Raw genomic sequence first — 115,343 nt, 5'->3', positions numbered from 1 at the left:
GCCCTGCTTTTTGAAAGTTTCAAGAACTTCGGACAAAGATAATGAATCCGGAACAATCGCGATAGTTTTAATCAGTCCTTTTTCTTTCAGTGAGAATTTTTCATTTTCAAGCGCCCTGCACAGTAAATCTTTAGAATCCACGTAACCTATAATCCGGTCCACAGTTGAATCGCAGACCAGATATTTACTGTGCGGATTTTTTTCGATAAGCGGTCTGATCTTTTCGAACGTGTCATTCAGTCCGAAGTAGATCACAGAATCCCGCGTAGTCATAGCGCTCGTGACCAAACGGTCTTCCAGCGACATCACATTTTCAATCGCTTCCTGTTCATTTCTGTCGAGCAGTCCCGCCTCGGTACCGGCGCCGACCGTTGCGATAATGTCCTCACTGGTAATTGTCGTTTCGTTTTTTATCGGCAGCCCCATTATTTTAAGGATCGCATTGCTCATACCTGTTAGCATGAGAACAAAAGGTTTGAAGATCCAGATCAGGAAAAGCATAGAGCGGATCAGCGACAAAGAAATCGCAACCGGTTTATTCAGACCTATTCGTTTAGGAATCAGGTCGGCGAACAAAACAAAGATCATCGTGATCGTAAAGAACGAGCAGAAGAATCCGAGAGACGAAGAAAGTTCCGGCGAGAGAAACAGGCGGAAAAACATTTCGAAGTACGGCGAGAACACGGTCTCACCAATGATACCGCCGAGAATTGCGATCGCGTTCAGGCCGATCTGGATTACAGAAAAGAACGGCCCCGGTTTTACCTGAAGATCGAGCACCTGCTGTGCCCTTTTATCTCCGTTTTCCAGTGCCTGATGCAGTTTCACTTTTGGAGAGGCGGCCAAAGAAATTTCCGCCATTGAAAAGTATCCGCTGGCTAGAATGAGCAGAACGATTGAAATAATTCTTCCGGTCAGATCGAGTTCCATTCTCTTCACCCGTATTGCCTAAGGGCAGTAAGTTTAATAATGTTTTGTTAACTTACTAATTTTAGTGGCGATACCGGGGTTTACCAATTCAGAGTCTACAGAATGGGCAAATAACGGTCGCTTTTAACAAGAAAAAAGAGCCAGCGTATCCGTTTTACCTATTCCATAAGGTGATCGGGGAAGGTCTTGAAATGTTGTCCGGAAATGAAAATTGGAAATCTTTCCGCACGACAACGAATAACTCCATGAATATGGATGACAGCTCTCGTCTGAATGACTCTGACTTGAGCTGTAATCTGAAGGATATCTGCTGAACAGTTGAAGAAAACTAGGTGTGTCCCACTGAATTTGATTCGGTGGTTGTCAGCCCCTCTGCACTTGTCCAAGTATCTGGAGCAGGCATCTTCGAAGACACTCCCGCTGCTCACGAGGGTCGAAGAAACTCTGGAGAAAAAAATAAGGCAAAAAGTTGATCCGGCAGATGGGGACAGAGCCAAAAACTACATTGTCGAGAGAGGTAAAAACCTCTGGACAAAGAATATTGAAATGCTCTCCGAATACATGAATAAGGCCGCACTGTGCGAACAGCAGCCCAAACAAATGATAAGCATCTGGTCGGAAGACTCGGTTCAACCCCGCTCGCACGGGGAACTCAATCGTTGAATACGTTGACCTGCTGGAGCAAAGCGGTTCAACCCTGCTCGCGCGGGGAACTCCTTAAGTATGGTATAAGATGTTTAGACTAATTTTTAAAGAACTTTTTTGGAGTTTAAAACCTACCAGTCGAATTCCAGTCTTCTCTGTAGCTTGTCTGGAATTCTTTCCAAGAATCATAAATTCAAATCTTGATCCATGATTTGCTTGCAACACAATTACAACATTTTCATACCCACACAACTGTTGCGATTGCCTCCTGATCATATCCTAAAAGTCTTCCAATGGGTACGACCTGACTTTCCGGAGCAATGAGTTCTTGACATTCTATGCTCTTCTATATTTATGTTAGAATCGCTTTTCTCTGGAGAGATGGCAGAGTGGTCGAATGCGCCGGACTCGAAATCCGGTATACGGTTATACTGTATCGTGGGTTCAAATCCCACTCTCTCCGCCACCCCCCCCTCTTAATTCTCTGCTTATCGTAAATCGCTGAATATCTGTGACTCCAATAACGCCGAGCGACTCTCCTTATTAAGTTATGTCATTGGCTAACATTGGGTTTCATTGGTTTGCATTGAGTTTCAAACAAAATGGTCCCTATTTAGGAACCAACTTTGGCTCCTAAATAATGACAGAGCAGCCAAGGGACAGTTTCAAATTTAAAGACAAAAAATTGATTAGTTTGATTGCAATCCAGAAATCCAGGTGTAAGCCGTGAAATTTTGTCATGTTCTTCGCCATCCCGAAGTGCAATTCAATACGACACTGCAAACACAATTACAACAGCCGACGGCAAACCTATTCTCAAAATTTCGAAGACAAAAATTGACGACACCGGCGCCACTGCAGAAACAGCACTTGTGAAATATCTGATCCAAATTTGAACATATTTTGTGCAGCTTCAGGAAGATTCAGCGGAAATCAGAGAATGCCCGACAAGAATTTAGGAATAAACAACGAAATGTCAAAAATTCTCCTCCATCTAAACCTTAAAATCCTCTCCAAAACCGCTTCTGTCGATAACTAAAACAACACCTCCGAGAAAATACTCCTTTTAACCCAATATTCGCCCTCTCCTTCCTCTCAGACTGCGTACACTAAAGAGCTAAAAACGGGCTAAGAAGCCAAAGGCTTTCTCTAATGTCAATTGTTTCTGCCCGCGGCTAAACCAAGGCGACTGAATCCTAAAATTTTGCTTCCTGTAAAAAATTTATCTGCATAAAAGCAAATCCGTTGCAAAAAAGCAACATTTTCAAGAAATTTTTCCTCATTCAGAGTTTTCTTAAACTTGATTAAATTCTTAAGTATTTCTTACGTAGAACACTTCACCCTCAGGGAATATACGCATATTGATTAGTTAAATCTTGATTAAATATTTAATAAGGAAACCAATTTTTACAACCTAAATTGGGGTCGGGTTAGTACTTACAAAAGATGTCGCTTCCTACACTGTCCCCATGGAATAAAAGTTCCAACGATTTTTAACCCAGTAGTTTTAAGTGCAGGTGTTGATATGACAAAAAAGACATTATTAGCGCTGACGATTTCAGCTGCTTTAGTCCCGGCTTTTTACGTATCTGCTGCTGAAACAGATACAACTTCCGGCGCCACCGAAGCTGCGGCGGCCCAAGACAGTTCCACAGCAACTAAAGGCGTTCGCTTCCGCTCGGGTCCTCAGAGACACGCAAGAGGCGTTGCTTTCGGACGCGGCCACTCCGGCCACTCCATTAACGTGAGCCACGCAAGCTCCGCGATCGCAAATATCCCGATGGATGCGACAACTTCTTCCATCACACTCTTCGGTGAATTGGACGCCGGTATCAAACTGCACAAGACAAAAGGTAAGTCCGCAACAGTTGAACTGACAAGCGGCAACTGGTATTGGACCAGCTGGGGTATCAAAGGTGTCGAAGATATCGGCAACGGCAATGCGGTCATCTTTACATTGCAGCAGGCCTTCAGACTGAACAACGGCGAGTCCATCGCGACTAACCACTCCACTTCCTCATCAGGCGGCTTTAATAATCAGGCTTTCCTCGGTCTGCAGGGACATTGGGGCCGTTTAACATTCGGTCGTCAGGGCGGCCTCTCCTCCGGTGACGGTGACTACAGTATGCTCGGCGGAAGCGCTATCGGTACAGGCATGTCTGTGATCGGTGACCTTCAGGGCGTCTTCTATCTGACCGGATGGCAGAATAACTCCATCGCATACCGCACCCAGGAATGGAACGGTCTGCAGTTCACAGCCATGTACTCCAACGGCGTCAGCTCCGATACCGATAAGTGGTCTAAGAACTCCCACTACTACGGCCTCGGTATGACATACGATGTCGGTAACTTCAATTCGAACCTGATGTACGAAATGGAAGACCATAAGGGCAACACCACTAAGATCGATAAAACAAATATCATCACGGCGGGCGCTTCTTATGACTTCGGCAGCTTCACACTGTACGGCGCATATCAGTACACACAGCACGCAACAAGAATGCCGAACTACAACCAGTTCCCGGTTAACGCATCTTCGGGCGCTTCCACTTCTGCAAGCGCAACCTCCGGAGCTTCTGCCGCTTCTTCCTACACCAAGGGAGCAAACCAGAACGCGGCTTCTATCTCTGTGGCAACACCGCTTTGGGGCGGCAACCTGATGCTGCAGCTCAACGGTGTTAAGGGCAAGATCAAGGACGACGGTACGAAATACAGCGCATGGTCTGTCGGCTCTGCATACACGTATCCGCTCTCCAAGAGAACTCTGCTTTACGGCGGAGTTGCTTACGGCAACGCCTATAAGGCTCTCGACGGATCCGACCTCGACGGCTACACAGCTGTTGTAGGTATGGCAACGTCCTTCTAAGCCTTACGGCTGATGCGGTGCCTCTCGGCACCGCAGAACATTTCCGGGCGCCTCAGGCTTTATGAGACGCCTCGGAGTTGGGGAACATTATGATCACTCTCAAAACAAAGTGGACACTATTCTGGATCCTCTGCGCGGCATTTATCTGCGGCATCCTCTCCGTCTGCGGACTGGTTTCTGCGGTTAACTGGCTCGGATCCGAGAAATTCTGCAGCACCGGATGCCACACAATGAACGGTGTCGCATACGCATGGAAACAGGGCTCACATGCGCGTACCGCGAGCGGCAAAACCGCCGACTGCTCCGACTGCCACTTGTATAACGCCTCCGAAAATACTCTCGGACCAATCGGCTATATCAGCCTGCTCGGTCATAAAGTGGTCGCCGCTTCTCACAGCGCTTTCGGACAAATCATTGGAAACTTCAGTACCCCGACACTCTGGATGCAGCAGCGCCCCGGTATCGAAGCCGGCGAAATACAATGGTTCCGCGAAACGAACTATCACACCTGCAGAGGCTGTCATGACCTCTCCAGAATGTGGGATAAAAACAATCCTTCAATCGGCGCTTGGCATGCTCTTTACCAAAACCAAACACTTGACTGCCTCGCCTGCCATAAGGACGTAGGTCACAATTACACAAAGATTGACGCTTACATCAAAGATAACGGCACATACCCGAATCTCGATGAAGCTTGGCTCTTCCCGGTAGACGCTTCCTCAAGCGCAAGCCCGATGCCGCCCGCCAATCTGACCCCCGAACAGCTTCAGAAAGACGCTCAGCCTTACAACCCGTCTTCTGTCAGCGGCGCTTCAACCGGCAATACTCAGACGGTTAACCAGTCCAAGGACGCAGCTAAGATCGCTCAGGAACTCTATCAGAAGACGAAAGAGCCGATCGGTGCCGCTTCCAACACTGTGAAGCCCGCTCCTGCGGCAGCGCCTGCTCAGTCAGTATCCGGCGCCAGCGCTCCTGCTGCAAAACCCGCTGCCGCTCCGGCTCCGGCAACTAAAGCAGCACCGGCTCAAGCCGTATCGGGAGCTTCAGCTCAGAAAAAGTAAACCTTTAATCTGATATCTGCGTAAAGCGGTCACTGTCAAAGCGGCCGCTTTATTTTTTTCTCCAAAGGCTCTTCTGAGTGCGCCTTTTCGTCAAACAAAAAAAAGATCAGACCGGAAAACATCTCCGGCCCGATCCTTTCTTTAATCAGAAAATCTTGACTCGCTACTTCTGATCGCCTGCTTTCGGTTCACTCGCCTTTTGGCCCTTATCCGCTTCTAACGGCTCAATCACACCAATCCTAAAGTTCTCATTAGTGAACTTGATCTCGTCGTCCAAATTCGGTGTGTACACAACGGTTTTCAGCGGCTCATCCACCAATACGGCTTTAAGTTCCGGATGCGCTCTCAGAAAATCAATCGCGCCCTGCCAGCCCATCACAAAAAGAGAAGTGCATAAGCCGTCGGCATAAGCCGAGTTCTTATGAATAATCGACACGGAAGACAAGGTCGCGGGAACCGGACGTCCCGTCCGCGGATCCAAAATGTGATGATATTTCTTTCCGTCTTTAATAAAAAACTTCTCGTAGTCGCCGCTCGTCACAACCGATTCGTCGCGAGAAGGGACCGCCGCAAAATATCCGCCTCTCTTGAGATCGGGCTCCTGCAGACCAATCAGCCAAGGATTGCCGCTGTAGTTCGTCCCGCTTGTGATCACATTGCCGCCAAGACTGATGAGCGCGTCTTTACAGCCGGCCGCTCTGAGTTTCTCAATCACTTTATCCGCGATAAAACCTTTGCCGGTCGCGCCAAGCGTTATTTCCTGACCTGCCCCGATCTTTCCGTAATACTGATCGCCCTCTTTCTTTACTTCTATCTTGGTCCAGTCAACTTTCGGAAGCGCCTCCGCAATTTCTTTATCACTCGGTACGCGGTGATTGTCATGGTCGACGCTCCAAAGTTTGACCAGAGTGCCGACGGTCGGATCGAGCGCGCCATGAGTCATCGCGCAGACTTCTTTGGTCCTCTCCAAAATATCCGCCGTGTCTTTGGAAATTTTGATCCACTCGCCTTTGGCCGCGCCTAAACGAGATAAGTCACTGTCGGGCTTATAAGCGGATAGCAGAAGTTCAAGTCGATTGACTTCGTCTTCTGTCACCTTCTCACAGTAATCGGCTTTCTCCTGGCTCTCCGTCTTAAACTGCGTTGTGACCACCGTACCCAACGCGTCAAACGCATGATGATAGACATCAGTTTCCGCATATGCCGAGGCAGAAAAACCGGCGCCTAAAACCAAAGCGGCGCAAAGTGGTTTGACATTAAACATAAAAGGTATCCTTTCGAAATTTATTCTTAGTGCATTGAGCCTGCATGCGGTTTCAGATGCGAGCATCCGAGCTCCTCACCGAGATCGCACGCGCGCTGATAATAGGCGCGGGACTTCTCTTCTGAAACCTCTGCACCGAGGCCGAGGCGATAATTATTTCCAAGCGACAGGCAGCCTGCGGCATACCCGGCCGAGCAGGCCTTTTCATAAAACGGATTGGACTGCGCATGCTCCCCTTTCTGCTGACGAGCAAAACCAAGATAGAAGCATCCGCCGCCGTGGCCTTCCATGCAGGATTTTTCCGCACACAAAAGCGCTTTGTCATAGGCTTGAGCGCGATGATATTCAATCGCCGCCTCAAAACACGCCTGACCGCCTTCAGCATCGCACTTCGGCGCCTGATCAGAAGCGAATACGCACAAGGGAACTGCTGCTAAAGCTAAAAGAAGGGATTTCATCATTTTTAAATTCCGTACCAATGAGGCCGCTCATTGTCAAAAATGAATATTTGCTTGAAATTATAGGTAAAAGCACCCGTTTATTTCAGGTGTTTTTCAAGAATATCGCCGAGAATATCGATCACTCATATGTCCGGTCGAGTCCGTTCCCGGCGAAACATCAAAAATCTGTTAAAGCTGTTTTTTCTGCTCTTTTATCTCTTCGGCAATCAGCTTTCTTTCATGCGGAGAAAAGGGTTTCAGCGCGTCTCTTTTAAAGTTGCTCGGATTCTCTCTACCAAGACCGTCTTCAACAGCTTCTTCAATGGTTTCAATATAACGTTTAAATTCTTTCACAATGCCGGTTTCTGTCATTTACTCATCTCTTTTGTATCGCTGTAAAGTTTATATTGAGTATTGCTTTATAGCGTTCTTGTTCATCCGTTTTGGTGCCTAAGTACCAAGACAGACGCTCTCTTTAGACTTTATCCAAATCACCGACCACGTCCTCTGAATCCCAGAGTTTTCCAAACACGCGCCAAAAGTCCTGAATATCCTCTTCTGAGATTTCGGCATCGCCATGAACAAGCGTCACAAACTTTTCTCCGCGCCACTCGTGCAGACCGCCAACCTCTCTAAAACCGTTTTTACGGTAAAAACATAAACGCTTCACACGCTTGGCCCGATCCGTGCATCCCGGATAAATACCTTCGCAGTCAAGAAAGATGACTTTGCCTGCTGCCATCTCGATTGCGGCTTTGATTACGTCGCTTCCAATGCCTCTGCCCCGTTTTTTCTCATCAACCGCGATATAAAAAAGATAAAAGAAACGTCCTCTTTTTAATGTACAGAAGAAAGCTTCCGCTTCATTTTCCCGAAGCAGCACGAACATCTCTGCTCCGTTCACAGAGCAGGTAAAGAAGGGCTCAAGAGAAACTCGTTCAAAGAGCGGAAAGGACTGCATGTAAATACGACGGACAGCCGCTCGATAAGGGTTGTCGCCGCAGACTTTTTTAATTGTGAAATCCGACATTTTTCTTCGTGACAATTGAGATAGGTTTTATCCTACAGAATCGGATTCTTCCAAAACCAATCCCTGCTAATTATGGGAATGCTGTTCTGCGCCGAAGAAATGACTATGACGATGCTCATGGATCTGAGGCGCTTTAATCTCAGAAAGCTTTTTATCGGTAATCGTAAAGAAGCGGCTGCAGGTCTCGGCCAGCATGTCCGGATCATGACTGATGATGATTTTCTCACCCTCAAAGCGATTAATAATCTCAATAAGGCGCTTTCTTGCTGCCGCGTCCAGCCCGTTCGTGGGTTCATCCAGCAGAAGAACGTCCGGTTTCATCGAAAGAACCGCCGCCAGCGTCACAAGTTTTTTCTGTCCGCCCGAGAGCTCAAAACTCAGAGAATGCTCCAAATGTTCAATACCTAGAGAGACCAGCGTTTCATGCGCCCGTACCCAAGCTTCCTCCTCTGATAAACCTTCGTTCAGCGGGCCAAACGCCACATCATCAATCACCTCCGGAAAGAAAAGCTGATCATCGGGATGCTGGAGCACAAATCCCACTTTCAGCCTAAGCGCCCGGAAGTCTTCTTCCGTCTGTACGGATTTTCCATAGAGCAGAATTTCTCCGCTCTTGGCTTTTAATAAACCGGTGATGATTTTAAAAAGTGAAGTTTTACCGGTCCCGTTCGGGCTCCATATTCCTGCACTGCAGCCCTTCTCGAAACGGAAATTTAAGCCGCTCAGAAGTTCCTCTCCGTCAGGATAGGAAAAGCTCAGATTTTTAATTTCTAAAACCACCCGGTTTTCTAAATCGTCCATCCGTACACACTCAGAAGAATAGCCGCGGCACAAAAAAGCGCCGTCATAAAAACATCCGTCCGTGTGGACGGGTATACATTCAGTGTTCGGATTTTACCGTTGAAACCGCGAAGTTTCATCGCTTCGTCCAGCACTCGACTGCGGCGAACAGCCTTTGCGAAAAGAAGAGAAATCATCGCCGCGACTGTTCGGTATGTTCTTCGATCCGCTTTCAGCACAAAACCGCGGAGTTTTGCGGCTTCAACCATCTGGCGATACTCTTTTTCAAAAATATCGATACCGCGGGCACAGAACAAAATAATCGCCACCAGTTTGTCAGAGAATCCTATCTTATGGAATCCATAGGCAAGCTGAGAAAAACTCAGACTGCTGACAAGCGTAATGAAAATCATAAAGAGCGCATTCGCTTTAATTGTCACCAATACGGATAATTCAACGCCCTGCTTTGTAACCCAGCCCCAAAGCGGTTCACCCGGCGTTGTCCAAGGCGTCAGAAGCCAAATGAAAAGAATAAAAATATTGATTTGGACGGCGCGTTTCACAAAGTGAGACGCGTTCGGTTTGAAAAATAAAACCGCGGAGAGCGCAAAGACCAGGGCGGCAAAAGCACTTTCGCAATTAGGAAGGACAGACACCGGAGCCGCAAAAATAAATGCGCTCAATATTCTTGCGGCGGGCGTAAATGTCCTCGCGTCCATTATTTTTTCCGTCTTGCGCTCAGCCATGCAAAGATTCCGCCAAGTCCGATGAGCCAGCCGAGACCGCCGACAATATCTCTCAAAGAAATCTCAGGATTTTGAGCTTGAGCAAGCTCACGGCGAAGCGGAACAATCACTTTTGTCTCCTGATCTTCTTTGGCAAGCCGAACCGCGTTGTCTAAATCCTTCTGTGTGTAAAGTTTCGGATCCGAAGAAGTGACGCTATCCGTTTTCTTCGGCTCATACGTCAGAAGAAGAGGTTCTTTAGAGGCTTCCGCTCCGGAAAACTCTTCTCTGCTGATTTTCCATCGATTCTGATGTCCCTCTCCCGCGTTCACGACAACCGTCAGCGGAGCGGCCTTAAATCTGGCGGGAAGCGCAATACAGACTTTGCCTTCATCGGAGGTTACCGCTTTAAGAACGGATTCTCCCGCGTCGTTGATAAAGTTAACTTCAGCTCCGCGCGCAGGCGCGCCATTTGCGAATTTCGCTTCCGCGCATACCTGATCAGCCTGAGGATAAGCAAACACATTCAGCCTATGCGCCTGAGCCGAGCCCGCTGCCGCGACGGCGATCAAAGCCGCGGCTCCGTAAATCAGTTTAACGATGTTCATCAAAGACTCCGGGATCACTTTTTCTGATGTATACCACAGCGATAGCCGTAATAATTCCCTCCACAATCATGATAGGAAGATTGGAGAAGAAAATCGCCCAAGCCGCAGCCACAAATCCCTCGCTGGTGAAGGCGAGCGCAAGCGCCGTTAAAAGTCCCGAAATCAGCACGCCGCAAAAGCCGGCAGCAAAACCGGCCGCTTTTAAATGCCTATCGGCGCTTTTACCGCTGATCCAATGAAAGATTAGGCCGGCGGCTGCCGCCCCAAGGCCCATTGTCGCAGTGTTCACGCCCAGAACCGTAAAACCGCCGAATTGGAAAAGAACTGCCTGCAGAAGCAGCGCAACGAAAATAACAGGAAAAGCCGCCGCGCCGAGGACTGCCCCGATCAATCCGTTCATAATCAGATGCGCACTGGAAAAACCGACCGGCACGTGAATCAGACTTGCGACGAAAAACACGGCTCCGAGAAATCCTGCCAGCATCAGATGATCCGTTTGAATCTTTCTCAGACCGTAAGCGACGCCTACTGCGGCCGCTGCCGCACCGGCAATCAAAACCGGCGCGGATAACACTCCCTCAGCGATATGCATTATTTAAACGAAGGCGTCACAAATTCAGTCCAGAGTACCGCACCGATTTCTACCGGTTTATCGACACCCTCATGCTTAATCTTGTAGTCGGCCTCGCTAAGCGCGGCAAAACCCCACCAGCCTTCCCAGGGAACAGAGTATGAGAAAGTTCCCTGATCGTCGGTCATCACAACCTGTGTGATAAAGATGTCATTGGGCGCTTTAACGCGCTTATCTACGTTGTAGTACTCGACTTCAACCGGAACGTTTGCCGCAGGTTTGCCGTCAACAACGACCTTACCGCGGAAAATATTGCCGACATAGTTGCCGAAAGGACGGGTCAGCGGAATGATTTCAGTCTTGAGCCCGGCGGGGATTTCCCAACCGTCTTCTACACCGTAAGCCGGGACCATAACCTTGGTGTAGTGCATAATGAATTTGTCTTCGGCAGGCTCCCAATAAGGCTGCGGCTCAAGAACAAATTCATACAGGCCCGGACGAATCACTTTGTACTGTGTAATCCAAGCGTCCTTATCCAATACTTTTGCAGGCTTCAGTGTATCGGTCAGATCGGTCTTCCTGCCGTCAACAATCACAGAAAGATTCTTCGGCTTGGCCATGTTCATACCGCTTTGTTCCATCGGATGATTAAAAGCGGCTGTGAGGGTGACCGTGCTGTCTTTCTGATCTTCAACGATCTGTTTATCCGGGATCACACTGCCGAAGTGCGCCTGAGAAACAGCGGCAAAACTAAAAAGAAGCGATGCAGCGATAAGATTTTTCATAAATAGCGGCTCCTTATGAAGGTGTTAAATAATTGTAGGACGTCAAAGAACCGTATTTAAAAAATCTTCTTAATATTTTTTAAATCTTCTTAATTTCAATCTCTGGTAGCAGCCCAACAGACGAAGGAGCCGGCAACAACAACTGCCACTCCGGCCCAGAAGGCGTGGTTCAGCGATGCCCCGATGAGAAAAGACGCAAACACGCAGGACAGGACCGGCGTGAAGTAAGAAGCGATCGCCATAATTGCGATTTTTCCCTTCTGCACGCCAAAGGTCCACAGGCCGTACGCGCCTCCCATCACCATCGCTGTCAGTATGACAATCCCAAGCCCCTTCATGCTGAATTCTCTGCTCGGAGCGAGATCAAGCAGCCAAATCGAATTAAAAATCAGCATATTCAGACCGAAAATGACGGTCGTAGGATTTTCCCCGTTAGCCCATGCTCTTGTGAAATTCGAATACGCCGCCCAGAATATTGCGGCCCAGAGTGCCAGGAAGTAAGCCAGCGGATTAGTTTTTACATGATCCCACATGCTTGCGAAGTCGACAAGAATACTGCCGGAGAGCACCATACAGATCCCGTAAATCGCGAGTGCCACTCCGATGGAGACCCACCACTTTGCCTTCTGACCGTTAAAAAGCACAGCAAAGAAAATCGTGAGAGAGGGCCAAAGGTAATTAACCATTCCGACTTCCATTGCCTGAGTCCCGCTGCTGGAGACGGATAGTGAGATCGCAAAAGTCAGAGAGGTACCGATCGCGGAACCCAGACCGAAAATATAGTATTTCAGAGGGAGGCGGCTAAATCTTGGAAAACCGAAAGCGAACCACACAAAAACGAAGGCAATGAGGTAATTGATTGCCAGGCCCAATCCGATTCCGATCGTATCGGAAATTAACCGAACCAGTGAGACAGACAACCCCCAGAATATCGGCGCGGTGCAGCCGATCAAGGTTGCCTGATTCTGTGTTAATTGCATATTCTCCCCTTTTTGGAGGGATTGTAGGCAAAAAAACGATAAGCGGGACATCTTCTGCTCAAACCTGAATTCCCAAAAACTAGATCATAAATATTACTAGTAGTTACACACAGTGCCCAAATTGCCCGTAAACCGGGCATTGGGCATTATTTTAACTGATTTAATAGATTATAATTATATAATCTACCTGGAGGGATTCATATGCTTGCGAAGACCATTGAGCATGTCATCAAGGTAAATATCAAGGGCAAGGACTATCTGTACCAATTTCAAAATGCTTGGGATCCGGTCAAACAGCGTTCTTATAGCAAACACCGAATCACCCTTGGGCGCCTGATTGACGGCAAGGTGGAATTGGGAAGGAAATTTCTTCGAAACAATCCTCAATACAAGGATGTTGAACTAACTTTTACCGATAACAAACTCTGTCCGGTTGGTATTGCAGAGGTCAGTCTTCCGGTGGCACAAATTGTTTTGAACCGGTCGGAAGCACTCAATGCCGGAGCCAGCTATGTATTAGAGCAAATTGCCAAGCAATCGGGAATAACTAAAGCCTTAAAGGTCGTCTTTCCTGAGCATTGGAAAGAGTTACTATCCTTAGCGATATTCTTAGTTATCCATCCTGACGCCACTGTCTCCAACTACGATGTAATAGCGCAAAACTCTCTCTATCCGACTGCCGCTATACCCTCTCAAAGAATCTCCGAAATATTTGAATCCATCGATTATCAACCCTCTGTCGAGCAATATCTGAAGCTGCGTCTTGCCTCTAATAAAGCATTGGACAAGAACAGTTACTGGGCATTTGATACCACTTCAGTGTCTTCTTTCTCACAAACAATTCATAAGGTTACCTATGGGCATAACAAAGAAGACCCTGACATGGCCATGCTAAAGCTGGCGCTGCTGATCGATGAGAAGACAGCCGAGCCGCTTTACTACAAGGTGCTGGACGGTTCTATTGCTGATGTTGTTTTATTGAAGAACCTGTTTATCCAGCTGGCTAAACTTGATGCGGAAGATGTCAACCTGGTGTTGGATAGAGGGTTCTGCTCTGAACATAATCTGCAAATTATGTTCCGCAATCACGTAGGCTTTGTCTGTGGACTTCGTTCAGAGCTAAAAATTGTTGAGCAAACTTTTAAGGAGGTGGCCGGATCACTCAGACTATGCTTGCCGGCAGCATTTAAAAATAGTGTTAACTGCTTTTGTGCAACGCGCGAAATTCAATGGTATTCCAACACAAGAAAATATGGCGCCGAACAGGACAAGTTGTTTATCCATGTCTATTACAGCAAAGAAAGAGAAGCTGACTATGTCATGAATATGACTCAATTAGTCGAAAGTTTTAAGTTGCGTCTGAAAAATGGGAAAGTGCCTAACTCTCCGTATTTCAGGCAATTCTTCAAACGCGGAAAAGATGACGACGGCAAGGTCAAATATGATTTTAATGTTCCGGCTTGGGCTCAGTTCTGCCAGAGTTGTGGTTTCTTCTTTCTTGGTTCTGACAGAATTTCCTTACCGGATGAAGCTCTAAACATTTACCGTCAAAAGGACACCGTCGAAAAAGCGTTTAATAACTACAAAGATAGATGCGGCGGCAGAAGATTGAGGTGTTTGGAGAGAGCTTTAGATGGAAAGGTCTTTGTCACGTATTTAGCTCTGAGTTTAAGACTGATGCTGCATAAGCGGATGCAGGACGCCAACATTGACCCTGAGAAAGCTCCACGCCTGATAAGTGAGCTTAATGCATTAACTGTCTATAAGTTCGCTCCTGAGGGCCAAGTCACATATCTCTGGCACGAGATCCCAAAGCGTTACAAGGAACTTATGCAGAAGTTGAAAATAAAAATCCCCGCCCCGATTTTTGTAATCTAGGAGCGGGAATTCAGGCTCAAAAAATGTCCCGCTGAATTTAAACTCAAAACTTCCGAAGTTCTTACATTGAGAGTCAAAAAAGGGAAATTTTGGGCCTATTTTTACTCTGATGCAACAGCATCATTAATAAACAGTGTCGTGATTTCTTTCTGAAAGGGTTGCTTTTCCTTTCACTTGAAGCGCTTTCCCAAGAGCAAACGCCTGCACGTACGGGTTGTTTTGGTTAGAGAGTAAGGGATCGCTGATTTGTCCGTTGATTCGCTCTTCCGGCCCTTCGTTTTCGAGTGAAACTTTACATGAACCCGTAAGCAAGTCCAGTTCTGTAAATCTAACGAAGAATTTTTTTTCATCTGTGATCTTGCTGTCTTTGGTCTTTGCCAAAAGATCTTTTGTGAAAGCATCAGCTTTCACAAATTCTCGTTGGTTATCATCGCAAACAGAAATACCGGTACAGGATTTACCAATAGAAGAGCGAGCCTGCCTGTTCTCTGCGATCAATCCGTCCGCCATTTTGTCAATCGTTCCGAGCAAACATTCCTGCATTTCTTTATTCTGAGAAACGGACTGCCGGAGTGCTTGTGATAAGTGTTCCATCTTCTCCTTTCCTCTTTTACTAATAACATAGCTAGCAACGGCGGTAACTAATGAACAAGCTAAGCCTGAAACAGCTTAGGCATTATTTTAAAGAGCTGTCAACATGTTTAAATTTCGGGCTCTGTATTAAGAAGAGCCCGAATGTTCTATAGTTTCTCCGATAATGCGAAGCTGTTCAATGTCACTGACGTGAATTATTTCATCGGCTGCGATAGGGTTAAATCAAAGAAATCAGCCGATTCGCTTTACGCCCGGTCCCTGAAGTGTTGAAACTCCGGGAACCGATGAGGTTTCCACGCGGATCACAATCGGCAGGCGCTCCTGTACTTCGCCGACGTGTGAAATAATTCCGACGAGTTTATCCTGATTGATTTGGCCCAAAACGCTGAGCGCTTTTTCCAAAGATTCAGAGTCTAGTGTGCCAAACCCTTCGTCAAGAAAGAGCGAATCAATCTGGATATTGTTGCTTGCCATCTTTGAAAGACCGAGCGCAAGCGAAAGACTCACAATAAAGGTTTCGCCGCCGGAAAGATTGGCCGACGGCCTGATAACGCCGCCGAGCGCCGTATCCACGACACTGATTTCCAGATTTTTACCCTTGGTCGAACTCAAATAGAAGCGGCTGTTCAGCTTCTTCAGTTCGGCATTGGCGCACTCTAAAAGCTGAACCAGCACCAGGTCCTGAACAAACCTATTGTATTTTCCGCCGTCTGCTTGTCCGATTAAATCGCAGAGCTTTGCCCACAAAGCGTATTCACTTTCCAGATTTTTTGCCGCTTTTTGCGCTGCAGCCGCTTTCTGACGATTCTCTGCGTCGCGATCCTTCAGCGATTTAAGGCGACCAATCTCTTCGTTGTTCTGATCGATCTCTTTTCTAAGGTCAACTCTTTGGCGTACAATCTCCGCTCGCTCTGTCTCTTTCGGGCAATCCGCCTTGTGACTTTCCAAATTCTCTGCAGACGTTTTAAGTGACGCAGTCGCTGAAAGCTGAAGATCCTCAAAATCTTTAATCTTCTTTTTCAGCAGTTCTAAATCCGCTTCGGATTTCCAGGAAGATTTCCATGCCTGCTGACTCTCGAAGGCTTTATCAATAAGTGCCTGAGCCCACTCACCTGCAGATTTCTGCGTCTGAAGCGTCAATTCATTAAGCGCCTTTTCTACCGCTTCAAGCCGTCCTGTCTTAGTTGCCCAATCCGTATCAGCAGCGGCTTTCTGCTCCTGAAGCATGGCCACATTGTCTTTTGCCTGCTTCAGCGCCTGTTCGGCCTTTTGCCGCTCCTGTGAGACACTCTTTTCTCCGAACCGGGATTTGCGCTCACCGCAGCTTTGGTCATAAACCTTTTGAAGCGTCTGAACTTTATCGCTTTTATCGTTCACTTCCTTAAGAAGTTTCGCTGCCTGCGTTTTCAACACTTCCAGAACGCCGGACATTTTGTCTTCTTTTGACTTCTGTTCGTTTAATTGGACGACGCTCCTGTTGTAAGCGTTGCCCCGCTCCAAAAGCCTTTCGATGAACGACGCGGTAATTTCCTCTGCCTTTTCCAGCGAGTAAGCACTAAAGTCCCTGATAAAAAGAACCCTGCTGTCCTGCAGTTTATCTCGATTATCCGACAGAGCCTTACCCAGCTGCTGAAGCTGAGTACTGATCGTATTCTTCTCTGCTTTCTTTGCGGCAAGCTCGCTATCGGCTCTGGTCTTTTTTTCCTTCAGCAGGTTTAATTCCGCTTCCTGCTTTTGAACTTCAGAGACCGTCTTATCGTAATCACGCTTAATCTGTTTCAGCTTGACGATCTCGTTCTCGACCCTCTGCTTTTCCTCTGTGATACGGGCAGCTCCGCATTCCCGAGAAGGTACGGATAAAACGCGCTTACAGGCTTCTTTATAGTCTTCGGATGCGGCTTGACATTCAGCCTCAAGGGATTTCAGCTGACCTTCTTCCGCTTTCTTTTGTCCGATAAGAGCCGCATTTTCTTTTGTCTTATTGCTGAGGTCTTCGCTGGCCTGCTTAAGTTCAGTCTTAGCTTCTTCCAATTTGACTTTGGCTTCAGCCACACCGGCAGGAAGCTGATCGGCATAAGGATGATGTTCGGATCCGCACAAAGGACAGGCTTCTCCGCTGACAAGGGCCGCTCGCTCCTTCATGAATTTATTAATCGCAACGAGCTTTTCGTTAGCGTCAACGTTTTTTTCCAATACGCTGTATCTGGCCGAAAGTTCGTTAATCTCGGCCTCCTTTGCTTTGGCTAATACATCAAGCTGCTTTACCGCATCACGATGTTTACGGACTTCCGTATCAAGTTTTTCCGCAGTTGAGCGCTTTTGGTCCAAGGTCAGAAGATCCGCACGATGAGCCTCAAGCTGCTCCTGCTGCGCCTGAAGCTCTTCCGTTGTTTCACCCTCCAAAAGCGCAGTTCGGTGGTCTTTCAGCAAATCAATTTCCTTTGTTTTTACCGCAACAGCGGAAATAGCTGTCCGAGTGATTTTCTCAAGTTCTCCCGCTTCTTTTTCAGCCTTTTCAAGCAGTTTGCTAAACCTAGTCCGTTCGTCTTCATCATGCGCGATCACTGTTTCCAGTCCGGAAAGCGTATTGCGAATCACGGAAAGCCTGTCGCTTTCGTCGAACAGACGAGCATCATTCTTTTTCTCGGCAAATGAACTTTCGGCTCGAGCGGTTTTAGCTTTCTGATCAGAAAGTTCTTTCTCAGATGCGGCCTGCTTTGTCTGCGCAGTCATGTACTCTTTGCGGCTTACCTCGAGTTCGTCCTTCGCAGCCTGAAGTTGCTTAGCTTCTTCACGGATCTTCCCGTCCTGAATATCAACCCAAGTAAACAGCTCCTGATCTTTCTTGGCTTTGCTTTCTGTGTCCTGAAGCTTTTTCAATGCATCTGAGAGATCAGACGCAAGTACCGTAAGTTTGGGTTTCAGCTCTGAGAGTTCCGTACCGAGCTGATTTTTCTGCTTTTCTGACGAGTTTAAATTGCGTCGGCTTTCGTCATAAGCGTCATAGATCGGTTTAATGACGGCCGCTGCGCTTGCCCGATCCCTTTCTACTCTCAGCCGATCAAACCCTTCCTTTTGAGCTTCAATTTTTTCTAATGCGTTTTTTGCCTCTTCGCAACGCTTCTCTAATGCAGCAAGTGTTTTCAGTTTTTCCAGCTTTGCATCACAGGCAGAAGCTTGTTTTTTTTCTTCTTCGATTTTTTTGTCCAGTTCTACAAGCCCTGATTCGATCTGCTTGAGCTCCTCATCGCTCAGAATCTCAAACTTTTCATATTTTTCTTTCTCTTCGTCAAGCTGCTTTTTAAGCTGACTGGTCTTGATATAGACTTCCTGCGAAATCTTCTTATAAATCTCTGTACCGGTAATTTCTTCCAGAATATCGGCTTTGTCGTTTGTTCCGCTGTTCAGAAAAGCCGAGAATTTTCCCTGAGCAAGCAGGACAGATCGTGTGAACTGATTAAAGTCCAGTCCGAGTACTTCCTTGACCGCCTGAGCTTTCTCTTTAACTTTGGATGCCAGAGTCATCCAAGTGCCCCCTTTAAGCTCTTCAAGCGAAAGCTTTACAATTCCGAAAGATTTCTTCCCATCAGACGAATTTTCTTCGTTCTTACCGCTTCTTGAGCGAGCGTGGCTCCATTTGGATCTGAAAATGCGCCCGCCTGATTCAAAAATGAGCTCCGCAGAGCACTGATCGCTCTGACGATTCATTACTTCATCAGAAGTGTTGCTGATAGAAGAGATGCGCGGAGTTTGGCCGTAAAGCGCAAGACAAATCGCGTCGAACACGGTTGTCTTACCGCTGCCGGTTTTGCCGGTGATGGCAAAAATTCCGCCCTTATAGGATTCATCAAGGAAATTAATCTCCCATTGCCCTTGAATAGAATTCAGATTCTCTAATTTAAGCGTATGGATTCTCATGCCGATATTCCGAGTAAAAGTGAACGATCTCTGCTGCGGTTAAGGAGTGGCAAAACTTTGCCCCATTTGCGCCATATCAACAACAGAGCGGTATATCGCAACGAGTTTTTCCCGCATCTCTTCCTCGACTTCTTCCTGCTCAAGCCGCTTGTCAAAGACGCTCATCGGATCAAGCTGCTCTATTGTCAAAACGTTCTCTCCCTCGGCAAGCGAAGCAAAGCGGCGCGCAGTATCTTCAACACGGACCACCTGAATGCTTGTGCCTGCAATAAGTCTTTGAACGGTTTCTACTAAGTTGGTCGCCGAAGAAGTGTCTTCATGAATAATCTGAGCTAAAACAGGCTGCGACGGATTCTGTTCACTAAGGACCTTAATTTGATCCAGTTGAATTTCAATGTCGCTGAGTTTGCCGCGTACTGTCACAATACGATCAAAAGAGGGAACTGGAAGATCCGAGACAGCTTTTACCTTTTCTTTATCAAATTCCACCACGCGGACGATCTTTGCGTGAGAAGCTTCATCAAAATTAAACGGTATCGGAGCGCCGCTGTAGTTACGCGTTCTGTCTCCGCCGATCAGCTGGGCTTTGTGGATATGACCTAATGCCAGATATGAAATGACGGACGGAAACACGGATGAAGGCACAATACCGAGTGAACCGATATAAAGCGCGTTTTCATCATGACCGACTTTAGAATTTGCGGTCATCAAATGACCGGTTGCGATCAGAGGAACTCGGCTGGAACCGATCGTCTCCACCGCTTTTTTAACAACCGTCTCATAGTGATCCTTAGTCGCCGCGACAATCTCTTCATCTCTGCTCAGCTGACTGTCAGCTTTGATCCGAAGAATGTCACGCTCTCTCAGATAAGGAATAGCGCAGACAACGCCTTCGAGTTTTCCCTCCTCGTCCCTTAGCTCTACAATTTCCCTGGCAGGATCGCTTTCAGCTCCGCCGACGACATAAATACCTAAATGACTAAGAATATTTTGAGGGGCATTCAGCTGCGTCGGTGAGTCATGATTGCCGCCGACAATAACAGCATGGCGGCAGCATGTCTTGCCCAAACGGGCCAAGAAGTCGTAGTACATCGCCTGGCTTCTGTGCGTCGGGACGCAAGTATCAAAGATATCGCCGGCAACAACTAAAGCGTCAATTTTCTCTGTTTCAATCGTTGACAGAAGCCAGCTCAGAAACTGTTCAAACGCGTCGTAGCGGTCGAAATCATACAGTCGTCTGCCTAAATGCCAATCGGATGTGTGAAGGATTTTCATAATTATCGTCCTTGTGGAATGATCGATAGTTTATGAAAAAATAGTAAACCCTATGGCGACAGTTGATGTCTTAAAGGTTTTCTGCTTTCAGGAACGCTTTGCCGCGCTCTGTTGTCGGTGAAGTGAAGAACTGAGCGGCGTCCGTATACTCAACCACTTTTCCGTCCTCGAGCATCAGAATCTTATCGCCCAGGAATTTCGCTTCTTCCAGACGGTGCGTCACCATCAGGAAGGTCTTTTTGATATTGTCCTTGATACCGATAAGTCCCTTCATACGCTTGAGCGTCTGGCAGAAATGATTGCTGGTTTCCACATCCAATGAGGCCGTCGGTTCGTCTAACAGAAGGACCGGAGGCGCCATCATCATGACCCGAGCAATGCCGACACGCTGCTGCTGTCCCCCGGAAAGACTGGAGGCAGGCGTTTTAAGAATATTCGGCGTAATTCCAGCGATCTCCAACGCATGCTGATAAAGCTCCTCAGTTTCCTGATCGGACATCTTCGGACCGTACTGAAGCGCCATCCTGATATTTTCCTCAGTCGTCCCTTCAAACATAACGGCCTTTTGGAAGATGTAGGCAATTTGTCTGCGAAGCTGATGTACATCGTAGGTGTCAATATTCTGTCCGCGCCAGAGAATTTCCCCGCCCACTTTGCCGGGATCAAGTCGATTGAGCTGCTTGAGCAGGGTGCTCTTTCCGGCACCGCTGGGTCCGACAATGCAGACAAAAGCTCCGTTCTCTATATCTAAAGAGACATCGTTAAGAATTGGTGTGTTCTGTAATGTGACATTTAAATGTCTAACGGATAATTCAATCACTGCTATACCGGTTCAATGTTTACTGACCTATACATAGTAGTCGTTTAGCGAGACAATTTAAAGGCAGGGCAAAAAAATCCACCCCGGCACTGCAGAGGTGGAAAACCCATTTCTTGTCCGAGTTGAATGAACTCGACATGATGAGATTGTGAATCATCTGCTATATTACGTAAAGTGCAAATGTTATCCATCGAGTTGCAAAATTGGAAATCAAATCTAAAGCATTAAAAATTTTCTGCGCCGTGGTTGAGACGGGTTCTCTGCTTGCCGCGTCAAATAAACTGGGCATTTCTCCTTCGGCGGCAAGCCGCGTTTTATCCCAGCTTGAAGAGCGTATAGGGATCGTCCTCTTTGATCGAGGAAATAAAACGCTCACTTTGACTTCCGAGGGCACAGAGTTTTACCGAGTAGCAATGGAAGCGATGCGCGCATGGAAAGTCGTGGAAGATTATCCGACTCACCGAAAACGCAAACGCAAACTTCTGAGAGCAGCGGTGCTCGCTCGCCACTGCAGTGATGTCATTCTGCCTGCCATCGTCAAAATCTTTAAAAGACACGAAAAGGATATGCGGGTCACGCTCGATATCCATAACGGCCGAGATATTTACTTTTCAAAGTATTCTCATCCGTTTGATATCGGTTTCGGTACGCTTTTAAGTGAGCATGACGATATGGAAAAGCGCGTGCTCGCAGAGCTGCCTCTGCGTCTTGTCTGTTCAAAAAACAATCCTCTCTCACAAAAAGACGTTGTCTCAAGAGAGGATTACGCTAAAGAGAACTTTATTCTTCTTTCTCACGACATGCGTGAGAGGAAACTGTGCGATCTGCTTCTTCCTCCCTTGGAAGAAGATCAGATTGTGGGGGAGATATCGTCTACACAAGTCGCTCTGCGCATGGTAAAAAGGAATGCGGGCGTTCACATAACGGACTCCCTTGCGGCGATTAGCGTAAGCGACGACTGCAAAGCCATCCCGATCAGCGATCCTCTGACGATTCCTTTCTGCGTGTTTTGGCCGAAAACGGCAGGAGAACTCTCCGAGGAAGTCAAGGAGTGCATCGCGGAAGTTTCCGCAAGTATTGAAAAGGCGGGAATAAAGCTGACTGAATATGGAAAAAGTTTTATACGCCCAAATCGGCAAAAAAATTTCTAATATTCAATTACTCTATTTCTTTCCTTATGTGTAAAAATAAGGAATCTGTTAACAAAAAAACTTGGATTGGAAATGAAAAAAATCGCCATTTTAGGCTGCGGATCAGTCAGTCAGGTGTTCTGCATCAATGCGCTGCGCCATCTGGGTAATGATTATTTCATCACGACTGTTTGCGCAAAGCACCATGAACACGCTGTGGAACTTGCCAGCCGAGTCGGCGGAAGAGCGGCAAGAAACGTCAGCGAAATGCTCGAATTAGGCCCCGACATTGTTGTTGAGTTCGCGGGAATCTCTGCAGTTGAAGAGCATGCTCAGGAAATCCTTGAAGCCGGAGCCGACCTGGTGATCTCTTCAGTCGGCGCGCTCGACGAAAAGAATTTCAGAGACCATATTGTCAAAATCGCGAAACAGAATAAAAGACATATCTATGTGACAAGCGGCGCAATCGGCGGCCTGGATGTTATGGAAACCTACAGCGTCATTGGCAATCCAGCAGTCAGAATTGAAAGCGTAAAACCGCCTGAAAGCTATATCGGCACGCCTTATATGGAAGGCAAAACTGTCAGCACAACTGAAGAGCAGCTGATTTTTGACGGCGACGTACATGATGCGATTCACGGTTTCCCGAGAAACGTCAATGTCTCCGTAGCGACATCTCTTGCTTCCGGGGCCACTGATGCCAAAGTCCGCCTGATCAGCCGTCCCGGCATCAAAGAAGTCACGCACCGCATCACACTGGAAAATGACATTATGCATTCGGAACTTTTCTTCAAGTCCAAGCCGGACCCGGAAAACCCGAAAAACAGTCTCTCTTCTGCTTACAGCGTGATCGCTCTTTTGAAGAATATGGCTTCGCCGCTTAGTTTCTTCTAAGCAATTAACCGTAAAAGCGAGTTTAAGAACTCCGGCACTCAGATCGAGCGTCGGAGTTTCATCTTTCTTTACCCCTCCGCACAGACAAAATAAAACCTCTCACCGCGTTCGCAGCAAGAGGTTTTAAGAATGGAGAGCCCGGAGACTACCTACTTTCGCAAGAAATACAACTCACTATCATCGGCGTGGAGGCGTTTCACTGTCCTGTTCGGGATGGGAAGGAGTGGTTCCGCCCTGCTATGGCCTCCGGGCTTAAAACTGTCCGCTCCGGTTAAGGAGCCAATTCGGATCGATTTACTTCATCTTGGCAGCGCCTTGGATTTCTCTCAAGCTCAGCCTTCACTTTGTTCTTTCTCGCACGGACCTCACAGCCGGTCACAAGCAACACGGTTATAGGATCAAGCCTCACGAGCAATTAGTATCAGTTAGCTCAACGCCTCACAGCGCTTACACACCTGACCTATCGACGTCCTGGTCTCGGACGACTCTTCAGGGAGGTTTTACCTCCGGGAAGACTTATCTTCAGGAAAGTTTCCCGCTTAGATGCTTTCAGCGGTTATCTCGTCCGCACTTAGCTACCCGGCAATGCCACTGGCGTGACAACCGGTACACCAGAGGTGCGTCCACTCCGGTCCTCTCGTACTAGGAGCAGCCCCCGTCAATCTTCCAACGCCCACGGCAGATAGGGACCAAACTGTCTCACGACGTTTTAAACCCAGCTCACGTACCTCTTTAAATGGCGAACAGCCATACCCTTGGGACCGACTACAGCCCCAGGATGAGATGAGCCGACATCGAGGTGCCAAACACCGCCGTCGATATGAACTCTTGGGCGGTATCAGCCTGTTATCCCCAGAGTACCTTTTATCCGTTGAGCGATGGCCCTTCCATTCAGAGCCACCGGATCACTATGACCTGCTTTCGCATCTGCTCGAGTTGTTGCTCTCGCAGTCAAGCACGCTTTTGCCATTGCACTATCAGCACGATTTCCGACCGTACCTAGCGTACCTTCGTACTCCTCCGTTACCCTTTAGGAGGAGACCGCCCCAGTCAAACTGCCTACCATGCACGGTCCCCGAACAGGATCACTGTCCCGGGTTAGAACCGCAAACAAATCAGGGTGGTATTTCAAGGTTGGCTCCGCGCGTACTGGCGTACACGTTTCTCTGCCTCCCACCTATCCTACACAAATCGGTTCACAGTTCAATGCAAAGCTGCAGTAAAGGTTCATGGGGTCTTTCCGTCTAGCCGCGGGTAGATTGCATCATCACAAACATTTCAACTTCACTGAGTCTCGGGAGGAGACAGTGTGGCCATCGTTATGCCATTCGTGCAGGTCGGAACTTACCCGACAAGGAATTTCGCTACCTTAGGACCGTTATAGTTACGGCCGCCGTTTACTGGGACTTCGATCAAGGCCTCTCAGCCCATCAATTAATCTTCCAGCACCGGGCAGGCATCACACCCTATACGTCGTCTTTCGACTTGGCAGAGTGCTGTGTTTTTAATAAACAGTCGCAGCCACCTATTCTCTGAGACCTTTTCACGCGAGCGCAGTCCCTGCGCCTACGTTACTCAGGCACACCTTCTTCCGAAGTTACGGTGTCAATTTGCCGAGTTCCTTCTCCCGAGTTCTCTCAAGCGCCTGAGCATATTCAGCTCGCCCACCAGTGTCGGTTTGCGGTACGGTCCCGCCGAACTGACGCTTAGAGGGTTTTCTTGGAAGTTCGTCCAATCACTTCTCTGCCTTAGCAGATCGCGGCTTTGCCTCGGAGATGCGTCTGCGGATTTGCCTGCAGACCTCCTACACTCACCCACCGGGACATCCAACACCCGGCTGACCTTCTAAACTCCGTCACCCCATCGCATTCGGCGGCGGTTCGGGAATATTAACCCGATTCCCATCGACTACGCCTTTTGGCCTCGCCTTAGGGGCCGACTCACCCTGCTCCGATGAACGTAGAGCAGGAAACCTTGGGCTTACGGCGAGCGGGCTTTTCACCCGCTTTAACGTTACTCATGTCAGCATTCGCACTTCTGATATCTCCAGAATCCTTCTCAAGACTCCTTCGCAGACTTACAGAACGCTCCCCTACCACGCAGAGAGTAATCTCCGCATCCGCGGCTTCGGTTAATGGCTTAGCCCCGTTACATCTTCCGCGCAGAAAGACTCGACCAGTGAGCTATTACGCTTTCTTTGAAGGATGGCTGCTTCTAAGCCAACTTCCTGGTTGTCACGGCCTTTCCACTTCGTTTTCCACTTAGCCATTATTGGGGACCTTAGCCGGCGGTCTGGGTTGTTTCCCTTTTGAGTCCGGACGTTAGCACCCGGTGCTCTGTCTCCCGTGCTCACGCTTCCAGGTATTCGGAGTTTGCCTTGGTTTGGTAAGACTCCATGTCCCCCTAGCCAAAACAGTGCTCTACCCCCTGGAGCGATACACGAGGCACTACCTCAATAGTTTTCGGGGAGAACCAGCTATCTCCAGATTTGTTTGGCCTTTCACCCCTATCCACAGCTCATCCGCTAATTTTGCAACACTAGTCGGTTCGGTCCTCCAGTGTGTGTTACCACACCTTCAACCTGGCCATGGATAGCTCATCTGGTTTCGGGTCTACACCCTGCGACTGTTCGCTCTATTCGAACTCGCTTTCGCTGCGCCTCCCCTAGTCGGTTAAGCTCGCCACAGAATGTAAGTCGCTGACCCATTATGCAAAAGGTACGCAGTCACTCCTTACGAAGCTCCTACTGTTTGTATGCATGCGGTTTCAGGTTCTATTTCACTCCCCTCCCGGGGTTCTTTTCGCCTTTCCCTCACGGTACTGGTTCACTATCGGTCGATCACGAGTATTTAGCCTTGGAGGATGGTCCCCCCGTCTTCGAACAGGATTCCACGTGTCCCGCTCTACTTCTCACTGCCTTAGTACCATTCAAAGCGTTTCGCCTACGGGGCTATCACCCGCTATGGCCGGACTTTCCATTCCGTTCGACTACGCTTCAAACTATCAGCTGTTAGGCTCTTCCGGGGTCGCTCGCCGCTACTGCCGGAATCTCGGTTGATTTCTTTTCCTGAGGATACTTAGATGTTTCAGTTCTCCTCGTTCGCCTCTGCACCCTATGTATTCAGATGCAGATACACCTTGCGGTGTGGGTTCCCCCATTCAGATATCTGCGGATCAATGCTCGTTTGCCAGCTCCCCGCAGCTTTTCGCAGGCTGCCGCGTCTTTCTTCGCCTGTGATCGCCAAGGCATCCGCCACATGCACTTAGTCACTTGATCCTATAACCCTGCCGCCTATTGCCCGGCCGGGTCACAAGTAACTTGGTTCTTTGTGCCCATATGCTGTCAATGTCTCATGCTTGAGAAATCTCAAAGTTTTAACTTTGCTTGATTTCCAATCACTACCCGTCTTGACTGACTCTCATCAAATCAGTCTTAACGTTAGATTTTTCAATCTTTCCGAATTGTTAAAGAACATATTTCTTTTTGATTTATCGACTGCCGATAAGAGTGAGCGCTGAATGAATTCAAGCGTCTTCTAAAAGCTTTCATTCGCTTTCTCTTGAAAGGAGGTGATCCAGCCGCACCTTCCGGTACGGCTACCTTGTTACGACTTAACATTAGTCACGGTGCTCACCGTGGTCGCCGCCCTCCTTGCGGTTAGGCTAACGACTTCTGGTAAACACCACTCCCATTGTTTGACGGGCGGTGTGTACAAGACCCGGGAACGTATTCACCGCGGCATGCTGATCCGCGATTACTAGCGATTCCGACTTCATGCAGTCGAGTTGCAGACTGCAATCCGGACTACGATCGGTTTTCTGGGATTTGCTCCCCCTCACGGGTTGGCTGCCCTCTGTTCCGACCATTGTATGACGTGTGAAGCCCTACCCATAAGGGCCATGAGGACTTGACGTCATCCCCACCTTCCTCCGGTTTGTCACCGGCAGTCTCACTAGAGTGCCCTTTCGTAGCAACTAGTGACAAGGGTTGCGCTCGTTGCGGGACTTAACCCAACATCTCACGACACGAGCTGACGACAGCCATGCAGCACCTGTGTTCAGACGCCCTTGCGGGCACACTCTCATTACAAAAGCTTCTCTGACATGTCAAGGGTAGGTAAGGTTTTTCGCGTTGCATCGAATTAATCCACATCATCCACCGCTTGTGCGGGTCCCCGTCAATTCCTTTGAGTTTTAGTCTTGCGACCGTACTTCCCAGGCGGTCAACTTCACGCGTTGGCTGCGTTACTGAGGAATTTAATCCCCAACAACTAGTTGACATCGTTTAGGGCGTGGACTACCAGGGTATCTAATCCTGTTTGCTCCCCACGCTTTCGTGTATGAGCGTCAGTTGCGTCCCAGGAGGCTGCCTTCGCCATCGGTGTTCTTCCACATATCTACGCATTTCACTGCTACACGTGGAATTCCACCTCCCTCTGACGCACTCTAGCCAAGCAGTCACATATGCGGTTCCCAGGTTAAGCCCGGGGATTTCACATCTGTCTTACTCAGCCGCCTGCACACCCTTTACGCCCAGTAATTCCGATTAACGCTCGCACCCTACGTATTACCGCGGCTGCTGGCACGTAGTTAGCCGGTGCTTATTCTTAGAGTACCGTCAGCAGAGCTATTTATTCGATAGCTCCTTTTCGTTCTCTACTAAAGTGGTTTACAACCCGAGGGCCGTCATCCCACACGCGGAATAGCTGGATCAGGCTTGCGCCCATTGTCCAAAATTCCCCACTGCTGCCTCCCGTAGGAGTCTGGGCCGTGTCTCAGTCCCAGTGTGGCTGGTCGTCCTCTCAGACCAGCTACTGATCGTTGCTTTGGTGAGCCGTTACCTCACCAACCGGCTAATCAGTCATCGGCCGCTCCGCTCGCGAGAGGCCTGCAAGCAGGTCCCCCTCTTTCTTCCGTAGAACTCATGCGGTATTAGCCATCCTTTCGGATGGTTGTCCCCCACGAGCGGACACGTTCCGATGTATTACTCACCCGTTCGCCACTCGTCAGCCGAAAAAAGCAAGCTTTTCTCGCTGTTACCGTTCGACTTGCATGTGTAAAGCGTTCCGCCAGCGTTCAATCTGAGCCAGGATCAAACTCTTTTGTTTAATCTCTGTTGTCGCTCGAATCACTCTCTTGGTGTTTGACGGAGTATTTCTACTCCTTCATCCAATAAGTGCGAGCTAAAAATTTCTTCGCGAATTCAATCTTCTAAACCCGCTTAAACCTTCAGCGCCCGCTCTTATCGGTCGTCGATAAATTTTTAAAGAACTTTGTTTTCGCTGTCGTGTTGATCAGCGAGGATGCGAATTATGAAGATGATTTTTTGGGTTGTCAAATCTTCAAGCGAAAAAAATTTTCTTTTCAGATCGGGTATATTTAATTTATTACAGATAATCAAATAGTTATATCAGTTGTATACTTTTATTTCAGTCTTATTTTCTTTACGAACTCTCCATTAAATCCGCTTTTTTATTTTTTCGGACATTCAACCGGCGTTTGAGTAACCGCAGCTATTCAAGATTGCTCTTAGAACTTAATAGCATCACCCTAATAAAAACTGCATATATTCATAAGGTTATTTATTTTTATTACTGTTATCCAAACCTTAATATTTCTTCCGAGTTGCTTGGTGACCGCAAAGTCTTTCCCTTCCTGTCTATTTTCAAAAAGCGATATAAATCGCTTGTAAAAAGAAAAACCTCCGAATCATTTCAGCGACCGGAGGTTCTTTTGTCTAGGCTGCAGACAGCGGCTTAATTTTTCGGCTCATTGCCAAAAAACGGAGCTGCGGCCTTCAGATAAACGAACATCGAATAAAGCGTGAGAACCGTTGCGATGTAAATCAGCACTGTGCCGATAAAGTAAATATCAACTCCTGCGATGTCATCGAAATATAAAAGCATCGGAATTGAGACCATTTGGGCAATCGCTTTGATCTTGCCAAACCAGTTGACCTTGACTTTGCCCGATTCTCCGACGCGCGCCATCCACTCGCGGAGCGCTGAAACAGTAATTTCGCGGCCAATAATCACCAGGGCGACCAGCATGTCTACTCGCCCGAAGTTCAGCAAAACAATCAGCGCCGCGCTCACCATCAGTTTGTCTGCGACCGGATCCAAGAATGCGCCCAGCTGCGTTCCCATCCCGTATTTACGGGCAATATAGCCGTCAAGTGCGTCAGTAATGGCTGCGACGATAAAAAATATGCAGCCGATGAGATTTTGATGCTGAATAGATAAAATCGTTGTCGGAACCATAAACACGCCGACAATCAGCGGAATAAGCGCGATTCTGGTCCAGGTAAGGACCATCGGAATGTTGATTCTGACTTTTTTAGGAGATGTGTTCATGAAGCTGAGCGTAAATTTGAGTTGCAATAGTTCGGGAGATGCCTTCCACAGATGCAATGTCTTCTATCGAAGCATTTGAAAGCACTTTCAAACTTCCAAACCGCTCCAACAGCTTCTGCCTTCTCTTTGGCCCGACGCCTTCCAAATCCTCGATTCTAGAATAATTTCTCACCTTTGCACGTTTTGCACGCATACCTGTGATCGCGAAACGGTGTGCCTCATCGCGAATCTGTGCAATAAGCATTAGGGCTGCGGACTCCGGTCCGAGCTTTAACGGCTCTCGATCCGGATCGGGAAAAACCAGTTCCTCCAGACCGACTTTGCGGCCTTCGCCTTTGGCAACGCCGACAATCACACTCTTGTCTAAGCCCAACTCGTCAAACACTTCACAGGCCATTTTGACTTGCCCTCGACCGCCGTCAACCAGCACAATCGTCGGAAGCTGAGCCTCTCCGTTGGCCACCCTCTGATAGCGGCGTGTCAGGACCTGCCTCATAGCTGCATAGTCGTCCCCGGCTTTTACATCATGAATATTGAAGCGGCGATACTGCGAACTGTCCATCTTATTGTTGGCAAACACTACGCAGGAGGCCTGTGTCGCCTCTCCGGACGTATGACTGATGTCAAAACACTCCACACGGAAGTCTCCATAATCGGATTCCGGAATATTCAGATCAAGCTCCCGCACCAGAGCGTCAATCCGTCTCTTCTGACTGCCCTCTTGGACTAATCTCCGTACCACAGCCATTCTCGCATTCTTAACCGCAAGTTCGAGCCATTTTCTGCGGACATTCTGCGGCTTGCGAACCACTGTAACTTTTCTTCCGGCTAAAGCCGCAAGTTCTGCTTCGATGGCTTCGTTCTTCTCCTCGAGATTGACAATAATGACCGGAGGAACTTCCATGTGTGAATAGTGCTGCACGATGAAAGCCTCCAGAATTTCTTCTCTGGAAGGAAGTTCCGTCTTTCCGTTAAGCGACGGGAAAGACGCTTTGTCTCCGAGATGCCGGCCTCCGCGAACCATCGCAAGATTGACGCAGACCTCCCCTTCCGAAATCACGACCGCAATGATGTCCGCGTTCGAATCCGGAGAAGCCTCCATGGACTGCTGATGGACAACCGACGAAATGGCCGCGAGATGATCCCGCATGACAGCGGCTTTCTCAAACTCAAGCTTTTCGGAGTACTCGTTCATACGGCGCCTGAGATCGTTCTGCACCTTTTCAGAATCTCCGCTGAGAAATTCTTTAGCAATCTGCACAGAGTGCGCGTAGTCCTGAGGCGAAATCTCTCTTGTGCAGCCGCCGCTGCAGCGGCCGATCTGATACAAAAGGCACGGACGAGAGCGGTTCTTAAAGACAGAATCCTCACAGGTTCTCAGCTGGAAAATCTTCTGCAGAAGAACCATCGTGTCCTTCGCTGCATTCGCATTCGGGTACGGACCGAAATAGGAATTCTTTTTATCCAGCATCCCCCGATAATACGAAAGCCTCGGATATTCCTGAGCACTGAGCTTCAAATACGGATAACTCTTGTCATCCCTAAATAAAATGTTGAAGCGCGGATCCTGTGTCTTGATCAGATTCGATTCGAGAATTAACGCTTCCGCCTCGCTATTGACCACGGTAATCTGCGCGTCGGCAATCAGGCTGACCATAACAGCCGTGCGGGGAGCCAAAGTCTTCTGAAAGTAACTCGACACGCGCTTCTTTAAATCTCGTGCTTTACCGACATACAAAAGATTGCCGGCTGCGTCAAAATACCGATAAACACCGGGAAGATGCGGAAGGGTTTTTAAAAAGGAAGCCGAGTCAAACTTTTTCGGCGTCTCATTTGTAGAAATGCCCTCTGCCGCCTGTTCTGACTTCTCGTTCTGCTGCTCCATAGTTCGGTCTCGTTTGATATGTCTGAGAATTATAGACAGCCTGTGTCAGCAGCCGTCTTTAATTACAAAGAGTTACCCGATATATGCACTCTGAAGCGCCGACCTCATTCTTCGCTCCGCGTCAAAAAATCCGATGAACGTCCTTACAATGCCTGTATTCAATTTTTTTTTTAAACCCATGCTGAATATTGATCTTTTCTGCGACGTCATTGATAACTTCGGCGATGCGGGCGTCTGCTGGCGCTTAGCTCGTCTTCTGACAAAAGAAAAAGGGGGCCGCGTCCGACTCTTTATCAATCGCCCTGAAACACTGCAGGCTCTTGCCCCAAACCTAAACAGCTCAAATCTTCCTCAGACACTCGGCAATATTGCCGTCATGCACTGGGATGAATGTCTGAAGTGCACCCCGGGAGACGTCGTGATCGAAACGTTCGGCTGCCGGCTGCCCGATGAATTCGAAAAGAAAATCGCGGCAAAAAGCCCTCAGCCGCTATGGATCAACCTGGAATACCTCTCGGCCGAAGATTGGGTGGAAGGATGCCACTGTCTGCCTTCGCCTCATCCGTCTCTTTCTGTGCAGAAGTACTTCTTCTTCCCGGGCGTCACGAAAAAAACCGGCGGCATTATGATTGAAAATGATCTTCTCACCGCTCAGAATGCCTTTGAGCAGCATCGCAGTGAATTCCTTCAAAATCTCGGGCTGCAGCAATCCGTATTCACGGTATTCGTTTTCTGTTATCCGGAGGCGCCGCTTGAGCATTTTTATGAAGCGCTCAGCAAAGACGCGCGTGAAGTCAATGTCCTGATACCTAAAAGCGCGGCAGCGGATAAGTGGCTGAAACTTTGCGAAGACAATCTCTCTGAAACCATACATACCAGAGTCCTTCCGATGGTCCTGCAGGAAAATTTCGATCAGCTGCTCTGGTGCGCCGACAGTCTGATTATCCGAGGAGAAGACTCCTTTGTGAGAGCCCAGCTCGCGGCTAAGCCGTTTATATGGAATATCTATCCTCAGACGGAATCCACACATATCAAGAAATTGAAAGCATTTGCTTCAAGACTGACATCGAGCTACGGTGAGCTTCAGCCCCTGTGGCTTGAGATGAATATTGCGTGGAACGAAAGACCTGAGGAGATTCCAAGACTGTGGCCTCAATGGAGAAACAGTACTGAAGAACTTTCAATATGCTCACAGTCTTGGAGAAATGATCTCCTCGCAATTGGATCTCTTAGTGAAAATCTGTGCAAATTTATTGAATTAAAGCTAAAATAGTCAGCTTGAAAAAAATTTTGTTCGCCCCTGTTTGCATCGGCGAGAACGTTAACTTTTAATCTAGTGAAAGAATTATGAAGACAGCACAAGAACTTCGCGTCGGCAACGTCGTGATGATTAACAACAATCCGATGGTTGTTTTGAAGTCCGAATACAGCAAGGGCGGCCGCGGTGCCTCCACCGTTAAGCTCAAAATGAAGAACCTTCTCTCTAACGGCGGTACAGAAACTGTTTATCGCGCTGATGACCGTTTCGAAGACATCATCCTCGATAAGAAGGAAGTTTCTTATTCCTACTTCGGTGATCCTCTGTATGTTTGGATGGACGAAGAATACAACCAGTACGAAGTTGAAGCAGAAGTCATGGAAGACGTCCTCAAGTATCTTGAAGACGGCATGAAGGCTGAAGTCGTTCTTTACAACGGCCGCGCCATCTCCATCGAACTGCCGACAATCCTCGTTCGCGAAGTTGTTTATACAGAACCCGCAGTTAAGGGTGACACTTCCGGCAAGGTCATGAAGCCCGCTAAGCTCGCCACCGGCCACATCATCCAGGTTCCGGCTTTCGTGAACACCGGCGACAAGATTGAAATCGATACAAGAACAGACGAATACCGCAGCCGCGTTATGTAATTTGTTCTGATCGTACGATCAGCAGGCCTCCGCAGTGCGGAGGCTTTTCTTTCTCTTGAATATCAGGGCCGGAGCTGGGCTAAAATTATTAACTTGTCTCTATAACTTCTCAAAAAATACTAATGGAACCTTTTGCCGCAGGCTGGCTCTCCATATTGCCGCCAATTATCGCGATTATTCTGGCTCTGATCACTAAGGAAGTGTTTTCTTCCCTTCTGATCGGCATTTTCTCGGGGGCCTGCATTTATACGTTCGGTTCGGGCGTTCCCGATCCCCTCATCAAAATGCTGGATGTCACCTTTTCCCTCATGGGCGAAAAAGTCGATTTCCAGATCCTGCTTTTCTGTACGCTCCTCGGTGCGCTTGTCTATGTTCTCAACATGTCGGGCGGCACTAAGAAATACGGAGAAATCGCACGCAAAAAGATTAAAAGCAGAGAAACCTCCGTACTCTCAACGTGCGCCCTGAGTTTCTTTATTTTTATCGATGACTACTTCAACTGCTTGACAGTCGGCACCGTCATGAAGCCGCTCACCGATTCCTATAAGGTCTCGAGAGAAAAGCTCGCCTACATCATTGACTCAACCGCCGCGCCGATGTGCATTATCGCTCCGGTCTCATCCTGGGCGGCCGCCGTCGGAAGCTCTTTGAAATCAACCGGTGCTTTCCAAAGCGATTTCCAGGCATTTGTCTCCACGATCCCATACAACTTCTACGCGATCTTCTGCCTGCTGCTCGTGATCTACCTCTGCTGGACCAACAGAGATTTCGGCCCGATGAAGCTCGCAGAAGAAAACGCGCTCTCCAAAAACGTGGCCGAAGAGCAGAAGGTAAATATCGACCGCAGCAAACATGCCCAAAGCGAAAAAGGCACGATTTGGGATATGCTGGTTCCTCTTATTGCGCTTGTCGTTTTTGCCGTACTCGCTTTCCTTTATGACGGCGGCTACTGGGGCAAAGATCCGCAGTACCACACTATGATCGCAGCGCTCGGCAACTGCACCGCTTCCAAAGCGCTGGTCTGGGCCTCTTTCGGCGCGCTTGCCGTCGCTTTCTTAATGTACATCCCGCGTCGTGTGGTTACGTTCCATGACTTCATGGAAGGCACAATCGAAGGCATGAAGCTCATGCTGCCCGCAAACGTGATCCTCGTTCTTGCCTGGACACTCTCGGGTGTCTGCCGCGATCTGCTCCTCACTCAGAATTTCGTACAGGCTTTCGTTGCCGGCGGCTCCGGTTTCGATATCTTCCTGCCTGCTGCGATCTTCTTAATCGCTGCCTTCCTTAGCTTCTCCACCGGAACCGCTTGGGGCACTTTCGGCATTCTGATTCCGATCGCGGTTCCCGTCGCTGCCGCTGTCGATCCCTCGCTCACGATCGTCTGCCTCTCCGCTACGCTGGCAGGTTCCGTTTTCGGCGACCACTGCTCTCCAATCTCCGATACGACGATTCTGTCAAGTGCGGGAAGCGGCTGCAGTCATATTTCACACGTCACAACGCAGCTGCCCTACGCGTGGTTCATTGCCTGCTGCTGTTTCGTCGGCTACATTGTTGCAGGCTTTACAAAGGGAAGCTGGGTCCTCAGTTTCGGCGCAACGGCCGCATGCTTTGTCCTCTTCCTCGCCTTTATGTGGAAGCGAAGCTTTAATGTCAAAGCCTACGCAGCGCAAATTCACAGCGATGTCAGAGTAAGCTGATTACCTGCTCTAAGTAAACGCCCGCAAGGGCGTTTACTTTTTATATAAACCGATCCGCTACAATGGTCGGAAAGATAAATTTAATGAGAAGAAATGAGCAAACAGCCTGTAAAAGGAAGACCGATTGATTTTTCCGACAAAAGGTCAGAACCGTTCACATCGTATCGTCTGAAAGAAAAATGCCGAGTGCTGATCTTTAGCTATCTGAAGGATGAAAAAGCTCAGCAGATCATTGCTAACCTTGAGTATCTCGGAAGCAGAAAACTCGATGAAATCCACGAACACGAGACTGGCATGGGTACCTCGTTCTTCTCAACAGAAGTCGAAAAGATGTGGGTGAAACCGGAAATTCGCCTGCCGCTTCCGGAAGTTTCAGAGGTGCTCGCAGAGGTCGCCGTCAAGACCGGACAAGGATTTGATCTTCCGATTTTTGCGGCCTCGCCTAACGGAGCCGGTTTCGTTGCCGTACTTCTCTCCCCGGATTGCTTTGAACTCAATCCGGAAGGACCGGAAACCTGTCGGATTCAATAGAAAAGTACGGACTAATTCGCTCTCGGGTGAGCTCGGCGCCACTCCCAGGGTCGTTCGGGATTAGGATCCTGCCAAAGACCGAGCTTCTCTCTTCTCGCCGCAGATTCCGCATCTCGGTACGCCATCCGATCAGAACTCATCATATCCTTCACATACGGCGTATAAACCCAAGCATATCCGTCTCTAACCTGGGCATAGTTCAGATCGTTCCCATCGGTCATAAGCTTGCCGACCAAGCGTCCGTACTGATCTTTCTCGCGGTAAGCAACTTCTGCTTTAAATCCGTTCATTTTCAGCATGCGGTAGAGGTTGTCGCGGCTTTTGTTTCCATAAGGCATCTTGCCCTCCGGAGCGTCTATGCCAAGCAGTCTCACACGCTCTTCGCGCCCGTTGGAAGTCTTGATGTAAACCGTATCGCCATCCGGAACACGCGTCACGGTCGCGTGAATTAACTTAAAGCCTTCCTTATCGACTTGCTGAACCTGCTCACCCGGGCGATTCAGCTCGATCGTCTGAGTCTCTCCCGGACCATACACGCCTTTGATGAGAGCGACGACAACCGCAAAAACACCAACAGCGAGATAAACACTGCGCTTAAAGTTGTCCGGCTTGAATTTCTGCATGGTTCCTCTCCGATGCGTTGATACTGTTTAACGTGATACTCGGCTCAGTTTAACGAAAACAAAAAAAATACCGACACGAACAGGACTGTTTTTGAGCTTCTTCCTGCCAAGTGCCGGTATGTGTTTTGTTCAAAGCTACGGACGCCTGAGAATAAATTCGGGATAAAGCGCCTTCAGCTCATCCAGAGCCTGCGGATTCGGATAGTGCGTGCCGACGCGCTCCAACACTTCCTCTTCGGGAAGCTCTCTCGGCTGGCGATAAATCTGAAGCGCAAATGTGCGCACGCCGGCCTCCTTCAATTCCTTCACAAGTTTGACGATCTGTGCTTCACTGAGATAATCAGGATGCGCTGTCGTGCGTGTCTCCAGAGCGACTCCGGAAGCAAGCAACAGGGAAAGTGATTTTCTGACTTTCTGCGCCGATCCTTTTCTTCCGACAACTCTGTCATAGGTCTCTTCTTCGGACAGAGGCGCTTTGATGTCAAGGCCGACCCAGTCCAAATACGGGAGAATCTCTGCTAGGCGCGCCGGATATATCCCACCGGTGTGCAGTCCGACTTTATAGCCGAGTGCTTTGACCCTCTTCACCGCGTCAGAGAGCGCGGGATCAACACAGGGCTCTCCCCCGCTGAACACAAAACCGTCAATCAGCCCTTTTCGGCGCGAAAGAAACCGCTCAATGTAAGCCCAGCTCACCTGATCGGTCTCTGCGTCCGGCCGACGACTTTGAAGTTCTTTGTTCTGACAGTAGACGCAACGCCAGGGACAGCCCTGAATAAATGCGACAGCCGCCAGGCTTCCGGGAAAATCAATCGTTGTGAAGCGGACCAGTCCGCCGACGACTAACGCTTCAGCCGGTTTGCTGCTGACTTCCTCAATTTCGATGATTTCCCTCTTTTTTTCTGACATCTTCTGGCCTTTAAAAAAGCCTCCGATCATGCGGAGGCTTCGTACTGAACGACAAGTGGTTAAGGATTACTTACCACAGCCGCACTTGCTTTCAACAAAGTACTTGCGTTCGGCGAATTCGCCCTGCTTGCCAATGTTGAAGGAAGATGTAGGACGGTGATAACCCATCACGCGTGTCCAGATTTCGCATTTTGTGCGTTCTTCGTCTTTCAGTGTGATTTCCTGTTCTTTTGCTTTTTCATCCATTTTGCTGCTCCTGTCAAAGTCAATAAATCTGTGTATTAAGAGGCCTGGGCCATTTCCTGCTTCTTCTTTGCGATCAGTTCGGCGTCGCACTTCGGACAGAACTCATGGTTGCCCGGGATATAGCCGTGTTTCGGACATACCGAGAAGGTCGGCGTAATCGTAATGTACGGAAGACGGAAATTCGTCAGCGCGCGGCGAACGATATCGCTGCAGAGCTCGGGACTCGAAATCGCTTCGTTCATGTAAAGGTGAAGCACCGTACCACCAGTGTACTTCTTCTGCAAATCTTCCTGCATTTCGAGCGCTTCGAACGGATCGTCCGTGTAGCTTACCGGCAGCTGAGAGCTGTTGGTATAGTAGGGATGATCCGGCGTGCCTGCCTGAAGGATCTTGGGGAAGCGCTTCTTGTCTTCCTTGGCAAAACGATAAGTCGTGCCCTCGGCCGGTGTTGCTTCAAGATTATACATATGGCCGGTTTCTTCCTGGAACATGACCATCTTTTCACGGATATGGTCAAGTACACGCGCTGCAAAATCGTGACCCGCTTCCGTTGTGATGTCTTCCTTATCCTGTGTGAAGTTGCGGATCATTTCATTCATACCGTTGACACCGATCGTCGAGAAATGATTGCGCAGCGTTCCGAGATAACGTCTTGTATACGGGAAGAGCCCCTGATCCATGTGTCTCTGAATAACCTTGCGCTTGATTTCAAGGCTGTTGCGGGCTAAGTCAAGAAGAAAATCAAGACGCTTGAAAAGACCTTCTTCGTCCTGCGCGAACACGTAACCTAAACGAGCGCAGTTAATCGTGACAACTCCGAGAGAGCCGGTCTGTTCGGCTGAACCGAATAAGCCGTTGCCGCGTTTAAGAAGTTCGCGGAGGTCAAGCTGCAGACGGCAGCACATGGAACGAATCATATTCGGCTTCAGTTCCGAATTGATGAAGTTCTGGAAGTACGGAAGACCGTAGCGGGCCGTCATACTGAAAAGCAGACGCGCGTTGGGGCTGTCCCAATCAAAATCCGGCGTCATGTTGTAAGTCGGGATCGGGAATGTGAACACGCGGCCCTTTGCGTCGCCTTCAAGCATCACTTCAATGTAGGCGCGGTTGATCATCGCCATTTCTTCCTGAAGTTCACCGTATGTGAAGTCGGCTTCTTCTCCGCCGATGAGAGGGTGCTGTTCTCTCAAATCTTCCGGGCAGACCCAGTCGAATGTGAGATTGGTAAACGGCGTCTGTGTGCCCCAGCGGCTCGGAACGTTCAGGTTGTAAATGAGTTCCTGAATGCACTGACGAACTTCCTTGTAGCTCAGGTTGTCCACACGGACGAACGGAGCAAGATACGTGTCAAAGGAGCTGAACGCCTGAGCTCCGGCCCATTCGTTCTGCATTGTGCCGAGGAAGTTGACGATCTGGCCGATCGCACTGGTCAAATGCTTCGGAGCGCCCGCTTCCACTTTACCGGGAACACCGTTAAGACCTTCGTTGAGCAGTGTCTTTAGCGACCAGCCGGCACAGTAGCCGGAAAGCATGTCCAAATCATGAATATGAATATCAGCTTCACGATGCGCCTGACCGACTTCTTTCGGATAAACGTAACTGAGCCAATAGTTGGCAACAACCTTACCGGAAACGTTCAGAATCAGACCGCCCAGAGAATAGCCCTGATTGGCGTTCGCATTGACGCGCCAGTCAAGCTGCTGCAGATATTCGTTCATGGAGCTTTCCACATCAACGAGACTGCGGCGGGCGTCGCGGGCTTTTGCACGCTGTTCGCGGTAAACAATATAAGCACGCAGCGTCTTACGGTAACCCGTATCAAAAAGTGCGTTTTCCACCGCGTCCTGAATCTGCTCAATGGTCGGTGTTGTGTACTGTTTGAGCCTTTCCATCACTTCAACATGCGTGATCCGGTTGGCAGTGGCGTCATCAAATTCACCGGTCGCAGCGCCGGCTTTAGCCAGGGCCGCGGAAATCTTATTCATGTCAAAGTCTTTTACGGTACCGTCACGCTTGATTACGTGAAGCGGCATCACTATAGATAGGCTCATTAATCACTCCGTTTGGAAAATTCTGGTTCAAAGTTGATGGCCTCGATACTACTATGCAAACTTTGAATATACAAACGGCCTCGCTCATTATGAACACAATCAATTGTAGGTTAGCAAATCATTGCAACTAAATAAAGGGTTATTTGAGAACCGCTAAGGATTGTGGGTGCGTCATCTCAATTTTTTTCCGTCATTTCATACGGATAACTTTTAGCAATCGGAGTTTGATCAGCTCAGACAAAACACAAGATGTTGAAGGCAAGATATTCGGACTGAATTCAGCAGACCCAGATTCATTGTCCTGACAGATTAAAAATTTAGGCTAGAGAGCATAAAAACTAACAAATAAAGTTCTTTTATAAAAACATGAAGTTATCGGTATGCACGAAGAATCCGTCTTTTAAGAGAAACAAATCTAAAAAAGAGAGTATGTTTTTTAATTATTGTTTTTTAGATATACGCTTAAATTTTTCATTAGATTTATATTTTATTGGTGTCAAATTAAATTAAATTCACTTCTTTACAGATAAGGAATAGTCCTAATTAGGGATAGTTCTAATGAGATTTTTATCAAATAGCTGCCCGGTGAACTGTTCTCCAGTTCAAAGGACCGCAAAAAGGTCCCTTTAGTGAACCGCTGCTGGATGAATTTATAACATCCCGGACGCTTGGCGTTTCCAATGCAGCCTCGATGTTTCTTCTGCAATTGCGAGATCAAAATAACGAAGGCAAGAAAAAACCGCCTTGCCGGCGGTTTTTGGGTCTTAGACATACCATCCGGGACCAACCGGAGGTATCTCGCGTTAAATAGAGGAGAAACGCATTTAATAAGACAGTGCCAATAGAATACATAAAAAAAATTTCTTTTTGCAAAATGGAAACAAGAAAATTTAATAAGAAACAAGTTGTTAATCAAATTTCAATAATTTTAGATAAATAATTAATAAATATATCAAGATTTTTTCAATTTTATTTCATGATTGATTTCGTTAAATTGACACTATTTAGTTTTTCAAAAGTATTCAAATGGAATTTTCTAGTCACAAACCAGGCTAAAAAGGGTAAATTACTTTCTATACGAAGATTTCAAAATTCAACTTTTCAGCTGATTTGTTCGTAGCGTTTGAAAATCATACCGCTGCGCAGTTTTTCGTCTTTTGTTTTATTTTTTTGTATCTGTCCTCTTTGTTGCGCACAATCTATTTTTTGAATCGGTACAATGTATTCCCCGTTTAATTTTTACTTAGTTTTTTGCAATGCGCCTCACTACTCCGAATCGAACTTTGCCCGCGATTTGTCTCGCCGTATACGGCTGCGGACAGCTCGAACGCGTCGCTGAGTTCATCAGCGCCCTGCCTGCTGATTATCGTGAAGAAGGCGTTCGTTTTACTGCCGGTCAGATTGCCGGCCAGTATGCATTCGAACAGGTAAAACTTGACCGTAAAGGCTATGACACAAGAAGACTGCTGCGCTGTCTTTCTATTCTGAATAACGCCGGAGCCGTTTTCCCGACCGATGAGGCGCTCGCTCATGCCGATGATCTAATCAACAACTTCACCGCTGACTTCGGTCACGATGAAGACGGCGAGGCGACTTTCCGTATCAAAGCTCAGAGCTACCGTCTTAAAAAATATGACTGCCACGCTCTTTGGGCGCGTATCCGTCAGGCCGACCTTCTTGTGGATTCCGTGTCAAGAGAAAAACTCTTTGACGCGGAAGAATCCGACGATCTTTCCTTTATGGACGATTCGCTCGACTTCCGCCTGACCGCACATCTTGTCGACCCTCAGGGCGAAAAATTCGCCTCGGTGCAGCAGTACTTTACCGTCACCGACGGCCGCCTCTCCGTTGAAGATCTGATCGATTACGATTTCACCGACTATCCCAACTTTCATGACGAAAGCGGAAACACCTATCGCCTAATTGAACTTCTGACCGAAAAGTTCATCGATCGCTCCGTCGGCGCTGTCAAGAACTTCCTTGCCAGCCAGAACATGACGCCGCCCTCAGAAGTTCAGAAAAGAGAGACTATCCCTGAATACGTCTACTCTGTCAGCCCGTACAGCTTTAACCAGTAGATCATTGCGGCAAACCCGTATCTACGCTTCTACGCGAACTTCCGCTGCTTCTGTATCCTGTAGGCTACACTTCAGCCCTGATACTTGTGAAACAACGGGAAATAACCATGTCACAAATACAAGACTTCCCGGTGCGGGCGGAGTCGGCGGAAGCGAGAACGCTCAACGACATCCTTGACCGCACCCAGGACGATGCTGCGCAGATTATTCTCGCGCTCGGCGCTCTTGCCAAAAATTACGGCATGTCGCGTCTTGCCAGAGAAACCGGCCTTTCTCGAGAAAGCCTCTATAAGTCGCTCTCGGGAACGCGTTCACCGGAATTTGCGACTATTCTTAAAATTCTTTCTGCCTTAGACCTCGACCTTGTTGTCCGGGATAAGCCGATTTCTGCGAGATAACAATGACAATGTTTGACGACAGCCGGGAAAGAGCCGCTGAAATTAGAAAACTTTCCATTATTCCCGAACTCATTTCTCACCACCTCAGCATTCGGGGAGACGATCCCGCGCTGAGCGAATATGATGCCAAAAAACAGGAATGGGTCACGCTTTCTTTCAAAGAACTTTGGGAGCGCGCTCAGCTGTGGCACAAAGCCATTACCGCGAGCGGACTTAAAAAAGGCGACAAAGCGGCAATGCTGCTTCCCAACAGCATCGCTGCGGTCTGCTTTGACCAGGGCACACTCATCGGAGGACGCGTCCCGGTTCCGCTTCATATCATCGACACCGCCGCAAACTGCGCATATATTCTGAACGACTCAGAAACCAAACTTCTGGTTATCCTGAATCGAGCCCGCTGGCATGCCATCGAACAGGCCGGAATCGATCTGCCACACCTTAAAACCGTTGTCTTTATCGATGACGAAGGCGAAGGCATCAGCAGCAGCGGCGTCGAAACACTCGGGTTAAACGAGTGGCTCGCAAGGGGACAGGAAAGCACTCTCCCTTTCGAGGGCCCGACCGAAGAGGACCTTGCTGCTCTCGTCTACACGTCCGGCACGACCGGCAAACCCAAAGGCGTTATGCTGACGCATAAAAATATCATGAGCGACATATCCGCCCTGCTCTACAACCTTGCGCCGGTCGGCGGAGACGAGTGGCTCTCATTCCTGCCGCTTTCACACACGTTTGAGCGCACAACCTCTTACTACATTGGTCTCGGCATGGGAAATAAAGTGACGTTCAGCCGCGGCGTCACCCGAATCCTTGATGATTTAAAACATACTCGTCCCACTATCATGATGTCGGTCCCGCGTGTGTACGAAAAAGTCGCGGCCAAGATTAAAGAACGCCTGAAAACGAAGGGATCTGCCGCGCAGTTTGTTTTTAACAGCGCCGTCAATGCGGGCTACCGCCGTTTTGAGCGCCGCAACGGCTTAGCCGCTCACAATCCGTTTATCAATACGCTCGACGATCTGCTTGATCCCTTCTACAACAAAACCGTCCGCAATCAGATCAGAAATTCATTCGGCGGCAGACTGCGCGTCGCCGTCTCCGGAGGTGCGGCCCTAAGTACGGATGTCGCGCGCACACTGATCGGACTTGGCGTGGAAATCTATCAGGGCTACGGCATGACTGAAACTTCGCCGATCATTTCTGTCAATAAAATAGGCGCCAACCATCCGGATACGGTCGGACCAATCCTTCCCGGCATCGAAGCAAAAATCGGAGACAAAGACGAGCTTCTCGTCAGAGGTCCTCAAGTCATGAAGGGTTACTGGAAGCGACCGGAAGATACCGCTAAAACCATCAGTCCTGAGGGCTGGCTCTCAACCGGAGATCAGGCAGAAATCGGAGAAGGCCGATACCTGAAAATCAAAGGCCGAATTAAGGAAATTATCGTAACGTCGACCGGCGAAAAAGTTCCGCCCGTTGACATCGAACAGGCGATTGAAACTGACCCGCTGTTTGATCAGGCGATGATCTACGGCGACAATCGGCCGTTTATCTGCGCGCTGCTCGTAGTGAACCAAGATCAGTTTGCGGATTTTGTGAAGCAGCTCTCTTTGGACCCGAACGATCCGGACATCATGACCAACAGCACGGTGATACGCGCGGTCCTCAAACGTTTGAAATCTGACTGCCGACAGTTCCCTCAGTACGGCGTACCGCGTGCGGTTAAGCTCCTCTCTGAGCCGTGGACAATTGATAACGGCGCCCTGACTCCGACGCTCAAAATCAAACGCCGCGTTATCGTTGCGGATAATCAGACAGATATCGACAACCTTTATAAAAATTTTGGAAAATAAATGACAGCCGAAAATTCCATAGAACCCAGGGTGCTTCCCGACCTGCTCAGAAGAAACATCCGAATTCGTCCCGATAAAGTCGCTTACCGCGAATTTGACGCCAAAACCAACGCTTGGGTCACAATGACCTGGAAGGAGTTTGGAGACGGTGTGATGCGCTGGAGAAAAGCGCTTGCCGCTTCCGGCCTGAAGCAAGGCGATCATGCGGCTATACTGATGCCCAATTCCACCACCGCCGCGCTCGCTGATCTCTCGCTTCTGAGCTCGGGCCTGGTCCCGGTGCCGCTGCACGCGGTCGACACCCCGGCGTCAAGCGCATTCATTCTGAATAACTCGGAAGCAAAAATCCTTTTTGTCCCGCGCACGTTGCGCTGGAACGCGATGCTCAACGCCGAGCGCGACTACCCTAATCTGAAAGCGGTCATCACTTCCGGAGAAGATGCCGATACGGCTGATAAAGATTCTCCCGTTCCGGTCTATAACCTCTCTGATTGGCTTAACGCGGGCAGCGGCACTGAGATCGAAGACCCGTACATTGATTCCGAAAGTCTTGCCGCCATTGTGTACACATCCGGTACCACCGGCAAACCCAAAGGCGTCATGCTGACGCACGGCAACATATTTGCCAACACGATCGGCATTTCCAACGCACTCGATATGGGGCCGGATGATGTGTTCCTTTCTTTCCTGCCGTTCTCGCACACCTTCGAAAGAACCGTCACCATCTATAACGCGCTGAATCTTGGCGCAGAGGTCGGATTCGCCCGTTCCGTGCTCAAGCTGCCGGAAGATCTTCAGATCATTCGCCCCACGATCTTCGTTGCGGTTCCCCGAGTCTTTGAACAGTTCTACAACAAGATCAAACATTCGTTAAGAAACAAAGGCGGATTTACTGCTTCTCTTGCTGATCAGGCCGAGATTATCGGCTGGAGAAAGTTCTGCAAAGAAAACGATCTGGCCATTCCCTCTTCCTCCTACTCTTGGATGGACAAATTCCTAGCGCCCTACATCCTGCCCAAATTCAGCGAACAGATTCTCAAGCTCTTTGGCGGCCGCCTGAGAACCGCGGTCGCGGGCGGCGCCGCGCTGAATAACGCAATCGGCCACTTCTTCTGCGGCATGGGTATCGATATCAGACAGGGGTACGGTCTCACAGAAACCGCCCCTGTGATTTCCGTCAATCGTCAGGGCGCTAACAATCCGACAACCGTCGGAGAACCGCTTGAAAAAATCGAAGTACGCCTTGGTGATATGGATGAGCTTCAGGTGAGAGGACCCTCGGTCATGAAGGGTTACTGGAAACGTCCTGAAGCGACCACAGAGGCCTTTACCTCAGACGGTTGGTTCCGCACCGGAGATCAGGCAGAGCTCTCGGACGCCGGACGCATCCGAATCAAGGGCCGTATCAAGGAAATCATTGTGACTTCGACCGGAGAAAAAATCTCGCCGACTGACTTGGAGCTCGCTATACAGACAGACCCGCTCTTTGAACAGGTCATGGCCGTCGGTGAAGGCCGTCCCTTTATTACAGCTCTTGCTGTCGTAAACGAAAAAGAATGGGAACATTTTGCCGCAGAGCACGGTATTGATCCGAAGGACGACAGCGCAATGATGCGCCGAGACATTCGAATGGCCGCCCTGAAGCGCCTGAAGAAAGCCGCCGCGAATTTCCCGCAGTACGGAATTCCGCGAAATGTCCGCCTCCTTCGTGAGGGCTGGAATGTGGATAACGGCGCGCTGACAGTCACTATGAAGCTGCGCCGCCCCATCATTAAAGAGCGTCTTGCGGCGGAAATTGAAGAACTCTATACGGTTCCTCAAAACAAACCCTAAATTAACCCAACGGTGCGGTCCTGTCAGGCCACCCTAAAAATAACGGCAGCCTCGCGGACTGCCGTTATTTTTTTACTTCTCGTGTAATACAAAGACTTAATCGTCTTATTTTGCTGAGCTCTTTTCCAGCGCTTCTATTCTTGCCTGCTGTTCCGCAAGCTTTGCTTCCATTTGCTTGAGCTTCAGCACATACGGGTCTTCCTCATTGGCGACGATACCGTAGGCGGCAAGCCGAACCTGAGCTTTTGCATCTTCGACCGCTTTTTTCTCGGCGCTCTTTTTCTTATCGACAATTCGTGCCGGATTACCAACCGCGGTTGAATTAACCGGAAGCGGCCTAATCACCACAGCGTTGCTGCCGATACGGCAGTTATCGCCGACTTCGAAGCCGCCAAGCACTTTGGCGCCCGCGCCGATAATACAGTTGCGTCCGATCGTCGGATGACGCTTCGTCCCACTCTCAAGGGACGTACCGCCGAGGGTCACACTGTGATAAATCGTGCAGTCATCACCTACTTCAGCGGTCTCGCCGATCACGACGCCCATCCCGTGGTCGATCAGCACTCTGTCTCCGATCTTAGCTGCCGGATGAATCTCAATCCCGGTTAAAAACCGACTGACCTGCGAGAGCCAGCGGGCGCAGACGCGCCAATTCTTCTGCCACAGCCAATGAGAGACGCGATGCGCCATCACGGCATGAAGCCCCGGATAACACAGCAGTACTTCCCATTTGGAATGCGCCGCCGGGTCTCGTTCATAAATTGAGTCTACGTCTCCCTTGATTCTGCTGAACATGCTTTTCCTTACTTGTTTCTTTGAGTTTTTCTGCCAGCTCTTTCTTCCCTCGGGCAGATAATTGCCCCGCAGATACCTCTTAGCATATCGACATCTGAGGACGAAAGCCCCGATCTCGACAAGATTCTTCTGAGTTTCGGCATCATAAATTTGGGCTGCTGCGGATTAAGCGCCCCGCAGCTGATCATCGCTTTTTCCAAGTGCTCAAAGAGTCCTTCGATCGCTTCAACTTTGGCGGGCTCTTCATCTTCAAAACGATGCGCATGCGCGTCAAGCGCCCTTCCGCGAAGCGTCTGCTGAAGCTGATACGCCGTGACCTGCACAGCCTGAGCTAAATTAAGAGAATCGCACTCGGGATTGGCGGGTATCGCCGTACAGAGCTGACAGAGCTCCATCTCCTCATTCGTGAGACCGCTTCTCTCAGTGCCGAATACAAAAGCGATCTCAGCGTCCTCAAATCGCTCCAGACGATCGCGAACCTCCTCGCAGCTGCTCTGAAGATCTTTAAGCGGAGGTCCGTATTCACGGTCATAGCCGGACAGCGCACAGGCAAAAGAGACACCGTCAAGCGCTTCAAGCAGTGTCGGAGCGGACACGCTCTTTTTCAGAACGTCGGCCGCGTGCGTTGAAAATGCGAGCGCGTCTGCGTTCTCCCGATAATCCTCATGACGGGGATTGACAACATAAAGCCGATCAAAACCCATGGTCTTGATCGCCCGAGCGGCGGCTCCGATATTGCCCGGGTGACTCGGAGAAACAAGGATGAAACGGATCCGCCCGCCGTGAGTGACAAATTCCATATATTGCCTGTGGTTGCGTTAAAATCGCATACTAGTTTAAAGCACCTATTTCGGTGCATCCGATTCTTACAGAGGTTTAAATGGCAGTTACTAATAAGCCCGCAGCCAAGCCGCAGCGCGCGAAATCCGGTGCGGGCAAGCGCTCCGCTTCCGCTAAGACAAAAGAACGGTCCGCAGAAAAAAAATTGTTCAGACCTGCTCCGACAATGCCGATGCAGAACAGCGGCATGCTTAACATCGCGATTAAAGCAGCAAGAGAAGCTGCCCGCATTCAGATGATGGCTTTCCGCGACAGAACCCGCCTGCACATCACGAACAAGGCCGCAGGCGATTATGTCACCGAGGTTGATAAGGAATGCGAACGCGTCATTACCGAAACCATTAAAACGGCTTTCCCGAATCATGCGATCCTCGGTGAGGAAAGCGGAGAAAGCGGTACTGTCGGCGCTGAATATCTCTGGGTTGTCGATCCGCTTGACGGAACCACTAATTTCATCCACGGCATCGACGTTTTTGCCGTTTCCATCGCGCTTCTCAAAGACGGAGTTCCTCAGTGCGGCGTCGTTTATGATGCCAACCGCAACCAGCTCTTTACCGCCGAGAAAGGCAAAGGCGCTTACCTGGACGAACGCAGAATCCGCGTTTCCAGTCTGACTTCTATTCAGGATGCGCTGGTCGCAACCGGTTTCCCGTTCCGTGAAGGTGACGATTACGGCGCCTACATGGAAACCATGAAGAAAATGATGGAAAACACCTGCGGCCTCAGAAGATGCGGCTCCGCTGCCCTGGATTTATGCTGGACCGCCTGCGGCCGCTTCGACGGTTACTGGGAAAAAGGCATCAAGATTTGGGATATCGCCGCAGGAGCTTTGATCGCTCGTGAAGCCGGCGCCATCGTGACCGATTTCTCCGGCGAGGGCGATTACCTCTCCAAGGGCGAAATCGTTGCCGCGACACCGAAGGTCTATGCCGATATGATGAAAGTCATCAGACCTCAGTCCGAGTAATTTTTTATTTGCATTTATCAAGAACCTTCTGCAGTATTAGAAGGTTCTTTGTTTATTCAGAGAGACGTTTCATATGTCCGCTCAGTCCATCCGATTCGAAGATATTGACGAAAACCAGCTGCTCAGCTTCACACCGGCGATGAGACAGTTCGTCGAAATTAAGCAGGCCAACCCCGGACTGCTCATTCTCTATCGCATGGGGGATTTTTACGAAACGTTTTTTGACGATGCGGAAACCGTGCACCGCACGCTCGGGCTGACACTGACTTCAAGAAGCGCGCTCGTGAGCGGAGCGCGCATTCCGATGGCGGGCATTCCGTATACAACTCTTGATCAGTACCTGCTTCGCCTCGTAAATCAGGGCTTCAGCGTCGGCATCTGCGAACAAATCGGCGTACCGGGCAAGGGCACTATGGATCGGAAACTGGTCCGCACGATTACGCCCGGAACCCTTACCGATGAAAGCCTTCTGAGCGAGAGAAGCGAAAGCTGTCTTCTGGCTCTCTATGCTTCCGGGAAAAAAGGCAAGATCGGTCTGTCCTGGATGATTATTTCTTCAGGCGTTTTCAAAGCGATCGAAACCGACGAAAGCGCGCTGATGAGCGAGATCGAACGCATCAATCCCTCGGAAATCCTGATTCCCGATTCCATGAGGGACACCGCGGAAAGAGTCTTTCCGGACAGAAGCGTAACGGCGCTTCCCGACTGGCACTTTGATCGGGTGCGGGCAGAAAAAACGCTGCTGTCGCAGTTCGGAACATCGACCCTGGAGCCTTTCGGCATCAGCGACTCTGATCTCTTAATCACTGCGGCGGGCGTTGTCGCCGAGTATGCCCGCGGAACGCAGGGTACTGAGCTCACGCACATCACCGGCATCGTCCGTGAAACAGACAGCGAGCACCTCGGTTTGGATGCGGCAAGCCGCCGCAATCTGGAAATCTCCCGCACGCTGCGGGGAGAACAAACCAATACCCTGCTCTCGACGCTGGATCACTGCAAAACCGCGATGGGCAGCAGAAGACTGCTCTCATGGCTCACATCACCGGCAAGCGCTCAGAAAACCGCATCGGCTCGAAGCGACGCGATCGAAATTCTGCTTGAGTCGATGCCTGAATTGGAAAATATTCAGGACTTCTTAAAGTCCATACCGGATTTTGAAAGAACCGCGACACGAATCGCGCTATCGAGCGTCAAGCCGCGTGAGCTCGCCTCTCTCAGAGACTGCATCCCGTCTCTAAATGTCCTGACGGAGAATATTCAGAAACTTGCCGCGCCGCTGCTTGCGAACACCGCTGAGAAACTGCCGCTTCCTCAGAGTCTCTACGATCTGCTCGACAAGTCAATCAAAAAAGAACCCAATACGTTTATCCGGGACGGGGGCGTCATCGCCGAAGGCTACAGCGCAGAGCTTGACGACCTTCGAGCAATCAAAGATCACGGCGGCAAATTCCTTGTCGAATATGAAGCCAAAGAAAAGGAAAGAACCGGGATCCCTACTCTGCGTGTGGAGTTTAACTCGGTTCACGGCTACTTTATCGAAGTCTCTAAGGCACAGATCGATAAAGTACCCGACAACTACCGAAGACGTCAGACGCTGAAAAACGTTGAACGCTACATCACGCCCGAATTAAAAGAATTTGAGGATAAAGCGGTCAGCGCCGAAGAGCGTTCAAAAGCGCTTGAAAAGCAGCTTTTCGATGAAGTCGTTGAAGAGTGCAAAAAGTACGTCACCGAACTCTTTGAGTCCGCGCACGCGGTGAGTGTTCTTGACGCGCTCTCGTCGCTTGCGACACACGCCGACCTTTATCGCTGGGTGAAGCCTGAATTCACACTCAATCCCGGCATCGATATCAAAGGCGCCAGACACCCAGTGGTGGAACGCACCATTGAGAACTACGTGCCTAATGACTGCGAGCTGTCCGCACAGAGAAAGCTGCACATCATCACCGGTCCGAACATGGGCGGTAAATCAACCTATATGCGCTCTATCGCGCTGATTGTGCTGCTTGCCTACAGCGGAAGCTTTGTGCCTGCGGATTATGCTGAGATCGGACCGATTGATAAGATTCTGACACGCATCGGCGCGGCCGACGACTTAGTGCGCGGACTCTCGACATTCATGGTGGAGATGACCGAAACCGCTTCTATTCTTCGTCAGGCGACGGATCGCAGTCTTGTGCTGATGGATGAAGTAGGCCGAGGCACATCGACTTTTGACGGTTTGTCGCTTGCCGCCGCCATTGCTGAGGATCTGGCCGTCAATCGTCAGTGCTTCACGCTTTTTGCGACGCATTATTTCGAGCTGACGCAGCTGGAAAAAACCGTGCCGAACGTTGTCAACATGCACGTCGCGGCTGCAGAAACCAACCGCGACATCGTATTTCTACACGAAATCCGTGAAGGAGCCGCTAACCAGAGCTACGGCATCGCTGTGGCAAAACTTGCCGGAATTCCGAGAAATGTCATTCGCGGCGCATCAAAAGTTTTAGAAAAATTGGAAGAGAGGGCCGCTCAGACCGATGATCGGCAGCTCGACTTGTTCTGCGCACCGGCTGAACCTCAGTTCGAGCCGGCTGCGGAAAAAGAAGCGGAGCTCAATGAGCTCCTTGATAAGATCGAAGATATCGATCTGGATGATTTATCGCCGCGTCAGGCTTGGGAAGCGCTTGCTGAGCTTCAGAAAACCGCGAAACAGTTCCGATAAATCGAGACCTTATTCGATATCTTTGCGCGTCACATCCGCGACCTGAAGGAAGTCCGGCATCATTTCCGAGGATTCCATTTCTTCGACTTCCTCAGGTGTGGCTTTCTCAACCTTCAAAACCTTGATGATGAACTTGAGCGACCATCCGGCAAGCGGATGGTTGCCGTCAAGATAAACGCGGTTCTCGTCGCTTCCGATTACCGTATAAATATGTTCGTCTGTCGGGTCGTTGGGAACACCTTCAAGCCTCATCCCCTCTTCCACGTTGTCACCGAGAAGATTCAGCGGGACCGCCTTAATCAGCTCCGGATCGCTCTCGCCAAACGCGTCTTCAGGCTCCAGCGTAACGTTGACAACATCTCCTTCTTTCTTGCCCAGGAGTGCTTTTTCCAGAGCCGGAAAAATATCGCCGTGTCCGAAAAGCACCGGGATACCTTCAGCGGGGCCTTTTTCAATTTCTTCGCTTTTGAGATCGAACATATCGATCTGCAGCCAGGCAACTGTATCCGGACCAATGGTTGTTTGTTCCATAGTTATCTCTTCTTCTCAGTATTTCAATCGGCTTATCCTACGTCCTAAAAACGGCAGGACAGCGCAAAATCCGCTCAGATCGGTTATTTCACACAAATTTTGCAGGAGAAACTCTCAAGCTCCATGCACAGAACTTCAACCGCCTCTGTCATTTCTTCAGTGAAGTTTTCTTCAATACCCGAATAATGCTTAAAGACAACTTTAAGTCCGTGCGCTTTTTCCTGAGCGTCTTCTACAATACGGAGCCGTCCGCTTCCCATGAAACTGCGGTAAGAAAATCCGCTGCGGCAGACCACCACCGGATCGAGATACAGTTTGCCGTCACAGAAAGCGCTGACAGCTGCACGATCATGTCCGTTTCTCAGAATACTGAGTCTTCTGCCTTCATGAGCGCAGTGACTGTAAAAACGCATTTTTCCGTCTTCAGTCATTTCATAGCCGAAGGACATCGGTACGGAGTAAGGCTCTTTGCCGTCATAGAGGCCGTAAGTCACCGCCTGGCAGTGATCAAGGACATCTTTGATTATTCCAATATCCGTAACTTCTCGGTCGGTTCTTCTCATAGCTTCACCTAAGAAAAAACCGGATAGCATTTATCCGGTTTGTGTTTTGATTAACTGACTAGCGAATCTGTTCCTGGAGCAGATTCAGGATTCTCGAAGAGGTACTCAGCGGATCTGTCTTATCGCTGTCGGGCATTGCCGTAACCTTTGTCTTATCTCCGTCGGAAGTCAGACATACGCGATACAGCGGAGCATCGATCGGTTTTTCTTTTCCGAACCAGCGAGCAAACAGTCCTTCATCATTTCTCTTCTTAACTTCGTAATCCGGGTCAAGGTAGCGGATGAAGTAAATGCCCTGTGCTCTGTCACGGTCGGCAATCGTCAGACCGACTCGATCAAGACCGACACCGACTCTGCGCCAAGCGCGATCGAACGGCTCATCAACTTCAAGCGCCTCGGTCTTGCCGTCAGCGCCTCTGATTTCGCGGCTGATATAAACCGGCTGTGCCTTCTGAAGTGCAGGCTGTTTTTCGATTTCTTCACGTGTCTTCTGTTTCGGGTTGTAGTCGTTTTCCAAACGCAGCGAGAGACGCGTCAGCATTTCGGCTTCCAGCTCTTTATCTGCGGGAGCGGGCTGCCAAGCGGTGTGTTCTTCGGAACTGTTGGTATAAACCTCGATCATGCGGCGGTTCGTCACATAAATATCAGTTCCGCCGTTGGCGTTGCGTTCCAAGCGGGTGCGGTAGCGATCTCTTTCGCCGGTGGAATACACGGTATCAAGGATCTTGCCAAGCGTCGCACGAATAATATCCTGCGGCAGATTAGCCTTGTTTTCCGCCCAGTTTGTTTCCATCACGCCTGCTCTCGGATCTTCACGTTCGACCTGAAGTCCGACGGAAGGCCAGAAATCTAAAACATTTTCCCAGACCTGATCGGGCGGGAGATTGACCTGCAGGTAACGCTGGCCGTCTTCCTTAATGATCTTGGTCATGACTGTCTTCGGCAGGACCGGAACAGCGGCGCCGACTTCTGCCTGAACTCCGGCAGCAGCCTTGCGGGCTTCCTCGACATCCGCAACCTGTGTCGCTGTCACAACTTGAGGCTTGCCGGGAACCGTAAAGCGATCATCAACCGGGATCTGAGACAAATCCGGAGGAACTTCTAAAGGCGCACGGCTGGAAGTGGTTTCATACTGAATCTTCTCGTCAGTAAATTTAGAACCTAAATACTGACAGCCGGTTAACGATACGGCCGCTACAGCCAGGGTTAAAGCTCGCAGAGGAAATCTGCCCATTCTGAACTCCAAATCTTCCCTTGGTCGGGATACAAAAATTGATTTAAGGCGGTCATTTTAGACTATGCCGCCTTAATTTAAAAACTTACCGATTAAATACAGCCGCCGATCTGCAGCGCACGTTCAACCTGCTCTCTCTTACTCGGTGAAAGCGGCACCAGCGGAAGGCGAATACCGCCCGGGATCAGACCCATGCGCTGAAGCGCCCACTTCGGAGCAACCGGGTTAGGTTCGCAGAAGAGTTCCTTATGGAGCGCCATCAGACGGTCGTTGATCGCACGGGCACCCATCACATCATTCTGCAGAGCAAGCTCGCACATCTCAGACATCAGACGAGGCGCGACGTTGGCGGTGACGGAAATCACGCCGCTGCCGCCCATGAGCATCAGCGCAAGCGCGGAATCGTCGTTGCCGCTGTAAATCGCAAATTCTTTGTCTTTAGCAAGACGGCTCATCAAATCTGCCGCACGCGCCAAGTCTCCGGTCGCGTCTTTGACACCAATAATGCCCGGAACTTCGACAAGACGCAGGATGGTGTCGTTTTTCAGATCCGCAACGGTTCTTCCCGGTACGTTGTAAAGAATCATCGGCAGATCAACCGCTTCGGCGATTGTTTTGAAATGCTGATACAGACCTTCCTGAGTCGGTTTGTTGTAATAAGGAACAACCTGAAGAGAGGCTGCCGCGCCGACGCTTGCGGCATATTCGGTTAATTCAATCGCTTCGCGCGTGGAGTTGGATCCGGTACCGGCGATAATAGAAATACGACCGGCCGCCGCTTCCACTGCAACGCGAATCAACTCGTTATGTTCGGGAAAATCCACCGTCGGGCTCTCACCGGTGGTACCAACCGCCACAATCGCGTTTGTGCCGGCAGCAATGTGCATCTCGATAAGATTTCGATAGGAATCGTAATCAATCGATCCGTCTTCGAACATCGGCGTCACAAGTGCAACAATACTTCCTTTAATCATTCTTCTCTCCTGAGACTTGATAGATTGAGTTGCTCCATTTTAACGAATAAGAACGCCTATCCGTTGTTTTAAAAATGATTATGCGAGCAAAACACTAGGACCTGAGGGATTTTTGAGCTAAAAACTGCTGGAAGCAGTCCCCCTTTTCTCCTAACTCCTGTCCGTAAGCAAGAATTTCCATCTGATCACGGTACACATCGATAAGCTCAAGCGGCTTCAGAACAAAGTCCGGGTTCTTCGCGCGATTGCCGTCAAATCCGGGATAAGGGAGCATGAACGTTTCGTAGATCAGGAATCCATCTTCTTTCAAAACCTCAAAGAGGTTCTGATACAAACGACGCTCCAGATAGAAACTCACCAGAACCGCGTCAAAACTTTTCGGTTCAAAAGGCCAAGGGCTGCCCTCAAAGTCGGCCTGAACAAAAACGGCCCCGGGGATTGCTTCGATGTAGGGGCGGCAGCGCTCATCAATATCGGCGCCCACCACTTCAAAACCGCAGGCGGCCAAAAGACGCGTGTTGCGTCCGCAGCCGCAGGCCAGATCCAGAACTCTGCCGCCTTTAGGCAGCTTCGGAATAAAACGCTTCACCCATTCGGAGGGGGCCCCCTTCAGTCCTTTGAGCGAGTGTTCGCTCGGAATATACGGCTCTTTCATCTTTTTTTTACTCACAGGAAAAGTCTGACAATGGAGCTTCCCAAGTGCATGAACGGTCTCATGAAGAAAGAAAGCGTGCCGGTAAGAATCAGCGCAAAAAGAATATACATTCCGTAGGGCTCAATTCTTGAATACTGCCAGGCCATTCCGGGAGGCAGCAGACCTGTTACGATTCGTCCGCCGTCCAGCGGAGGAATCGGAATCAGATTCAGCGCCATCAGAACGATATTGCAGCTCACGCCGGCAAGACACATCTGCGCGAGAAAGTCGCTGTCAATGCCGGCAATAAAAAGAATCTTCAAAATAATCGCCCAAATAACCGCCTGAACAAGATTTGCGCCGGGGCCGGCCGCCGCGACCCAAATCATATCGGTCTTCGGATTGCGCAGGTTGCGGAAATTGATCGGAACCGGTTTTGCCCATCCGAAAATGATGCCGCTCATGCCGGTGACCGCGCTCATGATAAGAAGCGCGCCTGGAACCAGAATGGTTCCGACCGGATCGATGTGTTTAATCGGATTGAGCGTCAGACGCCCGAGCATATAGGCAGTTGGGTCTCCGCACATCCTGGCGACATAGCCGTGCGCCGTCTCGTGGATGGTGATCGCAAAGATCAGAGGAATCGCGTACACCGTGATCGTCTGAATGATTGAAGCAATATCCATGTTTTTTCTTTATTCCAATAATTATTCGTAATTTCTTACTCTAATCAATTGCGGTCCGCTCTCGGCCTTTTGTTTTGTTAGCAAATGTGCGGTTATAGACCGAGCGCCTTGACGCTTCCGAGTCCCTCTCGAACGATTTCCGGAGCGTCGCCCGAAAGATCCACTACAGTCGTGTCTCCGATTGCGGAGCTTCCGTCGTCGAGCACAAATGCCAGCTGATCTCCGATACGGTCCTGAATTTCCCAAGCGGAGGAAAGCGCCTCTTCTTCCCCCGGCATGATCACCGTTGTACCGATAAGCGGCTCTCCGATTTTTTCCAGCAGTGAATGAAGTACTTTATTTGATGGAACTCTGAGTCCGATTGTTTTTTTTGAAGGATGTGCGAGACGGCGAGGCACCTCGCGCGTCGCTTCCAAAATGAATGTATAAGGTCCCGGCGTCACGCTTTTTGCCATACGGTAACCGGTATTGTTGACTCTGGCGAGATGACTCATCTGAGAGAGAGATTCGCACAGAAGCGTAAAGTGTTTTTTTTCACCAAGCTGACGAATCTTTCTAATTTTATCCAGTGCTTCTTTGTCATCGAGACGACACACCAAAGAAAATCCGGTATCTGTCGGAACTGCCGCGACCCGACCGCGGCTGAGGAGCTCCGCTGCCTGATTAATTCGGTGCGGCTGAGGACTGTCAGGCATAACCTGAAGAATATATCCCATGATTGACTCCTATTGAATTCGTTATTAATTAATCTTTGTATAAATCCCCGATCCTTCGAGGCCTGCCTGATAATTGCCCTGTCTTGTCTGCTGCCGGACAAAACGCGGATTCATTGTAGATTTCTCATATTGCCCTGACAAGAGCGTTAGGTCCTGTTATGACGCATTGCTTTGCGGATTTCTTCAGCGCATTTTCGTCGTCTAAAGTTCACAGACAACAAGACGAAGCCGATGAAATAGGATCAGACTTTCCGGCGCCGACTGTGCCGAGATATCTTATGTTTTTGATGCATGGACGAGTTCAGGCAGCCCTGACCGTTCGAAGCTACGAGAAATGGCGCCAAACCGGATCAAGATTGGACGGGAGATCGCCCTGAAGCCCCAGCTGCGCAGGCGAACCTTCAAAATGAAAATCACTTCCCGTGGAGACCCAGAATCCCAGCTTCTCAGCCATCTTGGCGTAAATTTCAGCCTGGCCGGGCTTATGACTTCCTGTCGTCACCTCAAAAGCTTTCCCGCCTGCGGCTGTGAACTGCGCAAACATCTCATCAAATGCCCACCTCTTGAGCGGGTAGCGTCCGGGATGCGCTAAGACAGGGATGCCGCCCGCATCCGATATTGCTCTGACAGCCGCGGCGATCGGGGTAGTTTCTCTCGGCACATAGGCCGGTTTGCCGGTGCCGACCCATTTGCGAAAAGCGTCCTGTCGATCTTCGGCCTTCCCGATTTTTACCAGCCAATCCGCAAAATGAGGCCGTGCGAGCAGCATGGAATTTGCTGCCTGCTCCCGAGCACCCTCCAGAGCTCCGTGCAGTCCGAGTTCTTCAAACTTCTCTGCCATTTTGAGGGCGCGATTAAAACGTTTTGCCCGAATATCTTTGAGAAGGTTCTGCAGTGCTTCATTTTTTTGGTCGAAATTCAGACCCACAATGTGGATCGGCACGTGAGCGAAATCCGTACTGACTTCACAGCCGGTCACAAAGTCCATACCAAGCTCTGAAGCCGCGTCTTTCATTCTTTCCAAACCTGCCGTTTCGTCGTGATCGGTAAGCGAAATCAGCTCCACACCATTGTCATACGCTTTTTTAGCCAATTCCTCCGGAGTCAGTACTCCGTCAGAAAAAATCGAATGCATATGCAAATCCGCTCTTTTGTACTCTTTCACACTTACCTCTTTTGCTGAGCTGCCCGCGACTTCAGCGACACCAGCCGCACTCTTTATCAATGTATTCCGCGGCCGCTGAAGGAAGATCAGGTTAATTGAAAGACGATTCCTGCAGCTGCGCAGTTTCATATCTTATCGAACAGATTACCGTTTTTGTCTTAAAAAACTGTCCGCTGCGCTAGATTTTTTATCAGCGGAGGGCCGCTTCTGCAAAACTGATCTGTCTCTTTGGAAAGCGAATCTTAGATTTCCTTCCGCGATTTTGCCTCACTTAGTCTTAAGACGGATCCGACTTTACTAAGCGTGCTAAACAATCGCTTACAAACACTGCGAGCGAAGAACCCGCCTGGGATCCGCATGTTCCGCCTTCTTCGCACTATGGACACGACTGGTAAGATTGAGACCGTTTTGGACATTTTGGTTACTAAGTAATTTGAGCAGTCGATAAAATGACTGACCAGTCAGTGACTTAGTTGTAGATAAATTGAATATGACAGAAAATAAACAAGAAAACCTTTCGAACCGCATGATTAAGTTCCTCTTTGAAGGAGCTCCGGTTCGCGGCGCCGTCGTTCAGTCCTCTGACGAATGGCAGAACATGATTCGTTTCCATAAATACCCGGAAAATGTCGCTTCGCTGCTCGGACAGTTTGCTGCCGGTGCGCTTCTTTTATCAAGCACTATCAAATTCGACGGCGCTCTGATCCTTCAGGTTAAAGGCTCCGGTCCGATTCAGCTGATCGTAGTCGAAGTCAGAACACCGCTTTCGGTCCGCGCTATGGCTCAGCTTCGCGAGGGTGCAGAAATCACGCCGGATATGGACCTGCAGGCGCTGATCAATCAGGACAACAAAGGCCAGTGCGCCATTATTCTTGATCCTAAAGGCCGCAGAGCCGGCGTCCAGCCCTATCAGGGCATCGTGCCTCTGTCCGGCGCCACCGTCGCGGAAAATCTCGAGGGCTACATGGTACGAAGCGAACAGCTCGAAACCAAACTCTGGCTTGCCGCAAACGGCCAAAAGATCGGCGGACTTCTGGTTCAGAAGATGCCGGGTACCGGCGGAACAGCCGCCGAAGCCAATGACCCTGACGCCTGGGGCAGAATCATTCAGGTCGCCAATACCGTCAAGAACGAAGAACTTCTGGAGCTGGCCGCGCCGGAACTTCTGCATCGCCTCTTCTGGCAGGAAAAAATGAAACCGATCGCCGAGGACGACGTCAGCTTCAGCTGCAACTGCTCACGCGAAAGAACTTCTTCCATGCTGCAGCAGCTCGGCTATAAAGAATGTATGGATATCATCAAAGCCGAAGGCAAGATCGATGTCACCTGCCGCTTCTGCAACCAGACACAGACGTACACGCCTGAAGAAGTTGAAGCGCTCTTTATCGAGGCCAATCCGGACGCCGGCGCCAAGGGCGCTGATCCGAAGCGTCCTCAGTAACCGCTTCTAGGTAAATAAATGCCTTCGATTCCGCAAGGACTCGAAGGCCTTTTTGTTTATAGCGTGTTACTTCGGATCTTTCATATTCCACGCTTTAACGTCGTGGCACGTCGCGCAGTCATTAACGCTTGCCCTATGCTCTCTGTGGCAGTCGGTGCAGTCCTCCGTACGGCCGAAATGATAGCTGTCGTGCGGATTCACTAAAGCGATATGCTCCTTCACTTCGCCCGTCTTAGGATTTTTCATGCGGGACGTGTAGTTAAGACGTTCCGTACTTTTCGCAAGCTGATCCTGATTGTGGCAGGTGACGCACTGCGCGGTCGGTACCGGTGCAAACGTTCCGTTCTGATGACAGCCTGTGCATTGAATATTTCTCTGTGCATGCTTACTCATCTGCGGCATCTTAGCGGAAGCGGCAGCGGCAAAAATGAGCGAACACAGCAGGACTGAGGTTTTGAGTATTGTCTTCATTGATTTTCTCCTATTGACGCTTACGCTGAGCCGCGTTTTCCGCCGCAAGCATGGCGAATACACAGCATTCGGGCATTGAGCAGGCTGTCATGCGTTCCTGTCCGTGAAGACCGCCGGAGGCCTCTCCGACGACATAAAGTCCTTCAATCGGTTTGCCGTCGGCAAGCGCGATCGCGCGGCCCCTGAGGTCCGTACGAATTCCGCCGGGCGTGTAATTTAACCGCGGATTGATGACCATCGCATAAAGCGGACCGCTTAAGTCGAGCGTCTGCACTTTCCTTCCGGAGCGCTCCATCTGCTTATCAAAATCGGAGTCTTTGCCGGCTGCAATCAGTTTGTTGTACTTTTCAAGCTCATCAGCGACAACTTTGGGATCAGCGCCGTACGCCGCACACAAATCTTTCAGCGAATCGTACTTGTACATCGTGCCGTCAATACCGTTGAGGCCGTTCAGAGAACGCTGGACACGATTAAGGTTGTGGAATTTGCCGAGCGCTTTTTCGTCGTAAATAATGAAGGGCTTTTTATCGCCGTTAGTCATTCTTCTCAGAAGAACCGACTGCGCAAGCGCGTTTCTCGTGAGCCCCTCATTCAGGAACCTGCGGCTTGTCGCCGGATCGATCATAACGCCCCAGATCATATCTTCAGTCGGCAGCGGATAAGCGAAACGGAATAAGGACAAATGTATCGGCTGAGCGCCCGCTTTCACTAAAATCTTGAGCGCGCCGGAAGTCGCGCCGGGATTTGTCGTTGTCGCCACGCCGGCAAGAAACGGAACTTCCGCAGAACGAAATGCTTTGTCTCTGGCGTAACCGCCGGTCGCGAAGATGACGCCCTGATTGGCGCGGATCTTTTTCTCCACGCCCGTACGATTGGTCAGATCGTCGCTCTCAGGCGTATCAAAGTAATAATTCTCTCTGACTTTCAGACCGACCACCGCTTTCTTATCATCAAAGAGGACTTCATCGGCTTTGCAGTGCACTCGAACGGTCACGTTCTTAAGACCTTCCATGTACTTCCACAGCGCGTTCAGAAGACCGGCGCCGTCGCCCTCGGAAATCAGCACGCGCGGCTGGGAGTGACCGCCGAGCTTCAGAAGCCGTCCGTCCCACTTAACGCCTCTTGCGGTCATAAACGCTTCTGCTCTGGCGGTATTTTTCGCCATTTCCAGGGCTTTCTCATAGTCGCCCATAGAGCCGGACACTTTGTACATGTCAGAGGCAAGCTGCTCCGGAGAATCCTGAATGCCTTTGGCCTTTTGCGCGGGAGATCCGACACAGGCAAAATTCAGGCCGCTGATGCGGGAGGTACCCCCAAGACGGCTCATCTTCTCAATCATGAGCACTTTGGCGCCCTGCTCAGCTGCGCTCAGCGCGGCCATTGTTCCGGCAATACCGCTGCCAACCACAATAATGTCGAATGTCTCGTCAAAGGACGGTTTGTCCTGAGCCTGCGCGCCGCCTGCGGAGACCGCGGCCGCCGCGGCCGCGGCTGCCGTCTGAAGGAACTTGCGTCTGCAAAGAGATGAGGTCATATATTTTTCTCCTAGTGTTGAGAAATGGTTTTATATGACCCTCAGTGTGGCGCAAAGATGTTTCCAAGCCGCCACGAATTTTTCAAAAAGATTAAAAAAACGCTACAAAACTTCTTCCGAAAGATCTTCAATGTAGTAGCCGATGCCGGAGTAGGATGCGATCGCCGTTCCGGCCAAGCCCGCCTCCGTCAGCTTTTTGCGAATGCGGGAAAAAGACACGCGAAGATAATTGAGCTCGCCGATATATTCCGCGCCCCACACCTGACGAAGCAAATCCTCATGCGTGAAGATTGTTCCAGGACGTTTATTTAAAACCAGCAGCAGACGGAATTCGGTATCCGCAAACTTAATATCCGCATCTTTGTAGCGGCACATTCTTCGATCCGGGAACATCACCAAGTCTCCGTTGTGCACAGTTTGTTCGGGTGCCTTTTCCGAATTAACGCGGCTTCTTCTCAATACCGCTTTGATACGCGCCGTCAGCTCTTCCATCGAAAACGGTTTGACGACGTAGTCATCGGCTCCGAGCTCCAAAGCCTTTGTTTTAATGCGGACTTCATCACGAGCCGATAAGAATATCGTCGGAATCGAGTACCTTTTACGCATCTCACTAAGAAATGTCAGTCCGTCAACCTCCGGCATCATATAGTCAAGAATGATAATGTCCGGTTTGCTCTTCTCAAGCAGAAACATTGCTTCTTCGGCCGACGCAGACAGGAGAACATCAAATCCGAAACCGTCGAGTGAACGAGAGAGAAGGCGCCTGATCTTGCTTTCGTCATCAATAATCAGGACTGTCGGTCTGATGCTGTTCATCATTATCTCCGCGGGGTTTTAAAAAAATGGGTAATTCAATTGTAAAAACCGATCCGACTCCGGGCGTACTTCGCACCGAAATCGTTCCCTCATGAAGTTCTGCAAGCCGCTTGGTAATAAAGAGCCCGAGCCCTGTTCCGCTGATCTTGCGCGCAGAATCCATTCTGCACTGATAGAACCGATCAAAAACCTTTTCGCAATCAGCGCGTTCCATCCCGATTCCATTATCAGCAATTGTAATGACAAGACGGTCCTCTCTTCGCTCCGCATGCAGTGACACCCGACAAGGCCTTTCCGCCGAGCGGTAACGGTCCGCGTTGGAAAACAAATTCAGGAGTATTTGCAGAAACGCCTGTTTGTCGATAAACGCGGCTTTAGCCTCTTCGCTGATAGATACCTCGCAGCTGAAGTCATCCTGCCGAAGAAAACGTTTAAGCGCCTTTGAAATAAGCGGTTTTATGAGACAAAGCTCCCGATGAATCATATAGGAGCCGGACTCAAGTCTTGCCACATCAAGCCAGCGGGAAATTAAAGACTTCATTTCGTCTGCTTCATCAAGCAGCGCCTGAGCTGAAGATTTCAGCGCGTCACGGTCGGAGTTGTTGCGCAGATATTCCGCTTCGAGACAAATACAGGAAAGCGGCGTTTTGAGTTCGTGCGCCGCAACACCGATCAGCTCATCCTTTAATTTATCGACCTGAACCTCGGATGTGGCGTCCCGCATCAACACAACGACTAAGTCGTCTTTATCGATCTTCAGAGCGCGTAATTCATAAATAACTTTCTCGTGTTCACGGAAAATTTTCCCAAACGGGTTGGCGATGGCTGCTTCAATAACCTCATCAAGCTTGAGGGAGCGATCAGAGAGCACTGCCTGGGCCGCTTTATTGGAAAACAAAATACCGCCTTCTCTATTAAGAAGAACGACACCCTCGCTAATATCCGAGAAGACCACGCGCAGCATCGACTCCTGTTTATGAATCACATCCACCTGAGCCTGCACTTTATCTTCCAAGGATCGATTCAGCTGACTGAGCCTCTCGGTGGCTTCGTTCAATTTCTTCTGCATACGGCTGTAAAGCACCTGAAGCTGAACGATTTCTTTAGGAGAGCGTACTCGTTCGGATTTATCCGGAAGACTTCTGCCCGCCTGCATCTGCTTTGAGAGCTTTTCCACCGCACGCGCCACCGATACGGAAGCGGCATATCCGAACAAAATTGCCGTACACGCGGTAAAGAGCCAGACGATTAGATTGTTAAAAAGCAGTTTCTTATAGACACCGGCTCGATCTGTCTCGCTTGAGAACACGCCAACCAGCCAGTCTGAGCGGCTCAGCGGCTGAAGTATGCCGAGAAAACCGTTGATCGATATGGCCGAGGCACCCTTCGTGACCACTTTCAGTTCCGAAGAAGTCAGGTTCACTGCACCGGTTCCTTTTGCGGATGAAGAAAAAATTTCTCTGCCCCTGCGGTCAAAAATCGCGATTCGAAACTTGTCATCAGGCAAATCCTTCAAAACCGAATCGGAAAGCTCCCTCAAATCGAGCGCCGCCACCGCCAAACCCAAAAACTCCGATCCTTCGTACACAGACTTAGTGATGTTGACAATATCGCTGCGGGTCGCACCAACCGCATGGACAAGCCCGGACACGGTGACATCGGAGCTTCCCGCTCCTTTCCAATGGTCCCGACCGTTATGTGAAATTCCGAAGTTCGGCTCCCCTCGATCATTGAACCGCGGAGAAAAGGCGACGCTTCTGCCCTCAGCATCATCGAAATGGATGTTCAGAATTTCGGGCGCGCTTCGTCTGAGTTCATCTAAATGCCTCGAGAGTTTTTCCTGCTGATGACGCTCCTCCTTAAAGTACTCGGCGGCAACGCTGATCAGTCTTAGAGAAGACTCGAGCTTTGCATCAAGGCGATCGGAAACATACAGCGAAATCTGCTTTCGATTGGTTTCTTCCTTTGCGAGCTCATTCTGTGCTGACGAATACTGAAGCAGCCCGAGCACAACACACGGGAAGGTCGCGGCGGCCGCAGAAATGCAGAAAAGGATCGTACGAAATCGCATGGACAGTCGCTTTTTAAGAAGGAAGCTCGACTCATTATCTCCTAATTTCGCAGGCCGTTCGCTTGGCGTTTTCCATACTACGGACTTTCATAAAATCAAACAGCAAAGAGGATAATGTTGGTAAACCACAAAAAAGCTCAATCCATGGAAATCACCTTAACCATCATTCTGATCTGCTGCGCAGCCTTCTTTATTGCAGGATTCGTCGACTCTATCGCCGGCGGAGGCGGTCTCATCACAATGCCCGTGCTTCTTCTGCTGGGACTTCCCGCGCATTACACGCTCGGCACAGCCAAACTCTCTTCCTGTCTCGGTTCACTGACTGCGCTTATCACCTTTTGGAGAAAAGGAGCCGTCATAAAAGAAGTCGTCATACTCGGCGTTATCACGTCCTACTTGGGCGCTGCGGGCGCTTCCGGCGTCACGCTTCTTCTCTCAAATGAACTGATGACGATCATCATGATTTTTATGCTGCCGCTCGGGCTTCTGATCTCGCTCTTTTGCGGAGCCCTAAAGCTGGACGATCAGCCGCTTCCGAAGAAAGGACTTTGGTGGCGAGTCAGCGCGATCGGTCTTTCCGTCGGCTTCTACGAAGGGTTTTTCGGGCCCGGCGCGGGAAGTTTCTTTCTGATCGGAATCCATCTGCTGCTCCATGCAGGTTTAGTGAAATCTTCCGGCACAGCCAAGGCGTTCAATATCGCGGGCAATCTCGGCGCAGTCACAACCTTTGCATCGGCCGGAACCGTTGTATACGCGCTTGCGGTTCCCTGCGCCATTGCCAGCATTCTGGGCAACCATCTCGGAGCCGCCTATGCGGTAAAAGTCGGCCCGCGTCTGATACGCAATATGCTTTATGTCGTGCTCTTCATACTCCTCGTATCGCTGGTCGTTAAATTTGTTATCTAAGAGAATGCTCAGCGCTTCAGAACCTAACGGTTACAGCGCAATATTGAGAAAATATTGAATATCAATAAAGTCACAGCGGCAGGAGCGTTCGACGGGAAAATACCGGGGGCGGTTACTTCAAAACGCGGGGAACGCGCTTGGCTACCGCGCATAGTAGTTCATAACCGATGGTGTCAAATGACGCGGCCGCTTCGTTCACTGAAAGCTCCCTGCCCCAAAAGACCACTCTGCTGCCTAAGCCCGCCTGCGGCACATCCGTCACATCAATCGTCAGCATATCCATCGAAACATTGCCAACCACCGGGGCAAAACGCCCTTCAACAAAAACTTTGCGGTCTTTGCCCGATTTCCTCGGATAGCCGTCCGCATAGCCGCAGGCGACAATCGCCAGACGCGTCGGCCGCTGCGCGATGAATTTGGAGCCGTAGCCCACCGCTTCTCCGACTTCGAGATCCTGCAGCGCCATAATCTCACTCTCGAAATTCATCACAGGCTCAACTCCAAGGGCTTCGGATGTGATGTTTCCATCAGGGCTTACACCGTACATTGCAATGCCTGCGCGCACCGCATGATCCTGCGCCTCGGGATGCCAAAGAATGGCTCCGGTATTGGACAGACACATATTCCCATACGCTCTGAGCGCCTGAAGGGCCGCAAGCTGCTTCTCAACCGTCACCGGCCGATCCTGAGGATAGGTCAATTCAGCGTTCGCAAAATGCGCCAAAATATCCGCGACTACCACATTGGGAATTGCCTGAAGCCGCTCAAGCACGCCTTGAATCCGATCCGGCCTAAAACCCAAACGATTCATGCCGGTGTTGCATTTCACATGCACGCGAAGCGGTTTTTTAAGCTGCGCGCGCTCAAGCCACTCAATCTGCCGCTCCTGATGAATCAATGTTTCAAAGTCATACTCGGATGCGGTTTGAATATCCGCTTCACTGAAAACGCCTTCAATCAGAAGAATGGGCTTGCGCCAGCCCGCTTTGCGCGCCTGCACGCCTTCGGAGGGATCGAGCAGCGCAAGACCGTCAACCGCTTTGTCAAAGACCGGCAAAAGACCGATAAGTCCGTGCCCGTATGCGTCCGCCTTAACAACCGCCCAAAAAAAACGCGCTCCGGCTTTTTCACGAAGACGTTCAATGTTTCTTAAAAGCGCAGAAGAATCAATAACGGCACGAATTGGTCTTGTCATGACGATAAATCCAAGGATTGAGCAATTCCTACATTCTAGCGACTTACCGTCACGAAATATTTAACCGAGCCCTCGATCCAATACCATCAGCAGACAAAAACCAAACATCAGACCCAGCGTCGCGGCGGTCTGATGGCCTCTGCGATGAGTCTCCGGAATCACTTCGTGGAAGACCACAAAGAACATCGCGCCCGCTGACAGCGCTAAACCGAGCGGGTAGGCATAGCCGAGCTGCGCGGTAAGACTGACTCCGAATAAGGCGCCAATCGGCTCCATGAGCCCGGAGAGCACGCCGATCATGACGGCTTTCACACGTGAAATGCTCGTTGTACAGAGCGCAAGAACAACCGCTAGCCCCTCAGGCAGATCCTGCAGAGCGATCGCCGCGGTCAGCGGAACGCCAATCTGCATATCTTCTGCGGCAAATGAAATACCCATCGCCATGCCTTCAGGAACGTTGTGAATAATAATTGCAAGCACAAACAGCCAAATCCCGTCGCGAACCTGGATTTCCGGCCCTTCCGCGCCGCTCTCAAAATGCTCATGCGGCGTAATGGCGTTGATGCCCAGCAAAAACACAATGCCGAGAAATATGCCGAATATGACCCACGCCATTGAAAGCCATTCATTGGCAAAAAGCTTATCACTCGCTTCCAGCGCCGGCATCAAAAGAGAGAAGAAGGCTGCCGCGATCATCATTCCGGCCGCGCTTCCTAACATCAGATCCTCAGTTCGATCCGAAAGCTTGTTCATGAAGAGCCCGGGAATCGAGCCCGCAGCGGTGGCCGCAAACCCGACCATGCCCGCGCCTAAAGCATAGAGCGGCGCTTTCTCGTTGAGAACGAGAATGTCATAGACGGCACTCGCGCAGCTAAAGAAAACAATCAGAAAAAATAAAGCGCAGAAACACGCCCAAAGTTTATGCCTGCGGGCGTAATCTGCAATCGTAAGCGGCTGAATCAAAATCTGTCCTCCGAGTTGCTTCAAGCATATTGAATCTCAGAGTCCGTTCGATCCCGAATCGGCTAATCTGAGTACACAAAAAAACGGACTGTCGTCAAAGGCAGTCCGTCTCGCTGAGTCATTAAAGCACTGCTATGGTTTTAACCGAATCAGCACTTCGTTTTCCTTAATCATGTTCAGCCTGCTGCGCGCCCGGCTCTCCATCGCATGCTCGCCGCCGCGAAGGCTCTCGGCCTCCGCGGAGAGTCGATCAAGCTCTTCTTCGAGCGCTTTGTTGATGCGCTTCTGCTCATCAACCTGGGCACGCAACTCCGCAAGATTCGCGACACTGCCCTTGCCTTTCCAAAGCGGATACTGAATCGCGGCGACTAAGCCGAGAAGCAGAATCGCGAGAAGACGAGGAACAGTCAGATTGACCTTGCGGTTATAGCGTGACATAAATACTAGCGGCGTTTGATGTTGTAGAAGGCGTCAAGGCCCGGATAAACCGCAACTTCGCCAAGCTCTTCTTCAATACGAAGCAGCTGGTTGTACTTGGCCATGCGGTCGCTGCGGGACATTGATCCGGTCTTGATCTGGCCGGCGTTGGTGCCGACGGCGATGTCAGCAATCGTGGAGTCCTCGGTTTCACCGGAACGATGAGAGACAACCGCGGTGTAGCGAGCGCGTTTGGCCATCTCAATCGCTTCAAATGTCTCGGTCAGCGTGCCGATCTGGTTAATCTTGATCAGGATCGAGTTGGCGATGCCGCGTTCAATACCCTCTTTCAGAATCTTGGTGTTGGTCACGTAAAGATCGTCACCGACGAGCTGGATTCTGTCGCCGAGCGCTTCGGTAAGCTTGGCCCAGCCTTCCCAATCGCCTTCAGCCATGCCGTCTTCAATCGAGATGATCGGATACTTGTCGCACCACTCAGTCATCTTCTGAATCCATTCATCAGCTGTGAGCTTCAGGCCCTGTCCCTTCTGGTCATAAATACCGTCGTGGTAGAACTCGCTCGAAGCGCAGTCAAGGCCGAGGAATACGTCTTTGCCGGGCTTGTAACCGGCCGCTTCGATCGCTTCCAGAATAAATTCAATCGCGGCTTCGTGGCTGTCAATGTTGGGTGCAAAACCGCCTTCGTCACCAACCGCTGTGGACATGCCCTTGGCGTTCATAATCTTCTTGAGCGCGTGGAAAATCTCCGCGCCGCAGCGCAGGGCTTCACGGAAAGAAGGCAGACCGGCCGGAATAATCATGAATTCTTGGATGTCCAGGTTGTTGTTGGCGTGCGCGCCGCCGTTCACCACGTTCATCATCGGAACCGGAAGGTTGCAGCCGTTAATGCCGCCGAAATAGCGATAAAGCGGCAGGCCGAGCTCATCAGCCGCGGCTCTGGCGACCGCCAGAGAAACAGCCAGAATCGCGTTGGCGCCGAGACGGGCTTTGTTGGGCGTACCGTCAAGCTCAACCATGAGCTTGTCAATGAGCGCCTGCTCGGTCACTTCAAGACCGAGAATTTCATCACGAATCTCACCGTTGACATGGTCAACCGCGGCTAAAACACCTTTGCCGAGGAAACGGGATTTGTCTCCGTCGCGAAGCTCAATTGCTTCACGGCTGCCGGTGGATGCGCCGCTCGGAACCGCTGCGCGGCCAAAGGCGCCGGATTCAAGAATAACTTCCGCTTCAACGGTAGGATTGCCGCGGGAGTCCATTACTTCACGGCCGATTACTTCAACAATTGCACTCATTGATGCCTCTTTGATGTTGGGTTAACGTAATTGATTTTTAAAAACTGATCACCGGTCTTAACCAGCGTGTCGATCTGCTTGAGCGTGGTCAGAAGCTCTTCCATCTTGTCAAGCGGAACCATGTTCGGACCGTCGCTCTTGGCGCAGCACGGATTCGGATGCGTTTCCATAAAGAAACCGGAAACACCGACCGCGGCGGCCGCTCTCGCAAGCGGCGGAACAAATTCGCGCTTGCCGCCCGAAGAAGTTCCCTGTCCGCCGGGAAGCTGCACGGAATGCGTCGCGTCAAAAATCACCGGCGCATTGCACTCACGCATAATCACCAGACTGCGCATGTCCGCGACTAAATTGCCGTAGCCAAAACTCGCGCCTCTTTCGCAAACCATAAAACGGTCTTCATCCAGGCCGGCTTCTTTGGCAGCGTGACGCGCCTTCAGAACAACCTGCTTCATATCCTGCGGCGCAAGAAACTGACCCTTCTTAATATTGACGGGCTTGCCGCTTCTTGCACACGCGACGATAAAGTCAGTCTGTCGGCATAAAAACGCCGGAGTCTGAAGCAAATCCACAACAGCGGCTGCTTCAGGCACTTCTTCGGCCGTATGCACGTCTGTGACGACGGGAACTCCAATCTGACGGCGAACTTCTTCCAAAATACGCAGACCGTTCTGCATGCCCGGACCTCGGAAACTCAGATCCGAGGAACGGTTCGCTTTGTCATAGCTCGCCTTAAAAATATAGGGAATCCCAAGTTTATCGGTGACTTCCTTCATCTTGCCGGCAATATCAAGAACCAACTGCTCGCTCTCGATGACACAGGGGCCAGCCAGCAAAATAAACGGATGATTCAGACCGACTTCAAAACCGCAAAGCTTCATAAATTATTTCTGATCCTTCTTCTCGTGTTCGTGGTGGTACTTGGCTGCCGCGTTAATGAACGCGTTAAACAGCGGATGACCAAAACGCGGGGTGGAGGTAAATTCCGGATGGAACTGAACACCCATAAAGAAAGAGTGGTCAGGCAGTTCCATAATTTCAGGCAGATTTTCTCCCGGAGTGCGGGCGGAAATCACCATGCCGGCCTTTTCAAACTGATCGCAGTAGGCGTTGTTCACCTCATAGCGATGACGATGACGTTCGGCTACCTCATTGCCGTAAATAGAAGCGGTCAGTGTGCCGGGCTTAACCGGAACGATCTGCTTGCCTAAACGCATTGTACCGCCGAGGTCGCTGTCCTCGCTGCGGCGTTCAATAACACCGGTGTGATCCTTCCATTCGGTGATCAGCGCGACCACAGGATGCGGCGTATCGGCGTCAAGCTCGGTGGAGTTGGCCCTGCCTAAACCGCAGACATTGCGCGCGAATTCAATCACAGCAAGCTGCATGCCCAGACAAATGCCGAGATACGGAATATCATTTTTACGAGCATACTCAATCGCTTTGATCTTGCCTTCAGTGCCGCGCTTGCCGAAGCCGCCCGGAACCAAAATTGCGTCCATGCCCTTGAGGCAGTCAGTACCGTCTTTCTCAAGAATTTCCGCTTCAATAAAGGTCACGTTGACTTTATGACCGGTGTGAATACCGGCGTGAACCAGCGCCTCATTCAGAGACTTGTAGGAATCCTTCAGGTCATACTTTCCGATCATCGCAAGATTGACTTGATCTTTAGGATGCTCCAGACGGTCTACAACCTTGTCCCATGCGGACAGATCCGCCGGCTTCGGGTTGATGTCAAGCGTCTTGCAGACGATGTCGTCAAGTCCCTGCTCATGCAGCATCATCGGGACTTTGTAAATAGTGTCCACGTCCCAAACGGAAATCACGGCGTCCATCGGAACATTGGCAAAAAGAGAAATCTTGGCGCGCTCATCATCCGGAATCTTGCGATCGGCTCGACAAAGCAGCACGTTCGGAATGATGCCGATCTTGCGCAGCTCACCTACAGAATGCTGAGTCGGCTTTGTCTTCAGTTCTCCGGCGCTTGCGATATAGGGCACGAGCGTCAGATGAATGAAACAGGTATTGTTTCTGCCGGCACGCAGCGACAGCTGACGAACCGCTTCAAGGAACGGCAGAGATTCAATGTCGCCCACCGTTCCGCCGATTTCAACCAGCGCGATATCTGGGTCGCCCGCGGCATGCGCGCCGCGCGCAATGAAGTCCTGAATCTCGTTTGTAATGTGCGGAATCACCTGCACGGTCTTGCCCAAATACTCTCCGCGGCGCTCCTTGCGCAGCACGTTGCTGTAAATCTGGCCGGTTGTAAAGTTATTGGCCTTGTGCATCTTCGGAGTAATGAAGCGCTCATAGTGACCTAAATCCAGGTCGGTTTCCGCGCCGTCTTCCGTTACGAAGACTTCGCCGTGCTGAAACGGGCTCATCGTGCCCGGGTCAACGTTAATATAAGGATCCATCTTAATGATGGTGACGGTTAGTCCTCTGGACTCCAGGATGGCGGCTAAGGAAGCGGCTGCAATACCTTTCCCCAGTGAAGAAACCACACCGCCTGTAACAAATACATATTTCGTCATCTTATTCTCAGCAGAAAAAAAAAAGAGACGCGCTTCAAGTGAGTTGGCGTAATCCCGCTAATTATAACTTTAGTGTCCTAATTTGTAACCCGCTCGAGGTTCGTTCTGACGGTTTGATACATGTACGCGGACACAAAAAGGGCAAACACGGAGCTACTCAGCGCTTTAATGCGTCTCAGTCTTCGAAGAGGCAGGCTCCGGCTGAAGCGTAATGTGCGAAATACCGTACCGCGTTTCCAGCATTTGACGGCACTGCTCAAGTACTTCCGCCCAAGTGTTCATATCCTCAATCAGCACGTGCGCCGACAACGCTATTTCATTGGGCGTCATATCCCAAATGTGCAGGTCATGCACGGCATACACATTCGGAATCCGTTCAAGATCTGATCCGACCTCCGCGTAAGGAATCCCCTCGGGAACACCGTCTAAAAGCAAATGTACGGAATCACGAAGCACGTGATACGAAGAGTTCAAAATCAGCAGACTCACAAATATCGACAGAATCGGGTCCACAACCGTCGGACCGCCGAAATAAATCACAGCGCCCGCAATAATCGCAGCCACCGAGCCGAGCAAATCTCCAAGCACATGAAGAAGCGCCGCCCGTGTATTCAGACTGTCCTTATCGTGTGAAAGTGTCTTGGCGACCACAATGTTGATAATCAGACCAACCGTCGCCACGATAAACACACTCGCGCCGTTTACGCTCTGCGGATCGGTAAATCGCTCAACCGCTTCAAAAACAATCCAGCCGACTACCCCGAACATCACAATCGCATTGATGAGCGCGGCCAGTACTTCGACCTTGGCCAGACCGAATGAATACTTTCCAGTTGCCGGACGAGCCGCCAGGAGATTCGCCGCCAGCGCAAAAAGCAGCGAAGCCGAATCCGTTACCATGTGACCGGCGTCTGAAATAAGCGCTAGAGAATTGGATAAAAAACCGCCGACCGCTTCAACCAGCGCATAGCCAAGCGTTAAACACACCGCGGCAATAAGCACTTTCTTGGATGTTCCGCCGCCCTGATGGGTATAGCTGCTGTCACCGTGAAAATGCTTGGTAAGCTGACTCTCTAAATTCATGGTTGTTCACTGTTCCCGACCGCCTGCAGCAGCGACAGATCGCTAAGTTTCAGTCGATAGCCGTCAAGGAGCTGTTCCATCAGGCACTTTTCTTCATATTTCGGATACCGGCGCCCTTCTGCCGCTAAAAATTTCTCAATGACTTTTTTAAGCGTTTTTTCGGGCTCATGCCGGTCAAGCTCACGGATGACCGCATCCGTGGTCAGCACGCTTCGTTTCATGAGACCGGTGCCTAAGATGTTAATAATGGTCTCTCTGAAACAGTCAATCTTGTATGACATCGCTCGCTTACGGCTCACCAGCGGAATGAAAATAAAAAACAGGCCCACGCCGATGCTGATCGGAATGGAAACTCGTCCCGCAACCGATTCAGGGATCGACAAAACCGCCAGAAGAACCGCCGCCAAAATAAAGCTTCCGCCCACAATCCACATCATAAACGCGTCTGTCAAATGCTCAAACCGACCCATACGGCTGACGTCAGCCTCTAGCCGGTCAATCTGATTAAGGACATGAACCGCTTCTTTGCGGGAAATCGAAGCTTCCCGAACCAGAGTTCCGATCGGAATCATGTTCAGAAAATCCCACTCCGCTTTGGAGAGCGCCGACGGATTGCGGCTCAGCTGCAGAAAAAGCGCAGCAAGCTTTAATCCGACATCCGAATCCTCTTGATAATAATGGTTGTATGTCATAAACGCGTGTCAACAGAAGTGTGCCGCATATGCAGTACTTATCTTCGTGAATCTTAACAAATCGAATGCGCCGTCAGTGACTTGCCGCACCGTTTTGCACGCAAAAAACAGGTCTGACACAAGCGCATCAGACCCGTTTGGGATTCAGGCGGAAATTACATTAGGAAAATGTAAGTCAGCACCAGGAAGATCGGTACCAAAATACCGTAGGACCAGGCCATGAAGCCGAAGAAACTCGGCATACGGACACCCCGGTTCTGAACGATACTGACCACCATGAAGTTCGGAGCGTTGCCGATGTAGGTCATCGCGCCCATAAACACCGCGCCCATGGAAATCGCCATCAGGGTATGCGCTCCGCCGGTCATCAGGAAAGTCGGATCATTGCCGGCAAGATTGAAGAACGCGAGATAGGTCGGCGCGTTATCAAGGAAGCTGGAAAGCATGCCGGTGAGCCAGAAGTAAGCCGCATTGATGGGCTGTCCGTTCGCGTCGGAAACTAGAGCAACAACCGGAGCAAACGCGCCGGAAGAACCCGCTCTCAGCATCTCAAGCACCGGCACAATCGTCACGAAAATGCCGAAGAAGAGCTTGCCGACTTCCAAAATCGGCTCCCATGAGAACTGGTTCGCGTCTCTGTATTCTTTCTTCGTCAAAACCAGAGAAAGAATCGCGGCGAGCACAAAAATGCCGTCACGTACTAAAGACTCAAGCTTGAAGTGGTTGCCGAGGAATTCATACTCGACACCGCTCTTCCAGAAACCGGAAAGAAGGACCGCGCCGATAATCAGAGCCAGAAGAACAAAGTTCACAACACCTTCAAAACCAACCGGAATATTGCCGGCGGGCTTCTTCAGCTCTTCGTTGTCTTTGAGCTCTTTGCGGTACAGGTAGCTGTCAAGCAGGAAGTAAATAACCAGGAGCATACCGACCGCAAGTCCGGTCACTTCCCATAAGTGCTGAGCGGTCCAGAAGAATGTGACGCCTCTCAGGAAGCCTAAGAAAAGCGGAGGATCGCCGAGCGGAGTCAGAGAACCGGCAATATTGGCGACAATGAAAATAAAGAAAATATAGGTATGCATCTGATAGCGTCTCATGCGGTTGGCAGAGAGCAGCGGACGAATCAGAAGCATCGCGGCGCCGGTTGTGCCCATGAAGTTTGCGAGAACCGCGCCCGTCAGAAGAAATGTTGTGTTGAGCTTCGGTTTGCCGACAAAAGATCCCTTCAGATGAATACCGCCCGCAACAATGTAGAGCGAGCCCACAAAGATAATAAAGGGAACGTAATCGCCGAGCAGTGCGTGCGCTAATGCGTGAATACTGGTGTCGGAACCGTAAAACACAAACAGCGGAACCGCCGAAAGAATGGCCCAGCCAAGCGCGATCTTGCCGTAGTTCTTATGCCAGAAATGGGCAAAAAGCAAAGGTCCGAGGGCGATACTTAAAAGAATTCCCGCAAAAGGAATTGCCCAGCAAAGGGAAAGCTCACTGCCCGGAAGCGCCGCATTCGCCGTCATCGGCAAAAACGCGCCCAGAGCAGCCGCGAGCACAGCCCCTATCGATTTGTTGATCATTATTTTCCTTTAAAAAATGCTGCCCACGATCCCATCAGTCGGTCCGTGCTTTTGCCAACTGAAAAGTCCCGTCGAGCTTAACGATCGAATAAAAAAGGACAACCCCCGCGTCTGTCGCACAAACGCGGGAGAAAAAATCTTCTTATTCAAGAAATAAGCACGAAGTCTATCAAATTTTACTCTGCGGCATTAATTTATCGCATGTTGAAAACGCTTTTCAGATAGTTCAAATACGACTCGTCTTCGCACATGCTCTTTCCGGGCGAATCTGAAACTTTCGCCACCGGCTGATCATTGCAGCGCACAAGTTTCAGCACATTCTGTAGCGCGGGCACCCCGACGTCATTGACAAGATTGGTTCCAATACCAAAACCCACCCGAATTCTTCCGTTAAAGCGTTCATACAGACTGATCGTTTTAGGAATATTCAGCATGTCGGAAAAGATCAGGGTCTTTGTACGCGGGTCACAGCGATTTTTCTTATAGTGCTCAATAATTCGCTCGCCCCACTGATAAGGATCGCCCGAATCATGGCGCGCTCCGTCAAAGAGCTTGCAGAAGTACATATCAAAATCCGAGAGGAACGCGTCAATGCCGTACACATCGGAAAGTGCGATACCCAAGTCTCCCCGGTACTCCTTAGCCCACATTTCAAAGGCGTACTTCTGAGAGTCTCTCAGACGAGGACCGAGCGCCTGACAGGCCTGTAAATATTCATGCGCCATCGTGCCAAGCGGCGTGAGCCCCTCGGTCATCGCGAAATACACATTGCTTGTGCCGGTAAACTGCAGCCCCATCTGATCACGCATCGTACAGATCACTTCTTTCTGCCACTCTTTAGAAAAGCGCCGTCTTGTTCCGTACTCGGAAATGCCCAAACCCGGATGTTTTTTTACATCCGCAATCTTCTGCGCAAGACGCTCGCGACCCAGCGTGAAGTCGGTATCGGGATAGAATTTGCGGTAGTAGCACTCGCAGACAATCGCCAGTACCGGAATTTCAAACATGATGGTGTGCAGCCACGGGCCTCGTACTCGGATCTCAATATCAGTATCGCTGCCCTCGGCGCGTGTCACGCTTACCGCGCTGCGCTTCAAATGAAAGAGTTCGAGGAAATCGACAAAATCACTTTTGATGAACCTCAGACTTCTCAGATAATCCAGTTCTTCGCGGCGGAAATGAAGCGCGCATAAATGATCAAGCTCTTCGTTGATCGGACCGATCACGGCCTGCAGATCCGTCCCTTCATTGCGGCATTTGAATTTATATTCAACCTGAGCCGCAGGAAACTGATGCAGCACGCACTGCATCATGGTGAATTTGTATAAGTCTGTGTCCAACAGTGAATCAATAACCACGAGGTCACTCCAATCAGGTGAATTGAAATCTTCTAAAGTGAGTATAGGACACTGAGGCTTGGCTTTTTCTAATTGACTGAAGAGATGTTGCCTACTATTGGAAATACTCCGATTTTGACGCCCTCAAAAGTTTTAAAATACCAGGTTTGACTATTAATGAACAAAGAACAAACGGAGTTACTGAATGGCACATGTTGTGACCGAACCCTGCATCCTTTGCAAGTACACCGACTGTGTGGACGTCTGCCCGGTTGACTGCTTCCGCGAAGGTCCGAACTTCCTCGTAATCGATCCGGATGAATGCATTGACTGCGCGGTCTGCATTCCGGAATGCCCGACCAACGCGATTATGGCTGAAGAGGATGTTCCTGAAGATCAGCAGGAATTTATCGCCCTGAACGCGGAACTTGCCCGAGTATGGCCTTCCATTACTCGTATGAAACCGCACACCGACGAAGCGGAAAAATGGAGAGACGTGCTCGATAAACGTCAGTACCTGAAGAAGGAACTCGACGAGTGAGCGCAGAACGCATCCAAATCCGCCTTCTAGAAAGACGCGAATGGCGCAAGGGCCTTGTGTCCCTGCGCTTTGAAAAACCGAGAGACTTCACATTTAAGCCCGGTCAGTTCGTACGCCTCGGCATAACGACAGCCGACGGACAATACAGCGCCAGAGCTTATTCCATGGTCTCTCTGCCCGAGGATAATTTCCTCGAATTCTTTATCGTGGAAGTTCAGGGCGGCACTGTCTCCCCGCTTCTTGTTTCGCTTAAAGCGGGAAGCTCAGTATGGCTTGAACCCGACCTCTTCGGGAGCATGCTCCCTGAGAGACTGCCTGCGGGCGAAAGCCTGTGGTGCCTGAGTTCAGGTACTGGTCTGGCGCCTTTTCTCAGTATCCTTCGCGAGGAAAGCACTTGGCTCAAGTGGCGTAAAACCGTACTGGTGCACTCAGTCCGCTGCAGCGAAGACCTTGCCTACACTCAGCTAATTGAAAAAATCCGGACCGACTCTTCTTTGGCCGGCGCTAACGAGCGTGAGCTTATCTATATCCCGATCGTCACGCGTGAGGCAACGCAGTTCCTCTCTCAGCGCATCCCGAAACTTATCGTCGGCGGAGAGCTCGAAGACGCCGCCGCGCTGAAACTCGATCCTCAGAATGCCCGCGTCCTTTTATGCGGCAACCCCGATATGATCAAAGAAACCCGAGCCATCCTGAAAGACAAAGGCTTTAAAGCGCCCCGTCGCACCGAGCCCGGCAGCCTTCTCGCGGAAAACCTCTGGAATGACTAATCCTGTCGATATCGAAGCGATCCTGCCGCAGACGCAATGCCGTCAGTGCGGCTATAAAGACTGCGCCGATTACGCCCGCGCGATCGCCGGCGGAGAAAAACACAACCGCTGCCCTGCGGGCGGAGACGCCGTCATTTATCGTCTCTCCCAATTGCTCGGCCGGGAAGTACTCCCGCTCGACGAAACCTGCGGCCGACACGTTCCTCCCGAAATCGCCGAGATCGATCTCAAGCGCTGCATCGGCTGCACGCTGTGCGTGGCCGCATGCCCGACCGAAGCGATTATCGGCGCGCCTAAGCACCTGCACATGGTCGACGCCGATCGCTGCAACGGCTGCTGCCTCTGTCAGCTCGCCTGCCCTGTCGACTGTATCCGCATGATTGAGGTTCCAAGAGCGTGGACGGAAGATCTTGCTCAGCGCTCCCGTAGCAACTACCTCAGGGGCAAAGCGCGCAAGGAAGAACGCAGTCGCCTTGAAGAGGAACGCCTCAACTCAAAGAGCCAAAAAGATAAAAAGGATTTTCTGGCGGCTCTTCTCAAGCGCAAACGAAACAAATGAACCCGCAAAAAAGACTGGAAATCCTGCAGCGCCTGCAGGCTGACAACCCAAACCCGAAAAGCGAACTCGAGTACTCGTCTCCCTTTGAACTGCTGATCGCGGTTGTTCTTTCCGCGCAGGCAACCGATAAAAGCGTCAACGAAGCAACCCGAGTACTGTTTCCGCTTGCCAACACACCGGAAAAAATTCTTGAACTCGGCGCGGATAATTTTCTGGAAATCGTCCGTCACATCGGACTTTTCCGCAGCAAAACCAAAAACGTCATGCAGCTGTGTCAGGAACTGATCGACAAATACGACAGCCGGGTGCCGGAAGACTTCGAAGCCTTGGTCGCTCTGCCGGGTGTGGGCCGCAAAACCGCCAGTGTCGTGATGAACGTCGCATTTAATCATCCGCTCATCGCCGTGGACACGCACGTTTTTCGAGTCGCCAACCGCACCGGTTACGCAAAGGGAAAAACACCGGAAGAAATTCAGAAAAAAATGGAGCGCTACACCCCGCTGCCGTACCGCGTCGACGCGCACCACTGGTTTATTCTTCTCGGCCGCTACATCTGCAAGGCAAGAAGCCCGGAGTGCTGGAAATGCTGCATCAATGATCTTTGCGAGTACAAAGAAAAAGTTCTGGTAAAGCCGGAGAAAAAGAAAGTTAAAAAAATGATTCCCGGGACCTAAATGAGTTCCTGTAAGCCGCCGTTAAACGGGCGGCTTTTTTGTCTCGTACCCTAAAAAACAATATCGCCTTTGAAATTGTTCTCTTTGCGCAGCATCTTTAAAAGTTTCTTTGCGGGGATCTTGCGCGAAGCGGTCAGCTCAGCCGCCCTCTGATCCAGAAGCTCCGCGGGATAAGTCTCTTTAGGACCGTTCTTTGCAAGAATAATGCGGTTGCCCTCCGCGACCTCCGGCATCACCAGCACATGCCCGTTAAACGCTTCAGAGATCGCGTCAAGACTCTTCGTGAAATCCTCTCCTCCGAACACGTTGTAGCTGGAAACGCCTCCGTCCCGAAGCGCCTTTCGGCACAGCCGATAAAAGGGCACGTCGTTGTAAACCGGCCCCCACGCCTCTGCGTCGTAAATATCCGTAAGCAGCCAGTCCGCGCTCTTTTGCGCGCCGACCAGATACTTTTTGCAGTCTTCAAAAATCGTCTCCAGATGATCGTCGTCATCGGGCATCTTGAACCACATGCGCGAGGCCATGTAGACCTCTTCAGCGATCTCTACCACACGCGTCTTCGCCTCGGGAAAGTACTTCCATGTGTATTTGGCCAGACCGCCGGCACCCAGCCCAAGCTGCAGAATCTCTTTAGGTTCCGGCACAAACAGCATCAGCGCCATCATCGACTGCTGATAATCCAGCGCGAGCTGATACGGACGATTAATTCGCATGCCGCCCTGAATCCACTCCGTACCGAAATGCAGGAATCGAAAACCGCCAAGTTCGGAAAAATCAACCGGTGTTTTTTTGCGTCTGGACATATCGAACCTCTCATCAAAACAGTCTGCTATGTTAACAGTACTCGCCCCTAATCTCTTTTAGGAGCATAAATGAAAAACGGACAGCCGCCTGAGCTGTCCGCCTTATAAATACCAGCGATCAATCAGTCATTAATTGATGGTCGCTCCGTCCTTTGCCGTGTCAAGAAGCATCTGATTCATTCTCTTGACGAAACCGGCCGGATCCTTCAGCTGCTCGCCTGCCATCAGCTGAGCCTGCTCAAGCAGAAGTTTTGCCCACTCGCCGGAGAAGGCACCGCTTTCCTTGAGTCTGGAAACCAGCGGATTGTTCGGGTTGAGCTCAAGAATCGGTTTCGGATCGGGAACATCCTGACCCGCGGCGCGCATCATGCGAACAAATGCCGGATTAAGTGCGTTCGGATCCGTCACGATGCAAGCCGGAGAATCCGTCAGACGAAGCGTCATGCGGACATCTTCAACCTCGTCGCCAAGAGACTCTTTGAAGCGTTCCACCAAGGGCTGATATTCCGTCTGAACTTTGGCTTTCTCTTCTTTCTCTTCAGCGTCGCTAAGCTCTCCAAGATCGAGATCCCCCTTGGCGATATTGACGAGTTGCTTGCCGTCAAACTCAGTCATAAACTGAGTCATCCATTCGTCAATCGGGCCGCTCAGAAGAAGCACTTCAATATCCTTCTTTCTGAAGAGTTCCAGAAGCGGGCTCTTGGCAGCGGCTTCGGTGGTTTCTCCTGTGACGTAGTAAACGGAGTTCTGACCGGTCTTCATGCGGCTGATATAGCCCTCAAGCGTGACAGAGGGTTTGCCTTCGCTTGACGTGGAAACGAATCTCAGCAGTTTGGCGATACGGTCCTTGTTGCTCGGATCTTCGCCAAGGCCTTCTTTCAGAACGTTGCCGAACATCGCCCAGAACTTGTCGTAATCAGCGGCACGGTTTGCGGCCAAGTCTTCGAGCATGGAAAGCACACGCTTTGTTGTGCCGTCTCTGATCACACGCAGATCGCGGGTCTGCTGAAGAATTTCACGGCTGACGTTCAGCGGCAGGTCTTCCGAATCAATAACACCGCGGATAAATCTCAGATATCTCGGCAGAAGCTTGCTCGAGTCATCCATAATGAAGACGCGCTTTACGTAGAGCTTTAAGCCGTGCACGCTCTCTCTGTCCCAAAGATCATAGGGAACGGTCGAGGGAACATACAACAGCTGAATATATTCGTTGCGGCCCTCCACCTTGTTGTGCGTCCAGCAAAGCGGATCACTCGAATCGTGGGAAAGGTGATGGAAGAATTCTTTGTACTGATCTTCCGTAATCTCGGATTTCGGACGAGCCCAGATGGCCGAGCCCTGGTTAACCGCTTCCCATTCACCGGTCTCAATTAATTTGTCTTCCTTATACTCGTCTTTGCCCATCAGGATCGGCGTGGAAATATGGTCGGAGTATTTCTGAAGAATATTGCGGATACGGTATTTGCTGACCAGATCGCGGTCTTCGCTCTTAATAGAAAGAATCACATCCGTGCCGAAGTGGTCACGCGTTGTATTTTCGACCGTGAACTCGCCCTCTCCGCTGCTCTCCCACATGGTTGCGGCGTCAGCCGGATCACCGGCTTTGCGCGTAATCACGGTAACTTTGTCCGCGACAATGAATGCAGAATAAAAACCGACGCCGAACTGACCGATCAGCTGAGCATCCTTCTGCTGATCACCGGAAAGGTGCGCAAAAAATTCTTTTGTGCCGCTCTTGGCGATCGTACCAAGATGTTCAATGACTTCACTGCGCGTCATGCCAATGCCGTCATCGCTAATCGTAATTAACTGTTTTTGTTCATCCACTCCAATACGAATGGACGGGTGCGGATCCTGTTTTAACAAGGCCGGATTGTCCAACGCCGCAAAACGCAGCTTATCAATAGCATCCGAAGCGTTAGAAACCAATTCACGCAGAAAAATCTCCCGATTGGAGTACAGCGAATGCACCATCAGGTGAAGCATTTGTTTTACTTCAGTCTGGAAGCCCAAAGTTTCTTTTTTGTTTTCTGACATTAATAACCTCACAGAAATTAATTACCTATCTAACACTCTATTTGGTGTCAATTTTCTAATTTTCAAACACCTTTTGTTGTAATATCTTCTGCGCATAGGCAAATAGGGGAACTCACCCTCTTCCCTTACCCGTTTTGGTTCAATGCCTGTACGTAGAACTGTCAAAAGCAGCTAAAAAATTTCAGTTATCCTCGCGTTCGTCGAGGCATTCAATAATTAAAGGCCTATCAATGTCAGAATTTGAACTTTCCGCGACCCCGCCGAAATCCGTTCGCACGCGCGGGTCTCAACGATCTATTATTCGCGAGCTTTTAAAGCTCGCTTCCAAACCGGACGTTATTTCTTTCGCGGGTGGTCTGCCTTCACCGAAAAGCTTTCCGGTTGAAGCCATTGAAAAAACGACTGACTGGGTTTTGGAACACCACGGCGCTCAGGCGCTTCAGTACTCAAGCACGGAAGGCGAACCGGCTCTGAGAAAAGCAATCGCCGAACGCGAAACAGAATTGAGCGCTCCGGTTGAAGCGGACAATATTCAGATTGTCTCCGGCTCTCAGCAGGCGCTGGACCTCATCGGCTCGGCCTATGTTGATGAGGGTTCCGTCATCGCGGTGGAAAATCCGACTTACCTCGGCGCGCTCTCCGCTTTCAAACTGCAGAGACCGACTTTCTTAACCATCCCGACTGACGAATACGGCCTCAACCCCGATAAAATCGGTCCGGAATTCCGCGGCATCCGCTTCGCCTACGTGATTCCGACATTCCAGAATCCGACCGGCATTACGCTTTCCGAAGAAAGAAGAAAGAAACTTGCGGAAAAAGCCCGCGAATACGATTTCTGGATTATTGAAGACAACCCCTACGGTGAGCTCTGGTATGATCATCAGCCGCCGAAACCGATCCGCTGCTACGCTCCGGAAAGAACGTTAACTTTGGGTACCTTCTCAAAGGTCCTCTCCCCCGGATTCCGACTCGGTTATGTCGTCGGCCCCAAAACCGCTCTTGATCCGCTTATCGTACTCAAACAGGCGGTTGATCTGCACACTTCCACATTCACGCAGCTGATTTCCGCTCGTTGCCTGGATACCGGCCTGATGAATGCGCATATGCCGGCCGTTCGCGAACTCTACAAAACACAGTGCAGCTGTATGCTCGAAGCGCTCGAGAAATACTTCCCGCAGGGAACAAGCTGGACTAAACCCGACGGCGGAATGTTTATTTGGGTCACTCTGCCCGAATACATCAATACCGATGAGATGATGAAAGAAGCACTCGATCGTAAGGTCGCCTATGTTCCGGGTTCTGCTTTCTATGCTAATGAACCGGAACTCAATAAGATGCGTCTGTCTTTTGTCACCGTTCCTCCGGAAAAGATTGACGCCGGTATTAAGATCCTCGCTCAGCTCGTCAAAGAAAGAATCGACGCCCGCGAGGCCAAATAAATAATTAAGGGCGTCCGAAAGACGCCCCGCCGAAAGCCGCTGTCCGCAGCGTTTTTTTATTTAGCGCCCGCCGCAAACGTATTGCATGCTTCCGGATTTCCGCTGTCAAACCCGGTCTTAAACCAGTAATAGCGCTGCTCGGACGAGCCGTGCGTGAAACTGTCCGGAACCACTCTGCCCTGCGCTTGTTTCTGCAGGCGGTCATCTCCGATCGCAGTCGCTGTCTTAAGCGCTTCTTCCAAGTCGCCCTTTTCAAGGATACCTTCTTTATTCATTTGATGGCCCCAGACACCCGCGAGGCAGTCGGCCTGAAGTTCAAGACGGACAGAGAGCTGATTGGCTTCCTTCGGACTCACCTGCGACTGCAGTTTCTGAACCTGAGGCGCGATGCCGAGCAAATTCTGGACATGGTGTCCGACTTCGTGCGCCAGCACATAACCTAACGCGAAATCTCCTCCGCCGCCAAGCCTCTTCTGCATATCCTTATAGAAGGACAAATCCACATAAAGCTTCTGATCCTGCGGACAGTAGAACGGGCCCATAGCCGCCTGACCGTAACCGCAGGCCGTCTTTGTGGAACCGGTATAAAGAACCATCTTCGGTGGCGTATACGCCTTTCCGGAATTTCTGAAAATTTTTCCCCAGGTGTCCTCTGTGGATTTCAGCGCAACAGAAGAGAACTTCGCAAGTTCTTCCTCCTGAGCCGTCGGCTTGTAGGGAACGGACTGAGTGGTCTGCGTCTGCATCGAGGAGTCCAGACCCAGCAGCGGTGTGAGATCGATGCCGTAATAACCGGCGACAAGCACAACCGCTAAGACCGCAAGCCCGAATTTCCCTCGCGGCATAGGAAATCTTCCGCCCGGCATTCCGCCGTCCTGACCTCTTCGGTCTTCAACGTTCTGACTGCCTTCTCTGTCTTTCCACAGCATCACAGCACCTTTATAAAAATGCACGTCTACATTGTAGATTTGAGCGTCTGCGGCAAAAGAAGAAACGCCCCAATTGAGGATATCAACGGGGCGTTGCTGCAGCTGCCGAATTTCGCTAAATAATGGTTGACTCTGTCTGAGCTCTTTCTTCCGGCGACATTTCTTTTTCAGGCTTGTTCTGTCTGAGTTCCAGGAATGTCCAGCGAGCTTCAACAAATCTTCCTTTGCGGCCTCTTCTGGTGCGGAAATCTTCAACGGAACGCGGACCAACCACCAGTTCCTGAATCTTTCCGCCTCTGCCCTTACCGACAACAATAACGCCGTTGGGCGCAATCGGGATCGCAGAAACAAGCTTTTCTCCCTCGCTGATCATCATCAGCGAAACGCCTTTGCCTCCGCTCGATCGTGCGCTCAGCTCGTCGACGGAGAAGACAACCAGTCTGCCTGAACTTGAGAGCGCGGCGATCCATCCGGTAATCGGAGAAACCGTACGGATCGGAAGCGGCTTCGCGCCTTTTTCCAACGTAAAGAATGCTTTACCGGCTTTTTGACGAACCGCAAGGTCGCCCGCCTTGCAGAAAAAGCCCACACCGCTGTCCGAAGAGAATAAAAGCTTTGTATCGTCCGAACCTGCAAAGTAATCTAGCGGCCTGTCGCCGTCCTGAAGCTGAACAAATGCGCTGATATGTGTTCCGTCTCCGCGTCCGCTCGGCAGCTGCGAAACCGGAACACAGTAAATTCTTCCGCTGTCAGAGAGGACATATAAGTTGTCGACACTGCGGCACTCAAACGACATGCGATAGGCGTCTCCGAGCTTATAGTTCATCGATTTGCAGTCGATAGAATGACCGCCTCTGCTGCGCACAAAACCCTTTTCACTGATAATGACAGTGACGGGTTCGTCCACAACACGCTTGGTCAGAGCCGCGGTCTGCGCTTCCTCAATTAACGTTCTTCTTTCATCTCCGAACGTTTCGGAATCTTCCTCAATCTCTTTAATAATCTGTTTTCTGAGCTTGCGGTCATTATCAATCAGCTCCGTCAGTCTCTCTTCTTCTTTGCGAAGCTTATCTAGCTCTTTCTGCATCTTGATCGGATCCATGCCGGAGAGCTGACGCAGACGGATTTCCAAAATGTCTTCCGCCTGTTTATCCGTTAAATGGAAATGATCCATAAGTCCGACCTTAGGATCGTCCGCTGTACGGATAATTCGGATTGCCTCATCAATATCGATAATGATCGTGAGACGACCTTCCAAAACATGAATACGCGCGCGGATTTCCTCTCGGCGGAAGCCGCATCGCGCAAGAACTGTTCTGATTCGGAAAGAAATCCATTCGTTCAGGATTTCTCTGAGCCCTTTCTGCTTCGGCTTGCCGTCAACACCGATAAGAACGAGATTAAATTTACAGCTGACTTCAAGGCTGGTCTTGCTGAATAAAACATTCAGCAGTTCATCCCGGTCAACCGTTTTGCTCTTCGGATCAATAACAATTCGAATCGCGGCCTCTCCGTTTGATTCGTCTCTGACAGAAGAGATCACGTTCATGAGAAGCTGCTTGTCCTGCTGCTGTTTGGCGCTCAGCGTCTTTTTACCGGATGATGCTTTCGGATTGGTCAGAGAGTCAATTTCCGACAGTACTTTCTGCGCGGATACTTTATAAGGAAGCTGATCAATCACCAGCTGCCAGAGACCTCGGCTCAAATCCTCGAAGTGATAAACCGCGCGAAGCTGAAGCGAACCGTAGCCGGACTGATAAGCCGAAAGGATATCGGACTGCGGCGAGATGATCTGGGCCCCGCCCGGAAAATCCGGACCGGGAATAATTTCCAAAAGTTCTTCCGTTGTCGTTTCCGGCTGATCAATTAGTTTGACAGTAGCGGCCGCGACCTCTTTAAGGTTATGAGACGGAATCTCAGTGGCCATACCCACCGCGATACCGCTTGAGCCGTTTAAAAGGAGCATCGGAAGGCGAGCCGGCAGAAGCGTCGGTTCTTTGAATGCGCCGTCGTAGTTCGGGACAAATTTAACGGTTCCTTCGTCAATTTCGCTCAGCAGAAGTTCCGAATACTTAGACAGTTTTACTTCGGTATAACGCATTGCGGCCGCGCCGTCACCGTCGGCCGAACCGAAGTTGCCCTGACCGTGCACCAGCGGGTAGCGCATCGTGAAGTCCTGAGCCAAGCGCACCATTGCGTCATAGGCCGCCGAGTCACCGTGCGGATGGTATTTACCGAGCACGTCACCGACGACACGCGCACTCTTGACGGTTTTAGCGTCCGGGGACAGCCCCAAGCGCTTCATCGCGTAGAGAATACGGCGCTGAACAGGTTTCATGCCGTCGCAGACATCCGGAAGCGCGCGCCCCTTAACGACGGAAATCGCATACTCCAGATAGGCGCGGCTTGCGAAATAAGCCAATGTCAGTTCATCAACATCCGTTTCGGCGTTCTTCATCGCCTCTTCAACGATGTCTGTTCCGCTGAGCATCGCAGGCTGAGGGACCATTTCCGCGTCAACGATTTCCGCTTCAACTTTTTCAACTACGGCTTCTTCGTCTTTGGCGTCCTGCTCAATCAGCTCAGCCGCGGCGCTTTCTGCCTGCGCGACTAAAGTCTCCGCCAAATCGGTCTGAGCGGTGTCTTTTTCTTCGACACTCTCGCTTTCCGATCCGTATTCGTTTAAATCAAACAGGAAACCGGAGCCGGCACCGATGTCTTCCTCCTGAGCGGAGTCAGCGGATGTATTTTTTTTCGTATCACTGTCAGTTTCTTCCGGAATCTGAGGCTCTTCAGCCATCATTTCCTCATCAAAGAAGCTGGTTTGATCCTTTTCAGTTAATTTTCTTTTTTTATTTTCTGCCATTTGACTGTCCGCAATACGTTAAATATCCGGTTCAAACTGATCGCCGTGACGTTCAATCCATTCCTTGCGCGAATCCGCTTCTTTTCCGGCCATCAGAATATTCATCGCCTTTTCGGTCAGCTCGTCACCCGGCGCGCCGACTTTAATCGGCAGCAGTCTGCGGGTTTCAGGATCAAGCGAAGTTTCTTTCAGCTCCTGCCAATCCATTTCTCCCAGACCTTTAAAACGCGAGATTTCAATCTGATTTTCTTTGTACTTTTCCTTTTTAAGCCTTTCCAAATTCTGTCTCAGTTCTTCCTCGTTAAGGCAGTAAATTCTCCGCTCTTTTTTCTTCGCGGTCTTAGCCACTTTAATCTTAAAGAGCGGAGGCATCGCGATAAAGATGTGTCCAGTCTCCATAAGGTAGGAGAAATGACGGTAGAAAAGCGTCAGAAGAAGCACCTCGATGTGAGAACCGTCAACGTCGGCATCCGCCATGATGCAGATTTTTCCATAACGCAGGCCGGAGATGTCTGGTTTTTCCCCAACCGCATGAGGATCCACACCGATCGCAACAGAAATATCATGAACTTCCTTATTGCCAAAGAGCAGGTTTCTGTCCACTTCCCATGTATTCAGGACCTTGCCTCGAAGCGGAAGAACCGCCTGATATTCTTTATCTCTTCCTTTCTTTGCCGAGCCGCCCGCGGAGTCGCCTTCCACCAGGAACAATTCATTTCTGGTGATGTCTCCGCTCGTGCAGTCGGTCAGTTTTCCGGGCAGAACCGCGACGGACGAACCTTTTTTCTTTTCAATTTTCTGAGAAGAATGCTGTCTTGCCTGAGCCTGTTTCACAAACATCTCGGCGAGTTTCTTCCCCTCTTCGATATGGCTGTTCAGCCAGAATTCCATCTGAGGGCGAACGAAGGAAGAGACCAGCTTTAACGCTTCCTTACTGATCAGTTTTTCCTTAACCTGGCCTTGGAACTGAGGGTCGAGAACCTTCGTATTCAGCACGAAGCTTGCTCTTGCGAACACATCCTCGACGATCAGACGAACACCTTTGGCACCGAGGCCGTGGGTTTCCATAAAAGATCTGACCGCCTGATAAATTCCGTCCCTCAAACCGGCTTCGTGAGTTCCTCCGAGCGGGGTAGGAATCAGGTTAACGTAGCTTTCGCGCTCGAGATTACCTTCTTCCGTCCAAGTCACAACCCAGGCTGCGCCCTCTCCTTCGGGGAACATTTCGTCCTCTTCGGTCGCATATCCTTTTGCTTCGAACGGAGTGACGATAGACTTACCGGAAACCTGATCGAGCAGATACTCTTTGAGGCCGCCCGTATATTTCCAGGTTTGGCGAATGTCTTCGGCTTCATTGATGTAGATGACTTCGCAGCCCGGGAGCAATACTGCCTTGCTTCTAAGAAGACGAATCAGCTGAGCCCGCGGAATCTTCGGGCTGTCAAAGTACTTAGGATTCGGCCAGCAGCGAACTCTTGTTCCTGTGGCCCGCTTCGGCCTGGGAGATTTGATGCTTTTCAGCTCTTCTTTAACAAAGCCGTTTTCAAAAGCGATCGTACTTTCGAGGCCGTCACGCCATACAGTAACTTCCAGGCGGTTTGACAGAGCGTTTGTCACAGACACGCCTACGCCGTGCAGACCGCCGGAGAATGAGTATGCTCCGCCTTCTTTCTTATTAAATTTACCGCCCGCGTGCAGTCGTGTGAACACCAATTCGACCACCGGAGTCTTTTCCTGCGGATGCAGACCGACCGGAATGCCGCGTCCGTCGTCTTCAACGGAGATTGAACCGTCCGCGTACTCGGTAAAAATGATTTTTGTTCCGTATTCCGCAAGAACCTCGTCACTGGAGTTATCAATAACTTCCTGGATAATATGCAGCGGACTATCCGTCAGAGTGTACATACCCGGTCTTTGTTTAACCGGCTCCAGACCTTTTAGGACTGTGATGGAACCTTCTGAGTAGGTTTGAGCTGCTTCATTAATTGCGGACATACGGTTGGAATAAGTAAAACAAAAGACAAAAGCGCAAAGTTCTATTTTATCAAAAGGCCTGCAGGTGTTAATTCATATTTTCACTGCCGTGTCCGACTTCGAAGCAGGGAGTCGGTTTCGTCGCTCATGAGCCGAAAATCAAAGAAGGAATGCCATCGAAAATTGAGCAGCGCGTCTCCGGTACCGACCGCTGAGAGACTCAAACAGCCGCCGAAATAGCGATTTCCTTCTCTTAAAAACGGCTTTGCCGTACAAAAAGAACCTTTAAGCCGATTCAAACAACCGGATAAGGCCGCACTTCAGAACCTCGGCCTGTTGAACGAAAAGTCTCCAGACACAAACCACAAGAATTTTGCCCTGTTTGGACAGGTCGGACGCATCAGAAATTAAATAGAAGACCACGATAAGGGTTTCCTTTTGAAGGGAGACCTTAGCCCAGGGAGCCGCTAGATGCGTATGCAATCATTCATTGCAGCCAGCATATCCTCAATTTTATTCAGCCTCGCCCTGATCACCGGTTTGGACGGCGCCTCTTTGCCCGTTGTCTCTTCCAAGCGTGTTTGGATTTTCGTCGTGAAGTTTAGGGCGATCTTGTTAAGCAGTGTTCTTCCGGCCAGATACTGAGCGTTTGTGCACTGCAGCCGATCCTGATTAAAGGCCATATCTAACGCCCAATGGCCTTTGTTTTCAATTGCCCAGTGCTGACGAATGGCACGATGCAGAACCTGTTCCACATTCGGGGCATCGTACCTTAATGATGAGATGTAATAGCGGACCTGAGGCCCAAGAATTTCTCCGGTGTTTTTCTTCACCGTGTCAGTGACGGCTTCCACGATCGATCCTTCATCGAGGCCAACCCATTTATTAAGAATTTCTTCCGGTAAAAGAGCTCCCGGAAGAACTCGAGTTTTTCTTTTCGTAATTTTGCCGCCTTGGTCTGTTACCGAAGGCCGCGCAATTTTGTACTCATGTGTTCCCAGTTCGAAGAATCCGCGCACCTGTTCATATGTAAGATCCTGATTAGCCTTCAGAGCCAAACAGTAGTCGGCCTTTTCGGCAATGATCTTTGCGGCGAACTCGGTTTGTGTATTTAAAGCATCTGCCGTGACGATTGCCCCTCGAATGTCTAAAGTGTCGATGAGCTTTGAGGCATGGGTAATTTCGTTGTTCTTTTCACCGATGACTTGCTGAGCCAGAATCAACTCGTTGTCTGCATCCATGATGTTTAAAACATACGGGGAGTGCTGAGAAGAATCCCGGGAAGCCCTGATAGCCTGTCCGTCGACAGCAATTACCGGGTGAGACAGTCTGCTGCGCAGCATCTCAACGAACCGTTCGATCAGAGCGGCATTTTTGTCTTTGCCGATAATCATCGTGATGCGCCTGACGGTATCGTGAGATATTTCCTCATCAGGAAAGTTGGGGAAGGTCTTGCTCAGCAAGGGGCGGCATTGATGCCAGAACTCTGCAATTTCCGTGCAGGAAGTTTTGCCTTGCATCGCAGCAAGAAGAATGACGCAAAAGACAATATCCAATGGGTAAATGATCCGTCCGGGATCTCTGGGATCAATCACTTCTTGGGCAGGTGCGGCAATCTTAGCCGCTTGAAGTGAACCTTTTCTTCTGCGCGGTTCCAGAGTAACCAATTTCTCCAAATCAGTTTCACCGGGCGGAAGTTTTCCCAAAGTCTCCGTTGAAATTCTTCTGCTGTTTTTAATCTTTGGATCGTAAACGCTGACGACTCTTTGAACATAAGTCCAACCGTCTTTTCGTTTCGCACGAATGATAGAAGTGTGCTCTTTTGGGTTATCAGATCTTGGTCTTGACATAGCAATCACCTTATATTGATCTCTAATATTATACTATTCATCACGATAAAGGGCAAGCACTTTTCCTAATAAATTCATGCAATTATCAGAAATTTTCGCAGATATTATTCAGATTTTTTATTAATATCGTGCGTCGAACCTGCTGTTTGGAAGACGTTCCAACTCGTAAATTAAAAATGCTTTAAAATTACTCGCTCCGGCCCCATAGTTGAATGGATACAACGTGGTCCTCCTAAGACTGAAGTACAGGTTCGATTCCTGTTGGGGCCGCCAGAACCCAATATCCATGCGGGTTTTCAGAGTTTTCAATCATCTAATACACAGAATAACCACAGTCGATATCTGTTTGTCTTTGCCTGCGGTTTCTCAAAACCCCGAATCAGAATCTTCGCGAAAAACTCCCCGCATGACTTATCTTCAGCAGAACAACCTTCTCCGGCTGCGGCAGTTGTCTTTTCGCGGCTCTGAGCCTGCAGGACGACCGCCTCGGAAACGAAATTTTTCCGACGAACCGCCATAAACAAAAAAACCGTCCCGGCCTCTTCAGACTAGACGGTTAAAACTTACTTCGATTTTATTAGCCGATTACATGCGACACAGCTAAAAGCAGTGCGCTGCCGATCATAGACATCACTGTGGATATCGCAATAATCTTAGCGGACTCTTTGTTTTCTGTTCTTCCGTTATCCATGTTATACCCCTCCTTTAATTGAGCCGAGCAATATACACGAAGATGCTCAATTGTTCAAGAGAGGCTGTGTAAGCAAATAATACGGGGTTATTTCCGCTAACACACTTATTTTAAAGCGTTCTTAATCGCCTCCTGAAGAAAACCGTCAGCCCCCATGAAAATCATCTGAGCCGATAGCGCAGCGAGAATTAGACCGGTCAGCTTACTCAGCACTACGAGGCCGTTTTTCCCAATCGCCTTCTGAATATAGTTCGACACAAACAGAAGAAGGCCCACACAGATCACCGCGGCACTGATCGAAAGATAAGCAAGGAAGAAACCAAGGCCTGTTTTTATTTCGCCGCCGTAAACCATCAGTACGCCGATTGAAGCAGGCCCAAGTGTGATTGGAATCGCCATTGGAACCACAGCAAGAGATTGAATAGAATCTCCCTGAGGAACACGGATGGAATTTCCGCTCACCAAACCGACCGACGTTAGAAAAAGCAATGCGCCCGTTCCGACACGGAAGGCATCAAGAGTAATACCAAAGATTTTGAAAATAAATCCGCCAAAGAAAAGCAATATTCCGGAAATAATCAAAATCCATAAAGTAATCCACAACGCCAAATAATTGCGCTCTTTAATCGAATTGTCTTTCGTTACCGACAAGAAGGCGGACATAACAAAAGGCGGCGTCAGCAGGAAGAAAAACTTCACAAAAAGCGCAAAGCAGTCAGCAAGAGACATTTATCTCCTCCGTAAGTCCAATCCGTCAATTGTAGTAACGGAAATACGTCCAAACTGAAAAGATCAGCGCAGTTAAAAATGACAGCCAGGCACATTTACCAATCGTTTTCCACAGACTGCTCTTGAAATAGTCAACCGTTACAAGAATGCAGAGGTGAGTCGGAGTAATCATTTGACCGACTAAGCCGTAAACCATAGTAATGCCAACCAAGATAATATTTCCCGGTGCCATAAGAGCAACGATCGGCATCACAATCGCAATGTAGCCTTGTCCCATTCCGGTCATCACACCAAAAATGAAGGCCAGACAGGCAACAATGGCAGGAGCCGGAAGACTCGAATGATTAAACGCATTCACAATTTCATCCAGTGTTCCAATGACGGTCAACAGCTGAATGAAATACAGAATACAGATCACATTAAAGAAAAGCTTTTTGTCCAAACTCTCTGTAAATACACTGAGAATAGGAATCTGACGCTTGAAAAGGAAATAAAGCGGAATGAAACCGACTACGACCAATCCCATCGCAAGAGCCGCCTGCATATTAAAGGCGACAATCAGAACAAAGCTGGCGATGATAGGGCCAAAAGCGAGGAACAAACTCTTCCAATCTATGGAGTGATCGTTTGTCGTGTTGGTGGCTTTTTCCGGATCGGTAATTCTGAGCGGACGAATCAAAACAATCCAACCCAGAACAAAACACAGAATCGTAACCCAGCCGACGTGTGTGATCAGATCCGAAATTGTGACGTTCGCAATACCGCAGGCAAGAATGACGCCGGGCATCAGAGGGTTGGAAAATTCAAAAATATGACGGAACCAAAGATTAATAGCGCTCTTTTCTTCGTCATCTACGGCAATGCCTTCGCTCGCCTCCTTCACAATCGGAGCGGAGAAACGCGCGCCTCCAAGGGAAGGCAGCAAGCCTAAAAATGCCGGCATAAACGCAAGCGTCACTTTATTGCTGGAGAAAATATTGCGCATCGTGACGACCATTCCATGCAGCGATCCGCTCTTTCTCAGTTCAACCTCAAGACACATCACAAAATACAAACACAGGACTAGGTCCCATGTTCTCGGCATCACCAGCGTCTGCTGCATCGCCTTCCAAAGCATTTCCAGCGATCTCGACTCAAACAGCCAGATCAAAAGGCCGCCCGAGAGAATCGATAAGCCGATAATAACTTTAAAGCGTAAGAGAACGACGATTAAAACCATCGCCGCTATCACAATCCAAAACACTGAATCCATACTAGTAGTTCCATGAGACTTGTCGGACCTGGCTGTGCAATTCGCGCCGCATCCTAATTTCTCGTTATTGTATCTACTTGTTAACCATTTATCGGTAATTCCGTCAAAATACCGAGTCCATCCTGCTCCAGGGCGTCAATTACCGTGCCCATCGGCATAAAAGAATGCCAGTCTTCGTAATTTCCAATAACGATAAGTGTTTCTCTGGCACGGCTTACGGCTACATTCAACAGATTAGGCGGTTCACAGACCCAGCTCCTTGCGTAGTAACCGGCTTTTCCGTTTCGCGAACCTAAAATAAAAATTACGACATCTGCCTGACGCCCCTGCATCGTATGGATCGTTCCAATCTTCTCTATCGTAAAGTTCATACGATTCTTTGTAAGCCCGGAAGCTTTCAGAGCACCCGATACTGCCCTAAACGGCGTACAAATCATCAGCGTTTTGGGTTCGGAATCGCGATTAAAGAAAGCCGTCCGGCCAAGCTCATTATCCAGCCAGTCAAGCAGTTGCGACGCCGCTTCCATCTCCTCCGGAATACAGTTGCTGTCGCTTGGAGACTGAGGCGAGACATCAAGCCAAAAACTACGGATAAATTTCCCTTTTTTGAATTTTTCTTCCAAATGACCGGGAAGAGACATTTGTCCGGAGTATGACAGAGCATTGGAAATTCTAAACATCGGTCTGATCGACCTTCTCTGTACTCGCAGCGGAAGTCCGGTCCATTCTTTCCCGCCGGAGAAATTTCTAAACCATGTCCCGTACTCCTGAGTATTATCCGCAAGAGTTTGGAGGCTGCAATACGGTGATATCCATCGTTCGTAGTATTTATCCTTTCCAATGAGCATCTCGATGATCGGGAGCGGAAGCGAAACAACCGGCGGAAGCTGACGCGTATCTCCAATCACAATAAGCCGTTTTGCTCTCTGCATAAGACAAAGTGCCGACTGAGGCGAAGCCTGAGAAGCTTCATCAATCACAACCCACGGAAGCGTTTTCTTTGTACAGCATCCAAAGCGAATGACTGACGCGGCAAACGTCGTAGAAATAACAGGAACTAAAAACGTAATCGTCCCGAGCATTTGAGCTCGATAAACCGAAGAGACATTCCTCATCGATGCTAGACTGCAGGTCTCGATCGCTCGAACAAAACGCTTCGCATGAATAAGAATGGTCAGACGATGAAGCTCAAGCGCGCTCAAAAAGAGCTCTGTTCTCGTGATATCAATTTCCTTAGTCGAATACAGACGTTTTTCATGGTTGATTTCCTTTACACCCCGCGTCGAAAAATCAAACAACGATATCGGCTGTGCATCTTCGTCTTCTAAACCGTCTGCAAAGATTTGGTCCAATAGACCGCTTCTGCGCTGCTGAACCTTCTGTGAGACGCTCTCAGGCAGATCTTTACGCTGATTCTTATAAATGCTGTCCTGCTGTTTAAGCAGAGAAACTGTTTCTCCAAGAAGTTTTTTGAAATTTGCACGCTGCTCCTCCCATTTCTTTTCAACAGCAACCTGACCGCCTTCCTGATCTCTTTGCTCTAACAGATATCCTTCGAGATAAGTTTTTTTTACCTTAGTTCCGTTCGAATCGAGCGTCTTCCGTCTAAAAAGTGTTTTATAAAACCGCTGCCAGTTTATGCCTTTTCCCAAAGCGGCAGAGATCAGTCCCCAAGCGCCTTCCGTGTGATTTAACTCATCAGCGAGTTCCGGAAAATAAAACGTCTGCCTTTCAAATCCGTACGAATAAGGCAGTTCCTTCGTAATATTTTCAACCGCGTTATTGTTGTTGGAGGCAACAATAATTGAGAAGTCTTCTGAAAATTCCGACTTGAGAGCCAGCCCTTCGGCGATATCGTCAAATAATTCTTCAACTCCGATTTTTTTAATTTTGCTGAGCACGAACGCTCTTCTGACCACTACATCAGCGACAAGCTCTTTCACTATTTCTGTCTTGCCGGTACCCGGAGGTCCGCTAATTGAAACGACCGGCGAATAATCATCACAGGAACAAATCGCTTCAACTGCCGCCTGCTGCAGAGGAACTAAATAGTGCTGAATGAGATTTGGCCAGCGTCCGAGATTAAAGTGCTTAGGGTTTGCCAAATCGGCAAATGCTTTGGGAGAAGTCAGAATATCTTTGCGATCCGGACCGGGAGAATCGTCCAAGATACTGTAAGTGATTTTGCTCAGAATATCTTCCGGGCTTGCAAAGTTATCTTTAAGCAGCGCAAGGATTCTTTCTATCTCCACTACATACGGCGAATTCATGAAAGGCATAGGTGCGGGCTGAGTTGAAACCTGAAACTGTTTAGCCACCCAAATTTCATACGGTACATCCAGCTCTGCTTCTTTAAGCAAAAATTTCACGATTTCGTCGACGATGTTTGCATCAAAGATTGGAAGGCTGGGACTAAGATCATTCAGCTGCATGATCCTTCTCGATTTTCCATCTCGAGTTTTTGCGCCTTTCATCCGTCTGCACTTCATCTGATAAAGAATTTTTGAGTCAGGGAGCTCCGCCTGCGCGTCCTCCGCAGAAGATATTGACGTATCCAGTTCGGGCCAAAACCTGCTTTGGATTGAAATCGCAACGGACACGGCCTGAGAAACGGGATCCGCGATCTTTTCCCTGTCCTTCACCATTCTTGAAAGTTCAATCAAATAAGCAAAAGCGTAGGAAATATGAATTGAATCCGGGACGAATTTTCCAAAGTGATTTACGCGAAATCCGCCGAGCGCGATGCGTCCGTTACTGCGCATCTGTTCGTAAGAATAGTCTTTTAGAAACTCTGAACAGTCAGGACGCAGTTTGCGCAGGAGTTCTTCTACCCGTTTGACGTAGAGTTCTGTCGGAATCACTCCTGCACAGATCGTATAGACCGTGATGTGTTCTGCCGTATCTGTGCCGACCGGCGACTTATTAAGTTCGTGCTGAAAGGCAGTTCGGCCGCGGTTGTTTTTTTCGTCCCATTTAAAAATAGAACTGCGCGGTGAATGTGCAGAATTATTCGGGTCCAGCAGAGATTCAAAATCATTTTCGTGAATTTCGAACGGGGTCAGACACTCAATATCTCTCCATAGAGAAAAAATCTTTTTTAATTTTCCTGTTTCTGTATTCATTCTGCTCTGCCTTATGTTTTTATCTATTTGTACAAAAATACGGATACCTATGCAACAGCTTCCGGGAGAGAAAATTTTAGCCGTTTGCATAAATAAAAAGCCCGGCAATTTGCCGGGCCGTTCTCAAAGACGAGTATTAGTCGACGAGATTAATCGGATGCAGGGGCTTGAGCTGTTTGAAGAAGTCGTTGCCCTTGTCATCGACCAGGATGAATGCCGGGAAATCTTCCACTTCAATTTCGTAAACCGCTTCCATACCGAGTTCAGGATACTCAATACACTTAATGCTGCGGATAGCTTCTTCTGCGAGGTCCGCGGCAACACCGCCGATCGTTCCAAGATAGAAGCCGCCGTGTTTCTTACAGGCTTCGGTAACTACGTCAGTACGATTGCCCTTAGCGATCATAACGAAGGAACCGCCGGCAGCCATGAACGGATCAGCATAAGGATCCATACGGTTAGCTGTTGTCGGGCCCATTGAGCCGCAGGCATAGCCTTCGGGAGTTTTTGCGGGACCTGCGTAGAGAACCGGATGATCTTTAATGTAGTCAGGCAGGGGTTCACCCTTATCCAGACGTTCCTGAAGTTTGGCGTGCGCGATGTCGCGAGCCACAATGATCTTGCCGGTCAGAGAAACGCGTGTAGAAACCGGATACTTAGACAGTTCGGCACGAATCTGTTCCATCGGCTGATTCAGATCGATCTTAACAGTCTCGCCTTCGCCCTTAGTTCTGTATTCTTCAGGGATCAGTTCACCCGGGTTCGTATCGAGCTGTTCAATCCAGAGGCCTTCTCTATTGATCTTGCACTTGACGTTACGGTCGGCAGAGCAGCTGACGCCGATACCGATCGGGCAGCTGGCGCCGTGACGCGGCAGGCGAACAACGCGAACATCGTGAGCAAGATACTTGCCGCCGAACTGAGCGCCTAAGCCGATGCTGTTAGCAAGTTCAAGCAGTTTGTTTTCGAGCTCAACATCACGGAAAGCGCGGCCTGTTTCGTCGCCGGTTGTCGGCAGGTTGTCGTAGTACTTAGTAGAAGCAAGCTTCACAGTCAGCATTGTCTTTTCTGCAGAAGTACCGCCAATCACGACAGCGATATGGTAAGGCGGGCAAGCAGCTGTACCAAGACCCTTGATCTGTTCGAAGAGGAAGGGGATCAAAGCTTTCGGATTAAGAATTGCCTTAGTCTTCTGGAAGAGATAAGACTTGTTGGCAGAACCGCCGCCCTTAACTACGCACAGGAAGCGGTATTCTTCGCCCTGAGTGGCTTCGATATCGATCTGAGCGGGAAGATTGCAGCGGGTATTGATTTCTTTATAGAGAGAAAGCGGGGCATTCTGAGAATAACGAAGCGCGTTCTGTGTGTAGGTGTTGTAAACACCGCGGGCAATTGCTTCTTCGTCTTCAAAATTGGTCCAAACGCGCTGACCTTTTTCGCCATGAATGATTGCAGTGCCGGTATCCTGGCAGATCGGAAGGACGCGTTTAGCAGAAATCTCAGCGTTGCGAAGCATTGTCAAAGCGACATATTTATCGTTTTCAGAGGATTCCGGGTCTTTCAGAATCTTTGCGACGCATTCATTATGGGAGCGACGCAGCATAAAGTTGACATCAGTGAAAGCTCTTTCAATAAGCATTGTGAGTGCTTCCGGTTCAACTTTAAGAATTTCTTGACCTTCAAATTCGCCCAGAGAGACATATTCACTGGAGAGATGATAGTACTCGGTATCATCTTTTTCGATCTGGAACATAGGGGCGTATTTGAATTCGGGGGCCTGAGCCATCTTGATATCTCCTGATTTAAGTTTTTAGAGCGAACACAAAGATACACTTTTATTTACGTTTCGTCGATATATTATTTTTTTATTCAGGGTTAATGCTTAGCTTACTATTGTTAACTTACGAATTATTAATAGGTCAACCAAATGATTTAAATAGATTAATTATTAATTCTCAAGAAGAGCAATAAATTCGATAAATTATCCTAAATATAAGGGTTTTTTCGGATTATTTATGCATTCAGATTTAAACCAGAAATGAAAAAACCTCTCACCGCGTTCGCAGCAAGAGGTTTTAAGAATGGAGAGCCCGGAGACTACCTACTTTCGCAAGAAATACAACTCACTATCATCGGCGTGGAGGCGTTTCACTGTCCTGTTCGGGATGGGAAGGAGTGGTTCCGCCCTGCTATGGCCTCCGGGCTTAAAACTGTCCGCTCCGGTTAAGGAGCCAATTCGGATCGATTTACTTCATCTTGGCAGCGCCTTGGATTTCTCTCAAGCTCAGCCTTCACTTTGTTCTTTCTCGCACGGACCTCACAGCCGGTCACAAGCAACACGGTTATAGGATCAAGCCTCACGAGCAATTAGTATCAGTTAGCTCAACGCCTCACAGCGCTTACACACCTGACCTATCGACGTCCTGGTCTCGGACGACTCTTCAGGGAGGTTTTACCTCCGGGAAGACTTATCTTCAGGAAAGTTTCCCGCTTAGATGCTTTCAGCGGTTATCTCGTCCGCACTTAGCTACCCGGCAATGCCACTGGCGTGACAACCGGTACACCAGAGGTGCGTCCACTCCGGTCCTCTCGTACTAGGAGCAGCCCCCGTCAATCTTCCAACGCCCACGGCAGATAGGGACCAAACTGTCTCACGACGTTTTAAACCCAGCTCACGTACCTCTTTAAATGGCGAACAGCCATACCCTTGGGACCGACTACAGCCCCAGGATGAGATGAGCCGACATCGAGGTGCCAAACACCGCCGTCGATATGAACTCTTGGGCGGTATCAGCCTGTTATCCCCAGAGTACCTTTTATCCGTTGAGCGATGGCCCTTCCATTCAGAGCCACCGGATCACTATGACCTGCTTTCGCATCTGCTCGAGTTGTTGCTCTCGCAGTCAAGCACGCTTTTGCCATTGCACTATCAGCACGATTTCCGACCGTACCTAGCGTACCTTCGTACTCCTCCGTTACCCTTTAGGAGGAGACCGCCCCAGTCAAACTGCCTACCATGCACGGTCCCCGAACAGGATCACTGTCCCGGGTTAGAACCGCAAACAAATCAGGGTGGTATTTCAAGGTTGGCTCCGCGCGTACTGGCGTACACGTTTCTCTGCCTCCCACCTATCCTACACAAATCGGTTCACAGTTCAATGCAAAGCTGCAGTAAAGGTTCATGGGGTCTTTCCGTCTAGCCGCGGGTAGATTGCATCATCACAAACATTTCAACTTCACTGAGTCTCGGGAGGAGACAGTGTGGCCATCGTTATGCCATTCGTGCAGGTCGGAACTTACCCGACAAGGAATTTCGCTACCTTAGGACCGTTATAGTTACGGCCGCCGTTTACTGGGACTTCGATCAAGGCCTCTCAGCCCATCAATTAATCTTCCAGCACCGGGCAGGCATCACACCCTATACGTCGTCTTTCGACTTGGCAGAGTGCTGTGTTTTTAATAAACAGTCGCAGCCACCTATTCTCTGAGACCTTTTCACGCGAGCGCAGTCCCTGCGCCTACGTTACTCAGGCACACCTTCTTCCGAAGTTACGGTGTCAATTTGCCGAGTTCCTTCTCCCGAGTTCTCTCAAGCGCCTGAGCATATTCAGCTCGCCCACCAGTGTCGGTTTGCGGTACGGTCCCGCCGAACTGACGCTTAGAGGGTTTTCTTGGAAGTTCGTCCAATCACTTCTCTGCCTTAGCAGATCGCGGCTTTGCCTCGGAGATGCGTCTGCGGATTTGCCTGCAGACCTCCTACACTCACCCACCGGGACATCCAACACCCGGCTGACCTTCTAAACTCCGTCACCCCATCGCATTCGGCGGCGGTTCGGGAATATTAACCCGATTCCCATCGACTACGCCTTTCGGCCTCGCCTTAGGGGCCGACTCACCCTGCTCCGATGAACGTAGAGCAGGAAACCTTGGGCTTACGGCGAGCGGGCTTTTCACCCGCTTTAACGTTACTCATGTCAGCATTCGCACTTCTGATATCTCCAGAATCCTTCTCAAGACTCCTTCGCAGACTTACAGAACGCTCCCCTACCACGCAGAGAGTAATCTCCGCATCCGCGGCTTCGGTTAATGGCTTAGCCCCGTTACATCTTCCGCGCAGAAAGACTCGACCAGTGAGCTATTACGCTTTCTTTGAAGGATGGCTGCTTCTAAGCCAACTTCCTGGTTGTCACGGCCTTTCCACTTCGTTTTCCACTTAGCCATTATTGGGGACCTTAGCCGGCGGTCTGGGTTGTTTCCCTTTTGAGTCCGGACGTTAGCACCCGGTGCTCTGTCTCCCGTGCTCACGCTTCCAGGTATTCGGAGTTTGCCTTGGTTTGGTAAGACTCCATGTCCCCCTAGCCAAAACAGTGCTCTACCCCCTGGAGCGATACACGAGGCACTACCTCAATAGTTTTCGGGGAGAACCAGCTATCTCCAGATTTGTTTGGCCTTTCACCCCTATCCACAGCTCATCCGCTAATTTTGCAACACTAGTCGGTTCGGTCCTCCAGTGTGTGTTACCACACCTTCAACCTGGCCATGGATAGCTCATCTGGTTTCGGGTCTACACCCTGCGACTCTTCGCTCTATTCGAACTCGCTTTCGCTGCGCCTCCCCTATTCGGTTAAGCTCGCCACAGAATGTAAGTCGCTGACCCATTATGCAAAAGGTACGCAGTCACTCCTTACGAAGCTCCTACTGTTTGTATGCATGCGGTTTCAGGTTCTATTTCACTCCCCTCCCGGGGTTCTTTTCGCCTTTCCCTCACGGTACTGGTTCACTATCGGTCGATCACGAGTATTTAGCCTTGGAGGATGGTCCCCCCGTCTTCGAACAGGATTCCACGTGTCCCGCTCTACTTCTCACTGCCTTAGTACCATTCAAAGCGTTTCGCCTACGGGGCTATCACCCGCTATGGCCGGACTTTCCATTCCGTTCGACTACGCTTCAAACTATCAGCTGTTAGGCTCTTCCGGGGTCGCTCGCCGCTACTGCCGGAATCTCGGTTGATTTCTTTTCCTGAGGATACTTAGATGTTTCAGTTCTCCTCGTTCGCCTCTGCACCCTATGTATTCAGATGCAGATACACCTTGCGGTGTGGGTTCCCCCATTCAGATATCTGCGGATCAATGCTTGTTTGCCAGCTCCCCGCAGCTTTTCGCAGGCTGCCGCGTCTTTCTTCGCCTGTGATCGCCAAGGCATCCGCCACATGCACTTAGTCACTTGATCCTATAACCCTGCCGCCTATTGCCCGGCCGGGTCACAAGTAACTTGGTTCTTTGTGCCCATATGCTGTCAATGTCTCATGCTTGAGAAATCTCAAAGTTTTAACTTTGCTTGATTTCCAATCACTACCCGTCTCGACTGACTCTCATCAAATCAGTCTTAACGTTAGATTTTTCAATCTTTCCGAATTGTTAAAGAACGTATTGTCAAAAGACAATATCAAAGCGCGTCAAACGCGTTTTCATCTTGTCTCTTGTTGGTGGAGGTAAACGGGATCGAACCGTTGACCCCCTGCTTGCAAAGCAGGTGCTCTCCCAGCTGAGCTATACCCCCGTCTCAGAACTATGGTGGGTCTTGATGGACTTGAACCATCGACCCCCGCCTTATCAAGACGGTGCTCTAACCAGCTGAGCTAAAGACCCATCGTCTTTTCATTTATCGACTGCCGATAAGAGTGAGCGCTGAATGAATTCACGCGTCTTCTAAAAGCTTTCATTCGCTTTCTCTTGAAAGGAGGTGATCCAGCCGCACCTTCCGGTACGGCTACCTTGTTACGACTTAACATTAGTCACGGTGCTCACCGTGGTCGCCGCCCTCCTTGCGGTTAGGCTAACGACTTCTGGTAAACACCACTCCCATTGTTTGACGGGCGGTGTGTACAAGACCCGGGAACGTATTCACCGCGGCATGCTGATCCGCGATTACTAGCGATTCCGACTTCATGCAGTCGAGTTGCAGACTGCAATCCGGACTACGATCGGTTTTCTGGGATTTGCTCCCCCTCACGGGTTGGCTGCCCTCTGTTCCGACCATTGTATGACGTGTGAAGCCCTACCCATAAGGGCCATGAGGACTTGACGTCATCCCCACCTTCCTCCGGTTTGTCACCGGCAGTCTCACTAGAGTGCCCTTTCGTAGCAACTAGTGACAAGGGTTGCGCTCGTTGCGGGACTTAACCCAACATCTCACGACACGAGCTGACGACAGCCATGCAGCACCTGTGTTCAGACGCCCTTGCGGGCACACTCTCATTACAAAAGCTTCTCTGACATGTCAAGGGTAGGTAAGGTTTTTCGCGTTGCATCGAATTAATCCACATCATCCACCGCTTGTGCGGGTCCCCGTCAATTCCTTTGAGTTTTAGTCTTGCGACCGTACTTCCCAGGCGGTCAACTTCACGCGTTGGCTGCGTTACTGAGGAATTTAATCCCCAACAACTAGTTGACATCGTTTAGGGCGTGGACTACCAGGGTATCTAATCCTGTTTGCTCCCCACGCTTTCGTGTATGAGCGTCAGTTGCGTCCCAGGAGGCTGCCTTCGCCATCGGTGTTCTTCCACATATCTACGCATTTCACTGCTACACGTGGAATTCCACCTCCCTCTGACGCACTCTAGCCAAGCAGTCACATATGCGGTTCCCAGGTTAAGCCCGGGGATTTCACATCTGTCTTACTCAGCCGCCTGCACACCCTTTACGCCCAGTAATTCCGATTAACGCTCGCACCCTACGTATTACCGCGGCTGCTGGCACGTAGTTAGCCGGTGCTTATTCTTAGAGTACCGTCAGCAGAGCTATTTATTCGATAGCTCCTTTTCGTTCTCTACTAAAGTGGTTTACAACCCGAGGGCCGTCATCCCACACGCGGAATAGCTGGATCAGGCTTGCGCCCATTGTCCAAAATTCCCCACTGCTGCCTCCCGTAGGAGTCTGGGCCGTGTCTCAGTCCCAGTGTGGCTGGTCGTCCTCTCAGACCAGCTACTGATCGTTGCTTTGGTGAGCCGTTACCTCACCAACCGGCTAATCAGTCATCGGCCGCTCCGCTCGCGAGAGGCCTGCAAGCAGGTCCCCCTCTTTCTTCCGTAGAACTCATGCGGTATTAGCCATCCTTTCGGATGGTTGTCCCCCACGAGCGGACACGTTCCGATGTATTACTCACCCGTTCGCCACTCGTCAGCCGAAAAAAGCAAGCTTTCCTCGCTGTTACCGTTCGACTTGCATGTGTAAAGCGTTCCGCCAGCGTTCAATCTGAGCCAGGATCAAACTCTTTTGTTTAATCTCTGTTGTCGCTCGAATCACTCTCTTGGTGTTTGACGGAGTATTTCTACTCCTTCATCCAATAAGTGCGAGCTAAAAATTTCTTCGCGAATTCAGTCTTCTAAACCCGCTTAAATCTTCAGCGCCCGCTCTTATCGGTCGTCGATAAATTTTTAAAGAACTTTGTTTTCGCTGTCGTGTTGATCAGCGAGGATGCGAATTATGAAGATGATTTTTTGGGTTGTCAAATCAACCATCAAATTATTACAAATAGATACAGCGTAGCTGTGATTGCTTGCTGCTCATTGGGGCTCTTTCATCTTCGGCTTCTCTGAACGAAGACCTTGTCGTGATACGGCCATTCTGCGGGTATCATGAGGGCCTGAACATTCGGTATTTTTACGATTCAATGAAACTGGAAATTCTTGTTGCAGCTCATCGTCCGTATGTGCTGCCGGCCTCTGATATTTACAAACCGATTGAAGTCGGCGCCTGCTCGCGCAAAGACATCGGCCTTGGCGGCTATCGTGACAATACCGGATTGAACATTTCAGAAAAGAATCCAAACTACTGCGAGCTTACCGCTGTTTACTGGGCTTGGAAAAACCTTCCTTCTGATGTCACACATATTGGTCTGGTTCACTACCGCAGATATTTCGGCAAACGGCGTTTATTTCAGAGACCAGTGGACTGCGTTTTGTCTCTGGCGGATTTTCAGAAATTGCTTTCTTCTTCCAATGTGCTGCTGCCGCCCAAACGCAATTACTTTATCGAAACTGTACGCTCTCAATATGTACATGCGCATCATGCCAAAGACTTAGAGGTACTCGAACAAGTTTTGCGCGAGAGGTTTCCTAATTACCTGGAAGCATTTGATACGGTAATGAATGGGCGCCGCACTCATATTTTCAATATGTTTGTGATGCGAAGAGACTTCTTTAATCACTACTGTGAGTTCCTTTTTTCTGTGCTTTCTGAAGTTGAGCGCCGCCTGGACATTTCTTCATACAGCAAAAACGATGCAAGAGTTTTCGGTTTCCTCTCTGAAAGACTTCTGGATGTCTGGCTGATGACCAACCAAATCTCGTATTCCGAAACTTCATTGGTTTTTACAGAGCCGACCAACTGGATAAAAAAAGGAGCAGGTTTTCTGCTCCGTAAATTCGGTTTTCGTTAAAAACGCTGTCAGCGCTTCCTTTTTAAACCGCGCTTAATTTAATCGGTTATCGCATTCCAGCATTTTGCACCCTTGCGTATTTCGCAAGGCAGAGTTCCGTATTTAATTCCGGATTCTTCGGGTGTGAGGACATAATGCGCCATTCTCAGGTTCAGCTTTTCGTTTTCACTGCAGTCTTTTTGGAAGAAGCATTTGTATTCTGAAGCATTAAACGCCTGCTGTTCCTTGACGAGTCTTTTCGAAGCAGTTGTCCAATCTTCACCAAATTCTTTCATGTTGATTGCAATAGCCTTATTGGCCAGTTCTGTTCTTGTTTTATCTGCATCTGACAAATTTAGCAGTGAACGGTAGCCGTTATAGAAAGCCGGACTCGGATGATTTTTCAGCTGCTCGAGAACTGCTGTCTGTTCTTTCCTCAGCTCATCTAATTCTTCCTTTGAAGGCTTAGTTTTAACATCTTTTACGGACAGCCAGCCGCGTGCTGTTTGATAGACTTCCCCGCCTTTTTCCAGTTTTTTTATCTCACGAATGCGAAGCTTGATCTCTTTAGGAAGAACGTGACACTCCTTGCGTCTGATCTTTCTGTTTTTATCTTTATTAAAACTCGGAGTATCTTCTGTTGCCAAAAGAGCTTCAAGATCGGAAAATCTTCTGCAGGTTAACGCGCCCTTAGCCAAGACGGCAGAACCCAGAGGCAGCTCCCGAGAGCTTTCCCTTTGCACATTTTTTACATAATTTGCATAAGCCGACAGCTCTGTAAGCTCATTCTGTTTTTCTCTCTGCGAAAGTACCGCATCACTTTTTACGCCGTCCGCGGTCAGCTTCCCTTTACCGAAGAGTTCAAGGTTATTTTTTCGATTAAAGCGTGTGTTTTCCAAAAGCTGCTTAATTTCAAAGCTGTGGTAATCAGACTCGAGTCGTTTTTTAACGCTGTTAACCGTTTTCCCGATGAGATATGCGCTTCCCCCGAGTGCCGTGATCTTTACATTTTCATTTTTATCGAAACTTTTTGCCGCTTTTTTCACATTGTCCTGAGTTATAGCCTCATCAGGGTCGACATTTGAACATCCTGTAAGAATGAAGGCGCAGCTGGAAAAAACAAGGATCGACGAAATTAATTTACTGAGTTGCATCGTATTAAGCCTAAAACCCGCTATAGGCAGTTAAGTGGTTATTATTCGTTCCATACTTTATCAGATCGATTTGAAAACGGATCGCTGCGTAATCCCGTTTCGGCCCACAACAAGAGCACTGTATTGAGGTACTGTATTTAGGCCGTTGCTGACTCACAGTTTGGACTCCTAATTTTCTCTTTAATAGCCAAACTTTTTTCGTTCTTAGGCTTCATCGAAACTGATTCTATAAAACTAAGCCTGATCTAATTTCTGCTGACCCATCGGTACTTGTTTATTGCTCCGGCTGTTCTTCATTACCTCTTGTTTTTGATCTGCTGCGGCAAGGAGTCCTTTTGCTACATGGATCAGAATTTGTTTATCTCTGCGTGAAAGGTGAGCTATGACCGAGTCTTCCGAGACAATATTTCGTGCACCTCTCTTATCATCAGTTCTTCCAAGAAGATAATCGCAGGAAACATTAAGGACGTTAGCCAGACTCACCAAAGTTGCCAATGTCGGTAAACGATTACTGTCGGGCTTTTCAAATAAGGAAATAACCGGCTGAGGAAGTTCACAAAGCTGAGCAAGTCCGGCTTGTGTGAGATTGTTTTCCAGTCGGAGCTGTTGCAAGCGCTTTGCCAATTCTTTTTTGAGATTAGGCTCCGGATACATCCTATAAATCCTTAGAAATTGAAACGAGATATTAAATAATATCACTATAAAGACTGAGACATCAGACGTTGAGAATAACAATATATCTTTTTGATTATTCAGTATTTATCATCAAATATTTCAATTCCCACCGCGCTTATACCGTCCTAAAAAAAATGGTTATTTATTCATTAAATCAAAAAATTAAACTATTAAAATTTTTAACTTATTGTTTAAAAAAAGTTATTTTAAATAAAAATAAAAAATCTGAAAAAAATTAGCTTTTTGAGATGACAAACGTTTTTTTATCCCATATAATCGCATTCTCTTTTGGAGAGGTGGCCGAGTGGTTTAAGGCGCACGCCTGGAAAGCGTGTAAACCCTTTAAAGGTTTCGGGGGTTCGAATCCCCCCCTCTCCGCCAGTACTCTGCATCCCCTACCTACATCACACTGCATCAATCAACATCAAACTCAAGAAGAGTTTCATTTTTTTGTAGTCTTGAATATCGTAAGCGTAAACCGACGCAGCAAAGGGATTGTCTTTTTGCTGTTTAAGATCGCGTTGCGAAAATCAACTGCGCTTTTGGGTGAGCCATCCAACTGAAGAATATCGGTGTTGCCATCCGATTAAGGGAGTATACCTACTTTAACTTCTCAGGAGCCTTCCAGCTTACAGAAACCCGAAGGCCCGAGCTATTTCTACGTCTATCTCCGTGAACTTTATGGAGTTTTCCGGCGTTAGCTCGTCCAAAGTTTGCGGCCTTTGCTTGTCCTCGGAGACTTGTTGTTTTCTTATCAAATCCTCTTTGCTCAAACTCTTCTCTGTGGCTTCGGGGCTCTTCTTGTCTGAGCTGTTCTGCATATCTTGCGTGATCTTCTGCGTTTGGGTTTGCATATTTTCCTCCACTGTCCTTGACTGTACTCTTGGAAGCTTTCCTTCCTCTTAAATTTGAATTATTCTGAAACTCTTCCGCATAGGCTCTCACCACGTCTCAGAGAAGCTCAGCTGTCTTGTTTTCGTCGATGCGGTTAATACCAAGAAAAGCCATTTTTAAGCACACCAGCAATCTGATCAAACACCGATCTTTCGGATTGAGGAACAACATCGTTTCTCTTGGTATAAACCTCCAAGAAGTACACAAGTCTTTCCTCGTTGTTCGAGACTCTGGCGCCATCCATGCGGCGTTTGACATCTTCCCAGAATCTCCTTTCTGCGGGCTTCTTACTCTTCAGCCCTTTTTTCATCAGAACTTCAACTCGGTTTTCAATGCCACCGATAAGCTCATTGAACTCTGAATCTTTAGCAGCGTGGACACCAATTTCATAAGCAAGAACTGCCCCTGCTTCGCCTTCGTCTACGTTTTCTCCGTTGATATAGACCTTTCCTGTCTTTTCGTCATAGAGAGCATTGGTCCCTCAGTCCAGGCCTTCATTTATAAGCTCCTGACGAATTTCTTCCTTAGATTTAGACGGATCATTGGCGTACTCGTCCTCCACCATCCTATCCAGGAATTCTTCGTTAAAGCGGCAAATAACGACCTTACCAGAGTTCAGCAGCTGGTTTGTTACGGCAACTTCCCAAGATTTACAGAGACCTCTTCTAACGTCGTTGAAATTTCGGTCCTTTTGCTTTTCGGTGAGAGATGACTTAGACGCCTTTCGAATTGTTGTCGCGTCTTCTTTTAAGTGAATGACTTTTCTTAGTTTTTTTGCTAGGCTTGTACTGGGTTTAAAGAGACCGAGGTCGTTTCCAGACGTAGAGGCAGGGGTTCCTTCTAAAGGAGCATCTGCCGCTCGGCGACCCACTTTCTTCCAGAAAGTCTTAGTTATTAGCTTCCCGTTGAAGGCCAAAATTTCTTCAAGATCTTTTCAACGCCGCTTTTGCCGCAGCTCGAGTTCTTCTTTGTGTCGTCCATTGTTCTTAGCTTTGAGTTTATCAACCGCTTCCAGATCCTCTTTGAGAAGAGCTTCGAGTCTTCCAAAGGGGTTCTTGTCTTCCCTTTTTCGTCCTTACATCCCTCGAGAAGCTTGACGAATTTATATTTGCCGTCGGTAACGATACCGATAAACATAGCAGTCCTTCTCAATTAGGTAATGACAATATTTAACATAGATAAATGAAGGCAACAAAAAAGAGACGCGAAACTTGCAAAAAATTAGAGAGTTATTCTCCTAACGTCGGGGTTTTAGTTAACTTTCCCTTGTGCTTCGAACTCGCCCTCTTTAATTAACACTTTTTTAGATGCCTTTTTCCCTCTGTCTAGACAACGTCCGACTTAGCCTTTTAGGAAGCTTATCGGCGTTTAATACCATCTAAGGTTTCTTGTGTTTTCGGATCGAGTTCGCTCTGATTTTCTTTCTACCCCTTGAAAAGAAGCTTTTGATCTGCGATAGTTATTACTGTCGAAGAAGGGTTCTTTTCCTTTTCTTCGATGAGGGGTACGCTTTTGCCAAGGGCGTCCATATTGGCATTTGTCGAATTAACTGCGTTCAACGGGCCGGAGAGCGAAGCCTCCCCTCTTCTTACTCTTCCGAACGCTGAAACAATGTAGTGGTTCCCACCTTTTCAGGACAGTAGCACTCTAAAACCATCATTGGTAATTGCTTTGCCACCTGATCGAGATTCCTTCGCTTGCCCTTTGGCTAGTGTCCTAACCATCTTTCTTAGTACTTCTGCTACCTCTTCTGGGTTAAGACCTTCTGCAAGACTTCTTTTATCTACAATATGAGAATCGCCCATTGCTCCTTTTGTGCCAAAATAGTCGTCAACAATCTCTCCGTGCTTTCCATAATTAATATCGACCCAGACGCTCAAAGATCCACTCCAAACAACACGGTGCGCGAAAGGTCTTATTTTCTAAGACTTCCTTAACTCTCTGCAGTCCTCTAATTATGGAGATTTCCGGATCGGTAACAGCCAATTTAGAAGGCTTCCTTTCTCCTAAATTTGAGTTTGTTTAAGACACCTCATCCCCGTCTTTAGGAGAATCTCGTAAATAAAAAAGCCTTTATCCCTTGTGTTACTTAGGTTGGGGGCAGTTTAAGAATTATTTCTGCGTCATAATAAATCCAACCTCTTTAGAGTCAGCACTGCGCTGTTAGAGTCCTGGAACTTTGTCTTTAGACTTCTAGCGAGCTCTTGCAAGGAACAGAACCTATTTAGCATTGTTAATCCGCAAGCCTCTAAGATCGACGGTGCCTTTGATGTTTTTTAATCATTTCTACGAGCTCAGAAGTCCTTTGCCGCTCAAGACCCTTTCTGAGGTTGCCCCATCGCTCCATAGTTGCAAAGACTGAGCTGTCTTCACTTAGCAGTTGTGGGGCAACGTTTGCCTCTCGAAGACAAGTGGAAATTTCCTCAGCAGTCACATGCACGGGACTTTTTTCGGCACGACCTATATAAACCGAACAGGGATAAGCGCAAGATAGACAAGCGGTAAATCAAAGCGATGCTGTTTTAATGGCCCCCGCATTCTGAAATAGCAATACTTGTCGTCTGTAAGCTTTTAATCAAGCTTATTCTGTTCGTTACCTTCCTTATTGTGCAGAATAAACTCGGTGATTTCCTTGTTCCTTTTATTTTCTTCCTCAAAAACGGTATCATAAGCGATCAGAGATTCTGAGAGCGTTTCAAGACTGCTTCGGCCCGTTCGCAGCCGGTTATCTGTGGGGCGGGTTTGAGATGGAGCAGCGTGAGCCGGCGCGCTGTCTGAGTTGCGGTTGGTAGTCTGAGATATGACGTGTTGTGCGCCCGGAGTCCCGCCTCGCGCTCTCAGAATCTCTTTCTGGATCTTGGCTTACCGTCATAGCCTTTAAATAGGCTGTCGTACAGACAAGAACTGACATAACCTTCCCATGATAGAACCCCCTCCCAACGAACTAATTCCATAGGCTTCGGCTGTTGTATTAGGCAGAAAGGACGGTCCGATCGTTCCGACTCATGCTGCTTCGTTTCTTATTTTGAAATTCACCCAAAATGGTTTTTGTCGACTTGCACACATAAAAAAAGACTGGTATAGTTCGTTCCTCGGTTGCGCCAGTAGCTCAGCTGGATAGAGTACCTGGCTACGAACCAGGTGGTCGTGGGTTCGACTCCTGCCTGGCGCGCCAACCTCTCCTGAAGTTAATTGCTTCAGTGAAGTTAAAACAGAAACACCTCATCGGACATTCGGTCTTGCATGAGGTTTTTTGTCATATGTGGATAAAATTCTGGTCTTAGATAAAATTCTGGTCTTAGGTATCGGCATGGTTTTAGCCAAAGAAAAAGCCGCTCAAAGGCGGCTTTAGATACTTAAACAAGGAGTTATTGGTTATTGTCCTTCAATTCAGGAAGCCTCCAAAGATGCTTCCTGAACCAATTGATATAGGTTGTTTTGACAACAAATACGATCACGCAACTTTCGAAAATCAAGGCATAAGTTAAATCGCGCCACAGAGGATCTTCAATTTCTTGTATAAGCTCGTAGCCAATCAAAATAGTTCCATACCCGACCAGTCCGAGAAGGGGTACGCCGACAATGAGCATCCCGGCACACCAAATCTTCCCGATAATCGAATTCATAAAATCATCAATAAGTGACATTTCGGGAACTCCCTTTCTTTAATTATAGGGGTTAACAAGTTTTCTTGAACGGCTTTTCCTGAGTTTTACTATCTATATTTGTAGGGCGATTGGTTTCTTTCATAGGTAATAAGTTATCGTCTATGAAGTTAAAAAAGTCTATCCTTACATTACCAAAAATAGTCATAAAATCAATTAGTTTAAATTAAATATGAGACTATTTGTGAAAATAACTCCTAGAATTTTGGGTATTCAGGATGCACTCTAACTCTTCCCGCGAATAACGAAGAAGTAAGGAAGATAAGACTCTAAAACCTCACTTTGGCCTTTAACTAGAGATATTCGTTACAAAATCATGAAACTTTCTTCTATGTGTTGTCCCAATTTCGGACCTTAAAAGTCCCAAAGCTTGAGAGATTCCTATAATCGGAAAATCAATTAATTTTCAGGCTCTAATGATGCAGAGACGAAATCTATTAACGGTAATTGCAGCAGGCGCAGTGGCTAGCCCGGTCTTTGCGGCGGAAAATAAAGGTGCGCTAGCCCCTGCAGAGGAACCTCCGAAAAGAGATAAGAAAATCCTTTTCGTGATTACAAGTCATTCGGATTTGGGTAAAACCGGTAAGAAAACAGGATATTGGCTTTCAGAAGTAACGCACCCTTGGAAAATTCTTAAAGATGCCGGCTATGAAATCGACTTTGTCAGTCCGAAGGGCGGCGCTTGCGCTTTTGAGGGCGACGACCCGTCCGATCCGGTGAACAAGGAGTTTTCTCAGGATATGGTCTATCAAAAGAAGATTAATTTCACTTTGAAGCCTTCTGATATTAAACCCGATAAATATGCTGCGATTTATTACGCCGGCGGGCACGGCGCAATGTGGGACTTCCCGGACAATAAAGAACTTGCGGCTATCGCTTCAAAAATTTATACCAACGGCGGCGTGGTTGCTTCCGTTTGCCACGGAGCGGCCGGACTGATCAATATCAAACTTCCAAACGGTACCTATTTAATTAATGACAAAAAGATTAATAGCTTCACCGATTCCGAAGAGGAAGCTGTTAACCTGAAAAATGTCGTGCCTTTCTCTTTGGAAACAAAACTGAAAGCTCAACATGCGCATTTTGAAAAATCCGATAATTTCCAAACCCACTGCGTCGTCAATGACAGAGTCATTACAGGTCAGAATCCGATGTCTGCAGCCGCTGTCGGTTCTGCTATCAAAAACGCTTTAGCCAGCTAAAAGAGGAAAACTCATTTATGAACAACAGATTCATCCCCTCAATTATTTTGGCCGCCGGCTTTATCGGTGGTGTCACACTCCTCGGAAACCAGCTCGGAGACGCAGCGACTGCCTTCTTGAATAAAGATCGAATTGTGACAGTCAAGGGCCTGAGCGAAAAGGAAGTGAAGGCCACGCATGTTATTTGGCCCCTCAGTTTCACAGAAATGGGAAATGAACTCGCCGCCGCTTATGATGCGCTTGAAGAAAAACAAAATCTGGTTCTAAAGTTTCTTAAGGACAACGGTATCGACGAAAGCGAAATCACACTCGCGTCTCCTAAAGTTCAGGACACCCTGGCAAACTCTTACGACGGCAGAACACGCCCTTACCGCTATATCCTGACTCAGGTCGTCACGGTTTCTACCGATAAGGTAGATACCATCCGCAAACTTTCCGTGACGCAGCGCGAACTGCTGAAAAAAGGCGTCGCCCTCAGCAGTGATTACAGCTACATGACCGCCTATAGTTTTACCGGTCTGAATGAAATTAAACCGGAAATGATCGAATCAGCGACGAAGAACGCTAAGGCGGCAGCCCAAAAGTTTGCAGACGATTCGGGCTCTAAGCTCGGAAAAATCCGCAGGGCGAATCAGGGCGTCTTCACCATCACGGACAGAGACGAAAACACGCCCTTTATCAAAAATGTCCGCGTAGTCACAACCGTCGAATATTTCTTAAACGATTAATCCGGCAGTTCTAAGAGAATAACCGGGACCGTTTATATGGTCTCAAAAACGGAAAAAGCCCGAAAACAGTACTATTCCGGGCTTTTTTCTTTCAGAAATTACTTCTGACGGCCTGAAAAAAATCCTTTTTTCGGTTTCAGTGTACGGACACCCTCAGGTGTACCGATGAGCAGCACATCCGCACCGCGTTTTCCGAAAATACCGCAGGTCACAACGCCCGGTATCTGGTTAATCGCAGCCTCCAAACGAGTCGGCTCCTTAATCTGCAGACCGTGAACATCAACAATATTATTGCCGTTGTCGGTAACCATATCGCGAACCGTCGGATGACCGCCAAGCTCTTCCATCGCACGGCAGACAGAAGACACTGCCATCGGAATGACTTCCAGCGGAAGCGGGAACTTGCCAAGCTGTTTAACCTCTTTCGAAGCGTCTGCAATGCAGACATACATATCGGAGGCCTCCGCCAAAATCTTTTCGCGGGTAAGCGCTCCGCCGCCGCCCTTGATCATGCAGAAATTACCGTCAATTTCATCACAGCCGTCAACATAGACAGGAATTGTTCCGACAATGTCATTTAAATCACAAACCGGAATTCCATAAGCTAAAAGCTGTCGGGTAGTTGCTTCCGAACTCGAAACACAGCCTTTGACTCGTTTACCGGAAGTCGCCAGCTCGGTAATGAAAAAGCTAACCGTTGATCCCGTGCCCACTCCGAGGTATTCGCCCTCTTTCACATATTCCAAGGCAGCTGCGGCCGCTTTTTGCTTTAATTCGTTCTGCAGGTCCATATCCTTATCCTAAAAAACCTAACAATCATCTCGACTTGATTATTGTATCGGTCCAAACTCAACTTATTCTGTACTCAGATTATTTTTGTTTGAGTACGCAAATTCACCGGACAATCTTTGCGCACATCGAACAGTGTCATAATAGACATTGATAATTTGTCTGTTTTCTTTTCCCAACGGTTCGTTTTAACTAACTATGGCTCAGCAAAAAAACTTGTCTCAGAACAATGATCTATTAGAGCGTTTTACCGCTTCCTTTGCAGGGTTGCGCAGCCATTCAAACTTACCGAACGGAACTACCCCTTTTATTTGGGCGATCGCGGTTCTTCTGATCGTTATCTTCGCGGCTTTTTATCTCAATGTCCGCTCCAATAACGAAGCCATCCTCAGAACCAATCTGATGAAAAGCACCGCAAAGGTCGCAGACAATATCGAAATGCGTCTTCGCGCCAGCTCCGCCTCCATGGCGCGCCTTATCGAGCGGCTGGAACTGGACGGAAATACTGCGGCGGTTCTGAACAAATTCTCTCGGGAGCTGCTCAACAGCAACCCGGAAATCACTTTGATCCGACTGATCGAACCAAGCGGCAAAGGCATCGAATCCATGGTGAACCCCCGCTTGGGAAAAAGAGAACTGCGTCAGTACAACTATTTGGATTACCCGCAGGTTGTACGGGACGCGATCGCGGACGCGTTTCTCTCAAACCGAGTTTCCATCTCTTCCTTCTGGTTCACGCCGGGAGATTCAACGTCGCCCTCCGTGGTAATCGTCTACCCGTTCACGCTTGAAGATAAAAGCTATGCGCTCCTGAGCCGAATCTCTCTGAATAAGCTGCTTGAAGAATCAACGCCCTCCTCTCTCAGAGCCGATTATGAATTCTCCTTGCTGCACGGAACCGAGGAAATTGCCGGTCGGGCGGCCTACAACCCGCCGGATGACTACACCATTCCGAGCTATGTCCGCGCAGCGGACCCCCTGCCGCCCTCGATCCAGCTCTACGGCTGCAATATCGTTGAAAGTCCCCTGATCTTTGCCAGTCCGCTGATCTATTGGCTCGGCGCGCTGATGCTCTTTCTTCTGATCTCGCTCTTTTTCCTGAATAAAGAGATGCGTAAAAACCAGGCGGATCTGGATCGAGCCAACCGCGAACTCGAATTGCGGCGCTCCATCGAAGATTCGATCAGCTCGGCGATCGTGATTACGGATCTGGAGAATAAGATCGTTTACACCAACCCGGCCGCTCAGGTGATTACCGGCTACTCTGAAGATGAACTGCAGGGTAAAACGCCGCCCTATCCTTTCTGGGCGGATACTTCAGTCCTGCCTGCGACTCTGCTGGGCGATCCTTCTAAACTCGATCCGGCAGCTTTTCCCTACCGCTTTGATCTGCTCGTTCGCCGCAAAGACGATGAACAGCTCAATGTGCTGCTGCTTGCCACGCCTTTTTATTCGTCTTACAACGAACACATCGGCTGGATCTATATGATGCGGGACAATACGATTGAGTCTCAGTCGATGAACCTCACCAACGACGCGATCGCTTCCTACCAGAGACTTTTGAATTCCGTAATGTCCTGTATTTCAGTTGTGAGCCACAAGCCGACCGGAACCATGCTCGGGATTCATAACGATCACTACACCGAGCAGCTCGGCAACACCGCTGACGGCCACCTAGCGATCTCCCGCGCCTGCAAAATTCCGTTTAATCCGCAGGGAAGCCGAGAGGCCGAAGTTTGGGTTGATTCCCTTGAGCGCTGGTTCAGCATTACAGAGGCCAGAGTCACTCTGCCCGGCGGCTCTCACGTGACGCTGCAGTCTGCTCAGGACATCACGCAGAGAAAAATCAACGAAAAAGAATTGGAAGATCAAA

Annotated in this window: 91 protein-coding genes, 6 tRNA genes, 6 rRNA genes and 1 pseudogene (2 of these 104 cut by a window edge); 31 read left to right on the top strand and 73 right to left on the bottom strand. The window is 49.4% G+C overall.

What is annotated here, in order from left to right:
• Positions 1-930 carry the 5' portion of a polyamine export protein PaeA gene (gene paeA, locus AC6I1F_RS04625; protein ID WP_251570233.1) on the bottom strand. It extends 384 nt beyond the left edge of the window, so 930 of the gene's 1,314 nt are visible here — the first part of the coding sequence; its start codon is at positions 928-930; its stop codon lies beyond the left edge, outside the window.
• Between the two features lie 348 nt (positions 931-1,278).
• On the opposite strand from paeA, the gene AC6I1F_RS04620 reads away from it, so the two are divergent.
• The 4 genes from AC6I1F_RS04620 to AC6I1F_RS04605 all read left to right on the top strand — a co-directional run bounded on the left by AC6I1F_RS04620 (position 1,279) and on the right by AC6I1F_RS04605 (position 5,502).
• Complete coding sequence (locus AC6I1F_RS04620; protein WP_497801613.1) at positions 1,279-1,593, top strand: hypothetical protein; 315 nt, start codon at positions 1,279-1,281, stop codon at positions 1,591-1,593.
• Positions 1,594-1,950: 357 nt separating this feature from the next.
• A tRNA-Ser gene (locus AC6I1F_RS04615) sits at positions 1,951-2,041 on the top strand.
• A 1,059-nt stretch (positions 2,042-3,100) separates the two neighbouring features.
• Positions 3,101-4,441, top strand: coding sequence for a porin (locus AC6I1F_RS04610; RefSeq protein ID WP_251453000.1), 1,341 nt, complete (start codon positions 3,101-3,103; stop codon positions 4,439-4,441).
• An 89-nt stretch (positions 4,442-4,530) separates the two neighbouring features.
• Complete coding sequence (locus AC6I1F_RS04605; protein WP_251452997.1) at positions 4,531-5,502, top strand: cytochrome c3 family protein; 972 nt, start codon at positions 4,531-4,533, stop codon at positions 5,500-5,502.
• A 163-nt stretch (positions 5,503-5,665) separates the two neighbouring features.
• On the opposite strand, the gene AC6I1F_RS04600 is transcribed toward AC6I1F_RS04605, so the two are convergent.
• From AC6I1F_RS04600 to yddG, 10 genes are all read right to left on the bottom strand, one after another.
• Positions 5,666-6,766 (bottom strand): FAD:protein FMN transferase, encoded by a 1,101-nt coding sequence (locus tag AC6I1F_RS04600; protein WP_160335301.1) that lies wholly within the window; start codon positions 6,764-6,766, stop codon positions 5,666-5,668.
• Between the two features lie 26 nt (positions 6,767-6,792).
• Positions 6,793-7,227 carry a tetratricopeptide repeat protein gene (locus tag AC6I1F_RS04595; RefSeq protein ID WP_160335300.1) on the bottom strand — a complete coding sequence of 145 codons (435 nt, stop codon included), beginning with the start codon at positions 7,225-7,227 and terminating at the stop codon, positions 6,793-6,795.
• Positions 7,228-7,395: 168 nt separating this feature from the next.
• Complete coding sequence (locus AC6I1F_RS04590) at positions 7,396-7,578, bottom strand: hypothetical protein (RefSeq protein ID WP_160335299.1); 183 nt, start codon at positions 7,576-7,578, stop codon at positions 7,396-7,398.
• Positions 7,579-7,681: 103 nt separating this feature from the next.
• The gene (locus tag AC6I1F_RS04585) at positions 7,682-8,236 is read right to left on the bottom strand and encodes a GNAT family N-acetyltransferase (RefSeq protein WP_160335298.1); all 555 of its coding nucleotides are present in this window, start codon (positions 8,234-8,236) and stop codon (positions 7,682-7,684) included.
• 66 nt (positions 8,237-8,302) lie between these two features.
• Entirely contained in the window at positions 8,303-9,037 is a 735-nt protein-coding gene (locus tag AC6I1F_RS04580) for an energy-coupling factor ABC transporter ATP-binding protein (protein ID WP_290432878.1), read from the bottom strand.
• On the bottom strand, positions 9,025-9,762 hold the full coding sequence (locus AC6I1F_RS04575) for an energy-coupling factor transporter transmembrane component T family protein (RefSeq protein WP_290432879.1): 738 nt from the start codon (positions 9,760-9,762) through the stop codon (positions 9,025-9,027). The genes AC6I1F_RS04580 and AC6I1F_RS04575 overlap by 13 nt, the downstream gene beginning before the upstream one ends.
• On the bottom strand, positions 9,735-10,349 hold the full coding sequence (locus AC6I1F_RS04570; RefSeq protein ID WP_237178752.1) for a NikL family nickel/cobalt ECF transporter subunit: 615 nt from the start codon (positions 10,347-10,349) through the stop codon (positions 9,735-9,737). The genes AC6I1F_RS04575 and AC6I1F_RS04570 overlap by 28 nt, the downstream gene beginning before the upstream one ends.
• A complete protein-coding gene (gene cbiM / locus AC6I1F_RS04565) occupies positions 10,336-10,941 on the bottom strand; it encodes a cobalt transporter CbiM (RefSeq protein WP_160335296.1) in 606 nt (201 codons plus the stop codon). The genes AC6I1F_RS04570 and cbiM overlap by 14 nt, the downstream gene beginning before the upstream one ends.
• Positions 10,941-11,705 (bottom strand): DUF4198 domain-containing protein, encoded by a 765-nt coding sequence (locus AC6I1F_RS04560; protein WP_160335295.1) that lies wholly within the window; start codon positions 11,703-11,705, stop codon positions 10,941-10,943. Before AC6I1F_RS04560 ends, cbiM begins: the two co-directional genes overlap by 1 nt.
• A 95-nt stretch (positions 11,706-11,800) precedes the next feature.
• Positions 11,801-12,685, bottom strand: a complete 885-nt coding sequence (gene yddG / locus AC6I1F_RS04555; RefSeq protein ID WP_290432880.1) for an aromatic amino acid DMT transporter YddG — start codon at positions 12,683-12,685, stop codon at positions 11,801-11,803.
• Positions 12,686-12,886: 201 nt separating this feature from the next.
• On the opposite strand from yddG, the gene AC6I1F_RS04550 reads away from it, so the two are divergent.
• A complete protein-coding gene (locus AC6I1F_RS04550) occupies positions 12,887-14,563 on the top strand; it encodes an IS1634 family transposase (RefSeq protein ID WP_497801612.1) in 1,677 nt (558 codons plus the stop codon).
• 123 nt (positions 14,564-14,686) lie between these two features.
• On the opposite strand, the gene AC6I1F_RS04545 is transcribed toward AC6I1F_RS04550, so the two are convergent.
• The 5 genes and pseudogenes from AC6I1F_RS04545 to AC6I1F_RS04525 all read right to left on the bottom strand — a co-directional run bounded on the left by AC6I1F_RS04545 (position 14,687) and on the right by AC6I1F_RS04525 (position 21,170).
• On the bottom strand, positions 14,687-14,974 hold the full coding sequence (locus AC6I1F_RS04545) for a DUF7947 five-stranded beta-barrel domain-containing protein (RefSeq protein ID WP_497801789.1): 288 nt from the start codon (positions 14,972-14,974) through the stop codon (positions 14,687-14,689).
• A pseudogene (locus tag AC6I1F_RS04540) lies at positions 14,957-15,214 on the bottom strand (DUF7946 domain-containing protein); the annotation flags it as partial. The pseudogene AC6I1F_RS04540 and the gene AC6I1F_RS04545, both read right to left, overlap by 18 nt.
• A gap of 174 nt (positions 15,215-15,388) precedes the next feature.
• The gene (locus AC6I1F_RS04535) at positions 15,389-19,075 is read right to left on the bottom strand and encodes an AAA family ATPase (RefSeq protein WP_290432943.1); all 3,687 of its coding nucleotides are present in this window, start codon (positions 19,073-19,075) and stop codon (positions 15,389-15,391) included.
• A gap of 39 nt (positions 19,076-19,114) precedes the next feature.
• Positions 19,115-20,350, bottom strand: coding sequence for an exonuclease SbcCD subunit D C-terminal domain-containing protein (locus AC6I1F_RS04530; protein ID WP_160335291.1), 1,236 nt, complete (start codon positions 20,348-20,350; stop codon positions 19,115-19,117).
• Between the two features lie 70 nt (positions 20,351-20,420).
• Entirely contained in the window at positions 20,421-21,170 is a 750-nt protein-coding gene (locus AC6I1F_RS04525) for an ABC transporter ATP-binding protein (RefSeq protein ID WP_290432942.1), read from the bottom strand.
• Positions 21,171-21,373: 203 nt separating this feature from the next.
• Between AC6I1F_RS04525 and AC6I1F_RS04520 the strand changes: the two genes are divergently transcribed.
• Positions 21,374-22,321, top strand: coding sequence for a LysR family transcriptional regulator (locus AC6I1F_RS04520; RefSeq protein ID WP_290432941.1), 948 nt, complete (start codon positions 21,374-21,376; stop codon positions 22,319-22,321).
• A 72-nt stretch (positions 22,322-22,393) separates the two neighbouring features.
• Positions 22,394-23,194 carry an aspartate dehydrogenase domain-containing protein gene (locus AC6I1F_RS04515; protein ID WP_290432940.1) on the top strand — a complete coding sequence of 267 codons (801 nt, stop codon included), beginning with the start codon at positions 22,394-22,396 and terminating at the stop codon, positions 23,192-23,194.
• 136 nt (positions 23,195-23,330) lie between these two features.
• On the opposite strand, the gene rrf (AC6I1F_RS04510) is transcribed toward AC6I1F_RS04515, so the two are convergent.
• The 5 genes from rrf (AC6I1F_RS04510) to uvrC form a co-directional block, all read right to left on the bottom strand.
• Positions 23,331-23,445: ribosomal RNA gene (gene rrf, locus AC6I1F_RS04510) — 5S ribosomal RNA — on the bottom strand.
• A 143-nt stretch (positions 23,446-23,588) separates the two neighbouring features.
• Positions 23,589-26,471: ribosomal RNA gene (locus tag AC6I1F_RS04505) — 23S ribosomal RNA — on the bottom strand.
• A 286-nt stretch (positions 26,472-26,757) separates the two neighbouring features.
• Positions 26,758-28,302 (bottom strand): 16S ribosomal RNA (locus AC6I1F_RS04500).
• Together the 16S, 23S and 5S rRNA genes form the textbook arrangement of a ribosomal RNA operon.
• 648 nt (positions 28,303-28,950) lie before the next feature.
• Positions 28,951-29,547: a CDP-diacylglycerol--glycerol-3-phosphate 3-phosphatidyltransferase gene (pgsA, locus tag AC6I1F_RS04495; RefSeq protein ID WP_160335151.1), complete on the bottom strand. Its 597-nt coding sequence runs from the start codon at positions 29,545-29,547 to the stop codon at positions 28,951-28,953.
• On the bottom strand, positions 29,531-31,432 hold the full coding sequence (uvrC, locus tag AC6I1F_RS04490) for an excinuclease ABC subunit UvrC (protein WP_160335150.1): 1,902 nt from the start codon (positions 31,430-31,432) through the stop codon (positions 29,531-29,533). Before uvrC ends, pgsA begins: the two co-directional genes overlap by 17 nt.
• 133 nt (positions 31,433-31,565) lie before the next feature.
• Between uvrC and earP the strand changes: the two genes are divergently transcribed.
• The 4 genes from earP to AC6I1F_RS04470 all read left to right on the top strand — a co-directional run bounded on the left by earP (position 31,566) and on the right by AC6I1F_RS04470 (position 35,565).
• The gene (gene earP, locus AC6I1F_RS04485) at positions 31,566-32,705 is read left to right on the top strand and encodes an elongation factor P maturation arginine rhamnosyltransferase EarP (RefSeq protein WP_290432852.1); all 1,140 of its coding nucleotides are present in this window, start codon (positions 31,566-31,568) and stop codon (positions 32,703-32,705) included.
• Positions 32,706-32,779: 74 nt separating this feature from the next.
• Entirely contained in the window at positions 32,780-33,337 is a 558-nt protein-coding gene (gene efp, locus AC6I1F_RS04480; RefSeq protein WP_160335149.1) for an elongation factor P, read from the top strand.
• 122 nt (positions 33,338-33,459) lie between these two features.
• On the top strand, positions 33,460-35,034 hold the full coding sequence (locus AC6I1F_RS04475; protein ID WP_160335148.1) for a Na+/H+ antiporter NhaC family protein: 1,575 nt from the start codon (positions 33,460-33,462) through the stop codon (positions 35,032-35,034).
• Between the two features lie 93 nt (positions 35,035-35,127).
• Positions 35,128-35,565, top strand: a complete 438-nt coding sequence (locus AC6I1F_RS04470; RefSeq protein WP_289185296.1) for a hypothetical protein — start codon at positions 35,128-35,130, stop codon at positions 35,563-35,565.
• Between the two features lie 11 nt (positions 35,566-35,576).
• On the opposite strand, the gene AC6I1F_RS04465 is transcribed toward AC6I1F_RS04470, so the two are convergent.
• The 4 genes from AC6I1F_RS04465 to AC6I1F_RS04450 all read right to left on the bottom strand — a co-directional run bounded on the left by AC6I1F_RS04465 (position 35,577) and on the right by AC6I1F_RS04450 (position 39,394).
• Entirely contained in the window at positions 35,577-36,188 is a 612-nt protein-coding gene (locus AC6I1F_RS04465; protein WP_251451156.1) for a thermonuclease family protein, read from the bottom strand.
• 135 nt (positions 36,189-36,323) lie between these two features.
• Entirely contained in the window at positions 36,324-37,097 is a 774-nt protein-coding gene (locus AC6I1F_RS04460; RefSeq protein WP_290164609.1) for an anaerobic ribonucleoside-triphosphate reductase activating protein, read from the bottom strand.
• 66 nt (positions 37,098-37,163) lie between these two features.
• The gene (nrdD, locus tag AC6I1F_RS04455; RefSeq protein WP_251451158.1) at positions 37,164-37,343 is read right to left on the bottom strand and encodes an anaerobic ribonucleoside-triphosphate reductase; all 180 of its coding nucleotides are present in this window, start codon (positions 37,341-37,343) and stop codon (positions 37,164-37,166) included.
• Positions 37,344-37,378: 35 nt separating this feature from the next.
• A complete protein-coding gene (locus AC6I1F_RS04450) occupies positions 37,379-39,394 on the bottom strand; it encodes a ribonucleoside triphosphate reductase (RefSeq protein WP_160335143.1) in 2,016 nt (671 codons plus the stop codon).
• Positions 39,395-40,650: 1,256 nt separating this feature from the next.
• Here AC6I1F_RS04450 and AC6I1F_RS04445 point away from each other — a divergent pair.
• The 4 genes from AC6I1F_RS04445 to AC6I1F_RS04430 all read left to right on the top strand — a co-directional run bounded on the left by AC6I1F_RS04445 (position 40,651) and on the right by AC6I1F_RS04430 (position 45,553).
• A complete protein-coding gene (locus AC6I1F_RS04445; RefSeq protein ID WP_160335142.1) occupies positions 40,651-41,472 on the top strand; it encodes a hypothetical protein in 822 nt (273 codons plus the stop codon).
• Between the two features lie 107 nt (positions 41,473-41,579).
• Positions 41,580-41,870: an addiction module antidote protein gene (locus tag AC6I1F_RS04440; protein WP_160335141.1), complete on the top strand. Its 291-nt coding sequence runs from the start codon at positions 41,580-41,582 to the stop codon at positions 41,868-41,870.
• A 2-nt stretch (positions 41,871-41,872) separates the two neighbouring features.
• Positions 41,873-43,720, top strand: a complete 1,848-nt coding sequence (locus AC6I1F_RS04435; RefSeq protein ID WP_160335140.1) for an AMP-dependent synthetase/ligase — start codon at positions 41,873-41,875, stop codon at positions 43,718-43,720.
• Positions 43,721-45,553: an AMP-dependent synthetase/ligase gene (locus AC6I1F_RS04430; RefSeq protein WP_160335139.1), complete on the top strand. Its 1,833-nt coding sequence runs from the start codon at positions 43,721-43,723 to the stop codon at positions 45,551-45,553. It abuts the gene before it with no gap.
• 105 nt (positions 45,554-45,658) lie between these two features.
• Here the strand turns inward: AC6I1F_RS04430 and cysE are convergent, their stop codons facing one another.
• Both cysE and AC6I1F_RS04420 read right to left on the bottom strand, forming a co-directional pair.
• A complete protein-coding gene (cysE, locus tag AC6I1F_RS04425; protein WP_497801611.1) occupies positions 45,659-46,348 on the bottom strand; it encodes a serine O-acetyltransferase in 690 nt (229 codons plus the stop codon).
• An 8-nt stretch (positions 46,349-46,356) separates the two neighbouring features.
• Complete coding sequence (locus AC6I1F_RS04420; RefSeq protein ID WP_160335137.1) at positions 46,357-47,148, bottom strand: RNA methyltransferase; 792 nt, start codon at positions 47,146-47,148, stop codon at positions 46,357-46,359.
• A 227-nt stretch (positions 47,149-47,375) separates the two neighbouring features.
• Here AC6I1F_RS04420 and AC6I1F_RS04415 point away from each other — a divergent pair, with 227 nt between their 5' ends.
• Together AC6I1F_RS04415 and mutS are read left to right on the top strand one after the other, a co-directional pair.
• Entirely contained in the window at positions 47,376-48,155 is a 780-nt protein-coding gene (locus AC6I1F_RS04415) for an inositol monophosphatase family protein (RefSeq protein ID WP_202074560.1), read from the top strand.
• Between the two features lie 73 nt (positions 48,156-48,228).
• Positions 48,229-50,859 carry a DNA mismatch repair protein MutS gene (gene mutS / locus AC6I1F_RS04410; RefSeq protein ID WP_289185295.1) on the top strand — a complete coding sequence of 877 codons (2,631 nt, stop codon included), beginning with the start codon at positions 48,229-48,231 and terminating at the stop codon, positions 50,857-50,859.
• Between the two features lie 9 nt (positions 50,860-50,868).
• On the opposite strand, the gene AC6I1F_RS04405 is transcribed toward mutS, so the two are convergent.
• The 8 genes from AC6I1F_RS04405 to AC6I1F_RS04370 all read right to left on the bottom strand — a co-directional run bounded on the left by AC6I1F_RS04405 (position 50,869) and on the right by AC6I1F_RS04370 (position 57,362).
• A complete protein-coding gene (locus AC6I1F_RS04405) occupies positions 50,869-51,390 on the bottom strand; it encodes an FKBP-type peptidyl-prolyl cis-trans isomerase (RefSeq protein WP_290432854.1) in 522 nt (173 codons plus the stop codon).
• Positions 51,391-51,473: 83 nt separating this feature from the next.
• Positions 51,474-51,953 (bottom strand): pyridoxamine 5'-phosphate oxidase family protein, encoded by a 480-nt coding sequence (locus AC6I1F_RS04400; RefSeq protein WP_160335133.1) that lies wholly within the window; start codon positions 51,951-51,953, stop codon positions 51,474-51,476.
• A 58-nt stretch (positions 51,954-52,011) separates the two neighbouring features.
• Positions 52,012-53,187, bottom strand: coding sequence for an NlpB/DapX family lipoprotein (gene bamC, locus AC6I1F_RS04395; protein ID WP_251451169.1), 1,176 nt, complete (start codon positions 53,185-53,187; stop codon positions 52,012-52,014).
• 92 nt (positions 53,188-53,279) lie between these two features.
• A complete protein-coding gene (gene dapA, locus AC6I1F_RS04390) occupies positions 53,280-54,161 on the bottom strand; it encodes a 4-hydroxy-tetrahydrodipicolinate synthase (RefSeq protein ID WP_290432855.1) in 882 nt (293 codons plus the stop codon).
• A 94-nt stretch (positions 54,162-54,255) separates the two neighbouring features.
• Entirely contained in the window at positions 54,256-54,831 is a 576-nt protein-coding gene (locus AC6I1F_RS04385) for a class I SAM-dependent methyltransferase (RefSeq protein ID WP_290432856.1), read from the bottom strand.
• Complete coding sequence (locus tag AC6I1F_RS04380) at positions 54,828-55,481, bottom strand: site-2 protease family protein (RefSeq protein ID WP_202074556.1); 654 nt, start codon at positions 55,479-55,481, stop codon at positions 54,828-54,830. Before AC6I1F_RS04380 ends, AC6I1F_RS04385 begins: the two co-directional genes overlap by 4 nt.
• Positions 55,482-55,573: 92 nt before the next feature.
• Entirely contained in the window at positions 55,574-56,197 is a 624-nt protein-coding gene (locus tag AC6I1F_RS04375; protein ID WP_289185658.1) for an L-threonylcarbamoyladenylate synthase, read from the bottom strand.
• A 325-nt stretch (positions 56,198-56,522) separates the two neighbouring features.
• A complete protein-coding gene (locus AC6I1F_RS04370; protein WP_251451175.1) occupies positions 56,523-57,362 on the bottom strand; it encodes a PHP domain-containing protein in 840 nt (279 codons plus the stop codon).
• A gap of 490 nt (positions 57,363-57,852) precedes the next feature.
• Here AC6I1F_RS04370 and hslO point away from each other — a divergent pair, with 490 nt between their 5' ends.
• The gene (hslO, locus tag AC6I1F_RS04365; protein WP_288319344.1) at positions 57,853-58,803 is read left to right on the top strand and encodes an Hsp33 family molecular chaperone HslO; all 951 of its coding nucleotides are present in this window, start codon (positions 57,853-57,855) and stop codon (positions 58,801-58,803) included.
• A gap of 66 nt (positions 58,804-58,869) precedes the next feature.
• Here hslO and AC6I1F_RS04360 read toward each other — a convergent pair whose 3' ends face one another.
• The 4 genes from AC6I1F_RS04360 to AC6I1F_RS04345 form a co-directional block, all read right to left on the bottom strand.
• On the bottom strand, positions 58,870-59,274 hold the full coding sequence (locus AC6I1F_RS04360; RefSeq protein WP_290164465.1) for a cytochrome c3 family protein: 405 nt from the start codon (positions 59,272-59,274) through the stop codon (positions 58,870-58,872).
• Positions 59,275-59,284: 10 nt separating this feature from the next.
• Entirely contained in the window at positions 59,285-60,808 is a 1,524-nt protein-coding gene (locus AC6I1F_RS04355) for an FAD-dependent oxidoreductase (protein WP_251451179.1), read from the bottom strand.
• Positions 60,809-60,910: 102 nt separating this feature from the next.
• A complete protein-coding gene (locus tag AC6I1F_RS04350) occupies positions 60,911-61,624 on the bottom strand; it encodes a response regulator transcription factor (RefSeq protein ID WP_160335124.1) in 714 nt (237 codons plus the stop codon).
• A complete protein-coding gene (locus AC6I1F_RS04345; protein WP_497801610.1) occupies positions 61,590-63,695 on the bottom strand; it encodes a sensor histidine kinase in 2,106 nt (701 codons plus the stop codon). Before AC6I1F_RS04345 ends, AC6I1F_RS04350 begins: the two co-directional genes overlap by 35 nt.
• Before the next feature lie 144 nt (positions 63,696-63,839).
• Between AC6I1F_RS04345 and AC6I1F_RS04340 the strand changes: the two genes are divergently transcribed.
• On the top strand, positions 63,840-64,601 hold the full coding sequence (locus tag AC6I1F_RS04340) for a sulfite exporter TauE/SafE family protein (protein WP_290432866.1): 762 nt from the start codon (positions 63,840-63,842) through the stop codon (positions 64,599-64,601).
• Positions 64,602-64,713: 112 nt separating this feature from the next.
• On the opposite strand, the gene alr is transcribed toward AC6I1F_RS04340, so the two are convergent.
• The 10 genes from alr to pncB form a co-directional block, all read right to left on the bottom strand.
• Positions 64,714-65,796: an alanine racemase gene (gene alr, locus AC6I1F_RS04335; RefSeq protein WP_289185269.1), complete on the bottom strand. Its 1,083-nt coding sequence runs from the start codon at positions 65,794-65,796 to the stop codon at positions 64,714-64,716.
• Between the two features lie 60 nt (positions 65,797-65,856).
• Complete coding sequence (locus AC6I1F_RS04330; protein WP_289185270.1) at positions 65,857-66,759, bottom strand: ZIP family metal transporter; 903 nt, start codon at positions 66,757-66,759, stop codon at positions 65,857-65,859.
• 132 nt (positions 66,760-66,891) lie between these two features.
• Entirely contained in the window at positions 66,892-67,197 is a 306-nt protein-coding gene (locus tag AC6I1F_RS04325) for a septum formation initiator family protein (RefSeq protein WP_290432865.1), read from the bottom strand.
• Between the two features lie 5 nt (positions 67,198-67,202).
• A complete protein-coding gene (gene eno, locus AC6I1F_RS04320; RefSeq protein WP_251570242.1) occupies positions 67,203-68,492 on the bottom strand; it encodes a phosphopyruvate hydratase in 1,290 nt (429 codons plus the stop codon).
• A complete protein-coding gene (kdsA, locus tag AC6I1F_RS04315; RefSeq protein ID WP_290432864.1) occupies positions 68,489-69,370 on the bottom strand; it encodes a 3-deoxy-8-phosphooctulonate synthase in 882 nt (293 codons plus the stop codon). Before kdsA ends, eno begins: the two co-directional genes overlap by 4 nt.
• 3 nt (positions 69,371-69,373) lie before the next feature.
• Positions 69,374-71,023 carry a CTP synthase gene (gene pyrG / locus AC6I1F_RS04310; RefSeq protein WP_160335116.1) on the bottom strand — a complete coding sequence of 550 codons (1,650 nt, stop codon included), beginning with the start codon at positions 71,021-71,023 and terminating at the stop codon, positions 69,374-69,376.
• 165 nt (positions 71,024-71,188) lie between these two features.
• Positions 71,189-72,106: a cation diffusion facilitator family transporter gene (locus AC6I1F_RS04305; RefSeq protein WP_160335115.1), complete on the bottom strand. Its 918-nt coding sequence runs from the start codon at positions 72,104-72,106 to the stop codon at positions 71,189-71,191.
• Complete coding sequence (locus AC6I1F_RS04300; RefSeq protein ID WP_160335114.1) at positions 72,103-72,798, bottom strand: hypothetical protein; 696 nt, start codon at positions 72,796-72,798, stop codon at positions 72,103-72,105. The genes AC6I1F_RS04305 and AC6I1F_RS04300 overlap by 4 nt, the downstream gene beginning before the upstream one ends.
• 155 nt (positions 72,799-72,953) lie before the next feature.
• On the bottom strand, positions 72,954-74,372 hold the full coding sequence (locus tag AC6I1F_RS04295) for a sodium:proton antiporter (protein WP_160335113.1): 1,419 nt from the start codon (positions 74,370-74,372) through the stop codon (positions 72,954-72,956).
• Between the two features lie 194 nt (positions 74,373-74,566).
• Positions 74,567-75,730 (bottom strand): nicotinate phosphoribosyltransferase, encoded by a 1,164-nt coding sequence (pncB, locus tag AC6I1F_RS04290; protein WP_160335112.1) that lies wholly within the window; start codon positions 75,728-75,730, stop codon positions 74,567-74,569.
• A 184-nt stretch (positions 75,731-75,914) separates the two neighbouring features.
• Here pncB and fdxA point away from each other — a divergent pair, with 184 nt between their 5' ends.
• From fdxA to nth, 4 genes are read left to right on the top strand one after another with little or no spacing between them, the layout of a single operon-like run.
• Positions 75,915-76,250, top strand: coding sequence for a ferredoxin FdxA (gene fdxA / locus AC6I1F_RS04285; RefSeq protein WP_160335111.1), 336 nt, complete (start codon positions 75,915-75,917; stop codon positions 76,248-76,250).
• Entirely contained in the window at positions 76,247-77,020 is a 774-nt protein-coding gene (locus tag AC6I1F_RS04280) for a ferredoxin--NADP reductase (RefSeq protein WP_160335110.1), read from the top strand. The genes fdxA and AC6I1F_RS04280 overlap by 4 nt, the downstream gene beginning before the upstream one ends.
• Complete coding sequence (locus AC6I1F_RS04275) at positions 77,013-77,579, top strand: RnfABCDGE type electron transport complex subunit B (RefSeq protein ID WP_160335109.1); 567 nt, start codon at positions 77,013-77,015, stop codon at positions 77,577-77,579. Before AC6I1F_RS04280 ends, AC6I1F_RS04275 begins: the two co-directional genes overlap by 8 nt.
• Entirely contained in the window at positions 77,576-78,253 is a 678-nt protein-coding gene (gene nth, locus AC6I1F_RS04270; protein ID WP_160335108.1) for an endonuclease III, read from the top strand. The genes AC6I1F_RS04275 and nth overlap by 4 nt, the downstream gene beginning before the upstream one ends.
• Positions 78,254-78,303: 50 nt before the next feature.
• On the opposite strand, the gene AC6I1F_RS04265 is transcribed toward nth, so the two are convergent.
• Both AC6I1F_RS04265 and htpG read right to left on the bottom strand, forming a co-directional pair.
• Positions 78,304-79,056: a spermine/spermidine synthase domain-containing protein gene (locus AC6I1F_RS04265; RefSeq protein ID WP_160335107.1), complete on the bottom strand. Its 753-nt coding sequence runs from the start codon at positions 79,054-79,056 to the stop codon at positions 78,304-78,306.
• 129 nt (positions 79,057-79,185) lie between these two features.
• The gene (gene htpG / locus AC6I1F_RS04260) at positions 79,186-81,093 is read right to left on the bottom strand and encodes a molecular chaperone HtpG (protein WP_251451202.1); all 1,908 of its coding nucleotides are present in this window, start codon (positions 81,091-81,093) and stop codon (positions 79,186-79,188) included.
• 230 nt (positions 81,094-81,323) lie between these two features.
• Here htpG and AC6I1F_RS04255 point away from each other — a divergent pair, with 230 nt between their 5' ends.
• Positions 81,324-82,532 carry an aminotransferase-like domain-containing protein gene (locus tag AC6I1F_RS04255; RefSeq protein ID WP_290432863.1) on the top strand — a complete coding sequence of 403 codons (1,209 nt, stop codon included), beginning with the start codon at positions 81,324-81,326 and terminating at the stop codon, positions 82,530-82,532.
• A 56-nt stretch (positions 82,533-82,588) separates the two neighbouring features.
• Here the strand turns inward: AC6I1F_RS04255 and ypfJ are convergent, their stop codons facing one another.
• From ypfJ to AC6I1F_RS04235, 4 genes are all read right to left on the bottom strand, one after another.
• Positions 82,589-83,461: a KPN_02809 family neutral zinc metallopeptidase gene (ypfJ, locus tag AC6I1F_RS04250; RefSeq protein ID WP_290432862.1), complete on the bottom strand. Its 873-nt coding sequence runs from the start codon at positions 83,459-83,461 to the stop codon at positions 82,589-82,591.
• A gap of 115 nt (positions 83,462-83,576) precedes the next feature.
• Positions 83,577-85,952 carry a DNA topoisomerase IV subunit A gene (gene parC, locus AC6I1F_RS04245; protein ID WP_370267717.1) on the bottom strand — a complete coding sequence of 792 codons (2,376 nt, stop codon included), beginning with the start codon at positions 85,950-85,952 and terminating at the stop codon, positions 83,577-83,579.
• A 393-nt stretch (positions 85,953-86,345) separates the two neighbouring features.
• On the bottom strand, positions 86,346-88,322 hold the full coding sequence (locus AC6I1F_RS04240; protein WP_160335102.1) for a DNA topoisomerase IV subunit B: 1,977 nt from the start codon (positions 88,320-88,322) through the stop codon (positions 86,346-86,348).
• 446 nt (positions 88,323-88,768) lie between these two features.
• Positions 88,769-90,151, bottom strand: a complete 1,383-nt coding sequence (locus AC6I1F_RS04235) for an ISAs1 family transposase (RefSeq protein WP_160336431.1) — start codon at positions 90,149-90,151, stop codon at positions 88,769-88,771.
• A gap of 198 nt (positions 90,152-90,349) precedes the next feature.
• Here AC6I1F_RS04235 and AC6I1F_RS04230 point away from each other — a divergent pair.
• A tRNA-Arg gene (locus tag AC6I1F_RS04230) sits at positions 90,350-90,424 on the top strand.
• 523 nt (positions 90,425-90,947) lie between these two features.
• Here AC6I1F_RS04230 and AC6I1F_RS04225 read toward each other — a convergent pair.
• The 9 genes from AC6I1F_RS04225 to AC6I1F_RS04185 all read right to left on the bottom strand — a co-directional run bounded on the left by AC6I1F_RS04225 (position 90,948) and on the right by AC6I1F_RS04185 (position 103,225).
• The gene (locus AC6I1F_RS04225; RefSeq protein ID WP_160335101.1) at positions 90,948-91,571 is read right to left on the bottom strand and encodes a MarC family protein; all 624 of its coding nucleotides are present in this window, start codon (positions 91,569-91,571) and stop codon (positions 90,948-90,950) included.
• 25 nt (positions 91,572-91,596) lie between these two features.
• The gene (locus AC6I1F_RS04220; RefSeq protein WP_160335100.1) at positions 91,597-92,823 is read right to left on the bottom strand and encodes a DUF401 family protein; all 1,227 of its coding nucleotides are present in this window, start codon (positions 92,821-92,823) and stop codon (positions 91,597-91,599) included.
• Positions 92,824-92,903: 80 nt separating this feature from the next.
• Positions 92,904-95,945 (bottom strand): DEAD/DEAH box helicase, encoded by a 3,042-nt coding sequence (locus tag AC6I1F_RS04215; RefSeq protein WP_289163987.1) that lies wholly within the window; start codon positions 95,943-95,945, stop codon positions 92,904-92,906.
• A gap of 136 nt (positions 95,946-96,081) precedes the next feature.
• Positions 96,082-97,731, bottom strand: coding sequence for a fumarate hydratase (locus AC6I1F_RS04210; protein ID WP_160335098.1), 1,650 nt, complete (start codon positions 97,729-97,731; stop codon positions 96,082-96,084).
• 302 nt (positions 97,732-98,033) lie between these two features.
• Positions 98,034-98,148 (bottom strand): 5S ribosomal RNA (gene rrf, locus AC6I1F_RS04205).
• Positions 98,149-98,291: 143 nt separating this feature from the next.
• A 23S ribosomal RNA gene (locus tag AC6I1F_RS04200) occupies positions 98,292-101,174 on the bottom strand.
• A 254-nt stretch (positions 101,175-101,428) separates the two neighbouring features.
• Positions 101,429-101,504 (bottom strand) — tRNA-Ala (locus tag AC6I1F_RS04195).
• Positions 101,505-101,516: 12 nt separating this feature from the next.
• A tRNA-Ile gene (locus AC6I1F_RS04190) sits at positions 101,517-101,593 on the bottom strand.
• Between the two features lie 87 nt (positions 101,594-101,680).
• Positions 101,681-103,225, bottom strand: a 16S ribosomal RNA gene (locus AC6I1F_RS04185).
• Between the two features lie 391 nt (positions 103,226-103,616).
• Here AC6I1F_RS04185 and AC6I1F_RS04180 point away from each other — a divergent pair.
• Positions 103,617-104,384, top strand: coding sequence for a DUF4422 domain-containing protein (locus AC6I1F_RS04180; protein ID WP_251451376.1), 768 nt, complete (start codon positions 103,617-103,619; stop codon positions 104,382-104,384).
• Between the two features lie 38 nt (positions 104,385-104,422).
• On the opposite strand, the gene AC6I1F_RS04175 is transcribed toward AC6I1F_RS04180, so the two are convergent.
• Positions 104,423-105,517, bottom strand: a complete 1,095-nt coding sequence (locus tag AC6I1F_RS04175) for a hypothetical protein (protein ID WP_160336383.1) — start codon at positions 105,515-105,517, stop codon at positions 104,423-104,425.
• 234 nt (positions 105,518-105,751) lie between these two features.
• Positions 105,752-106,252 (bottom strand): helix-turn-helix domain-containing protein, encoded by a 501-nt coding sequence (locus tag AC6I1F_RS04170; protein WP_290173216.1) that lies wholly within the window; start codon positions 106,250-106,252, stop codon positions 105,752-105,754.
• A 230-nt stretch (positions 106,253-106,482) separates the two neighbouring features.
• Between AC6I1F_RS04170 and AC6I1F_RS04165 the strand changes: the two genes are divergently transcribed.
• Positions 106,483-106,573, top strand: a tRNA-Ser gene (locus tag AC6I1F_RS04165).
• 248 nt (positions 106,574-106,821) lie between these two features.
• On the opposite strand, the gene AC6I1F_RS04160 is transcribed toward AC6I1F_RS04165, so the two are convergent.
• The 5 genes from AC6I1F_RS04160 to AC6I1F_RS04140 all read right to left on the bottom strand — a co-directional run bounded on the left by AC6I1F_RS04160 (position 106,822) and on the right by AC6I1F_RS04140 (position 108,966).
• The gene (locus AC6I1F_RS04160; RefSeq protein WP_251569900.1) at positions 106,822-107,013 is read right to left on the bottom strand and encodes a hypothetical protein; all 192 of its coding nucleotides are present in this window, start codon (positions 107,011-107,013) and stop codon (positions 106,822-106,824) included.
• A 167-nt stretch (positions 107,014-107,180) separates the two neighbouring features.
• Complete coding sequence (locus AC6I1F_RS04155) at positions 107,181-107,396, bottom strand: hypothetical protein (RefSeq protein ID WP_160336392.1); 216 nt, start codon at positions 107,394-107,396, stop codon at positions 107,181-107,183.
• A 171-nt stretch (positions 107,397-107,567) separates the two neighbouring features.
• Positions 107,568-107,957, bottom strand: coding sequence for a hypothetical protein (locus AC6I1F_RS04150; protein WP_290372052.1), 390 nt, complete (start codon positions 107,955-107,957; stop codon positions 107,568-107,570).
• A gap of 23 nt (positions 107,958-107,980) precedes the next feature.
• Complete coding sequence (locus AC6I1F_RS04145) at positions 107,981-108,223, bottom strand: hypothetical protein (protein WP_289168775.1); 243 nt, start codon at positions 108,221-108,223, stop codon at positions 107,981-107,983.
• A gap of 494 nt (positions 108,224-108,717) precedes the next feature.
• Positions 108,718-108,966: a hypothetical protein gene (locus tag AC6I1F_RS04140; protein WP_160336391.1), complete on the bottom strand. Its 249-nt coding sequence runs from the start codon at positions 108,964-108,966 to the stop codon at positions 108,718-108,720.
• A gap of 1,218 nt (positions 108,967-110,184) precedes the next feature.
• Between AC6I1F_RS04140 and AC6I1F_RS04135 the strand changes: the two genes are divergently transcribed.
• Positions 110,185-110,261 (top strand) — tRNA-Arg (locus AC6I1F_RS04135).
• Between the two features lie 193 nt (positions 110,262-110,454).
• On the opposite strand, the gene AC6I1F_RS04130 is transcribed toward AC6I1F_RS04135, so the two are convergent.
• The gene (locus tag AC6I1F_RS04130) at positions 110,455-110,733 is read right to left on the bottom strand and encodes a hypothetical protein (RefSeq protein WP_289163392.1); all 279 of its coding nucleotides are present in this window, start codon (positions 110,731-110,733) and stop codon (positions 110,455-110,457) included.
• Positions 110,734-111,212: 479 nt separating this feature from the next.
• Here AC6I1F_RS04130 and AC6I1F_RS04125 point away from each other — a divergent pair, with 479 nt between their 5' ends.
• Positions 111,213-111,953, top strand: coding sequence for a type 1 glutamine amidotransferase domain-containing protein (locus tag AC6I1F_RS04125; RefSeq protein ID WP_497801609.1), 741 nt, complete (start codon positions 111,213-111,215; stop codon positions 111,951-111,953).
• 17 nt (positions 111,954-111,970) lie between these two features.
• On the top strand, positions 111,971-112,681 hold the full coding sequence (locus AC6I1F_RS04120; RefSeq protein ID WP_251451366.1) for an SIMPL domain-containing protein: 711 nt from the start codon (positions 111,971-111,973) through the stop codon (positions 112,679-112,681).
• 98 nt (positions 112,682-112,779) lie between these two features.
• Here the strand turns inward: AC6I1F_RS04120 and rpiA are convergent, their stop codons facing one another.
• Positions 112,780-113,472, bottom strand: coding sequence for a ribose-5-phosphate isomerase RpiA (rpiA, locus tag AC6I1F_RS04115; protein ID WP_160334090.1), 693 nt, complete (start codon positions 113,470-113,472; stop codon positions 112,780-112,782).
• 196 nt (positions 113,473-113,668) lie between these two features.
• Here rpiA and AC6I1F_RS04110 point away from each other — a divergent pair, with 196 nt between their 5' ends.
• Positions 113,669-115,343, top strand: partial view of a PAS domain-containing sensor histidine kinase gene (locus tag AC6I1F_RS04110; protein ID WP_290373230.1) — the 5' portion only. The gene runs 710 nt beyond the window's last position; the window shows 1,675 of its 2,385 coding nt (coding positions 1-1,675); the start codon lies at positions 113,669-113,671; its stop codon lies off the right edge, out of view.

Source organism: Parasutterella sp. St.1A3 (assembly GCF_059728705.1).
This window is presented reverse-complemented; position numbering and strand designations above follow the sequence as displayed.

Coding starts and splice junctions, on each gene's coding strand:
- AC6I1F_RS04295 (WP_160335113.1), bottom strand. CDS start 74,372: ATGATCAACAAATCGATAGGGGCTGTGCTCGCGGCTGCTCTGGGCGCG.
- AC6I1F_RS04430 (WP_160335139.1), top strand. CDS start 43,721: ATGACAGCCGAAAATTCCATAGAACCCAGGGTGCTTCCCGACCTGCTC.
- AC6I1F_RS04255 (WP_290432863.1), top strand. CDS start 81,324: ATGTCAGAATTTGAACTTTCCGCGACCCCGCCGAAATCCGTTCGCACG.
- AC6I1F_RS04355 (WP_251451179.1), bottom strand. CDS start 60,808: ATGACCTCATCTCTTTGCAGACGCAAGTTCCTTCAGACGGCAGCCGCG.
- cysE (WP_497801611.1), bottom strand. CDS start 46,348: ATGTTCAGCAGAATCAAGGGAGACGTAGACTCAATTTATGAACGAGAC.
- pyrG (WP_160335116.1), bottom strand. CDS start 71,023: ATGACGAAATATGTATTTGTTACAGGCGGTGTGGTTTCTTCACTGGGG.
- AC6I1F_RS04235 (WP_160336431.1), bottom strand. CDS start 90,151: ATGTCAAGACCAAGATCTGATAACCCAAAAGAGCACACTTCTATCATT.
- AC6I1F_RS04570 (WP_237178752.1), bottom strand. CDS start 10,349: ATGAACATCGTTAAACTGATTTACGGAGCCGCGGCTTTGATCGCCGTC.
- AC6I1F_RS04275 (WP_160335109.1), top strand. CDS start 77,013: ATGACTAATCCTGTCGATATCGAAGCGATCCTGCCGCAGACGCAATGC.
- AC6I1F_RS04450 (WP_160335143.1), bottom strand. CDS start 39,394: ATGAGCCTATCTATAGTGATGCCGCTTCACGTAATCAAGCGTGACGGT.
- alr (WP_289185269.1), bottom strand. CDS start 65,796: ATGACAAGACCAATTCGTGCCGTTATTGATTCTTCTGCGCTTTTAAGA.
- AC6I1F_RS04350 (WP_160335124.1), bottom strand. CDS start 61,624: ATGAACAGCATCAGACCGACAGTCCTGATTATTGATGACGAAAGCAAG.
- AC6I1F_RS04210 (WP_160335098.1), bottom strand. CDS start 97,731: ATGGCTCAGGCCCCCGAATTCAAATACGCCCCTATGTTCCAGATCGAA.
- AC6I1F_RS04400 (WP_160335133.1), bottom strand. CDS start 51,953: ATGAGAAGAACCGACCGAGAAGTTACGGATATTGGAATAATCAAAGAT.
- parC (WP_370267717.1), bottom strand. CDS start 85,952: ATGCTCAGCGGAACAGACATCGTTGAAGAGGCGATGAAGAACGCCGAA.
- AC6I1F_RS04160 (WP_251569900.1), bottom strand. CDS start 107,013: ATGCAGAACAGCTCAGACAAGAAGAGCCCCGAAGCCACAGAGAAGAGT.
- kdsA (WP_290432864.1), bottom strand. CDS start 69,370: ATGAAGCTTTGCGGTTTTGAAGTCGGTCTGAATCATCCGTTTATTTTG.
- dapA (WP_290432855.1), bottom strand. CDS start 54,161: ATGATTAAAGGAAGTATTGTTGCACTTGTGACGCCGATGTTCGAAGAC.
- AC6I1F_RS04155 (WP_160336392.1), bottom strand. CDS start 107,396: ATGAAAAAAGGGCTGAAGAGTAAGAAGCCCGCAGAAAGGAGATTCTGG.
- AC6I1F_RS04600 (WP_160335301.1), bottom strand. CDS start 6,766: ATGTTTAATGTCAAACCACTTTGCGCCGCTTTGGTTTTAGGCGCCGGT.
- AC6I1F_RS04590 (WP_160335299.1), bottom strand. CDS start 7,578: ATGACAGAAACCGGCATTGTGAAAGAATTTAAACGTTATATTGAAACC.
- AC6I1F_RS04580 (WP_290432878.1), bottom strand. CDS start 9,037: ATGGACGATTTAGAAAACCGGGTGGTTTTAGAAATTAAAAATCTGAGC.
- AC6I1F_RS04420 (WP_160335137.1), bottom strand. CDS start 47,148: ATGGAATTTGTCACTCACGGCGGGCGGATCCGTTTCATCCTTGTTTCT.
- AC6I1F_RS04225 (WP_160335101.1), bottom strand. CDS start 91,571: ATGTCTCTTGCTGACTGCTTTGCGCTTTTTGTGAAGTTTTTCTTCCTG.
- AC6I1F_RS04300 (WP_160335114.1), bottom strand. CDS start 72,798: ATGACATACAACCATTATTATCAAGAGGATTCGGATGTCGGATTAAAG.
- AC6I1F_RS04530 (WP_160335291.1), bottom strand. CDS start 20,350: ATGAAAATCCTTCACACATCCGATTGGCATTTAGGCAGACGACTGTAT.
- AC6I1F_RS04360 (WP_290164465.1), bottom strand. CDS start 59,274: ATGAAGACAATACTCAAAACCTCAGTCCTGCTGTGTTCGCTCATTTTT.
- AC6I1F_RS04340 (WP_290432866.1), top strand. CDS start 63,840: ATGGAAATCACCTTAACCATCATTCTGATCTGCTGCGCAGCCTTCTTT.
- AC6I1F_RS04435 (WP_160335140.1), top strand. CDS start 41,873: ATGACAATGTTTGACGACAGCCGGGAAAGAGCCGCTGAAATTAGAAAA.
- AC6I1F_RS04515 (WP_290432940.1), top strand. CDS start 22,394: ATGAAAAAAATCGCCATTTTAGGCTGCGGATCAGTCAGTCAGGTGTTC.
- AC6I1F_RS04445 (WP_160335142.1), top strand. CDS start 40,651: ATGCGCCTCACTACTCCGAATCGAACTTTGCCCGCGATTTGTCTCGCC.
- AC6I1F_RS04345 (WP_497801610.1), bottom strand. CDS start 63,695: ATGCGATTTCGTACGATCCTTTTCTGCATTTCTGCGGCCGCCGCGACC.
- AC6I1F_RS04175 (WP_160336383.1), bottom strand. CDS start 105,517: ATGCAACTCAGTAAATTAATTTCGTCGATCCTTGTTTTTTCCAGCTGC.
- mutS (WP_289185295.1), top strand. CDS start 48,229: ATGTCCGCTCAGTCCATCCGATTCGAAGATATTGACGAAAACCAGCTG.
- AC6I1F_RS04440 (WP_160335141.1), top strand. CDS start 41,580: ATGTCACAAATACAAGACTTCCCGGTGCGGGCGGAGTCGGCGGAAGCG.
- AC6I1F_RS04475 (WP_160335148.1), top strand. CDS start 33,460: ATGGAACCTTTTGCCGCAGGCTGGCTCTCCATATTGCCGCCAATTATC.
- AC6I1F_RS04610 (WP_251453000.1), top strand. CDS start 3,101: ATGACAAAAAAGACATTATTAGCGCTGACGATTTCAGCTGCTTTAGTC.
- AC6I1F_RS04575 (WP_290432879.1), bottom strand. CDS start 9,762: ATGGCTGAGCGCAAGACGGAAAAAATAATGGACGCGAGGACATTTACG.
- AC6I1F_RS04550 (WP_497801612.1), top strand. CDS start 12,887: ATGCTTGCGAAGACCATTGAGCATGTCATCAAGGTAAATATCAAGGGC.
- AC6I1F_RS04460 (WP_290164609.1), bottom strand. CDS start 37,097: ATGTCAGAAAAAAAGAGGGAAATCATCGAAATTGAGGAAGTCAGCAGC.
- AC6I1F_RS04560 (WP_160335295.1), bottom strand. CDS start 11,705: ATGAAAAATCTTATCGCTGCATCGCTTCTTTTTAGTTTTGCCGCTGTT.
- pgsA (WP_160335151.1), bottom strand. CDS start 29,547: ATGAACACATCTCCTAAAAAAGTCAGAATCAACATTCCGATGGTCCTT.
- AC6I1F_RS04180 (WP_251451376.1), top strand. CDS start 103,617: ATGAAACTGGAAATTCTTGTTGCAGCTCATCGTCCGTATGTGCTGCCG.
- AC6I1F_RS04375 (WP_289185658.1), bottom strand. CDS start 56,197: ATGGGATATATTCTTCAGGTTATGCCTGACAGTCCTCAGCCGCACCGA.
- AC6I1F_RS04145 (WP_289168775.1), bottom strand. CDS start 108,223: ATGTTTATCGGTATCGTTACCGACGGCAAATATAAATTCGTCAAGCTT.
- AC6I1F_RS04415 (WP_202074560.1), top strand. CDS start 47,376: ATGCTTAACATCGCGATTAAAGCAGCAAGAGAAGCTGCCCGCATTCAG.
- cbiM (WP_160335296.1), bottom strand. CDS start 10,941: ATGCATATCGCTGAGGGAGTGTTATCCGCGCCGGTTTTGATTGCCGGT.
- uvrC (WP_160335150.1), bottom strand. CDS start 31,432: ATGGAGCAGCAGAACGAGAAGTCAGAACAGGCGGCAGAGGGCATTTCT.
- AC6I1F_RS04240 (WP_160335102.1), bottom strand. CDS start 88,322: ATGTCCGCAATTAATGAAGCAGCTCAAACCTACTCAGAAGGTTCCATC.
- AC6I1F_RS04380 (WP_202074556.1), bottom strand. CDS start 55,481: ATGGATATTGCTTCAATCATTCAGACGATCACGGTGTACGCGATTCCT.
- rpiA (WP_160334090.1), bottom strand. CDS start 113,472: ATGGACCTGCAGAACGAATTAAAGCAAAAAGCGGCCGCAGCTGCCTTG.
- AC6I1F_RS04265 (WP_160335107.1), bottom strand. CDS start 79,056: ATGTCCAGACGCAAAAAAACACCGGTTGATTTTTCCGAACTTGGCGGT.
- AC6I1F_RS04220 (WP_160335100.1), bottom strand. CDS start 92,823: ATGGATTCAGTGTTTTGGATTGTGATAGCGGCGATGGTTTTAATCGTC.
- htpG (WP_251451202.1), bottom strand. CDS start 81,093: ATGTCAGAAAACAAAAAAGAAACTTTGGGCTTCCAGACTGAAGTAAAA.
- AC6I1F_RS04405 (WP_290432854.1), bottom strand. CDS start 51,390: ATGGAACAAACAACCATTGGTCCGGATACAGTTGCCTGGCTGCAGATC.
- AC6I1F_RS04130 (WP_289163392.1), bottom strand. CDS start 110,733: ATGTCACTTATTGATGATTTTATGAATTCGATTATCGGGAAGATTTGG.
- yddG (WP_290432880.1), bottom strand. CDS start 12,685: ATGCAATTAACACAGAATCAGGCAACCTTGATCGGCTGCACCGCGCCG.
- earP (WP_290432852.1), top strand. CDS start 31,566: ATGAACGTCCTTACAATGCCTGTATTCAATTTTTTTTTTAAACCCATG.
- hslO (WP_288319344.1), top strand. CDS start 57,853: ATGACAGAAAATAAACAAGAAAACCTTTCGAACCGCATGATTAAGTTC.
- AC6I1F_RS04465 (WP_251451156.1), bottom strand. CDS start 36,188: ATGCAGAAATTCAAGCCGGACAACTTTAAGCGCAGTGTTTATCTCGCT.
- nth (WP_160335108.1), top strand. CDS start 77,576: ATGAACCCGCAAAAAAGACTGGAAATCCTGCAGCGCCTGCAGGCTGAC.
- AC6I1F_RS04535 (WP_290432943.1), bottom strand. CDS start 19,075: ATGAGAATCCATACGCTTAAATTAGAGAATCTGAATTCTATTCAAGGG.
- AC6I1F_RS04305 (WP_160335115.1), bottom strand. CDS start 72,106: ATGAATTTAGAGAGTCAGCTTACCAAGCATTTTCACGGTGACAGCAGC.
- efp (WP_160335149.1), top strand. CDS start 32,780: ATGAAGACAGCACAAGAACTTCGCGTCGGCAACGTCGTGATGATTAAC.
- fdxA (WP_160335111.1), top strand. CDS start 75,915: ATGGCACATGTTGTGACCGAACCCTGCATCCTTTGCAAGTACACCGAC.
- AC6I1F_RS04120 (WP_251451366.1), top strand. CDS start 111,971: ATGAACAACAGATTCATCCCCTCAATTATTTTGGCCGCCGGCTTTATC.
- AC6I1F_RS04595 (WP_160335300.1), bottom strand. CDS start 7,227: ATGATGAAATCCCTTCTTTTAGCTTTAGCAGCAGTTCCCTTGTGCGTA.
- ypfJ (WP_290432862.1), bottom strand. CDS start 83,461: ATGCTGTGGAAAGACAGAGAAGGCAGTCAGAACGTTGAAGACCGAAGA.
- AC6I1F_RS04215 (WP_289163987.1), bottom strand. CDS start 95,945: ATGAATACAGAAACAGGAAAATTAAAAAAGATTTTTTCTCTATGGAGA.
- bamC (WP_251451169.1), bottom strand. CDS start 53,187: ATGGGCAGATTTCCTCTGCGAGCTTTAACCCTGGCTGTAGCGGCCGTA.
- eno (WP_251570242.1), bottom strand. CDS start 68,492: ATGAGTGCAATTGTTGAAGTAATCGGCCGTGAAGTAATGGACTCCCGC.
- nrdD (WP_251451158.1), bottom strand. CDS start 37,343: ATGGATGAAAAAGCAAAAGAACAGGAAATCACACTGAAAGACGAAGAA.
- AC6I1F_RS04605 (WP_251452997.1), top strand. CDS start 4,531: ATGATCACTCTCAAAACAAAGTGGACACTATTCTGGATCCTCTGCGCG.
- AC6I1F_RS04585 (WP_160335298.1), bottom strand. CDS start 8,236: ATGTCGGATTTCACAATTAAAAAAGTCTGCGGCGACAACCCTTATCGA.
- AC6I1F_RS04325 (WP_290432865.1), bottom strand. CDS start 67,197: ATGTCACGCTATAACCGCAAGGTCAATCTGACTGTTCCTCGTCTTCTC.
- AC6I1F_RS04470 (WP_289185296.1), top strand. CDS start 35,128: ATGAGCAAACAGCCTGTAAAAGGAAGACCGATTGATTTTTCCGACAAA.